The 110,196-nt window shown below is 70.9% G+C and carries 117 protein-coding genes, 1 tRNA gene, 8 pseudogenes and 1 riboswitch (1 of these 127 only partly in view); of the genes and pseudogenes, 57 read left to right on the top strand and 69 right to left on the bottom strand.

Annotated elements, in window-relative coordinates:
• On the bottom strand, positions 1-66 hold the beginning of the coding sequence (locus tag AB0I88_RS10375; protein ID WP_361020897.1) for a DUF6416 domain-containing protein. Its footprint begins 522 nt before the window's first position; the window shows 66 of its 588 coding nt (coding positions 1-66); its start codon is at positions 64-66; its stop codon lies off the left edge, out of view.
• 349 nt (positions 67-415) lie between these two features.
• Between AB0I88_RS10375 and AB0I88_RS10370 the strand changes: the two genes are divergently transcribed.
• Positions 416-1,381: a hypothetical protein gene (locus AB0I88_RS10370; RefSeq protein WP_361020895.1), complete on the top strand. Its 966-nt coding sequence runs from the start codon at positions 416-418 to the stop codon at positions 1,379-1,381.
• 277 nt (positions 1,382-1,658) lie between these two features.
• On the opposite strand, the gene AB0I88_RS10365 is transcribed toward AB0I88_RS10370, so the two are convergent.
• On the bottom strand, positions 1,659-2,285 hold the full coding sequence (locus AB0I88_RS10365; RefSeq protein ID WP_361020893.1) for an SMI1/KNR4 family protein: 627 nt from the start codon (positions 2,283-2,285) through the stop codon (positions 1,659-1,661).
• 368 nt (positions 2,286-2,653) lie between these two features.
• Between AB0I88_RS10365 and AB0I88_RS10360 the strand changes: the two genes are divergently transcribed.
• The 4 genes and pseudogenes from AB0I88_RS10360 to AB0I88_RS10345 all read left to right on the top strand — a co-directional run.
• Entirely contained in the window at positions 2,654-3,505 is an 852-nt protein-coding gene (locus AB0I88_RS10360; protein WP_361020891.1) for a hypothetical protein, read from the top strand.
• Positions 3,506-3,744: 239 nt separating this feature from the next.
• The gene (locus AB0I88_RS10355) at positions 3,745-3,951 is read left to right on the top strand and encodes a hypothetical protein (RefSeq protein WP_361020889.1); all 207 of its coding nucleotides are present in this window, start codon (positions 3,745-3,747) and stop codon (positions 3,949-3,951) included.
• Positions 3,948-4,574, top strand: a complete 627-nt coding sequence (locus AB0I88_RS10350; protein WP_361020887.1) for a recombinase family protein — start codon at positions 3,948-3,950, stop codon at positions 4,572-4,574. The genes AB0I88_RS10355 and AB0I88_RS10350 overlap by 4 nt, the downstream gene beginning before the upstream one ends.
• A 23-nt stretch (positions 4,575-4,597) precedes the next feature.
• Positions 4,598-5,113, top strand: a pseudogene (locus tag AB0I88_RS10345) (recombinase family protein); the annotation flags it as partial.
• Positions 5,114-5,659: 546 nt separating this feature from the next.
• On the opposite strand, the gene AB0I88_RS10340 reads toward AB0I88_RS10345, so the two are convergent.
• Positions 5,660-5,742, bottom strand: a tRNA-Leu gene (locus tag AB0I88_RS10340).
• Positions 5,743-6,077: 335 nt separating this feature from the next.
• Here AB0I88_RS10340 and AB0I88_RS10335 point away from each other — a divergent pair.
• Positions 6,078-6,746 (top strand): maleylpyruvate isomerase family mycothiol-dependent enzyme, encoded by a 669-nt coding sequence (locus tag AB0I88_RS10335; protein WP_361020885.1) that lies wholly within the window; start codon positions 6,078-6,080, stop codon positions 6,744-6,746.
• An 84-nt stretch (positions 6,747-6,830) separates the two neighbouring features.
• Here the strand turns inward: AB0I88_RS10335 and AB0I88_RS10330 are convergent, their stop codons facing one another.
• A complete protein-coding gene (locus AB0I88_RS10330; RefSeq protein WP_361020883.1) occupies positions 6,831-7,652 on the bottom strand; it encodes a patatin-like phospholipase family protein in 822 nt (273 codons plus the stop codon).
• A 123-nt stretch (positions 7,653-7,775) separates the two neighbouring features.
• On the opposite strand from AB0I88_RS10330, the gene AB0I88_RS10325 reads away from it, so the two are divergent.
• Entirely contained in the window at positions 7,776-8,207 is a 432-nt protein-coding gene (locus AB0I88_RS10325; protein WP_361020881.1) for a PRC-barrel domain-containing protein, read from the top strand.
• 711 nt (positions 8,208-8,918) lie between these two features.
• On the opposite strand, the gene AB0I88_RS10320 is transcribed toward AB0I88_RS10325, so the two are convergent.
• From AB0I88_RS10320 to AB0I88_RS10270, 11 genes are all read right to left on the bottom strand, one after another.
• Positions 8,919-9,347, bottom strand: a complete 429-nt coding sequence (locus tag AB0I88_RS10320) for a hypothetical protein (protein ID WP_361020879.1) — start codon at positions 9,345-9,347, stop codon at positions 8,919-8,921.
• 2 nt (positions 9,348-9,349) lie between these two features.
• On the bottom strand, positions 9,350-12,031 hold the full coding sequence (locus AB0I88_RS10315; RefSeq protein ID WP_361020877.1) for an FtsX-like permease family protein: 2,682 nt from the start codon (positions 12,029-12,031) through the stop codon (positions 9,350-9,352).
• Positions 12,028-15,084, bottom strand: a complete 3,057-nt coding sequence (locus AB0I88_RS10310; RefSeq protein WP_361020875.1) for an FtsX-like permease family protein — start codon at positions 15,082-15,084, stop codon at positions 12,028-12,030. Before AB0I88_RS10310 ends, AB0I88_RS10315 begins: the two co-directional genes overlap by 4 nt.
• Complete coding sequence (locus AB0I88_RS10305) at positions 15,084-15,737, bottom strand: ABC transporter ATP-binding protein (protein ID WP_361020991.1); 654 nt, start codon at positions 15,735-15,737, stop codon at positions 15,084-15,086. Before AB0I88_RS10305 ends, AB0I88_RS10310 begins: the two co-directional genes overlap by 1 nt.
• A 5-nt stretch (positions 15,738-15,742) precedes the next feature.
• Positions 15,743-16,600 (bottom strand): ABC transporter ATP-binding protein, encoded by an 858-nt coding sequence (locus AB0I88_RS10300; RefSeq protein WP_361020873.1) that lies wholly within the window; start codon positions 16,598-16,600, stop codon positions 15,743-15,745.
• Positions 16,601-16,914: 314 nt separating this feature from the next.
• Entirely contained in the window at positions 16,915-17,307 is a 393-nt protein-coding gene (locus AB0I88_RS10295; RefSeq protein ID WP_361020871.1) for a hypothetical protein, read from the bottom strand.
• A 232-nt stretch (positions 17,308-17,539) separates the two neighbouring features.
• Complete coding sequence (locus tag AB0I88_RS10290; RefSeq protein WP_361020869.1) at positions 17,540-17,905, bottom strand: hypothetical protein; 366 nt, start codon at positions 17,903-17,905, stop codon at positions 17,540-17,542.
• A gap of 140 nt (positions 17,906-18,045) precedes the next feature.
• On the bottom strand, positions 18,046-18,423 hold the full coding sequence (locus AB0I88_RS10285; RefSeq protein ID WP_361020867.1) for a hypothetical protein: 378 nt from the start codon (positions 18,421-18,423) through the stop codon (positions 18,046-18,048).
• Positions 18,423-23,984 (bottom strand): toxin glutamine deamidase domain-containing protein, encoded by a 5,562-nt coding sequence (locus AB0I88_RS10280; RefSeq protein ID WP_361020989.1) that lies wholly within the window; start codon positions 23,982-23,984, stop codon positions 18,423-18,425. Before AB0I88_RS10280 ends, AB0I88_RS10285 begins: the two co-directional genes overlap by 1 nt.
• A 10-nt stretch (positions 23,985-23,994) precedes the next feature.
• Positions 23,995-24,321, bottom strand: coding sequence for a hypothetical protein (locus AB0I88_RS10275; RefSeq protein ID WP_361020865.1), 327 nt, complete (start codon positions 24,319-24,321; stop codon positions 23,995-23,997).
• Complete coding sequence (locus AB0I88_RS10270; protein ID WP_361020863.1) at positions 24,311-24,739, bottom strand: YbaB/EbfC family nucleoid-associated protein; 429 nt, start codon at positions 24,737-24,739, stop codon at positions 24,311-24,313. Before AB0I88_RS10270 ends, AB0I88_RS10275 begins: the two co-directional genes overlap by 11 nt.
• A 107-nt stretch (positions 24,740-24,846) precedes the next feature.
• Between AB0I88_RS10270 and AB0I88_RS10265 the strand changes: the two genes are divergently transcribed.
• From AB0I88_RS10265 to AB0I88_RS10245, 5 genes and pseudogenes are all read left to right on the top strand, one after another.
• Positions 24,847-26,040: an SUKH-3 domain-containing protein gene (locus tag AB0I88_RS10265; protein ID WP_361020861.1), complete on the top strand. Its 1,194-nt coding sequence runs from the start codon at positions 24,847-24,849 to the stop codon at positions 26,038-26,040.
• On the top strand, positions 26,037-27,275 hold the full coding sequence (locus AB0I88_RS10260) for an SUKH-3 domain-containing protein (RefSeq protein ID WP_361020859.1): 1,239 nt from the start codon (positions 26,037-26,039) through the stop codon (positions 27,273-27,275). Before AB0I88_RS10265 ends, AB0I88_RS10260 begins: the two co-directional genes overlap by 4 nt.
• Before the next feature lie 81 nt (positions 27,276-27,356).
• Positions 27,357-27,599: pseudogene (locus AB0I88_RS10255) on the top strand (HAMP domain-containing sensor histidine kinase); the annotation flags it as partial.
• A 46-nt stretch (positions 27,600-27,645) separates the two neighbouring features.
• On the top strand, positions 27,646-27,981 hold the full coding sequence (locus AB0I88_RS10250; protein WP_361020857.1) for a cold shock domain-containing protein: 336 nt from the start codon (positions 27,646-27,648) through the stop codon (positions 27,979-27,981).
• Between the two features lie 281 nt (positions 27,982-28,262).
• Complete coding sequence (locus AB0I88_RS10245; protein WP_361020855.1) at positions 28,263-28,487, top strand: hypothetical protein; 225 nt, start codon at positions 28,263-28,265, stop codon at positions 28,485-28,487.
• Between the two features lie 252 nt (positions 28,488-28,739).
• Here the strand turns inward: AB0I88_RS10245 and helR are convergent, their stop codons facing one another.
• The gene (gene helR, locus AB0I88_RS10240; RefSeq protein WP_361020853.1) at positions 28,740-30,959 is read right to left on the bottom strand and encodes an RNA polymerase recycling motor ATPase HelR; all 2,220 of its coding nucleotides are present in this window, start codon (positions 30,957-30,959) and stop codon (positions 28,740-28,742) included.
• A 110-nt stretch (positions 30,960-31,069) separates the two neighbouring features.
• The gene (locus AB0I88_RS10235) at positions 31,070-31,198 is read right to left on the bottom strand and encodes a hypothetical protein (protein ID WP_361020851.1); all 129 of its coding nucleotides are present in this window, start codon (positions 31,196-31,198) and stop codon (positions 31,070-31,072) included.
• A gap of 152 nt (positions 31,199-31,350) precedes the next feature.
• Here AB0I88_RS10235 and AB0I88_RS10230 point away from each other — a divergent pair, with 152 nt between their 5' ends.
• A complete protein-coding gene (locus AB0I88_RS10230; protein ID WP_361020849.1) occupies positions 31,351-31,977 on the top strand; it encodes a TetR/AcrR family transcriptional regulator in 627 nt (208 codons plus the stop codon).
• Between the two features lie 75 nt (positions 31,978-32,052).
• Here AB0I88_RS10230 and AB0I88_RS10225 read toward each other — a convergent pair whose 3' ends face one another.
• Positions 32,053-32,931, bottom strand: a complete 879-nt coding sequence (locus tag AB0I88_RS10225) for a LysR family transcriptional regulator (RefSeq protein WP_361020847.1) — start codon at positions 32,929-32,931, stop codon at positions 32,053-32,055.
• 83 nt (positions 32,932-33,014) lie between these two features.
• On the opposite strand from AB0I88_RS10225, the gene AB0I88_RS10220 reads away from it, so the two are divergent.
• Positions 33,015-34,325 (top strand): aspartate aminotransferase family protein, encoded by a 1,311-nt coding sequence (locus tag AB0I88_RS10220; RefSeq protein WP_361020845.1) that lies wholly within the window; start codon positions 33,015-33,017, stop codon positions 34,323-34,325.
• On the opposite strand, the gene AB0I88_RS10215 is transcribed toward AB0I88_RS10220, so the two are convergent.
• The 3 genes from AB0I88_RS10215 to AB0I88_RS10205 all read right to left on the bottom strand — a co-directional run bounded on the left by AB0I88_RS10215 (position 34,315) and on the right by AB0I88_RS10205 (position 36,494).
• Entirely contained in the window at positions 34,315-35,025 is a 711-nt protein-coding gene (locus AB0I88_RS10215; protein ID WP_361020843.1) for a hypothetical protein, read from the bottom strand. The two genes, AB0I88_RS10220 and AB0I88_RS10215, sit on opposite strands and share 11 nt — an antisense overlap.
• A gap of 400 nt (positions 35,026-35,425) precedes the next feature.
• The gene (locus tag AB0I88_RS10210; RefSeq protein ID WP_361020841.1) at positions 35,426-36,004 is read right to left on the bottom strand and encodes a LytR C-terminal domain-containing protein; all 579 of its coding nucleotides are present in this window, start codon (positions 36,002-36,004) and stop codon (positions 35,426-35,428) included.
• Entirely contained in the window at positions 35,985-36,494 is a 510-nt protein-coding gene (locus AB0I88_RS10205) for a SigE family RNA polymerase sigma factor (protein WP_361020839.1), read from the bottom strand. The genes AB0I88_RS10210 and AB0I88_RS10205 overlap by 20 nt, the downstream gene beginning before the upstream one ends.
• Before the next feature lie 589 nt (positions 36,495-37,083).
• Between AB0I88_RS10205 and AB0I88_RS10200 the strand changes: the two genes are divergently transcribed.
• The 3 genes from AB0I88_RS10200 to AB0I88_RS10190 all read left to right on the top strand — a co-directional run bounded on the left by AB0I88_RS10200 (position 37,084) and on the right by AB0I88_RS10190 (position 39,293).
• Positions 37,084-37,629 carry a transposase domain-containing protein gene (locus AB0I88_RS10200; RefSeq protein ID WP_361020837.1) on the top strand — a complete coding sequence of 182 codons (546 nt, stop codon included), beginning with the start codon at positions 37,084-37,086 and terminating at the stop codon, positions 37,627-37,629.
• 33 nt (positions 37,630-37,662) lie between these two features.
• Positions 37,663-38,403, top strand: a complete 741-nt coding sequence (locus tag AB0I88_RS10195; protein WP_361020835.1) for a transposase — start codon at positions 37,663-37,665, stop codon at positions 38,401-38,403.
• Between the two features lie 257 nt (positions 38,404-38,660).
• A complete protein-coding gene (locus tag AB0I88_RS10190; protein ID WP_361020833.1) occupies positions 38,661-39,293 on the top strand; it encodes a hypothetical protein in 633 nt (210 codons plus the stop codon).
• A gap of 115 nt (positions 39,294-39,408) precedes the next feature.
• On the opposite strand, the gene AB0I88_RS10185 is transcribed toward AB0I88_RS10190, so the two are convergent.
• Entirely contained in the window at positions 39,409-40,896 is a 1,488-nt protein-coding gene (locus tag AB0I88_RS10185; RefSeq protein WP_361020831.1) for a family 43 glycosylhydrolase, read from the bottom strand.
• Positions 40,893-41,309: a MarR family transcriptional regulator gene (locus AB0I88_RS10180; RefSeq protein WP_361020829.1), complete on the bottom strand. Its 417-nt coding sequence runs from the start codon at positions 41,307-41,309 to the stop codon at positions 40,893-40,895. The genes AB0I88_RS10185 and AB0I88_RS10180 overlap by 4 nt, the downstream gene beginning before the upstream one ends.
• Before the next feature lie 81 nt (positions 41,310-41,390).
• On the opposite strand from AB0I88_RS10180, the gene AB0I88_RS10175 reads away from it, so the two are divergent.
• From AB0I88_RS10175 to AB0I88_RS10165, 3 genes are all read left to right on the top strand, one after another.
• Entirely contained in the window at positions 41,391-42,455 is a 1,065-nt protein-coding gene (locus tag AB0I88_RS10175) for an alkene reductase (protein ID WP_361020827.1), read from the top strand.
• 321 nt (positions 42,456-42,776) lie between these two features.
• Positions 42,777-43,382: a nitroreductase family deazaflavin-dependent oxidoreductase gene (locus AB0I88_RS10170; RefSeq protein WP_361020825.1), complete on the top strand. Its 606-nt coding sequence runs from the start codon at positions 42,777-42,779 to the stop codon at positions 43,380-43,382.
• A 155-nt stretch (positions 43,383-43,537) separates the two neighbouring features.
• A complete protein-coding gene (locus tag AB0I88_RS10165) occupies positions 43,538-44,575 on the top strand; it encodes a hypothetical protein (protein WP_361020823.1) in 1,038 nt (345 codons plus the stop codon).
• Between the two features lie 48 nt (positions 44,576-44,623).
• On the opposite strand, the gene AB0I88_RS10160 is transcribed toward AB0I88_RS10165, so the two are convergent.
• The 5 genes and pseudogenes from AB0I88_RS10160 to AB0I88_RS10140 form a co-directional block, all read right to left on the bottom strand.
• Positions 44,624-45,691: an L-serine ammonia-lyase gene (locus AB0I88_RS10160; protein ID WP_361020987.1), complete on the bottom strand. Its 1,068-nt coding sequence runs from the start codon at positions 45,689-45,691 to the stop codon at positions 44,624-44,626.
• A 234-nt stretch (positions 45,692-45,925) separates the two neighbouring features.
• Positions 45,926-46,357 (bottom strand): annotated as a pseudogene (locus tag AB0I88_RS10155) (serine dehydratase beta chain); the annotation flags it as partial.
• Entirely contained in the window at positions 46,354-46,716 is a 363-nt protein-coding gene (gene gcvH, locus AB0I88_RS10150; RefSeq protein ID WP_361020821.1) for a glycine cleavage system protein GcvH, read from the bottom strand. The gene gcvH and the pseudogene AB0I88_RS10155, both read right to left, overlap by 4 nt.
• A 10-nt stretch (positions 46,717-46,726) precedes the next feature.
• Positions 46,727-47,776, bottom strand: a complete 1,050-nt coding sequence (gene gcvT / locus AB0I88_RS10145; RefSeq protein WP_361020819.1) for a glycine cleavage system aminomethyltransferase GcvT — start codon at positions 47,774-47,776, stop codon at positions 46,727-46,729.
• A gap of 127 nt (positions 47,777-47,903) precedes the next feature.
• Positions 47,904-48,000, bottom strand: a riboswitch (glycine riboswitch).
• A 109-nt stretch (positions 48,001-48,109) separates the two neighbouring features.
• A complete protein-coding gene (locus AB0I88_RS10140) occupies positions 48,110-48,514 on the bottom strand; it encodes a VOC family protein (protein ID WP_361020817.1) in 405 nt (134 codons plus the stop codon).
• A 63-nt stretch (positions 48,515-48,577) separates the two neighbouring features.
• Between AB0I88_RS10140 and AB0I88_RS10135 the strand changes: the two genes are divergently transcribed.
• Positions 48,578-49,462: a methyltransferase domain-containing protein gene (locus tag AB0I88_RS10135; RefSeq protein ID WP_361020815.1), complete on the top strand. Its 885-nt coding sequence runs from the start codon at positions 48,578-48,580 to the stop codon at positions 49,460-49,462.
• A gap of 35 nt (positions 49,463-49,497) precedes the next feature.
• Here AB0I88_RS10135 and AB0I88_RS10130 read toward each other — a convergent pair whose 3' ends face one another.
• A complete protein-coding gene (locus AB0I88_RS10130; protein ID WP_361020813.1) occupies positions 49,498-49,944 on the bottom strand; it encodes a GNAT family N-acetyltransferase in 447 nt (148 codons plus the stop codon).
• On the bottom strand, positions 49,941-50,471 hold the full coding sequence (locus AB0I88_RS10125; protein WP_361020811.1) for a hypothetical protein: 531 nt from the start codon (positions 50,469-50,471) through the stop codon (positions 49,941-49,943). Before AB0I88_RS10125 ends, AB0I88_RS10130 begins: the two co-directional genes overlap by 4 nt.
• A gap of 84 nt (positions 50,472-50,555) precedes the next feature.
• Here AB0I88_RS10125 and AB0I88_RS10120 point away from each other — a divergent pair, with 84 nt between their 5' ends.
• Positions 50,556-51,062, top strand: a complete 507-nt coding sequence (locus AB0I88_RS10120) for a DUF4240 domain-containing protein (protein ID WP_361020809.1) — start codon at positions 50,556-50,558, stop codon at positions 51,060-51,062.
• Between the two features lie 168 nt (positions 51,063-51,230).
• The gene (locus tag AB0I88_RS10115) at positions 51,231-52,001 is read left to right on the top strand and encodes a class I SAM-dependent methyltransferase (protein WP_361020807.1); all 771 of its coding nucleotides are present in this window, start codon (positions 51,231-51,233) and stop codon (positions 51,999-52,001) included.
• Between the two features lie 80 nt (positions 52,002-52,081).
• On the opposite strand, the pseudogene AB0I88_RS10110 reads toward AB0I88_RS10115, so the two are convergent.
• Positions 52,082-53,196, bottom strand: a pseudogene (locus AB0I88_RS10110) (MerR family transcriptional regulator).
• A gap of 197 nt (positions 53,197-53,393) precedes the next feature.
• On the opposite strand from AB0I88_RS10110, the gene AB0I88_RS10105 reads away from it, so the two are divergent.
• Entirely contained in the window at positions 53,394-53,963 is a 570-nt protein-coding gene (locus tag AB0I88_RS10105) for a hypothetical protein (RefSeq protein WP_361020805.1), read from the top strand.
• 137 nt (positions 53,964-54,100) lie between these two features.
• Here the strand turns inward: AB0I88_RS10105 and AB0I88_RS10100 are convergent, their stop codons facing one another.
• On the bottom strand, positions 54,101-55,297 hold the full coding sequence (locus AB0I88_RS10100; protein WP_361020803.1) for a GTP-binding protein: 1,197 nt from the start codon (positions 55,295-55,297) through the stop codon (positions 54,101-54,103).
• Positions 55,298-55,342: 45 nt separating this feature from the next.
• Between AB0I88_RS10100 and rpmB the strand changes: the two genes are divergently transcribed.
• From rpmB to AB0I88_RS10085, 3 genes are all read left to right on the top strand, one after another.
• A complete protein-coding gene (rpmB, locus tag AB0I88_RS10095) occupies positions 55,343-55,576 on the top strand; it encodes a 50S ribosomal protein L28 (protein ID WP_361020801.1) in 234 nt (77 codons plus the stop codon).
• Positions 55,576-55,743, top strand: coding sequence for a 50S ribosomal protein L33 (gene rpmG, locus AB0I88_RS10090; protein ID WP_361020799.1), 168 nt, complete (start codon positions 55,576-55,578; stop codon positions 55,741-55,743). The genes rpmB and rpmG overlap by 1 nt, the downstream gene beginning before the upstream one ends.
• Before the next feature lie 88 nt (positions 55,744-55,831).
• Positions 55,832-56,596: a GNAT family N-acetyltransferase gene (locus AB0I88_RS10085; RefSeq protein ID WP_361020797.1), complete on the top strand. Its 765-nt coding sequence runs from the start codon at positions 55,832-55,834 to the stop codon at positions 56,594-56,596.
• Positions 56,597-56,631: 35 nt separating this feature from the next.
• On the opposite strand, the gene AB0I88_RS10080 is transcribed toward AB0I88_RS10085, so the two are convergent.
• The 3 genes from AB0I88_RS10080 to AB0I88_RS10070 all read right to left on the bottom strand — a co-directional run bounded on the left by AB0I88_RS10080 (position 56,632) and on the right by AB0I88_RS10070 (position 58,436).
• Complete coding sequence (locus AB0I88_RS10080) at positions 56,632-57,183, bottom strand: thymidine kinase (RefSeq protein WP_361020795.1); 552 nt, start codon at positions 57,181-57,183, stop codon at positions 56,632-56,634.
• Between the two features lie 61 nt (positions 57,184-57,244).
• Positions 57,245-57,916 (bottom strand): alpha/beta hydrolase, encoded by a 672-nt coding sequence (locus tag AB0I88_RS10075; protein WP_361020792.1) that lies wholly within the window; start codon positions 57,914-57,916, stop codon positions 57,245-57,247.
• A gap of 43 nt (positions 57,917-57,959) precedes the next feature.
• Positions 57,960-58,436 (bottom strand): macro domain-containing protein, encoded by a 477-nt coding sequence (locus AB0I88_RS10070; protein WP_361020790.1) that lies wholly within the window; start codon positions 58,434-58,436, stop codon positions 57,960-57,962.
• A 92-nt stretch (positions 58,437-58,528) separates the two neighbouring features.
• On the opposite strand from AB0I88_RS10070, the gene AB0I88_RS10065 reads away from it, so the two are divergent.
• The 5 genes from AB0I88_RS10065 (at position 58,529) to AB0I88_RS10045 (ending at position 61,473) form a co-directional block, all read left to right on the top strand.
• Complete coding sequence (locus tag AB0I88_RS10065; RefSeq protein ID WP_361020788.1) at positions 58,529-59,368, top strand: helix-turn-helix domain-containing protein; 840 nt, start codon at positions 58,529-58,531, stop codon at positions 59,366-59,368.
• 66 nt (positions 59,369-59,434) lie between these two features.
• Positions 59,435-60,016, top strand: a complete 582-nt coding sequence (locus tag AB0I88_RS10060; protein WP_361020786.1) for a dihydrofolate reductase family protein — start codon at positions 59,435-59,437, stop codon at positions 60,014-60,016.
• A gap of 81 nt (positions 60,017-60,097) precedes the next feature.
• Positions 60,098-60,445, top strand: a complete 348-nt coding sequence (locus AB0I88_RS10055) for a DoxX family protein (RefSeq protein ID WP_361020784.1) — start codon at positions 60,098-60,100, stop codon at positions 60,443-60,445.
• Entirely contained in the window at positions 60,442-60,993 is a 552-nt protein-coding gene (locus tag AB0I88_RS10050) for a histidine phosphatase family protein (protein WP_361020782.1), read from the top strand. Before AB0I88_RS10055 ends, AB0I88_RS10050 begins: the two co-directional genes overlap by 4 nt.
• A gap of 33 nt (positions 60,994-61,026) precedes the next feature.
• On the top strand, positions 61,027-61,473 hold the full coding sequence (locus AB0I88_RS10045; RefSeq protein ID WP_361020780.1) for a nitroreductase family deazaflavin-dependent oxidoreductase: 447 nt from the start codon (positions 61,027-61,029) through the stop codon (positions 61,471-61,473).
• Between the two features lie 34 nt (positions 61,474-61,507).
• Here AB0I88_RS10045 and AB0I88_RS10040 read toward each other — a convergent pair whose 3' ends face one another.
• Positions 61,508-63,136, bottom strand: coding sequence for a methyl-accepting chemotaxis protein (locus AB0I88_RS10040; RefSeq protein WP_361020778.1), 1,629 nt, complete (start codon positions 63,134-63,136; stop codon positions 61,508-61,510).
• A 226-nt stretch (positions 63,137-63,362) separates the two neighbouring features.
• Between AB0I88_RS10040 and AB0I88_RS10035 the strand changes: the two genes are divergently transcribed.
• Together AB0I88_RS10035 and AB0I88_RS10030 are read left to right on the top strand one after the other, a co-directional pair.
• Positions 63,363-64,265 carry an alpha/beta hydrolase gene (locus AB0I88_RS10035; protein WP_361020776.1) on the top strand — a complete coding sequence of 301 codons (903 nt, stop codon included), beginning with the start codon at positions 63,363-63,365 and terminating at the stop codon, positions 64,263-64,265.
• Positions 64,266-64,368: 103 nt separating this feature from the next.
• Positions 64,369-66,963, top strand: a complete 2,595-nt coding sequence (locus AB0I88_RS10030; RefSeq protein ID WP_361020774.1) for a CHAT domain-containing tetratricopeptide repeat protein — start codon at positions 64,369-64,371, stop codon at positions 66,961-66,963.
• A 6-nt stretch (positions 66,964-66,969) separates the two neighbouring features.
• Here the strand turns inward: AB0I88_RS10030 and AB0I88_RS10025 are convergent, their stop codons facing one another.
• From AB0I88_RS10025 to AB0I88_RS10015, 3 genes are read right to left on the bottom strand one after another with little or no spacing between them, the layout of a single operon-like run.
• Entirely contained in the window at positions 66,970-68,196 is a 1,227-nt protein-coding gene (locus AB0I88_RS10025) for a S8 family serine peptidase (RefSeq protein ID WP_361020772.1), read from the bottom strand.
• Between the two features lie 21 nt (positions 68,197-68,217).
• Positions 68,218-68,673, bottom strand: a complete 456-nt coding sequence (locus AB0I88_RS10020) for a hypothetical protein (protein WP_361020770.1) — start codon at positions 68,671-68,673, stop codon at positions 68,218-68,220.
• On the bottom strand, positions 68,666-69,247 hold the full coding sequence (locus AB0I88_RS10015) for a sigma-70 family RNA polymerase sigma factor (RefSeq protein ID WP_361020768.1): 582 nt from the start codon (positions 69,245-69,247) through the stop codon (positions 68,666-68,668). The genes AB0I88_RS10020 and AB0I88_RS10015 overlap by 8 nt, the downstream gene beginning before the upstream one ends.
• Positions 69,248-69,413: 166 nt before the next feature.
• Between AB0I88_RS10015 and AB0I88_RS10010 the strand changes: the two genes are divergently transcribed.
• The gene (locus AB0I88_RS10010; RefSeq protein WP_361020766.1) at positions 69,414-69,812 is read left to right on the top strand and encodes a hypothetical protein; all 399 of its coding nucleotides are present in this window, start codon (positions 69,414-69,416) and stop codon (positions 69,810-69,812) included.
• A gap of 14 nt (positions 69,813-69,826) precedes the next feature.
• Here AB0I88_RS10010 and AB0I88_RS10005 read toward each other — a convergent pair whose 3' ends face one another.
• Positions 69,827-70,570 (bottom strand): BTAD domain-containing putative transcriptional regulator, encoded by a 744-nt coding sequence (locus AB0I88_RS10005; RefSeq protein ID WP_361020764.1) that lies wholly within the window; start codon positions 70,568-70,570, stop codon positions 69,827-69,829.
• Between the two features lie 69 nt (positions 70,571-70,639).
• Between AB0I88_RS10005 and AB0I88_RS10000 the strand changes: the two genes are divergently transcribed.
• Together AB0I88_RS10000 and AB0I88_RS09995 are read left to right on the top strand one after the other, a co-directional pair.
• Positions 70,640-71,401: a phospholipase D-like domain-containing protein gene (locus AB0I88_RS10000; protein ID WP_361020762.1), complete on the top strand. Its 762-nt coding sequence runs from the start codon at positions 70,640-70,642 to the stop codon at positions 71,399-71,401.
• 117 nt (positions 71,402-71,518) lie between these two features.
• Positions 71,519-71,965 carry a group II truncated hemoglobin gene (locus AB0I88_RS09995; RefSeq protein ID WP_361020760.1) on the top strand — a complete coding sequence of 149 codons (447 nt, stop codon included), beginning with the start codon at positions 71,519-71,521 and terminating at the stop codon, positions 71,963-71,965.
• A gap of 13 nt (positions 71,966-71,978) precedes the next feature.
• Here the strand turns inward: AB0I88_RS09995 and AB0I88_RS09990 are convergent, their stop codons facing one another.
• Positions 71,979-73,112: a molybdopterin molybdotransferase MoeA gene (locus tag AB0I88_RS09990; protein ID WP_361020758.1), complete on the bottom strand. Its 1,134-nt coding sequence runs from the start codon at positions 73,110-73,112 to the stop codon at positions 71,979-71,981.
• Between the two features lie 100 nt (positions 73,113-73,212).
• Here AB0I88_RS09990 and modA point away from each other — a divergent pair, with 100 nt between their 5' ends.
• Entirely contained in the window at positions 73,213-73,971 is a 759-nt protein-coding gene (modA, locus tag AB0I88_RS09985; RefSeq protein ID WP_361020985.1) for a molybdate ABC transporter substrate-binding protein, read from the top strand.
• Here modA and AB0I88_RS09980 read toward each other — a convergent pair.
• Positions 73,968-74,786: an NAD(P)H-binding protein gene (locus AB0I88_RS09980; RefSeq protein ID WP_361020756.1), complete on the bottom strand. Its 819-nt coding sequence runs from the start codon at positions 74,784-74,786 to the stop codon at positions 73,968-73,970. The two genes, modA and AB0I88_RS09980, sit on opposite strands and share 4 nt — an antisense overlap.
• 43 nt (positions 74,787-74,829) lie before the next feature.
• Here AB0I88_RS09980 and AB0I88_RS09975 point away from each other — a divergent pair, with 43 nt between their 5' ends.
• Positions 74,830-75,486, top strand: a complete 657-nt coding sequence (locus tag AB0I88_RS09975) for an HAD family hydrolase (protein ID WP_361020754.1) — start codon at positions 74,830-74,832, stop codon at positions 75,484-75,486.
• Between the two features lie 208 nt (positions 75,487-75,694).
• Here AB0I88_RS09975 and AB0I88_RS09970 read toward each other — a convergent pair whose 3' ends face one another.
• Positions 75,695-76,210: a GAF domain-containing protein gene (locus AB0I88_RS09970; RefSeq protein ID WP_361020752.1), complete on the bottom strand. Its 516-nt coding sequence runs from the start codon at positions 76,208-76,210 to the stop codon at positions 75,695-75,697.
• Between the two features lie 14 nt (positions 76,211-76,224).
• Entirely contained in the window at positions 76,225-76,503 is a 279-nt protein-coding gene (locus AB0I88_RS09965) for a hypothetical protein (protein ID WP_361020750.1), read from the bottom strand.
• A 156-nt stretch (positions 76,504-76,659) separates the two neighbouring features.
• Between AB0I88_RS09965 and AB0I88_RS09960 the strand changes: the two genes are divergently transcribed.
• The 3 genes from AB0I88_RS09960 (at position 76,660) to AB0I88_RS09950 (ending at position 77,643) form a co-directional block, all read left to right on the top strand.
• Complete coding sequence (locus AB0I88_RS09960; RefSeq protein WP_361020748.1) at positions 76,660-77,250, top strand: lipoprotein; 591 nt, start codon at positions 76,660-76,662, stop codon at positions 77,248-77,250.
• Between the two features lie 103 nt (positions 77,251-77,353).
• Positions 77,354-77,479: a hypothetical protein gene (locus tag AB0I88_RS09955; RefSeq protein ID WP_361020746.1), complete on the top strand. Its 126-nt coding sequence runs from the start codon at positions 77,354-77,356 to the stop codon at positions 77,477-77,479.
• Positions 77,476-77,643: a hypothetical protein gene (locus AB0I88_RS09950; protein ID WP_361020744.1), complete on the top strand. Its 168-nt coding sequence runs from the start codon at positions 77,476-77,478 to the stop codon at positions 77,641-77,643. The genes AB0I88_RS09955 and AB0I88_RS09950 overlap by 4 nt, the downstream gene beginning before the upstream one ends.
• Before the next feature lie 204 nt (positions 77,644-77,847).
• On the opposite strand, the gene AB0I88_RS09945 is transcribed toward AB0I88_RS09950, so the two are convergent.
• Positions 77,848-78,627: an ABC transporter permease gene (locus AB0I88_RS09945; protein ID WP_361020742.1), complete on the bottom strand. Its 780-nt coding sequence runs from the start codon at positions 78,625-78,627 to the stop codon at positions 77,848-77,850.
• Positions 78,627-79,532, bottom strand: coding sequence for an ATP-binding cassette domain-containing protein (locus AB0I88_RS09940; protein WP_361020740.1), 906 nt, complete (start codon positions 79,530-79,532; stop codon positions 78,627-78,629). Before AB0I88_RS09940 ends, AB0I88_RS09945 begins: the two co-directional genes overlap by 1 nt.
• A gap of 80 nt (positions 79,533-79,612) precedes the next feature.
• On the opposite strand from AB0I88_RS09940, the gene AB0I88_RS09935 reads away from it, so the two are divergent.
• Both AB0I88_RS09935 and AB0I88_RS09930 read left to right on the top strand, forming a co-directional pair.
• Complete coding sequence (locus tag AB0I88_RS09935; protein WP_361020738.1) at positions 79,613-80,353, top strand: TetR/AcrR family transcriptional regulator C-terminal domain-containing protein; 741 nt, start codon at positions 79,613-79,615, stop codon at positions 80,351-80,353.
• A gap of 232 nt (positions 80,354-80,585) precedes the next feature.
• Positions 80,586-81,380, top strand: a complete 795-nt coding sequence (locus AB0I88_RS09930; RefSeq protein WP_361020736.1) for an endonuclease/exonuclease/phosphatase family protein — start codon at positions 80,586-80,588, stop codon at positions 81,378-81,380.
• Here AB0I88_RS09930 and AB0I88_RS09925 read toward each other — a convergent pair.
• Positions 81,377-81,784, bottom strand: coding sequence for a DUF6157 family protein (locus tag AB0I88_RS09925; RefSeq protein ID WP_361020734.1), 408 nt, complete (start codon positions 81,782-81,784; stop codon positions 81,377-81,379). The genes AB0I88_RS09930 and AB0I88_RS09925 overlap by 4 nt on opposite strands.
• A gap of 37 nt (positions 81,785-81,821) precedes the next feature.
• Here AB0I88_RS09925 and AB0I88_RS09920 point away from each other — a divergent pair, with 37 nt between their 5' ends.
• On the top strand, positions 81,822-82,109 hold the full coding sequence (locus AB0I88_RS09920) for an antibiotic biosynthesis monooxygenase family protein (protein ID WP_361020732.1): 288 nt from the start codon (positions 81,822-81,824) through the stop codon (positions 82,107-82,109).
• Positions 82,109-82,519, top strand: a pseudogene (locus AB0I88_RS09915) (class I SAM-dependent methyltransferase); the annotation flags it as partial. The gene AB0I88_RS09920 and the pseudogene AB0I88_RS09915, both read left to right, overlap by 1 nt.
• 180 nt (positions 82,520-82,699) lie before the next feature.
• On the opposite strand, the gene lexA reads toward AB0I88_RS09915, so the two are convergent.
• From lexA to AB0I88_RS09865, 10 genes are all read right to left on the bottom strand, one after another.
• Positions 82,700-83,335 (bottom strand): transcriptional repressor LexA, encoded by a 636-nt coding sequence (gene lexA, locus AB0I88_RS09910; RefSeq protein ID WP_361020730.1) that lies wholly within the window; start codon positions 83,333-83,335, stop codon positions 82,700-82,702.
• A 49-nt stretch (positions 83,336-83,384) separates the two neighbouring features.
• Positions 83,385-84,224: an ABC transporter permease subunit gene (locus AB0I88_RS09905; RefSeq protein ID WP_361020728.1), complete on the bottom strand. Its 840-nt coding sequence runs from the start codon at positions 84,222-84,224 to the stop codon at positions 83,385-83,387.
• Positions 84,221-85,129 (bottom strand): ABC transporter ATP-binding protein, encoded by a 909-nt coding sequence (locus tag AB0I88_RS09900; protein ID WP_361020726.1) that lies wholly within the window; start codon positions 85,127-85,129, stop codon positions 84,221-84,223. Before AB0I88_RS09900 ends, AB0I88_RS09905 begins: the two co-directional genes overlap by 4 nt.
• A complete protein-coding gene (locus AB0I88_RS09895) occupies positions 85,117-86,175 on the bottom strand; it encodes a hypothetical protein (RefSeq protein WP_361020724.1) in 1,059 nt (352 codons plus the stop codon). Before AB0I88_RS09895 ends, AB0I88_RS09900 begins: the two co-directional genes overlap by 13 nt.
• Positions 86,159-86,692, bottom strand: coding sequence for a sigma-70 family RNA polymerase sigma factor (locus AB0I88_RS09890; protein WP_361020722.1), 534 nt, complete (start codon positions 86,690-86,692; stop codon positions 86,159-86,161). The genes AB0I88_RS09895 and AB0I88_RS09890 overlap by 17 nt, the downstream gene beginning before the upstream one ends.
• Positions 86,693-86,730: 38 nt before the next feature.
• Positions 86,731-87,120 (bottom strand): hypothetical protein, encoded by a 390-nt coding sequence (locus AB0I88_RS09885; RefSeq protein ID WP_361020720.1) that lies wholly within the window; start codon positions 87,118-87,120, stop codon positions 86,731-86,733.
• A 56-nt stretch (positions 87,121-87,176) separates the two neighbouring features.
• Positions 87,177-87,842, bottom strand: coding sequence for a DUF6882 domain-containing protein (locus AB0I88_RS09880; RefSeq protein WP_361020718.1), 666 nt, complete (start codon positions 87,840-87,842; stop codon positions 87,177-87,179).
• Between the two features lie 91 nt (positions 87,843-87,933).
• On the bottom strand, positions 87,934-89,460 hold the full coding sequence (locus tag AB0I88_RS09875) for an alpha/beta hydrolase (RefSeq protein ID WP_361020716.1): 1,527 nt from the start codon (positions 89,458-89,460) through the stop codon (positions 87,934-87,936).
• Between the two features lie 264 nt (positions 89,461-89,724).
• Positions 89,725-90,006, bottom strand: a complete 282-nt coding sequence (locus AB0I88_RS09870; RefSeq protein WP_361020714.1) for a hypothetical protein — start codon at positions 90,004-90,006, stop codon at positions 89,725-89,727.
• 32 nt (positions 90,007-90,038) lie between these two features.
• Positions 90,039-90,251, bottom strand: coding sequence for a hypothetical protein (locus tag AB0I88_RS09865; RefSeq protein ID WP_361020712.1), 213 nt, complete (start codon positions 90,249-90,251; stop codon positions 90,039-90,041).
• A 319-nt stretch (positions 90,252-90,570) separates the two neighbouring features.
• On the opposite strand from AB0I88_RS09865, the gene AB0I88_RS09860 reads away from it, so the two are divergent.
• Both AB0I88_RS09860 and AB0I88_RS09855 read left to right on the top strand, forming a co-directional pair.
• Complete coding sequence (locus tag AB0I88_RS09860) at positions 90,571-90,795, top strand: hypothetical protein (RefSeq protein WP_361020710.1); 225 nt, start codon at positions 90,571-90,573, stop codon at positions 90,793-90,795.
• A gap of 39 nt (positions 90,796-90,834) precedes the next feature.
• Positions 90,835-91,713, top strand: coding sequence for a helix-turn-helix transcriptional regulator (locus tag AB0I88_RS09855; RefSeq protein ID WP_361020708.1), 879 nt, complete (start codon positions 90,835-90,837; stop codon positions 91,711-91,713).
• Between the two features lie 1,224 nt (positions 91,714-92,937).
• Here the strand turns inward: AB0I88_RS09855 and AB0I88_RS09850 are convergent.
• On the bottom strand, positions 92,938-93,831 hold the full coding sequence (locus tag AB0I88_RS09850) for a LysR family transcriptional regulator (protein WP_361020706.1): 894 nt from the start codon (positions 93,829-93,831) through the stop codon (positions 92,938-92,940).
• A gap of 69 nt (positions 93,832-93,900) precedes the next feature.
• Between AB0I88_RS09850 and AB0I88_RS09845 the strand changes: the two genes are divergently transcribed.
• Positions 93,901-94,782, top strand: coding sequence for an EamA family transporter (locus AB0I88_RS09845; protein WP_361020704.1), 882 nt, complete (start codon positions 93,901-93,903; stop codon positions 94,780-94,782).
• Complete coding sequence (locus tag AB0I88_RS09840; protein WP_361020702.1) at positions 94,751-95,725, top strand: aminoglycoside phosphotransferase; 975 nt, start codon at positions 94,751-94,753, stop codon at positions 95,723-95,725. The genes AB0I88_RS09845 and AB0I88_RS09840 overlap by 32 nt, the downstream gene beginning before the upstream one ends.
• Before the next feature lie 97 nt (positions 95,726-95,822).
• Here the strand turns inward: AB0I88_RS09840 and AB0I88_RS09835 are convergent, their stop codons facing one another.
• From AB0I88_RS09835 to AB0I88_RS09825, 3 genes are read right to left on the bottom strand one after another with little or no spacing between them, the layout of a single operon-like run.
• Positions 95,823-96,266, bottom strand: coding sequence for an SHOCT domain-containing protein (locus tag AB0I88_RS09835; protein ID WP_361020700.1), 444 nt, complete (start codon positions 96,264-96,266; stop codon positions 95,823-95,825).
• Positions 96,253-96,585, bottom strand: a complete 333-nt coding sequence (locus AB0I88_RS09830; RefSeq protein WP_361020698.1) for a transcriptional regulator — start codon at positions 96,583-96,585, stop codon at positions 96,253-96,255. Before AB0I88_RS09830 ends, AB0I88_RS09835 begins: the two co-directional genes overlap by 14 nt.
• Positions 96,578-97,138: a hypothetical protein gene (locus AB0I88_RS09825; protein WP_361020696.1), complete on the bottom strand. Its 561-nt coding sequence runs from the start codon at positions 97,136-97,138 to the stop codon at positions 96,578-96,580. Before AB0I88_RS09825 ends, AB0I88_RS09830 begins: the two co-directional genes overlap by 8 nt.
• A gap of 375 nt (positions 97,139-97,513) precedes the next feature.
• On the opposite strand from AB0I88_RS09825, the pseudogene AB0I88_RS09820 reads away from it, so the two are divergent.
• Positions 97,514-97,986 (top strand): annotated as a pseudogene (locus AB0I88_RS09820) (dihydrofolate reductase family protein); the annotation flags it as partial.
• 62 nt (positions 97,987-98,048) lie between these two features.
• On the opposite strand, the gene AB0I88_RS09815 reads toward AB0I88_RS09820, so the two are convergent.
• Together AB0I88_RS09815 and AB0I88_RS09810 are read right to left on the bottom strand one after the other, a co-directional pair.
• Positions 98,049-98,207 (bottom strand): hypothetical protein, encoded by a 159-nt coding sequence (locus AB0I88_RS09815; RefSeq protein ID WP_361020694.1) that lies wholly within the window; start codon positions 98,205-98,207, stop codon positions 98,049-98,051.
• Positions 98,204-98,509 (bottom strand): recombinase family protein, encoded by a 306-nt coding sequence (locus AB0I88_RS09810; RefSeq protein WP_361020692.1) that lies wholly within the window; start codon positions 98,507-98,509, stop codon positions 98,204-98,206. Before AB0I88_RS09810 ends, AB0I88_RS09815 begins: the two co-directional genes overlap by 4 nt.
• Positions 98,510-98,597: 88 nt before the next feature.
• Between AB0I88_RS09810 and AB0I88_RS09805 the strand changes: the two genes are divergently transcribed.
• Entirely contained in the window at positions 98,598-99,707 is a 1,110-nt protein-coding gene (locus tag AB0I88_RS09805; RefSeq protein ID WP_361020690.1) for a DUF4037 domain-containing protein, read from the top strand.
• Here the strand turns inward: AB0I88_RS09805 and AB0I88_RS09800 are convergent.
• The 4 genes and pseudogenes from AB0I88_RS09800 to AB0I88_RS09785 all read right to left on the bottom strand — a co-directional run.
• Positions 99,704-100,993: a PQQ-binding-like beta-propeller repeat protein gene (locus tag AB0I88_RS09800; RefSeq protein ID WP_361020688.1), complete on the bottom strand. Its 1,290-nt coding sequence runs from the start codon at positions 100,991-100,993 to the stop codon at positions 99,704-99,706. The genes AB0I88_RS09805 and AB0I88_RS09800 overlap by 4 nt on opposite strands.
• Positions 100,994-101,104: 111 nt before the next feature.
• Entirely contained in the window at positions 101,105-101,404 is a 300-nt protein-coding gene (locus AB0I88_RS09795; RefSeq protein ID WP_361020686.1) for a hypothetical protein, read from the bottom strand.
• 216 nt (positions 101,405-101,620) lie between these two features.
• Positions 101,621-101,863, bottom strand: a complete 243-nt coding sequence (locus AB0I88_RS09790; protein ID WP_361020997.1) for a hypothetical protein — start codon at positions 101,861-101,863, stop codon at positions 101,621-101,623.
• Positions 101,864-101,918: 55 nt separating this feature from the next.
• Positions 101,919-102,233 (bottom strand): annotated as a pseudogene (locus tag AB0I88_RS09785) (helix-turn-helix domain-containing protein); the annotation flags it as partial.
• Between the two features lie 344 nt (positions 102,234-102,577).
• Here AB0I88_RS09785 and AB0I88_RS09780 point away from each other — a divergent pair.
• The 4 genes from AB0I88_RS09780 (at position 102,578) to AB0I88_RS09765 (ending at position 106,686) form a co-directional block, all read left to right on the top strand.
• Positions 102,578-103,438 carry an IS3 family transposase gene (locus AB0I88_RS09780; protein WP_361020684.1) on the top strand — a complete coding sequence of 287 codons (861 nt, stop codon included), beginning with the start codon at positions 102,578-102,580 and terminating at the stop codon, positions 103,436-103,438.
• A 382-nt stretch (positions 103,439-103,820) separates the two neighbouring features.
• Positions 103,821-104,861, top strand: coding sequence for a site-specific integrase (locus AB0I88_RS09775; RefSeq protein ID WP_361020983.1), 1,041 nt, complete (start codon positions 103,821-103,823; stop codon positions 104,859-104,861).
• Entirely contained in the window at positions 104,858-105,193 is a 336-nt protein-coding gene (locus AB0I88_RS09770; RefSeq protein ID WP_361020682.1) for a helix-turn-helix transcriptional regulator, read from the top strand. The genes AB0I88_RS09775 and AB0I88_RS09770 overlap by 4 nt, the downstream gene beginning before the upstream one ends.
• Positions 105,193-106,686 (top strand): hypothetical protein, encoded by a 1,494-nt coding sequence (locus AB0I88_RS09765; protein ID WP_361020680.1) that lies wholly within the window; start codon positions 105,193-105,195, stop codon positions 106,684-106,686. The genes AB0I88_RS09770 and AB0I88_RS09765 overlap by 1 nt, the downstream gene beginning before the upstream one ends.
• Here the strand turns inward: AB0I88_RS09765 and AB0I88_RS09760 are convergent.
• Positions 106,665-107,336, bottom strand: a complete 672-nt coding sequence (locus tag AB0I88_RS09760) for a hypothetical protein (protein WP_361020678.1) — start codon at positions 107,334-107,336, stop codon at positions 106,665-106,667. The two genes, AB0I88_RS09765 and AB0I88_RS09760, sit on opposite strands and share 22 nt — an antisense overlap.
• Positions 107,337-107,479: 143 nt before the next feature.
• Positions 107,480-108,285 (bottom strand): annotated as a pseudogene (locus AB0I88_RS09755) (Tn3 family transposase).
• A 434-nt stretch (positions 108,286-108,719) separates the two neighbouring features.
• Here AB0I88_RS09755 and AB0I88_RS09750 point away from each other — a divergent pair.
• Positions 108,720-109,658 carry a nitroreductase/quinone reductase family protein gene (locus tag AB0I88_RS09750; RefSeq protein ID WP_361020676.1) on the top strand — a complete coding sequence of 313 codons (939 nt, stop codon included), beginning with the start codon at positions 108,720-108,722 and terminating at the stop codon, positions 109,656-109,658.
• The last annotated feature ends 538 nt before the right edge of the window (positions 109,659-110,196 follow it).

The following is a 110,196-nucleotide window of genomic DNA, read 5'->3' as shown; positions in this document are numbered from 1 at the left end:
GCCGATCACCGTGTACGTCATGAGCCGGAGCAGATCCGGCGCCGGCCCGTTGGAGAGAACGGTCATGCCCGCCACCATCGGCTCGGGTTCACGTTTCCGGACGATTCGCCGGTGCGGCCTATCCCGGGTTGTCTCCGTCGCCACGTCGGTGCGGCCGCTGCAACATCACCGTTACGTTCGGTAGCCGCTGACCCGGCTGAGTGCCTGTGAACCACGACCATCCATTTGCACACTCGATGTAACCGATTTCTCAGGTCGATCGGATGCCCGCCGATACGGTCAGCATCCGCCGTACGCCTCGATGGCTCCGCAGGTGTTAATGCTGGCCCGGAAGCGCGTGCGGAACGCGGGCCAGATTGGCCGAGGCATCGGGAATCGTCTTCTCGGACACGAAGGTGAAGGGTTTCCTACACGCATGACCGGTATCTGCTGTGGAAACTGTCTACGATCGTTGCCGCGCAGTCGGCCTGCGGGTGTTCGAGGCCCGGATGTCGCCTGGTGTTTCAGTTGTCAGGCATGTGCCGACCTCGTCGTCGCCAGTACAGAACTGGTCGACCTGCCCGGCTCGGCCGATGCTGGCATCGAAATCCAGCGCTGCCTGCGCTGCCGCCGGATGCGAGCGTGCGCCCCGGGCTGGACGACCCGCTGCCATCTATGCCTGGACAAACGTAGCGATCCAGTCCACTACCGTCGCGGTCAGGTACTGCTGGACCGCCGATCCAAGCCGGCACAGCGCCGTAGCTTCGACGAGTTCCGTGCCGGGCTCAGCTACACCTCGGGCTTGCTCAGAGACGCAGCCGCGTTCCTCAACGAACGAGCGGTGGTAAAGGAATCCCAGTACTTCGAACGCGACGGCTGGACCGTCCAAGCCTTGGACCTCTGCGGCATGCCCTGGAACGCCGGACGTCAGCGGGCGCGATCGCACGGTACCTGGGGCCATCACCAGGAGTGCGGCACCCTGCAGCTACTCAAGCCGCGTGAGCGGATCCTGGAATGCGTCACCTGTCCGCCGCCGCCGGGTTCGCGTAGCGCCCGGGCTCGCCACGACGACCCCTACCTGCTCTATCTCGTCCGGCATCGCGGACTGCTCAAGTTCGGCGTCGGCGACGACCGCCGTGTCCGTGCACATCTGAACGGCGGAGCCACCGTGGTAAAGGTGTTGAAGGCGAGCTTCTTCGACGTGTGTCGGGCCGAACTCGACCTCAAGCGCTACCACCGCGCTGCAGGACACCTCGTCGTCTCGCCCTCGGGAGCGCCGGTCACGTTCGGCACCGGGACCGAGGTCGTACCCGCTACCGTTACCGTGAACCTGAAAGGCGCCCTGCAGTGCCCGAACGAGGACGTCACCGACCGGTTCCGGCAGCACAGGCACCACGCCTAACGGCCTCATCGGCTCAGTCTGAGCCGATGCCCAGCGTCTATCGATATGGGCTACTCCACGCAGGCTGGGCCGACCGAAACCGCCTCGTCCTCAATGCCGATGATCAGGGCGTCGGCATCATCGGACCCTGCTCCAGGCGAGGTTCCTGCCCTAGAGCGAGCTAGCGGCGAGGCTAGTGCACCACACTCGCGATAACTGAGAGTGATTATGGGAGGCCTCGCCGAAATCCGGACATGCCGAGATCAGTACGCCATCGACTGCGGCCGGACTTGCCGAACTACTCTAGACATCTGCCGTTGCTATCTCTCCGGCCGGCAAACCCGTAGGAGTGCGGCGCCTGCAGCCATCTGGTCAGATATCGGGAACGGACGGCGCCGGTGAGCAAACCCTTGAGGGTCATGGCGAACCCGCCGTCGAAACGCTCGAAGTACGGCCCATGCTCGCGAAGCACCACCGGGTGGTCAGCAGGAGCGACGCCGGGCCTCACGTGCCAGAAGAGAAAGTCGCCGTTGGGGGTCCCACCCCAGGAGACGAGGTCATCGCCGGGCTGGAACCAGTCGGGAACGTCGTCACCGTCCCAGCGGGAGGAGTCACCCAGCGGCCAAGCCGGTTCGAGGCGACTGGAGGAGTCGTCGTCAACGCCGCCGAACCAGATCCGGCACGACTCCTGCGCCATCTCGTTGTTGTCGACCAGGTCGGTCCAGCCGACAGAGGCATCGGGTGCACAGATGAGCAGATGATCGTTGACGGCCCCAGGCCCGTACGCGTCGACGAAAGCCTTGTAGTCGCCCGGCAATTGAACGCCAAGCGCCATTTCGACAGCCGACCAGTCCGACGACCGCCAATGAGCCTCATCCACCGGCGGCAGCTGCAACAGACCGGCCAGCTCAGCAAGATCATCCATGGTTTAATCGTGCCGCCGGCGTACGGACTCCGGCAAGTACCGATCTCGGCCAACGATCGGGAACCGTCCGCGTTCTCCTGCCGCGATCCGCGTCAGCAGTGTCCCTCCGTTTGGTGACATCCCGTGAACGTCGGATGGTGAGGCGTCGCCTGCCACTGATCTTGAAGTAGCAGACGATCGGAGCCAGCGAAGCTCCCCCGCGCGCCGGGAGCCGGTGGCAGCTATTCGCCACCTCCGAAAATGGCCCTCAGCCACTCACTAGCAACTGGTCGATGCGCACTGTTTTAGCCGATGAGAGGTAGCCTACCAGCGCCGAAGCCCAGATTATCTGGTGGCTTTTTGAAGGCTCATATGACAATAATCCGACCGTGACGAATCCGGATGTCGGCTGGTCGCCCGCAGACCATCCTGAGGCGATTGCAGTATCGGAGATCCAGTGGTGGCAGCGTGCCGCAGAGCTAGCGTTGTTCCGTATGCACGATTCCGACGACCGCCGGATCTCTTGGTTCAGCTCGCGTCAAATCGACGCTCGCCAGCTCATCCTCGCTCTACGGCAACTCCTCGGTGCCGTCGCTCTTGTGGACGGCCGGCTGCAGGAGATTGGATTTGATCAGGAGCGGCTTGCTCTTAGCCAGGCAAAGAACGAGTACGAGTTAGCCCTACCGGGGCTTACCGAGGTGCGAAACGGTTTGATGCAATTCGAGGCACGGGCGCTCGGCGCAGGCCATGGCCCGCAGAAACGGCGCATCGCAGCGGGCGTCTCAGCACGTGTGCCCGCGAGCGAGTTCTGGGGATTCGCATATGACCCCTCCGCTGAGACTATCTCTCTCGGCCCGTACACCCTTTCTGTAGAGGCGGTTCCTAGCGCTGTCGCCGGTCTCGTGGACGCCGTATATATCGCTTCCCGAGCAGTCGATCGCCGCAACGCGGTCGATCTGGGCGCTGACGTCAGGAATGCTTTAACTAAATGCGGAATATCGAACGACGAAGGATCATCGTTTCCAAATTTTATCGTCGGTAGGGACAACCGACTCTGGCTATCGCTAAACTGTGACGGACAGGCCGGCGAAGCCGATCTCCGTGCAGCGGCGGACCGCATCGTGCTAGCGCTCCACGCGGCCCACATCAGGATTATCTGTTCCGAGATGCCCAGCGAGCACGATGTAGCCGGCCTGCTGGCTCGTGGCGGCAAGCTCTTTTGCGAGAGGGTTCCACGCTAACTGGGCTGCCCCGGGCAGAAAACCTTCGAAGGTACCTGACCACGACGCACAGCGTCCGGCAACTGCGGACAACTCTGCAGCATCTCGCTATCATGCCGAGAAGAGGGTGTTCGCGGCCGCTGCTTCAGCGGAACTTGCTTTCATTTTGAGTCGAGTCAGAAACCGGAAGGAGCCGGAAGTGTCCAATCGGCAAGCCATCGACATGCGCGATCGGCGGCGTTCAGGGGACGGTGACGATAATGACAGATTCGCAACAGAATCAGCCGAATGGAATATCCGGGAATTATCATCAGGATGTCCGTGTGAATGCGTCCAGAAATGTGGATCCGGACATCGAAACGCTGTTTCTGGATGTCACTCCCGCTGCGGCACGCGCCCTGTTGCGCCTGCTCATCGGGGTCCACCGGAAACGCGGCAAACAGATGACACCTGAGGAGGGTGCATGACGATAGACCAGGAACGGATCGCTGCGGATCTCACGAACGCACGTTTCACCGTACCCAAGCTCTCGTTCGCCTTTTATGGCCGGGTCTCCACCGAGGACAATCAGGATCCCGAGTCTTCGAAACGCTGGCAGTTGTCGTTGGCCCGCAATCTCATCGAGTCTCGCGGTGGCGTGATCGCCGAACACCTTCAATTCTTCGATGTCGGGCAGAGCCGGTCCCTGCCGTGGTCGCGCCGCCCGGAGGCAAACCGGCTGCTGGCGGCACTTCGTGATCCGGGGCGCGGATTCGACGCCGTGGTGATCGGCGAGCCGCACCGGGCGTTCTACGGCAACCAGTTCGGGCTGACCCTTCCCCTGTTCACTCACTTCGGCGTGCGGCTGTGGGTGCCCGAGGTCGGCGGCCCGATCGATCCCGACAACGAGGCCCACGACCTGGTCATGTCCGTCTTCGGCGGGATGAGCAAGGGCGAACGCAACCGCATCAAAGTGCGAGTCCGGACCTCGATGGCCTCCCAAACGCTGGTCGAGGGCCGATTCCTCGGCGGCCGCCCGCCCTACGGCTACACCCTGGCCGACCTAGGCCCCCGGGCAAGGCCGCCGACGGACGGCGGCTGCGCGGGCTGACTCCGGACCCGAACACCGCACCAGTGGTGCAGCGCATCTACGCCGAGTTCCTCGCCGGCAACGGCCTCTACGTCATCGCCGAAGGGCTCACCGCGGACGGGATACCGTGCCCCTCGGCCTACGACCGCGCACGTAACCCCCACCGGCCCGGGATCGCCTGGTCCAAGAGCGCGATCCGCGTCATCCTGACCAACCCCCGCTACACCGGCCACCAGGTGTGGAACAAACAGCGCGCCGACGAGGTCCTGCTCGACATCAACGACGTCGCCCTCGGCCACACCACGATCATGCGGTGGAACCCGACGGAGAAATGGGTGATCTCCAAGGACGTCGTGCACACACCCCTGATCGACGCCGACACCTTCGACCGGGTCCAGCAGGTACTGCACCGGCGTGGTGACGGACCCGGATTCGAGCACAAGAAACACCGCAGCCGCCACGTATACGTGTTCAAAGGACGGGTGTACTGCGGCCTGTGCGACCGCAAGATGCAGGGCCAGCGCTCCAACGGGGAGGCCTACTACCGATGCCGCTACCCCGAGGAGTACGCCCTGGCCAACAAGATCACCCACCCGCGTAACGTCTACCTCCGCGAACGCGATATCGCAGGCCCGCTCGACGCCGCACTGGCCGCCGCGTTCGGACCCGGGCTCATCGAGCACACCGTCGCGATGATGGCCGCCGCCCAGGAGCCGGAACCCGTCGAGAGCGAAGCCACCCGCCGGGCCCGTGCCGATGTGGCCGACTGTGACGCGAAGCTCGTCACCTATCGCGCCGCACTCGAGGCGGGCGCGGACCCGGCCGTGGTCACCGGCTGGATCAGCGAGACACAAACCCGGCGCGCGAAGGCTGCCCAGGTGCTCAACACCCCACCGCCGCCGCGGGCTCAGCAGATGAGCCCGGCGCAGATAACGACCCTGCTCGCACAACTCGGCGACATCGGCGCCGTCCTGGCGGAGGCGGACCCCGCCGATCGGGCGACCGTCTACCAGCAACTGGGGGGTTCAGCTCACCTATCACCCAGATACACAGAAAGTCCGCGTTCAGGCACAGCCTGTAGCGGACTCTCATGGGGATTTAGTTTGTGTCCGAAGGGGGACTTGAACCCCCACGCCCTTGCGGGCACTAGCACCTCAAGCTAGCGCGTCTGCCATTCCGCCACCCGGACCTGCCTGAACAACATAACAACCCACCCACGAGACGCGTTGATCGGGGGTGCGTCCGCGGCATGGGGAGATCGCCACGAGGACGGGCCACTCAGATCCGATTCAGTGGCTCATCAACGATCCTGCTGACGTTGTCCCGGGCCGGCCGGGTCCACGATGCCGGCCGGCCCGTCGGCCTGGACGAACCCGTCGGGCAGATTCTCGACGAGCGGCCGCCGCTGCCGACGATGCGTGGCGACGCCACCTGAGGACGAGGAACGGGTCGTGGAGCATCACGGCGGTAAGATCCGTCGCACACCGGCGGCACCCGCATCGTGTTCACCTTGAGGAAGAGCTGATGGACCACCTCGCCCTGCTGCACGACGAATTCGGCGCCTTCCAGGCCTGTCTGGACGGTGACCTGACCGCGCCGGTCGAGCACTGCGGCGACTGGACGCTGCGTGACCTGGCCGTCCATCTCGGGCAGGGAAACCTGTGGGCCGCCACCGCGATCACCGACCTGCACGGTCGCTACGAGCCGCAGCCGCCGCCGGAGGATCTTGCCGGGTGGTTCGCGGGCACCGCGCGTACCCTCGAGGACGCCTTGCGGCGTGATCCCGCCGCGGAGGCCTGGACCTTCGCCCCGCCGCGGACCGTCGCCTTCTGGCGGCGCCGCCGCTGCCTGGAGACCCTGGTCCACCGCTGGGACGCCGAGCACGCGCTGGGCCGCTCGGCCGGGCTCGACGCGCGGCTGTGCGGCGACGGCGTCGCCGAGGTCATCGAGGTGTTCGTTCCGCGGATGATCAAACGCGGACTCGCCGTCGAGCCGGGCGTGGCGGTCCGGTTCACCGCCGCCGACCTCGGCGACTCGTGGACGCTCGGTCCGGGGGAGCCGGTCGCCACCCTCACCGGCACGGCGCAGGAGTTGATGCTGGCGCTGTGGAACCGCCGGCCGTTGCCGTGGGAGACCGTCACCGGTGACGAGGCGGCCGCCCGGGCGGCGCTGACCGGCCCCCTCGTCCCCTGACCGGCACCCTCGTCCCCTGACCGGCACCATCGTCCCCTGACCGGCACCATCGTCCCCTGACCGGGCCGCTCGTCCGCTGAACGGTCACCAGACCGCGCGGACCGCCTCGGCCAGTTCGGCGCCCTGCCGCAATCCGGCCCGCACCGACGCCGGCCGGGCCGCCGGATCCATGAAGTCGCGGCCGAACGCCTGCAACGCCGCCGCGTCCGGCTCGATGAGCAGCGTCTTCACCGCTCCGGAGGCGGCCATCTCGGCGACGATCCGGTCCCGGCCCAGCCAGGCCAGCGGCGCCAGCACCACGAGGCGTTCCGCGCCCGCGGCCAGGTCGGCGCCCGCACCGAACCGCACCCCGCCGTCCATGTAGCGGCGGCCTTCGATGGTCACCGGCGGCATGAGGCCCGGCACGGCACAACTCGCCGAGATCGCCTTGATCAGGGGTACGCCGGACGCCGCGTCGAGCAGCACGTCCCGGCCGTCGGCGGTGTCCACCACCAGCACCCGCAGGTCGCGGGCCGGCCACTCGCGCACCGGCAGCAGCGGCGCCATCCGGTCCAGGTAGGCCTGTTCGTCCACGGTGGAGGCGGCCAGCGCGAACGCGCCCACCCGGGTCCGTGCCTCCTGGGGCGGCACCGACGGATCGGCGAGCACCGCCATCGCGGCCATCGCGGCGCCGGTGTCCCGGCCGCGCGCCTGTGCCCGTTGCTGTTCCCGCTCCTGCAGGGCCACCGCCGCCTCCAGGTCGGTGCCGGCCGCGACCAGCGCGCCGACCACCGAACCGGCGGACGTGCCGATGATCGTGTCGGCGTCGTCGAGCGGGACACCCGCCCGCCGCAACCCGCACAGGACACCGAGATGCCAGGCGATGCCGGTCACGCCACCGCCGCCGAGAACCAGAGCCTTCGTCACGTACCGGAGAGTAACGAGATGTCGCCAGCGGTCAAGACCTCACTCTCACCACCCGAAATGATGAATTTGGGCGGTTCGTCACCGGGTATGTGAAGGGCAACCAGAGAGAAAGGAACCACCCCCGTGATCGCACAGGAGCACATTCCCACTCTGTACGGCCGTGAGGTCTTCGACCGCGACGGCGACAAGATCGGCGAGGTCGGCGCGATCTGGACCGACGCCACCGGGCACGCCACCTGGGCCAGCGTCCGCACCGGACTGTTCGGTCTCAACGAATCCCTCATCCCGCTCCAGGACGTGGACCCGGCCGGCGACCGGCTGGTGGTGCCGTTCGACAAGGAGACCGTCAAGGACGCCCCGAACGTCGACGCCGACGCCGACGAGCCCCTCGACGCCGACGAGATCGCCCGCCTCTACACCCACTACGGCCTCCACCGGGACGACAACTACCACGCCCACAGGTCCGGGACCGAAACCGGTCGCCGCAACCAGCTCCGGAAGTACGCCGTCACCGAATACCGGGAGACTCTCGACGACGGGCGCCGCAACCTCTGAAGGCCTGCAGAGAACAACACGCCGGTATCAGCCGTCGGCGGCATGAGACAACTTTCCGCGATGGACATCCGCTGTGGGTGTGGCCACACCCACAGCGGATGTCGACTTCCTGGTTCGGATACCGGTTCGCAGTCTCATCCGTGATCGCCATGGCAGACCGGCGAACAGCGATACCGGAAGCACGGCTGGTTCCGCTGCGCCGCCGAAGTAGCGGCGTCCGGGCCGGCCGGCGTCGTGGCCGGCGCAAACACGGCCGGCCGCGGCGTCACCACGTCGGCGTACGCGGCGGGCGTCACCACACGCGGGCCGCCCGTACCGCTCGGCGGCCCAGTCGGCGCATGCGGCCGCGTCGTCATCGGCTGGCGCAAACACGGCCGCCGGTTCGAGCAGCGACAGCGTGCGCCGGCCGGCGTCGAGGGCGGCGCGGACGCCCCCGGCATCGGCAGGTTCGGGCCGGCCTGGCCGATGTCGACGTTGCCCGGCACCGGGATCGGCTGGGGGTCGGGCCCCCGATCGCGTCCACATCGATCAGGTCGAGGTAGCCGAACACGGTCTGGCCGCCGTCACACGCCACGCGGATTCAGGCCAGGTTCCTAGGATGGTTTTGGGGCTGTGTCCGCCATGGCGACCGCGACAAAGCAGCTGTCGGGCCGGTGTCAGTGGCGCGGCGCGTGTTTCCGGCGGCGCGATGGCGTCTGCGGCGCGATGGCGTCAGCGGCGCGGCCGGCGTTTCCGCTGGGCCCGCTGTGGAAAGGCGTCGTGGCGCGGCGCGCGTTTCCGCCGGGCCTTCGGCGCCGGATCGGCGGGTGAGACGGGGGACTCCGGCGGCCAGAGACCGCGGCGCACGAGACCGTCGAGGTAGTCAAGGATCTTCCGGGGGCTGCGTTCCACGTCCTCGCGCTCGTACGGTGGCAGGCCGGCGAGCGCGTCCCACAGCACCCGGTCCCGGCTGATGAAGACGAGGCCGTCGGAGAACTCGCGGCACGTCGTGCACCAGGACATGGTGATGCACCGCTCGTAGCCGCTGTCACCCGGCGGATGGCGCCGGTACGTGTAGGAGTAGATCCGCCCGTCGCAGGACGACATCTCACCCGACGGCCCACGATGAACCTCGTAACCGGTGCCCTTCCACCCCAGCATCCCTACTGCCCGCCCACCCGCAACACCTCCGCCAGCCGGCGCCGCCGCCGGGCGACCGCCTCGAACCGGACGATCACCGGGACGGCCGCCACGAACAGCACGGCCACGACCGTCAGGCCCGCCCACGGCCAGGCCACCCCCGGGTCCAGCACCTGACCGGTGAGCAGCCGCAACTCCAGCGCCCCGAACAGCAGCGCCGCCAACGGCAACCCGGCCACGACCCCTCCGGCTGCCGCTACCAGGCCCCACGGCAGCAGTTCACCGGCCGCCACCCGGCGGGCGTCGCGCGGGGTCAGCCCCAAGGTCCGCAGCCGGCTCAGCGTCTGCCACCGCTGCGGCGCCCCGGCCGCCGCGGCGAGCGCGAACCCGGCCAGCCCGAGCAGCACCAGCAGCGCCGCCGCGGCCCACGACAGCCACAGCAGGCCGTTGACCAGGGGAGCGGCGCGACGGTCACGCAGCACTTCGGACCGCAGGACCGCGCCGGTTCCGGCGACCGCCTGCTCGGCGCCGGGCCCGGTCACCCAGATCGTGTTCGGGACCGACTCCATGCCGGCGGCGGCGAGGGCGGCCGCGTCGACGATGACCACGTCGTCGGCGCCGCTCACCACGGGCGCCGGTCCGGTCGCGGTCAACCGCACCGGCGGCTGCCCGTCCCGGCGCAGCTCCAACGGCATCCCGGGCCGCAGCTTCCCGGTCGCCGACCGGACCAGCGCGGGCACGGCCGGATCCGCCGTCCCACCCGAGCGGATGATCAACCGGGACGGTACGAGCGCCTCGCCGGCGATGATCCGCGCGCCGTCGGTGACCTGCGCGGTGGTCACCGACGTCACCCCGGGCCGCGCCGCGATCCGCCGCGCCACCTCGGCGGTCGTACCGGAGGCCTCGTCGGTGACGTCGAGGCGGGCGTCGGCGCCGACGGTCTCCCGGGCCCCGTCGACCAGGCCGCCCCGCACGGTGGCGCCCAGCGTCAGCGCGAACACCGCCAGCACCGCCGACGTGACCAGCGTCAGCACCGGCAGGATCCGGGCCGAACCGGCGGCGGCCTGCGCCGCCCCGAACACCGCGAGCGGCCGCCGCGACCGCAACAGCCGCCGCAGCACCAGGCCGATCGCCGGCGGCAGTACGCGCAGCAGCACGACGGCCGCGGCGACGGCGGCGAGCGCCGGCGCCAGGGTGGGCAGTCCGGGAGCGGGCCCGCGCTGGTGCAGGGCGACGGCGGCGGCCACCGCCGCGAGCAGGACCGCGATCTCGACGGCGGCCCGGCGCAGCATCGCGGTGTGCCGCACCCAGCGCCGGGCGGCACGGTTGGCGGGCACCTTCCGGTCGCGGGTGGCCGAGGCCGCGGCGCTCACCCCGTACGCCGGACCCGCGGCGACGGCGGCGAGAACCACCGGCGCCACCCACCACCACGCGACCTCGCCGGTGATCGCATACGCCCCCATACCGCCGGCGGCGGCCGCCACGACCGTGACCAGCCCCGATTCGAGCACCAGTTCGGCGCCGAGGTCCGGCAGCGTGGCGCCCCGCTGCCGGGCCAGCGCCAGGGCGGCGGCCCGCCTCCGGCCGAGCAGTTCGGCGGACAGCCCCAGCACCAGGACCGCCCCGGCGATGACCGCGCACAGCAGCACCGACGCGTGCACCCGGGCCGCTTCGACCTGCGCGGTGACGTCGCGCAGCACCGCGTCGAGCTGGGTGTTCCAGGTGGGTGCGGTGTCGAAGCTGCTGGACGTGGCCGACGTGGCTTTCAGCGTGACGGCGGTGGCCGCGATGGCGTGCGCGGTGTCCCAGGTGAGCACATCGGGGTCGGGGGAGAAGGTGACCGTACGCCGAAGCTCGTCGGGTTTGAACGCCAACCGCATGTCCGGCAGCGTCTCGGCGGTGACCAGCCCCCCGAAGCGGGTCGTCCCGGCGCCATCCGCACCGGCCACCGGGTCGAGCAGCCACGGTGCGAGCCGCCACGCCGGATCGTTGCGGTCCACCGGCCGGAAGATGCCACTGACCTGCACGTTCTTGTCGGCGCCGCGTTCGTCGCGCACCTGGAGGACCGCTCCGGGGCGTACCCCTGAGGCAGCCGCCGCCGTCTCGCTCAGACCGACCCGCACCCGCCAGGGTGGTCCTGTGTAGGCGACGTCGGCATCGCCGTCGACGGTCGGGGCGGGCGCCGTCCCGTCGACCCACTCCACGCCGGGGCCGGTCTCGCCGTCCAGGTAGGCCATCTGGAAGGTCCGCAGCACGCTGCCGTCGGTGAACCGCAACGTCGGTGCGATCACCGACGCGACCGGCGGTCGCAGCGCGGCCCGCAGTCCGGGGCCGAGCTGTTCGACCGAACGCCGGCGCAGGTCGGCGAGGTCGACGGCGAGGTGCGGCATCCGCATCCGGCCGGGCGTGCCGTCGCTGGTGTACTCGTCCGGCTCCCAGCGGGCCTGCACGGTCACGTCGGCGCTGGTCCCGGCGCGGCGGACAGCGTCGCGGACAGCACTGTCGGCGGTGTCGCGCATCAGTCCGGGCACCGCCCCGGCGAGCACGCTGACCAGCGTCACCACCAGCGCGGACAGGATCAGCGGGCCGAGGTCGGCGCGGGCCCGGCCGCGCACGCTGGGCCAGTGCGGACTGAGCCGGGCGACGGTGAGCCGCGCCGCGAACGCGGTCCTGCCGCCGGGGCGGATGCTGTGCCGGGCGGTCAAGACGTGACCCGGAGGTGGGCGGCGTCGGCACGACGGGACTGGACGGCGACGACCGTGGTGACGGCGAGCAGGCAGCCCGCGGCCAGCGCCGCGAGGACGGCCAGTTCGGCGGGCCACGGCCAGACCGGAGCGACCGCCGGGACCGGGGCGGCACCCGTCTCGGAACGGATCATCAGCGGCGCCACCACCCACGTGGCCAGGGCGCCCACCACGGCACCGGCCGCCAGCACCGGGACCATGACGATGGTGTGCTGGCCGAGCAGGGTGGTCCGGATCTCCCGCCGGGTCATGCCGAGCCCGCGCAGCCGGGCCACCTCGACGGCGCGGGCGTGCAGGTCGCAGGTGACGTGCAGGGTCACCCCCGCGAGCAGCAGCAGGATCGCGGCGGGGACGAGCAGGCGCAACGCGTCGGGCAGCCCGGCGGGAACCGGGCCGGTGGTGAGGCGGGCCGCCTCACCCGTACGCGTGCTGATCTCACCGAGATGGAGGCCCGCCGCGGCGGAGGCGTTCGACGGATCGGCGACCCACCAGGCGTCGACCGGCAGTTGCGGGTCGCCGCGCACGAGCAGGGCCCGCGAGATCGTGTCGAGGTCGGCGAGGATCGCCACCGAGCCGGGCGCCGACGGCACGCCGGGCACGATCGTCACCACCTGCACCGGCACGGGCGTGTTACCGACCGTGACCTGCAATGTCGATCCGGGTGACACCGACAGTTGTTCGGCGAGCCGCCGCGACACGGCGACCGGCACGGCGCCCGGATCGGTGAACGCGGTGGCGACGAGCTGCCGTCCGGCTTCCGCGGGCCCGCCGAGCTCGACGGTCGCGGTCATCCGCAGGGTGGCCCCGGACACCGCGACCGCCGGCGCCTGCAGCTGTTCGGGGAAGGGCTGCGAGGAGGCGGCCGTCCACGTTCCGCCGGCCGCCGCGCCGGGGACCGTCACGGTCACGTCGATGCGGCTGTCGCCGGTGGCGTCCCAGCCGATGGCGTCGGAGGTGACCGGCAGCAGCACCGCGACCAGGCGCAGCCCGTCGGCGGTGGCGCAGCCGGGCAGTTCGTGCGGCCGCCCGTCGAGTGGGGTGGCCGCGCCGGAACAGGCGGTCCGCAGCCCGGTCGGATCCTCGAGGATCAGGCGCGGGCTGGTGGCGATCGGGGCGGTCCCGGTGGCGTGGCCGGTCACCGTGATCCGGCTGCCGTTCGGCACCGCGATGCCGGCGGCCGCGGTGGCCGGGACCAGGCGGGCGCCGACGGCGGACCAGTCCTCGCCGCCGCCGCGCAGCAGCGTGCCGGTGCGGTGGCCGTCGACGGCGACGAGCCGGGGTGGTTCGCCGTTGCCGCCGAGCCACTGCCCGACGGCGACGCCCCGGTTCGTGGTCGGCGCGACCGTTCCACCGACGGCGGCTTGCAGAACGGCGCCCTGTCCGGTGGCGGGCGGACCGCCCAGGGCGATCGCCAGGTCGGTGCCGACGGAGAGGTCGGCCTGGTCACGTTGCGACCGCTGCCAGGTGGCGTCGAAGGCGACCCCGAACGTGGCGGCCGCGCAGCCGAGCGCGATCAGCATCGCGGCCGCGGTCGGCCGGCGGGCCGCCTGCACCACGGCCAGCGGCATCGGCAGGCCGCGGGTGCGGTGGACCAGCCGGTCCGCGACCGTCAGCGCGGGCGGGACGAGACGCAGCGCGACGGCGCAGCCGGCGGCGAGGATCAGCGCGGGCGACAGGATCCGGACCGCGTCGACCTCGGTCTGCGCGGTGTCCGGCTGGGCGTCGAGCTGCCACCAGCCGGCCGCGGCCAGTGCCACCAGCAGCACGTCGGCGCCGGAGCGGGCGAGCAGGGTGCGCCGGTCGCGTTCGCCGGTGGGCGGTGGGGCGGTACGGATCGCGAAGACGGCCAGCAGCGCCCCGCCCGTCACGGCCGCGGCCTGTGCCCCGGTGACGGTCAGGGTGTCGCCGCTGATCCACCGGTGCACCGCCGACGACAGCGGCACCGCCAGCAGTGTGGCGGTCAGGGCGAGCAGTCCCGCCTCGGCGGCCGCCACCCCGGCCAGCTGCCAGCGGCTGGCGCCCATCGCGGACAGCAGGGCGGTCTCCCCGGACCGTACGTCGGCGGTCAGCCTCCCGGCGAGTGCCAGCGCGGCCACGGTCAGCGCCGTCCCGAGGACCGCGACGGCCAGCACCGCGGCGGTGGTGACCTGCTGCTGGTGGCGGGCTTCGGCAAGCGTGCCCGGCAGCCGGGAGCCGACCCGCTCGATCTGCACCCGTTCACCGAGGGCGGCGGCCAGCCGGCGGTCAGCCTCCAGGATGGAGGACTCGACGCGGGCCAGAGCGTGATGGTCCGGATCGGACAGGTCGGGGTGGGCGGTGATCTCCAGCCGGCTCAGCGCGGCCGTGCCGGAGAGCAGCTCCCGGTAGCCGACCAGGAACGGGCCGTACGCCTTCGCCGGCTGCAACGCGCCGGCGCCCCGGTAGGCCAGGTCGTATCCGGCGCCGCCGAGCAGGTCACGGTCCCAGCCGGCGCCGGGCAGCGCGCGTACGACGCCGGTGATCGTCACGGTGGCTGGCGGCGCCGGATCGCGGACCTGTTCGGCGCCGAGCGCCACCGTGTCGCCGGGGGACAGGCGCAGCAGGCGGGCGGTCGTCTCCAGCACCACCGCCTCGCCGCCGGTGCCCGGCCAGCGCCCGGACATCAGCGTCGCCCGCTTCGGCAGATCCTGCACCCCGGACAGGTAGCCGACCGCGTCGCCGGACATCGGCCGCATCACCGCCGACGCCCGGCCCACCGTCGACACCGCGAACGGGGCCAGCGCCTCGGTCAGCACCCGCTCGGTGTCCGCGGCCACGGCCGGCACGTCGGGGCGGGCGATCGTCACCGCGTACCCGGTCACCTCGGTCCGCGTGGGCGTCGCCGCCGCGGCGGCCTTCTCCCGTGCCCGGTCCGCGCTGACCGTCACCAGCAGCGCGCACACCCCGAGCAGGGCGGCCCCGGCGGTCACCACCGCGAGCAGCGCGGCGAGCAGCGGCCACTGCGATCCGGCGCGGCGGCCGAGCAGGCCCAGCACTACTCGCTGACCTGTCCGTCGCTGATCCGGACCACCCGGTCCGCCAGCGCCATCATCACCGGATCGTGCGTCGACACGAGCGCGGTCACCCGCTCCGACTCGACGACCGCGCGCAGCAGCGCCATCACGGACCGGCCGGTCTCCGCGTCGAGCTGGCCGGTCGGCTCGTCGGCGATCAGCAGCCGCGGCGACGACGCCAGCGCGCGGGCGATCGCCACCCGCTGCTGCTGGCCGCCGGACAGCTCACCCGGGCGCTGCTCGGCGTGGCCGGCGAGCCCGACCAGGTCGAGCAGCAGCGCCACCCGCTTCTCCCGGTCGGCGGCCGGCATCCGGGCCAGCCGCAGTGGGGCGCCCACGTTCTCGGCCGCCGACAGCACCGGGATCAGGCCGAACGTCTGGAACACGTACGACACCTTCTCGCGCCGCAGCCGTGACAGGCCGTCCTCGTCCAAGCCGGTGACCTCGGCGCCGTCGACCTCGACGGTGCCCTCGTCGGGACGGTCCAGGCCACCGACCACGTTGAGCAGGGTGGTCTTGCCCGACCCGGAACGGCCCACCAGCGCCACCATGCTGCCGGCCGGCACGTCGAAACTGACGCCGCGCAGCGCGTGCACCTCACCGAAGCGGCGGTGCACCCCGCGGATGCGCACCATCGCCGTCACGACGGGTCCGACCGGATCGTCACGTGATCGGACTCCAGCGCGAGCCGTACCCGCCGGGTCAGCGCGAGCGCCTCCCGGTACTCGCGCGGGATCTGCACCCGGCCCGCCCGGTCCATCACCGCGTACTCCTCCGCGATCACCAGAGTGTCGCCGTCCGCGCCGGTCTCGGTCCGGCGTAGCACCTCGCTGCTGGTGCGGCCGTCGCGGATCGCCACCGTACGCTCCACCTGCCCGCTCACCTCCGGGTCGTGGGTGACGACCACGACGGTCACCCCGAACTCGCGGTTGACCTTGCGCATCGCCTTGAACACGCCCGCCGACGTGGCGGTGTCCAGTTCCCCGGTCGGCTCGTCGGCCAGCAGCAGCCGCGGCTGATTGGCCAGCGCCACCGCGATCGCCACCCGCTGCTGCTGCCCGCCGGACATCTGCGCGGGCCGGCGGTCCGCGCAGTCGGTCACGTCCAGGGCGGCGAGCAGCTCGTCGGTGCGGATGCGGCGATCCTTGCCGGGCATCCGGGCGGCCGCCATCGGCAGCTCCACCACCTGCCTCGACGTCAGGTAGGGCACCAGATTCGCGGCGGTCTGCTGGCGCACGAACCCGACCGTGTGCCGCCGGTAGCGCACCCGGTCACCGCGCGACATGGCCAGCAGATCCCAGTCGGCGACGTGGGCCCGCCCGGCGGTCGGCGCGTCGATTCCGGCGAGGATCGACAGCAGCGTCGACTTGCCCGACCCGGACGCTCCCACGACGGCGACCATCTCACCCTCGTCGACGGCCAGATCCAAACCCTGCAGCGCCTGCACCTCGATCGACCCGGTCTGATAGATCCGGACGAGGCTCTCGCAGACGATCACGGCATCTCGGCTTTCTGACGGATCATGGGTCGCCTATGAAACCTTCCGTTGCGATCCCCGTCAACCAGCCCTGAGCGGATGCGGCCGGCAGTTCTCGACGGCGTGGGGAGCGGATGCATCGAAGGTGCTGTGAACGCTAACAGCTGTTTCGCTCGCTGTGGGGTGCACCTCACCCACCGGTCAACCACGCTCCTCGAAGAAACCCTGCGATGACGTACGCGGTGCGCCGCCCCGCCCGAAACGGACCGTCCCGTGGCGCACCGCGACCACCTGCCCACACCAGGCCGCGGCGCGCCTTCCGCGCGAGGCGCCACTCACCGCCCCGGCAGCTCACCTTCGGCCTCCGCCAGCGCCTCACGGACCAGATCGGCGATCTGTCGCAGAAAGACGGCGGCACCGCGATCGGTCGGATCGTGGTCCATACCGTGATTGGCGTCGAGCTCCACCAGCCACAGCAACGTGCCCTTCGGCTGCGGCTCGGCCAGAACCCTCTCCAGAGCGTCGAGCTGCAAGCGCAGAAAGGCCGTCTCGAATCCCGTCACCGGCCGCAATTCCCGTCGGATCTCGTCGAAGCCGCACGAGTCGTTGACGTACATCTGCAGCAGGTCCCGGACCGCCTCGATCGGCGGCTGAGTGAGCCGATCCTCGATACGGACACGCATCCAGTCCGGCAGGTCGGGCCGATCGAGCAGCCGGTACAGATCCACGGCCGTACCCTAACCGCCCGCCTCCGGATCACGCCCGGCACGGAAGGAGCGGAGCCCCGTGTAGCCCTCGTGACCGAGCCACAGAAGACTCCGTACTGCAGGGGTCATCTTGCGGACGGCTCCACTTCTTCGATCACGGACCGAAGAAGACCAGCCATCTCCCGAAGGAAGACCACCTGGACCGGCAGGGAAAGTTGTGATGATGAAGGTAAATGGCCGTTAAGGGCCGAGGTCATGCTATCCCGTCGAACCAGCCTTCCCCCTCCGCCCACTTGAGGAGCAAGTCACGGTCGGCATCCGGCCAAGCGCGAAGCATCTCAGAAAGACGTTCTCGGTCTTCCTGGCCCTTCAAGGAGTGGCCCAGGCCGCACGCCGCAATCCAGGCCAGAGTCACCGGGCCCACCCACCTCTTTGCTCGGAGGCTGTCATCACCGAGCCAGCCGAACAATCTCTCCTGCAGGTCAGGTCGTCCGTCCGCCCGGCGACCGATCTCAAGCAAGGCTCGGCCTCGCTGGATCACGGACCGCGAACCGTCGCCGACCTTGAGAATGAGCTCGTCAACCCGGACGCCGCGAAACTCAGGATCCTCATCGAACATGTTGCCTGACATGGTCGCCGACTACTCTTTCCAGCGCTGGGCTCAGCGATGCGATCGCACCGTGGTTCGCGAGAAGGGCGCAAACCCCTTGTTCATCGTGGCAGCAGCAGGACACGGTGGTCTCCTGTGTTGCTCGTGACTCAGAGCCAACCGGTTGCTTCCTGATAAGCCGAGAAGCCCTCGTCGGTGGTGCCGAACCAGATCAGTTTCCCGCCACCACCGACCGGAGTCGCCCACGAGTCGTCCGCAGCCAGGACCTGCGCCCGCTTCTCCGGAGGCACTGCGGTGATCGTCTCGTTGGTCCACGGCCCATCGGTGAAGTAGAGCTCGATCCAACCACGGCTCAAAAGCGACTCCACGGTCTGTTTCGCGAACCTCTGGGCCTCGGCGAGTGAATTGATGCCCTCTTCGTCCTGAACCTCCAGAACTATCTGCCACAGGCCCGTGTAGTCCTCATAGCCGAGCCACACGAGATTCTTTTCCACAGGTGTCATAGTGCCGTTTTCGTTGTCTGTCATCAGAGGAGTCCTCTGTCTTTCATTTCACGCATGATTATCTCAGGATTCCCGGCAAGCGGGATTCGGTAAGCCTTGGATACGCCATTTGAAACCCGCAGATATGGGCCACGATGTCCCGGATCCTCATGGCCTAGCCACCCCATCTCGAGAACGATTAGCTGGCTATCAGCGTACGGATTCCTAAACCGGATACCGCCCTTTGTCGGCATTTTGCTGGGTGAATCAACCGTCCAATGGTCGGGAATGGCATCCAATACGTCCTCCGGAGCAGCGCCATGCAGGTGCGACAGATCCGGGAAACGTTTGAGTTCTGCCTTCGACTTATCGGCGCCGGAGGGGTCGGTGGCGATGTGGGGTGGGTCGCCGGCCGTCATCGGGCGGGGGCGGCCCTGGCCGTCGACCGTCAGAGCGTCGAAGCGGAGCACGTCGCACGGCACGTTGCGGCCCGAGTGGCTCGGCCCGAACTCGCTGATCTGGCGGGTCTGGGCGTCCAGGTAGAGGATCGTGCCGTTCTGGTTGACCGCCGCGTACGCGTGCGTTCTGCCGGCCTGGTCCTGCGTCGTGATGAACGCGAACGAACCGTGACCCAGGCTCAGCAGGTGGTTGCGCAAGCGGCCCTCGGCGAGACGGACCTCGTTGCGGGCGTTGTCCGGATCCAGGGCGCCCACATCGGTGAGACCCTCGAAACGGCCGCCGGTCGTCGCCTCGATCCGGGCCGAAACGCCACGCTCGGCGCCGTACGGGCGGGACGGGTCACCATCGCGGTAACCGTCGAACGTGCGCGGCGCCGACACCCGCGGACGGCCGTGCATGTACGTCTCGAACAGCGACAGCACCGTGTCACCGCAGTTGATCGCCCGGGTCGGGTCGGCCTCCGGGCCACCGTCGTTGACCAGGCCGAACCATTCACCGTCACGCGGATCGGCCAGCCGCACCGGGTTGCCGTCGCCGTCGCGGGGCACGGCGCGTTCCAGATCGGTCTGGTGCACCCGCAGCGGCGGCCGCAGACCGCCCCGCTGGTTGTAGCGGCGTGACGTGTCGATCGGCCGCGGCCCGTCGTCACCGGTCAGCGCCGACCGGTCGCCGGTCTCCACCGGGCCCGGCGCGAGATCGCTGGCGCTCTCGTTGAGGCGCTCCCACTCGGCGCCGGTGACCTCGACGTCGCCGATGTCGCCACCGTGTTCGATATCGGACGCCCGTACCTCAAGATTCTCTGCCTCGTCCTCGAGGCGGCGGCGTTCCGCGACGATCCGGTCGGCCTCGGACAGGTCGCCGCGATCGTCGGCATCCCGAAGCGCATATCGAAGATCATCCGACTGCCCGCGCTTGACCACGGCCTGCTTGCGCAGCTCAAGGCCCATTTCCCGGCGATGGTTCTCGTCGAACTCACGCCGGGTCCGCTCATTCTGGTACTGGTAGTTCTCCCGGGCCTGCTGATCGGCCACCGCGTCCACGGGCGGCGTCTCCGCCAGCGTGACGTCCGGCTCGGCCTTCGGTCCGGGATCAAGAACGGACAGCAGATCACTTTCGATCGGCGCGCTCATCGACTTCGGGTCCAGCACCGCCAGCGGATCGGAAGCCCGGCGGTCCGGCTCGGTCTCCGTCGAAGGCGAGCTCTCCGGCTCATCGGTACGCGTGAAGCTGCCGTTCTCCGGAGAAGGCGCACCGTCCTGCACCGAGACCTGAACGCTGTCCTGATCCTCGACCGGCGCCTGTTCGCTCGACTCATCGACAACGCTGTCGGTCGTCTGCTCCACGGTGACCGTCTGCTCGACCGCTGTCGTCTGCTCGACCGCGGTCGTCTGCTCCACCGTGGCTGTCCGCTCGACGGTGACTGTCGGTTCCACAATCGGCGAGGGCGAGGGCGAGGGCGAGGGCGAGGGCGAGGGCGAGGGCGAGGGCGAGGGCGAGGGCGAGGGCGAGGGCGAGGGCGAGGGCGAGGGCGAGGGTGAGGGCGCTGTCTGCTGAACGTCCACCGGAGTGACCGGGGGAACAGGCGGCGGGGGAGTCTGCCCCCGTTGCGAATCCACGGGCGGCGTCTGGGTGTCGGTGGGCGGTGCCGGCGGCGTCTGTGTGTTGACGGGTGGCGCGGGCGGCGTCTGTGTGTTGACCGGGGGAGCGGGCGGGGGCGTGCTCACCGGCGGGGCGGGAGGCGCCGGCGGGGTCACCGTGTTCTGCAGCCGCGCCTGCTGTTGCTGGTAGGCCAGCGGCGGCGGAGGCGGTGTGGGCCGGTTGCTGTAGAACGGCGCCGGTGGGGTGTTCGGCACGGCCATCGGCCTGCCCTGGCCGTCGAGCATCAGCGCGTTGAGCTGGATCACGTTGGACGGGTTGTTCGTCCCGTCGTGACCGTAGAGCGTGCGGTGCCGGGAACCTCCCGCGAAGTTCGTGGCGTCAACGCACACGCCGCTCTGCGGGTCGAGGAAATACAGGACACCGTGATGGTTGACGGCGTTCCAGGCGTGCGACGCACCTTCCGACCACTGGTTGATGATGATCGCGGTGGAGCCGTGACCGCCCTGGAGCAGGGTCCAGGCGATCTGTGCGAAACCATCGTCGATGGCCGTCTTGGCGTCTGCGTCGGACACGGTGTCGAGCATCGGGGTGATCGCGGTGAACCCGCTGCCGGTCACCTTCTCCGCCCGGAGGTGCCCGTCCTCCTCGCCGATGTGCTGGTCCGGGATGCCGTAGCGGTACGTGTCGACGGTTCGGGGCGCCGACACGGTCGGCCGGCCGTGCAGGTAGGTCTCCAGGAACGACAACGAACAGTCGAGACAGTTGACGCCCCGGGTCGGGTCGGCGGTGGGCCCGCCGTCGTTCACCAGCCGCAGCCAGGCGTCCTGCGGGTTCGGGGTACGCAGCGGCCGGCCGTTCTGGTCCCGTGGGACCGCGCGTTCCAGATCTTCCTGGTGCATGGCGAGCGGAACCCGCAGGCCGCCCCGCTGGTGGTAGCGGCGTTCGGTCCGCGAGTTCGGCGGATTCATGCTGCCGGTCAGCGCCGACTGGTCGTTGCTCCACCTCGGGATGTCCGACAGGGTGCCCTGATCGAAGTTTGCCTTGTCGAAGTCCGTACCGGTCAGCTCGATCTCGTAGGCGGTGCTGAGCAGCTTGACCGCGTCGGCCCGGCGCTTCAGCGCATCCTGCTCCAGTTTGTACGCCTGCAACTGCTCCTTGAGGTGGAGGTCGCGCCGCTTGATGTCGAGGGCCCGCGTCGCCTGGTCCGCCTGATGGCGGGCGATCCTCTGCTGCTGCCTGGCCCGGGCGATCTCCTGGTCCAGAGGCGTGAGTGTGCGCTGGACGACGTCGTTGTGCACGGCCAGCTTGTTGTGATCGAACTGGTCGAAGTACGCCTGCTCGGCCTGCTGCTGTTGCGGGGTGCGCTGTGTCAGATGCGGCGCCGCGTGGGAGGCGCCTGCCACCGGCGGGTCGTTGCGGTCGGGATCCTGCCGGGACGGATCCTGTGAACCGGGCCGCTGATCCGGCGCCGTGGACGGGCCGGTCTGCGACGGCACCGACGTCGACGGGCTGCCGGGGGTGCCGGTACCGGGCTGGGCCGGGCTGGTGACACCGGTCGACGTCGAAGTGGTCGCCGGGGTGCTGCCGGCGGCCGGACTGGTCGAGGTCGTCGGCGGCGTGGTGCTCGTCGCCGCGGTGGTGGGAGCCGTGGCCGGTGCCGTGCCGGCAGGCCCCGAGGTCGGCGGCACGGTGCTGGTCGTGGCCGTCGTGACGCTCGGCGAGGTGGACGGTGCCGGCGAAGGCGACGACGGCGATATGCCGACGTTCGGGCCCGGCGAATTCCCCGGCCCGCTGGTGGTGACCGATGGTGAGCTGGTGGGTCCGCTGGTGGTGACCGATGGTGAGCTGGTCGGTCCGCTCGTGGCGAGCGATGGTGAACTGGTCGGTCCGCTGGTGGTGACCGTCGGCGAACTCGTCGGTCCGCTCGTGGTGACCGATGGCGAGTTGGTCGGTCCGCTCGTGGCGAGCGATGGCGAACTCGTCGGTCCGCTCGTGGTGACCGATGGCGAGTTGGTCGGTCCGCTCGTGGCGAGCGATGGTGAACTGGTCGGTCCGCTCGTGGTGACCGACGGCGTGCCGACCGGGCCGCCGGAGTTGCCGGTGCCCGGCGCGAACGCCACCGGACCATTCGACGCCGTGCTGCTCGACGGCCCCGTGCTCACCGAAGCCGGCGACGTCGACGACGCCGGCATGCCGGGCCCGGAGGTGGACGGCGCGTCGACGGTCGGTGCCACCCCGGACAGGGTCACCCCGCTCGACGACGACCTGACCTCCGGCGACGGCGTGCTCGTCGACGCCGGCACCTGACCCGCGTCCTGGGAGCCCTGGGACGGCGAGGGCGACGGGGAGGCCGGCGACGAGGAGGACGCCGACGACGAGCCGTTACCGGACGGCGAACCCCCACCGGAGGCACCGCCGGACGGCGAACTCCCACCCGAGGCATCGCCGGACGGCGCCCCCGAACCCGAGCCGAGATCGCCGACCGCGGTGCTCACCGGCGTACCGGACGAGGGGTTCGAACCGGACGGCGAGCCCGGCGCCGAATCGCCCAGGGTGAGGCCGCCGGTGTCGAGGCTGTTGCCGAGATCCTTGAACTCCTGGTTGGTGCCGCCGACCGCGGACCCGGCCGCGCCGGACGTGGCGGCCTTGCCGAGGTCCTCCCAGCCGGGCAGCTCACCGCCGACGAGGGATCCGCCCAGCTCGCCGAACACCTCGCCGCCGGCGCCGCGCAGCAGATTGTTCCGGCCGCCCGCGCCGATGCCGGCGATCGTCGAGGTCGCCCCGCCGGCCGCGCCCGCCGCCGTCGACTGGAGCAGATCGCTGACCGAGAAGTCGTCGTGACCGGCCGCGTCCTGATAGGCCTGCACCCCGAAGTTGGTGAGCGCCTCCTCCCGGGCCTCGTCCCCGGCCTCGCGGAGGGCGTTCTTGCCGAGGTTCTGCAGGCCTTTCTTGGTGGCGATGTCCTTGAGCGCCCGCTGACCGGCCTCCTTCAGCGCCTTCTTGACGCCCTTCTTGGCCAGCTGCGCCACCAGCTTCTTGAAGATCTGCTGGATCGCGAACCGGGTCGCCGCGATCAGGCCGCCGGCGGCCGGTGACGCCGCGCCCAGCGTCAGCACCACGGTGATGCCGAGCCCGATCAGCTCGATGACGAACAGGCCCAGCTCGATCCAGGCCTCGAGTTTGGCGGCCTCGATGTCGGCGCCGCACTCCTTGACCATGTCGCCCATCGCGTCCGCGAACGTGATCAGCGCGTTCAGCGGCGCCTCGTCACCGTCGGCGACCTTGCGCCACGCGTCGATGAACGCCTCGATCGTGGTGCCGCTGCCGCCGTACGCGTCGATGAACTGCCTCGCCGCCTCGGCGGCGTCCTCCCGCGGCGTCACCATGGCTTCGGCCAGCCGGTACCACTGGTCGGCGACGTCCCAGGTCAGCTTCTCGTTGCCCTCCGGCCAGTCGAACCCGACCACCCATTCGAGGGCGTCGTACGCCCACCCGGGAAGATCCCACGGCGAGAAGTCGAGCGGATGCGGAATCGGGCTCGGCAGCATCGTCACGGCATCAACCCCGGTACGACTTGCCGACGGTGTCGGAGGAGCGCGCGTCCGCGGCCAGGTTGTCCTGAACCGTGGCGACGGCCGCGTCACCGAGGCCCTCCACGAATCCGGCGATCCTGCCGAACGCGTCGGTGAACTGCTGCAACAGCGGCCCGTAGTTCTTCTGGAACGCGGCCCCGATGTCGTCGCGCCCCCACGGCTGGCCCTGACTGGCGGCGGCGACCTCGGCGACCGCGCCGGTGTTCAGGCTGACCAGGTGTTTCCCGGCGGCCGACAGGTCCCGGCCGGCCGCGGTCGCCCGCTGCGGATCGAGGTACAGCTCACCGGTCATCGTCGTCTCCCGCCTCGCGCATGAGCCGGTCCTGACGGGCCAGCAGACTGCCGAAATCGCCGTCGCGCATGAACCGCGCCCCCGGCGAATCGGCCGGAAGATACTCACCGACCATGGCCTGCACCTGATCTGTCGTCTTCGCGACAGCCTGCTCGACAGTCCGCAGAATGGTCCGCGCCAGCTGGTCCGGTTCCTGGCGGCGGTACACCTCCCGGTCGAGCTTCAGACCGACCAGCTGACCGCGCGCGCCGACGGTCGCCTTCACCAGCCCGTCCGGCGACTCGGCCGTCACCGCGAGGCCGGCCAGACGGTCCTGGATGTCGTCCAGACCGTGCCGCAGCCGCTGGTATTGCGACACCACATCGTCGAACCGCGCCCGCAGCGCGTGGTTCGGGTCGCGGTCGGCCTGTCTGCTCACGGTGGTCTCCCCGAGGACTCGCGAATTGACTGGAGCAACCTACCAGCAGCGATCAATCCCGGCGTTCTGCATTAAGCTCGCTCGCGACATTCGAAGGGGGCGGCTCAATGATCACGCTCGCCGAGGCGCGGCAGATCGCCACGGGATGGGCACACCGGCAGACGGTCCGGCGTGGCTACCCGTGCACACCGCAGGTCGACGAGCTGACGCTCGGCTACGCGGTGTGGATGCGGCTGCCGCCGGAGGCCCGTACCGGGCCGGGCGAGGACGTGATCACCGTCATCGACCGGGAGACCGGCCGCCTCTCGCACTGGCCGCCCGCCCCGCCCGGCCGGCTCGACGAGCGCTACACCGCGCGCCGTGACGCCGCCGTCGGGTCGCATCAGACGTCCGACCCGGTCGCCGAGTTGCGCCGGGAGGCGTACCGGCGGGTCAGCCCGTCGGTGGCCGCGCACTTCACCACCGCCGACGGCCGGCTGTTCCGGGCCCGCGGCGCCAAAGGCGACCAGGAGCTGCGGCATCATCCGCTGGTCGCCGGAAAGCTCGCCGCGATCGCCCCGGGCGGTCTGGTCCGCGGCGCCGAACGCCACGCCGAGCTGCTGGTCGTCTCCGACGTCCTGTACGACACCGGCACCGTCGAGGGCGGGCATTTCGCGACCTTCCACATCCGCGAGAGCGGCGACCCGAAAGGCGGCGAACCCGCCAAGCCCTGCGCCACCTGCAGCGACGTGCTGCTGGCACTCGGCGTCATCGGTGAGGACGAGCGGACGTACCGCAAGATCCGCCGCCTGGACTCCGGAACCGACCCGCAGCCCGGCCGGTTCCCGCCGGACGTGGCGTGGGAGCTCGCCGCCGAGGGCTGGGAGTTCCGGCCTCAGCGCGAACGTCGCGCTGCGGCGGTGCTCCGGGCCATCGAGGAGAGCAAAGGCGCGGAGTACGAGCTGAGGCGCTTCCCGGCGGCGGAGGCGGCCTTCCTGGAGTTCTACGACGTCGCCCCGAACCGCAACTGTCCCGGCGTGGCACAGCGGGTCCGCTGGTTCGAGATCGGCACCGGGGCGCCACGGCACCTGGCCGACCCCCTGCACGAGCTCGGGCAGGTCGTCGGGGCCCGGATGTTCCCGCTGGGCAGGGAGGGCTTCGACGAGGCGGTGCTGGCGATCGACGAGCACGGCCGGGTCTTCTCCCTCGACCAGGGCGGCGAGTGGTTCCTCGGCGAGACCGTCGACGAGGCGATCGTCGCGCTGCTCACCGGCCTTCCGGCCGCCCGGATCCGTGACGATGGCACCTGGAGCCGACTGTGATCACCCGTACCGAAGCGGAAGCGGCCGCGGCCTCCTGGGCGCGCGCCGAGACCCTGACCCGCACAGAGCAGTGGCGGGCCACCGTCGAGGAGTTCGATCTCGGCTACATCGTGCGGACGGTGTCGGACGGCCCGGCCCCGGTGGGCACCGGTGTCACCGTCATCGACCGGGAGACCGGCCGCGTGTCGACCTGGCCGGCGTGGCCGTCGGAAACCCTTCGGGAGCAGTACGAGCAGCGCCGCCCCGAGGTGGTCGGCCCGCCGAAGACCTCCGATCCGGAGGTCCAGCTGCGCCGGGAGATCCACCGGCGGGTCGCCCCGTCGGTGGCGGCCCACGCCACCGTCGACGGCCATGTCTACATCGCCCGTGGCGCCAAAGGCGACCAGAAACTCAACCACCACCGGATCGTGCTGGACCGGCTCGCCGAGCAGACACCACAGGAGACGGTGCGCGGCTGCGAACGGCACGCCGAGCTGATCGCCTGCTCGGACGCGCTGCACGACGTCGACCGGCGGCGGCACATGGCCGGGCAGCCCCCGCTGACCGTCGACGACGTGCGGCGGCTGTTCCAGAACTCGCAGTTCCAGACGTTCCAGATCCACGCGCCCGGCGACCCGCTCGCCGGGCAGCCGAACGATCCGTGCGAGACCTGCACCTACGTGCTCACCCAACTGGGCCTCATGCCGTGGGGCAAGACCGGGGCGCTGCATCACTTCGTCGCCCCGGCCCGGCCCAACCCCGACCCGGCCCGGTTCTCCGACCTGCTCGCCCAGGAGATGCTCAACCACGGCTGGCGGCCCGACACGATCTACGAGTACAACGTCGAGATGGCGGAGGCGATGGCCGAACTCGACGTGCTGCCGGTCGCCGGACAGGAGCATCGGCACGAGTGGTTCCCGGCAGTCGGCGAGGCGTACGGGCACACCAACCTGATCGGGGTCTCCCGGCGGGCGCCCGGCCTGGAACAGCGCTCCCGCCTGTTCGAGATCTTCTCGGTTCCGGCCGCGCACACCGCCGACCTGCTGTACGAGTTCGGTCAGGTCATCGGGGCGCGGCTGTTCCCGCTGGGCCGGGTCAACAACGAGTCGGTCCTGGCGATCGACGAACACGGCCGGGTCTTCGACCTGGACCAGGCCGGCGAATGGTTCATCGCCGACAGCTACATCGAGGCGCTGGAGACGCTGGTGCACGGCAAGCGCACCTACCGGGTCCGCGACGACGGCACCTGGGGGTGACACCCCCGCCGTGAGCGGCGGCGTGCATTTTTCTGCTGCGCAGAGGAACGGGCCGTCACCGCCGTCACCGACCGCACCGGGTATCGCGTCTGCGTCGCCGACAACGGCATCGGGATACCTCCCGAACAACGTGAACGAGCGACCCGGCCCTTCACCCGCCTCGCCCCTGAGCACAGCACCGGCCACGGCATCGGACTGTCGACCTGCACCCGCATCGTGCACACCCACGACGGCCGGATCGACATCACGGATTCCCCGGGCGGTGGCACCACCGTGTGCATCAGCATCCCCACCGGCGACGCGCAGCACCAAGCCGCCCGGTGAACGGTCAGATCAACGCCGGCCGGGTGCCGGATGAGACACTGCTGTGATGACTACGGCCGGAATCGTGCGGGAATGGCACGCCGACGAGGGCTGGGGAGTCATCGACTCCGACGCCACTCCCGGCGGATGCTGGGCACACTTCAGCAGCCTTCTGATGAGCGGATACCGATTCCTCAGCCCGGGGCAGCCCGTCGAGTTCGAGTTCGAGACCGGCCGGCAGGACGGATACGACCATCGCGCCGTCGCCGTCTGGACCGGAGCCGACCGCCCGGCGGCCCCCACCCCTGAGAAACCGTCCGGGGCCTACCGCAGCACGCTGCGCTTGGAGTTCGACGCACCGGCAGACGGCGAAGGTACGAACCGTACGGATCAATCGAGGTAAGACTTGTCCGGGTTCCGCCGCCGTAGTGCACTGCTCGGCCTCGAGACCGTCGGGGTGGACAAGCGGCCGGAGCACGACTGCCGGGGCGCCCGGCCCCCTTCCGATCTCGACCACGCGCGACCGAGCATGAGACTCGACCACTACTCGGAGAGAGATTCGGCATGGATGCCACCCGTCCCCCGCAAGTCCGGCGTTTCAGCTCAGCGATCGGCGATGACCCCATCCGCTTCGGTGAGGGAATCCTCATCGCCCCCGCTTTCGGCAAGGAGACAAGCAGCTCGATGAGCGCCTACACGGCCATCTTCGCCGCAGGGGCCCGGGCCGACTTGCCGGCCTCCTACGCGGAGGTCTGGGTGGTGCTCGATGGAGCGCTGCTGGTGGGCGCCGGAAGCGACGCCGTAACGGTGGGCACCGGCGACTTCGTGCACGTGCCGGAGCAGGCTCGCGGGATCGTCGAGGCCGTCGAGGACACCACCGTCGTCTGCGTGTCGGTGCCCGCTCATTGACGGGCCCGGAGGCAGTCCCGTTGATCATCTGGATCGGGAGGACGCCGCCGGCAAACTGCGCGAGCCGACCGACGCCGGAGATCTGGCATTCTCCTGCCTACTCGCGCGGCTACCCGGTCGGCACCCACCTCGATGACCGGGCGAGCCGGCGGGCGTTCCAGCCGCCCGCCACCGTACGAGTGAACGCCGCGCCCCGGCAGCGGTTCCTCAACCGACGGGAACGGCCACCCGCCCAGGCCTCGAACGGGGGGGCTATGCGGTCAGGACGACCAGGCGGCGGGTCGCCCGGGTCATCGCCACGTAACGGTCCACGGGGGTGAACCGCTCCGGCGAGACCAGGACGACCAGGTCGAACTCCAGGCCTTTGGCCAGTTCGGGGGTGAGGGAGCGGACCCGGGCCGTCTCCACGAAGGTGGGGTCGCCGATCACGCACGCCACGCCTTCGGGGTGGTCGGCCTCCCAGGCGGCCAGGATGGCGGGCAGCGAGGCGACGGGGCCGTGATGGACCGGGATGCCGCTGCTGCGGATCGACGTGGGCACGTTGGCGTCCGGCAGCGCGGCGCGGATCACCGGCTCGGCCTCCGCCATCACCTCCTCCGGGGTGCGGTAGTTGACGGTCAGTGACGCCAGATCCACGTGGTCGATGCCGACCCGGTTGAGGCGGTCGCGCCACGACTCGGTGAACGGGGTTCGGGCCTGGGCGCGGTCGCCGACGATGGTGAAGCTGCGTGACGGGCAGCGCAGCAGCAGCATCTGCCACTCGGCGTCGGTGAGTTCTTGCGCCTCGTCGACGACGATGTGCGCGAACGGTCCGGCCAGCCGGTCCGGGTCGACCGAGCCGAGCGTGGCCTCGTCGACCAGGGCGTCCTGGAAATCCTCGCCGCGCAGCATGGTCACCAGGCCGGTGCCGTACTCGTCGTCGGCCGCTTCGATGAGGTCGTCGACGACCCGGGACATGCGTTCGCGTTCGGCGGCCGCGGTCGCCGCGCGGCGGTGGGACCGGGTCGAGGCGGCCGGGTCGCCGAGGCGCTGCCGGGCCGCGTCCAGCAGCGGCAGATCCGAGACGGTCCACGCCTGGGCGTCCGCGCGCCGCAACCGGCGGATCTCGTCGATGCTCAGCCAGGGTGCGCATCTGCGCAGGTAGGCGGGCACCGACCACAGGTCGGCGACCACGTCCGTGGGCTTCAGGATCGGCCAGGCGCGGTTGAACGCCGCCCACAGCTCGGCCTTCGCCGACGCGTCCAGCGCCCCGGCCCGCGACAACGGCCCACCCCGTGTGCCGGCGACACCCAGCGCGCCGGGCCCCGACAGTGAATCAGCGGGTGCGGCGATGTCCGGCGAGCCGGACGCCGGTGGTGAATCGGCATGTGTGGCGAGGTCCAGGATGTCCAGCAGTTCGGCCCAGATCTGATCGCGGGCCTCGTTGTGCGGGGTGCCCGGCTCGGCCGCCTCGAACGCCCGGGCCCAGTCCTGCGCGGTCACCCGTACGTCGCCGTCGTCGGTTTCGAGGACGAGCGGCTTCGACGGTGCCTCCTCGTAGAAACGGACCGCGGCCTCGATGGCTTTCACCATGCCGGCCGACGACTTGAGCCGCGCCACCTCGGGGTCGGTCTCCATGGTGGCCGCGGCGCCTTCGGCGACCAGATCACGCAGCGTGCAGATCTGGACGTCCTCCTCGCCGAGGCTGGGCAGCACATCCGAGACGTACGCCAGATAGGGCTGATGCGGGCCGACGAACAGCACCCCACCACGGCGGTGCCCGAGCCGCGGGTCGGAGTAGAGCAGGTACGCGGTCCGGTGCAGCGCCACCACCGTCTTGCCGGTGCCCGGCCCGCCGTCGACGACCAGTGCCCCGCGCGATCCGGCCCGGATGACGGCGTCCTGGTCTGCCTGGATGGTGCCGAGCACGTCCCGCATCCGGCCGGACCGTTCCGCACCGAGACTGGCGATGAACGCGGACTGGTCGTCGAGGGCCGCCGCGTGCCCGGCGAACTCGCCGGGGGCGAACACCTCGTCCCAGTAATCGCTGATCCGGCCCCGCGTCCAGCGGTAGCGGCGGCGGCTGACCAGCCCCATCGGGTTGCCGTGGGTGGCGCCGAAGAACGGTTCGGCGGCCGGGGACCGCCAGTCGATCAGCAGTTGGCGGCCGGTGCTGTCGGTGAGCCCCTGTCGGCCGATGTAGACCGGCTCGGGATCGTCGGCGCTGACCATCTGCCCGAGGCAGAGATCCACGCCGAAGCGGCGCAGCGACCGCAGTTGACCGGTGAGGCGGCGAACCTCCTGGTCGCGGTCGAGGGCCTGCTGGCCGATGCGGGCACGGGACCGGCGGGCGGCGTCGAGGCGGCCGGACAGGTCGGTGATGCGCTGTTCGAGGGTTCCGGCGAGTACGGCGAAGTGCTTCTCGTCGCCGGCGATCAGTGCCGGGTCGGCTTTGCCGGCGAGATTCGCGGGCAGGTGGAACACCGGGTTCACGCGGAGATTCCGATCTTCAATCGCTGCGGGGATGGCGGGTGCCAGCCCCATGAGCAGCGATTTTGCGCCTTCCCCGGGGCCTTGCCGCAAGCCCCGGGGTCGGCTATACCTTAAGAAGGGCGGGGTGTGAGTTCGTAACCGTCGCCGTTGAAAACGACGATCTTGAAGTCGTTTTCGTCGTTCACGTCGCGGAAGTGCCCGCAGCTGAGGACGACCTCGTAGTGATCACTCACAGTCATCGGGGATAGATCACCACCCCGACTTGAGCAGTCGCTCAAGCAGCGTCTACTCTCGGACTCGGGGACGCTTTCCGCGTACCCCTGAATGTCCTTGCCGATCTCGGACCTGGAGCGACTCGCCGGCCGATCCGCGCCGCCGCGACGGGGGAGAGATGAGCGACACCAAGCAGCGACTGCTCGACGGAACCCTCGCCGCGCTGCGCGAACACGGCGTGACCGGCGTGTCGGCGCGGACCATCGGGGCCGCCGCGGCCGTCAACCAGGCGCTCGTCTTCTACCACTTCGGATCGGTCGACGAGCTTCTCGGCGCGGCCTGCGAGCAGGCGACCCGGCAGCGGGTCGACGCGTTCGCGGAACGGTTCGCGGCGGTCGGCACGCTGCGCGAACTGCTCCAGGTGGGCCGTGACCTGCACGCCGAGGAACTGGAACGCGGCAACGTGTCGGTCCTGGCGCAGATGCTCGCGGCCGCGCAGACCGGCGACCGTCTGGCCGGGCCGACCGCCGCGGCGCTGCGCATGTGGACCGACGAGATCGCCACCGTGCTGCACCGGCTGATGGCCGGCTCACCGGTCGCCGAGGTCGCCGACATTCCCGGGCTGGCCCGCGCGGTCGCGGCCGCGTTCATCGGCATCGAACTGTACGAGGGCGTCGACCGGGCCGGCGCCCACCACGCCCTGGAGGCCCTCGACCAGCTCGCCGTCCTGGTCGAGGTGGTCGACGAACTGGGCCCGATCGCCCGGCGGGCGCTGCGCTCCCGGATCAAGAAAGCCCGCGCCTGAGCGGATCAGGAAAGCCCGCGCCTGAGCGGATCAGGAAAACCGGCGCCTGACCCGATCAGGAAAGCCCGTGCCTGATCATCGGAGGGCCGACAGGACGGCGGTCACCTCGGGCCGCGGCGTCGACGGGCGGCGCACCGCCGCCGTGATCCGGCGGGTGACCGGCGGGCTGAGCGGCCGGGTCGCCACCCGATAGCGTGGATCCACCGCCAGGCTCGGCAGCATCGCGATCGAACGGCCCTTCTCCACGTGCCGCAGCGCCAGCATGTAGTTGTTGAACCGGCAGATCACCGACGGCTCGAAACCCGACTCCCGGCACAATCGGGTGGCCAGCTCCGACATGTACGAACCGGGCACGTCGAAGGTCCACCGCTGCCCGGCGCACGCCTGCAGGCCGACCGCCTCGTACCCGGTCAGCGGATGATCCACCGGCAGGACCAGCACGATCTCGTCCTGCCCGAGCGGCACCAGATCGATCGCCGGATCCAGTTCGGTACCGGCGAAATCGGTCGTCGTGATGATCACGTCCACGTCGCCGCGCCGCAGCGCCGGCATGCTCTCGTGCGGTTCCAGCTCCACCAGCGCCACCGTCACGTCCGGATGCCGCTCGGCCAGCCGCTCCACCGCCGGTTCGGCCAGCGCGTGCACCGCGCTCTGGAACGCGGCGAGCGTCACCGTCCCGGCAGGCTCCTGGGCGAGGCCCCGCAACTCGGCCTCGGCCGCGTCCATCGCCGCCAGGATCTCCCGGGCCCGGCCGGCCAGCAGCACCCCGGCCGCCGTCAGCCGCACCCGCCGGCCGGTCCGCTCCAACAGGGCGGTACGCGTCTCCCGCTCCAAGGTCGCCAACTGCTGCGACACCGCCGACGGACTCAGATTGCCACGCTGCGCGACCGCCCGCACGGTGCCGAAGGTCGCCAGATCGGCCAGCAGCCGCAGCCGCCACGGATTCAGGGTCACCGCCGCACTGTACGGCTCCGCTTAACAGCAGCGGCGCAAATGCGCGCTGGACGTGACGCTCGAACGCTTCCTACGGTCAGGGCATGGCTGACTTCTGGGACGACGCTGACCGTCATCTGATCCGCTACTCCGGCGCCGGCGGCTTCGTACCGGAGATCATCGAACGTGCCGAGGGCAGCTTCGTCCACACCGCCGACGGCCGCCGCCTGCTCGACTTCACCTCCGGGCAGATGAGCGCCATCCTCGGCCACTCCCATCCGGCCGTCACCGCCACCGTCCAGCGGCAGGCCGCCACGCTCGACCACCTGTTCAGCGGTATGCTCAGCCGGCCCGTCGTCGACCTGGCCCGCCGCCTTGCCGAGTCGCTGCCCGACCCGCTCACCAAGGTGCTGCTGCTCACCACCGGCGCCGAATCCAACGAGGCCGCCATCCGGATGGCGAAACTCGTCACCGGCGGCCACGAGATCATCTCCTTCGCCCGGTCCTGGCACGGCATGACGCAAGCCGCGGCCAGTGCCACCTACAGTTCCGGGCGCAAGGGGTACGGGCCCGCGGCGCCCGGCAACTACGCCATTCCGACGCCCAACGCGTACCGGCCGGACTTCATCACCGCCGACGGGGGGCTCGACTGGCGGCGCCAGCTCGACTACGCCTTCGAGATGATCGACGCCCAGTCCGTCGGCAGCCTCGCCGCCTGCCTCGTCGAGCCGATCCTCAGCTCCGGCGGGGTGCTCGACCTGCCGCCCGGCTACCTGGCCGTGCTGCGCGACAAATGCCACGAACGTGGCGGCCTGCTGATCCTCGACGAAGCCCAGACCGGGCTGTGCCGCACCGGCGACTGGTACGCCTTCCAGCGCGACGGCGTCGTCCCCGACATCATCACCCTGTCCAAGACCCTCGGCGCCGGCCTGCCGCTGGCCGCCGTCGTCACCAGCGACGAGATCGAACGCGTCGCCCACGAACGCGGCTTCCTGTTCTTCACCACCCACGTCTCCGACCCGCTCGTCGCCGCCGTCGGCAACACCGTCCTCGACGTCCTCGAATCCGAACGGCTCGACCTGCGGGCCGCCGAACTCGGCGCCCACCTCCACAAGGGCCTGACCGAGCTGGCCGGCCGGCACCCCGTCATCGGCGACGTCCGCGGCCGTGGCCTGCTCGTCGGCCTGGAACTGGTCCTCGACCGCGACACCCGACAGCCCGCCAACGAACTCGGCGCCGCCGTCACCCGCCGCTGCCTGGAACTCGGCCTGCACATGAACGTCGTCCAGCTCCCGGCGATGGGCGGCGTCTTCCGCATCGCCCCGGCGCTGACGTCGACCGTCGAGGAACTCGACCTCGGGCTGTCGATCCTCGACCAGGCGATCGGGGAGACGGCGCCACGGTTCACCGCCTAGGCGGGCGCTTGCGGACCGCCTTCGGGACCCGGCGGCGGCGGGGCCGCGCCACCTGGCGGACATACGTGGGCTGCCACAGCGGCAGCGGCTTCTCCGGTGGCGGAGTGCCCCCGGCCACCCAGGCCGACCAGCCCAGTCCGGCCAGCGCGGCCAGGGCCAGACCGCCCGGGATCCACGCGTACCGCACCCGCCCGGGCGCCTCCGGGGCGACCAGGCCGGTCGGCTCCAGCCGCACCGCCACGTCGTCGCCGACACTGAAGTCGTCACCGCCGCTGGTCCGGCAGATCGTCCCCGGCAACGGCGACCCGTCCAGCCGCGTCAGCCGGTAACAGTTCTCCCGCGAGTATCTGTCACGATGCCGATCATCGACGGTGATGTCCACGCCGCTGACGTGCGCGGTCTCGGTCCGGCCGAACACACCCAGCACGATCAGCCGGGCACCGAAATGCATCGCCCCGAAGAACACGATCGCCGCCACGACCATCCGCGTGACCGGCGCCCGATCGTACTCGTCCTCCCGCCTCCACGTGCCGGCCGGCGCCAGCACCCCGGCCGCCACCGCCGTCGGCACGACCCCGAGCAGCAGCAGCCAGGTGGGCCAGCCTCGCAGGTCAGCGACCGCGGCCACCAGACCGGGCGCCACCATGCCGGCGACCAACGTGAGCCGTCGCCCCGACGGGCCGCGCAGAGCAGAGTTCACCTACGTGATTCTGGAAGATCGCCGCAAACCGTGGTCCAGCTCCGCGTCCCCCTCGCGCTTCCTTCTCCGGTACGCGTGACCGCGTCCCGCCGAAATCCGGACCGTCCCGTCCGTGCCGCGCGACCCCGCTGCCCGCTCCCGCCCGTGCCGCGCCCGCCGGGCTGAGGCCGATACTCACCCGGGCCCGGCCCGCCCGTCCCCCGTTCTCGCCCCGGCCGCCGCGGCGCGGGCAGGAGCGGGCAGTGTGCGCGGTGAGGCTCTCGTACGAGTGTGTGGGGTTGGGGTCGGTTTCGCGCCCGAACTCCACACGCGGCGGGGTCGCGGACGGGGAGCGTGTGAGCGGCTGTGCCGGTTCCCGCGGTCGTCCGGCTGAGGAAGATCCGGGTGCCGCAGCGGAGGTTCACGAGCATGGCGGGGGCGCGACGGGCGTGCCGATCTCGATCAGGTTCTGGTTCATCTCGATGGTGGTGGCGAGGCGGGTGAAGCCCGGACCGGGGATCAGGTCGATGGCCCTGTCGCCGCGGCCCGGATCGAACTCCATGGTGACCTCGCCGTGTACGGCCGCCCGCAACACCGTCGCCGCGCCGATCGACGCGGGACCGTAGCGCAGGGTGGTCGTCTCGGCAGGACCGAGGCCGGCCTCGATCACGGTGAAGCCGCGGGTACGCAGTTCGGAGGCGATTCGGTCGTCCGGCAACCGGACCTGGATGTCGGCGGGACTGTCCGGAAGGCTGAGCACGCAGGTGACCAGGCCACTCGAAGGCCGGTCACCGGCCGGCAGCGTGGGCTGCTGCTCCCGGGGCCAGACGAACGCGGCGCCCGCCGTCACCGCCACCACCGCGCCGGCCGCCGTCACCGCGGCCACCTGGCGGCGTGCCCGGCGACGGCCGCGGGCACGGACCTCGGCGGCGGGCATCACCTCCAGGTCGCGCACTTCGGCGGCCAGTTCCTCAAGACGCTCAGGCGCCCGATGTGACATCACTGATCTCCTCGTCGAGTAGTTCGCTGAGAGCCGCCCGCGCCCGGGACAGCCGCACCTTGACCGTCCCCACCGGGGTCCCGGTGCTCGCGGCGATCTCGCTGACCGGCATGTCCAGCAGGTAGTGCAGGGCGATGACCTGCCGCTGCGCCACCGGCAGCCGTTGCAGCGCGCCGGTGACGGCCACCCGGTCCGGCGTCGGCCCGGCGGTCGCCTCGTCGGCCCGGCCCATCCGGGCGCGGGCGGCCACCCACCGCCGCAGCCCACGCCACCGGTTGGCCATCAGGCGCCAGGCGACCGTGCGCACCCAGGCTTCCGGATCCTCGTATCCGGAGATCCGGGACCAGTGCTGCCAGGCCCGCGCGAAAGCCTCCTGAGCCAGATCCTGGGCCTCGGCCCGGTCTCCGCAGGCGGCGTAGAGGTAGAGCACGACGCGGCGGACCGTCGCGATGTAGAAGGCGTCGAAATCGGCGCTGTCCCTACTCGCCATGGTCCCCGCTTCCGGTCGGTTGTTCGCACACCTGAGAACACACCGCGGCCCCGCGCCCGGTTACATGGCGGCGTCGTGTTTCTCGATCAGAATCGGCAGCCCGTCCAGCGAGCCGATGCGGAACAGACACCGGTCGGCGATCTCACGGTCCTGGAAGACGTGCCCCACGGGCCCCGCCGGATCACGCGGGCCGCCATGGCCGGGACGGCTCCGTTGTCAGCCGGCCGCCGAGCCGCCGCCACCCGGCCGGAGAAGACCGCATCGATCCTCACTTCGAAAAATCCTTTCCGGTACGCACGACCCCGCCCAGCCGAATCCGGACCGTCCCGTCCGTGCGGCGCGATCCCGCTGCCCGCTCCCGCCCGTGCCGCGACCGCCGGGCCGAGATCGCCCGCACGCGGAAGTCGGCCGCCGGGCGGCCGGGCACTAACCGCAATGCCGCGTAGTTAGCGGTGGCGGTGGAGTGTCAAGTGGGTGTGTCGATGCACGTAGAACAGCGGAACTCCCGTTATAGAGGGGTTGTCCTCACAAGACACCCTTCGAGCTGGGAGTTCCGCTGCCTGAGCATTCTGTCATTCACCGTACGACCGTGGTAGCCGCGGGCCGGTTCGCGCCGGGACATCTGGGCGAGCTGACGCAGATCGTGCCGTTCGAGATGGTCGACGACGTCCTCGCGACGACCGGTACGGTCCAGGCCCGAATCCGGGACCTGCCCTCACGGGTCGTGGTCTACCTGCTCCTCGCTGGCGGCCTGTTCGCCGAGTCCGGCTACCGGCAGGTCTGGTCGAGGCTGACCAGCAGTCTCGACGACCTGAAGCCGGCCGCTCCGACATCATCTGCGTTGGCTCAGGCCCGCCGCCGCATCGGCGTCAAGCCCTTGGCCGCCCTGTTCGCTCTGCTCGCCGGGCCCGCCGCTGCGGCCGAGCGATGGCGGGGCCTGCTGCTCTGCGCTATCGACGGCACCACCATGTCAGTCCCCGACAGCCCCGCGAACCTGACCACCTACGGCCGGCAGACCGGCTCGCACGGCGGGTCCGGATATCCGCTGCTACGCCTGGTCGCCATCGTGGCCTGCGGCTCCCGCACCGTCATCGACGCGGTCTTCGGCCCGATCGGCATCGGAGAGGTCCGCTAGGCACCGACGCTGTTCCGCTGCCTGAAACCAGGCATGCTGCTGCTCGCAGACCGCAACTTCGCCGTCTGTGACCTGGTCGAACAGATCCACGCCACCGGCGCGGACCTGCTCATCCGCTGCAAAACCAACCGCAAGTTTCCGACCATCGGCCGCTACCGTGACGGCTCCCGGCTCGCGCTGCTCGGCGGTGTCGTCGTCCGTGTCATCGACGCCGAGATCACCGTGCACACCGACGGCAAGCCCCACCACACCGGCCAGTACCGGCTGATCACCACCCTGACCGACTGTCAGTTCAGTGCCCTGGACCTGATCACCCTGTATCACCAGAGGTGGGAGATCGAGACCGCGTTCTTGGAGATGAAGTCCACCACCCTCGACGGGCGAGTCCTCCGCGCACGCACCCCGACCGGCATCGAGCAGGAGGTCTACGCCCTGCTCACCACCTACCAAGCGTTACGGCTGGCCATGGCCGGCGCCACCGATCACGCCCCGGACATCGCCCCGGACCGAGCCAGCTTCACCATCGCCCTGACCACCGCCCGTGACCAGGTCATCCAGGCCGCGGGCGTCATCGCCGCCACGGCCATCGACCTCATCGGTGTCATCGGCCGGGCCGTCCTGGCCGACCCGCTTCCCGAACGCCGGATCCGAATCAGCCCTCGCGTCGTGAAACGCGCCATCTCCAAACACCGAGCCAAAGGCGTCATCGACCGGACCGACCACAAGGCGACCATCACGATCGCCCTGGGGTTGACCAGCAGCCCAGCACCTTAACTACGCGGCATTGGCACCAACCGCCGCTCACCCTCCAGTGTGTGGTGGCCGAGCAGTTCAGGCGCGCCGGCTGGACCGATGGGGCCAGAGACTGGCCGCACGAGGTCCGTCGAGTCTTCCGAACCTGGACCCCCAAGTAGCCGAGATCGGCTTGCCCGGCGCCTTGGCATGAGCCCTCAGACCGGCACGCATGCGGAGGTTCTGCGTGCGTGTCGTCTGCGGCAGATGTGCGTGGTGCGCGGTTACGATGCACGGCCATGGACGCCGTTGAGATCACCAGCCAGCTTGACGCCGCGGCCGAGGAGTACGCGTTTCCCGACTTGAACAACGGCTACTACTACGCTGTCGACGCCAGGCTCCACGCCTACCGTGACGCGCGCCGGTGGGCGCTGATCGTCGAGGCGGTCGGCTACTCGCCCCGGGCCGGCAACCTCACAGATGTCCTCCACGTCTTCGGCAACTGCCTGACCAGCGGCGAACCGGGCTCGGAGAACGCGGACTTCCTCGATCGGATCGACAACTGGGACGAAATCGAGGACATCGACGCGCCAGAGACGTACCGCGGAACGTCGATCATGATCCGAGGTCGCCGGATCGAGGTACCCGCCGAACACGGCGACGAACTGATCGACGTATTTCGCCGGCTCGTCCCAGAACACCGGGAACTCCTCCTGGCTGATGAAACGGAACTCCGACGGCGAATCCCCGCCGACCTACCCGAGATCATGCGGCTGGACCAATGGCACCATCCCGACGGTGAACGTCCCAGCGAGTCGACAACCTTCCGCCAACTCGCCGACGTACTCACGACCGGGGACACGGGGTTGTACGCACCGGATGCGCCGCCCAACACGCATTGGTCCCGCTGGCCGGAGTCCGGAACTCTGTAACCAGGCCCACTCGCGCCGGGCGCGGGTGCCGAGGCACGGGGACGGCCCGGCAGCGTGCCGGGTGGTGGACCGGCCGGCACGCGCCGGGCAGCCGGCCACGTCGCTGCGGACGGGATCAGTCTGAGGGCCCGATCCGGTAGGCCACGTCGCTGAACTCGGCGGAGTGCCCGGCGCCGGTCAGGTCCCACACCCACAGACCGGCGAACGCACCGGTGAACCCCATCGTGTCGCCCTCGCGGGCGTGCTCGTCGGAGACCACCGTCGCGTCCAGGACCGGCCCGAACCGCTGCCAGCCGTCGCCGGTCAGGTGACGGAAGGTCAGGCTGGGCCCGTCCAGGTCGGCTCCCAGCCGTACCGTCGCATCGGTTTTGATCGTGTGGTCGTGGATCGTCAGCTCGCCGTGGTCGCGGGTGGCCAGGCGCAGCTCGCCGCCGCCGGTCAGGTAGAGGAAGTGCCAGTTGCGGGTGTTGTAGTAGACGGTGATGCCGGCCAGGTGCTGGAAACCGGTCGGCTTGAAGTCGACGGTCGCCTCGAACGAGCAGCGTGGCGCGGTCAGCCGGCGGGCCAGCAGCGACGGCTCGATCAGGCTCTGCGGGGACCGGCCGCCGCGGATGGTGATCGTGTCGCCGATGTCGATCCAGCCGTCGGTGGCCGGGCGGCGCAGCGTCTGCCACTGCGGGCCGGGGATGTCCTGGTCGGGGAATCCGCTGGTGGTGGGGACGCCGCCGGGAACGACCGGCCATCCGTCGGCGGTCCACCGGACCTCGGCGAGGGCGGTCTCGCGGCCAAGGACGCACGGACCGTGCCGGCCGTGCGGGCGGGCCACCAGGTAGGCCAGCAGCCAGCGGCCGTCGGGCGTCTGCACCAGGCTGCCGTGGCCGGCTTTCTGCAACGGCAGATCGGGGTCGTGTCTGGCGGTGACCAGCGGTCCGTTCGGATCCCGCTCATACGGCCCCGCGAGGCTCCGCGCGCGCAGCACGGTGACCCGATGCTCCCAGCTGGTGCCGCCGTCCGCGGTGAGCAGGTAATACCAGTCGCCGCGCCGGTACAGGTTGGGGCCCTCGATCCAGCCCGCCCGGGGCGGCAACCGCAACCGGACCGGCTCGCCGAAGGGCTGCCGGGTGAACCGGTCGTAGCGGGTCGCCTCCAGCCCGGCCGACCCGCCGTGCCCGGGCCGCCAGTCGTGCTCCAGGTTGATCACCCAGCTGTCGTCGCCGTCGTGGAACAGCGACGCGTCGAACCCGCGGGCGTGCACCAGCACCGGCGCCGACCACGGCCCCTCGATCGTCGGCGCGGTGACCACGTAGTTGGGGCTGTCGGTGAACCCGCCCGCATAGCTGGACACCATGCTGTAGAGCAGGTGGAACTCGCCGTCGGCGTAGCTCAGCGACGGCGCCCACACCCCGCCCGAGTCCGGGTAGCCGGTCAGGTCGAGGTCCAGCAGCGCCCCGCCCAGTGACCGCCAGGTCTCCAGGTCACGCGAGTGGTGCAGGCGCACGCCGGGCGTCCACTCACAGGTCGACGTGGCGATGTAGTAGTCGTCGCCCACCCGCAGGAAGGACGGGTCCGGGTGGTGGCCGGGCAGCACCGGGTTACGGATCATCGTTCCTCGCGCAGGGCGGCGGCGACCAGCTGCTCGAAGGCGTGCCGGTCGGTGGGGGACAGGTGCTCGAACAGGTCGGGCAGGTGCTCGGCGACCTCGGCGTAGACCGCGTCGCCCACCTGTTTGCCTTTCGGGGTGCTGATCAGGGTGCACAGGCGCCGGTCCTGCTCGCAGCCGGTGCGCTGGACCAGGCCGCGCCGCTCGGTGCGGTCGACCAGTCCGCTCAGGCCGGGCTTGGCGAGGCCGAGCAGTTGGGACAGCTCGCTCATGCCGCGGGGCTGATCCTTCACCAGGCAGAGCAGCTGGGCCTGCGCGGTGGTCAGGTCGTGCTCGGCGCAGATCTGCGCGAATCGCCGCTGGATCAGCGTGGACAGGTAGACCAGGTGGTTGCCGAAGCCCGGGCTCGCTGTCATGAACGTCATCTTACCTTGCACAAATTCGCGCCGCGAACTACTTTCGTTCGCGGCACGAACATTCTATCGGAGGGCAGTCTCATGGCTGACGCATTCGCCTCGTACGACCTCGCCGGCGCCAAACTGGCCAACCGCATCGCGATGGCGCCGATGACGCGCAGCCGCGCGTACGGGCCGGGCAACACCCCGACCGACCTGACCGCCACCTACTACGCCCAGCGCGCCTCGGCCGGGCTGATCATCACCGAGGGCGTCCAGCCGTCGATCGTCGGTCAGGGCTACACCGACACCCCCGGCCTGCACAGCGAGGAGCAGGTCGCCGCCTGGCGCAAGGTCACCGACGCGGTCCACGCCGAGGGCGGCGTCATCTTCGCCCAGCTCATGCACAGCGGCCGGATCGGCCATCCCAGCCTGCTGCCGGACGGTCTCGTCCCGGTCGCCCCGTCCGCCGTCGCGGCCGCCGGGCAGCTGCACACCCACGACGGCATGAAGGACTTCGTCACCCCGCACGAGCTGACCGAGGCGGAGATCGCCGAGACCATCACCGACTTCGCGAACGCCGCCCGCAACGCGATCGCGGCCGGCTTCGACGGGGTGGAGATCCACGGCGCCAACGGTTACCTGGTCCACCAGTTCCTGTCCGACAACGTCAACCAGCGCACCGACGGCTGGGGCGGCACCGTCGACGGCCGGATCCGCTTCGCCGTCGAGGTCGCCACCGCGATCGCCGACGCCATCGGCGCCCACCGGCTCGGCATCCGGCTGTCGCCGGACAACCCGTACAACGACATCACCGAGACCGGCACCGGCGAGATCTACCCGGCCCTCGTCGACCGGCTCGCCCCGCTCGGCCTCGCCTACCTGCACCTGGTCGAGAGCGGCGACCGCGACCTGACCAACCGGCTGCGCGGACAGTGGCCGGGCACGTTCATCCTCAACCCGGCCACCTACCCGAACTACACCGGGCCGGAGGCGCTCGCCCTCATCGAGGACGGCACCACCGACCTGGTCTCCTACGGCGCGCTCTTCCTCGCCAACCCGGACCTGCCGGCCCGGCTCGCGGCCGGCGGACCCTTCAACACGCCCGACTACGCCAAGGCGTTCGGCGGGGACCACACCGGCTACACCGACTACCCGGCCCTCTGACATTCCCCTCCGCCGCGGGGCGCCCTTTGCCGGGGGCGCCCCGCGGCGGCTCGCCACCGGCTCTGCGACCTCAGATCCGGTACCCACCCACCTGCCAGGGATCCCCTCGCGAGAAGATCCTGGCCGGCCGCGATGCCTCCTCGAGGGCCGCGGGTAGCCCTGACGCTGTCCATGAACGCCACCGTGCGGCACTGATCAGCCGAGACGCGGAACCATCGCGACGATCACGGGGTCGCAGCTCACTCGGAAAACGAACCCACCTCCCGTCCGAAGAGACGGAACACGGATCACGGCTGTGTGCGTCCCGGGAACATGACACCCATGGTGGGTGTCGTCACGCCCACCATGGGTGTGGCGTTCTCAGCGCACACTTCGCTCGCGACGCCGTTCACGGTGACCCGAACAGAGAGCACTGCTCTTGACGGTGAGCAGGCGTTCACTGTTTACTGTTCTCAAGCGAGAGCAGTGCTCTCTAATCGGGAGGCGACCATGCGGTATCTGGCACCCAAGCGCGCGAGCAACCTGTTCAACGACCTCGCCAAGTGGCTCACGGCCCGGGGGATCAGCCTGCTCGGCAGCCGCGTGCTGGCCGTCCGCGGCCGCAAGAGCGGCGAGATCCGCACCACGGTGGTCAACCTCTTCACCCACGAGGGCGAGCGCTACCTGCTCGCGCCCCGAGGCCACACCCAATGGGTACGCAACCTGCGCGCCGCCGGAGAAGGCGAACTCCGCCTCGGCCGCCGCAGCGAGCCCTTCACCGCGGTCGAGGTCGCCGACGCCGACAAGCCGCCGCTGATCCGTCTCTACCTGCGCAAATGGGCCTGGGAGACGGGCGCCTTCTTCGACGGCCTGAAAGCCGGCTCACCCGAGGCCGACCTTGTGGCCGCGGCCCCGGGCTTCCCCGTCTTCCGCATCGTCACCCGCTGACCTTCCCGCATCCTCACGCCGCGTGCCCGGGCCGCGCGCACCGCAGACCTACCCACAGCGACCAGCTCGAATCCCGGTCCGGGCCGTACGCCGGGCGCCACTTGCGATGATCGGCGGGCAGCGGGTTTCGGGGCGTTCGGATAGGTTGTCGGCTCGTGACCGTTGTACGGGTGTTCGAAGAGGACGACTACCTGCCGGAGTACGGCCTCATCGTGCTGCGCGACACCAGCGTCGACTGGGGCGACCGGGACCCCGACTTCCCACGCCACCGGGACCGGGGCGACGAGCCGGCCGGCACCCTCGCCGGGACCGGCGGTGGCTGGCTGACCGCCCAGGCGTACGGCATGGCCCGGCACCGGATCGTGCTGGAGCTGCACGACAGCGCCCCGGCCGCGGATCACGCCGACTGGCAGGACGTCATGGAGGCGCCCTACCGGTCGAGTTCCGGCGGGCTGTCGCTGACCACCCTGACCGGCGGAATCGGGCCGGTCGACTTCCACCTCGGGCACGAGGAGTGGTTCCGGGTCCGGGTGCGCCGGCGGGCCGTCGGTGACGACGGGAGCCGCTTCACCTGGCTGATCAGCTTCTGGCCGGACGATCGTGCCGACCCGCCGGTCTGGCTGCGCCGCAGTGCGCCGGGGGTCGGGCCGGGCAACTCCGGCTGGCACGCCATGCTGCCGTCCGCCGTGATGACCGTCGCCTACCTGACGATCAACGCGGAGAAGGCGCTCGGCGGCCCGGTCACCGCCGAACAGGTGCAGTCCTGGCACGTCGTGCCGCCCGTCTACCCGGCGGGCTGGATGGACGACCCGCTGCCGGACGGCGCGAAGGCCGACGCCTATGCCGGGCAGCTCGGTGTGCCACCGATCCGCCGCGGGCGCGACGTGCTCCCGTTCATGGAGGCGGCCGGCATCCTGCTGCGTGACGGCGACCGCTACCGTGCCGGGCGATTCGACCGGATCGACACCGTGTTGACGCTATCGTCCAAGGATGCGGCGATCGTCAGAAAAATGGACGCGATCGGACGATGGTCCCGCATCGCCGACGACCTCCAATCGGTGTTGCGCTGGAGCCGGGCCGAACCGCTGGAGACCACCAGCGCCGAACTGGCTGCCCGGCTGTTGATCGACGAGACGGATCTGGTCGGCCTGGTCACCTATCTCGGATCGAGCATTCATCTGACACTGAGATAGATCGCGCGGGCGCGGAGCCCGGGCTGCCATGAACGCCGATCCCGCGGCTCAGCACTCGATGACGTTGACGGCGAGCCCGCCCCGGGCCGTCTCCTTGTACTTGTCCTTCATGTCGGCGCCGGTCTCCTTCATGGTCTTGATGACCTTGTCGAGGGAGACGTGGTGCCGGCCGTCGCCGCGCAGCGCCATCCGCGCGGCGGTGACCGCCTTGACCGCGGCCATCCCGTTGCGCTCGATGCACGGGATCTGCACCAGGCCGCCGACCGGGTCACAGGTCAGGCCCAGGTTGTGTTCCATGCCGATCTCGGCGGCGTTCTCCACCTGCTCCGGGGTGCCGCCGAGCACCTCGGCCAGCCCGGCCGCGGCCATCGCGCACGCCGAGCCGACCTCGCCCTGACAGCCGACCTCGGCGCCGGAGATCGACGCGTTCTCCTTGAACAGCAACCCGATCGCCCCGGCCGTCAACAGGAACCGGACCACGTCGTCGCCCTGCGCGCCCGAATAGTGCAGCACCGCCGGAATGATGCCGGCCGCGCCGTTGGTCGGGGCGGTCACCACCCGGCCACCGGCCGCGTTCTGCTCGTTCACCGCCATGGCGTAGACGGTCAGCCACTCCATCGCCAGCTCGTCCCGGTGACCCGACGCCCGTAGCTGCCGGGCCACCCCGGCCGCCCGGCGGCGCACCCTCAAACTGCCGGGGAGCACACCCTCGGCGTCCAGACCGGCCGCCACACAATCGCGCATCACCTGCCAGATGCCCAGCAGGCCGGCGCGAACCTCGGCCTCCGGCCGCGAGGCGGCCTCGTTCGCCAGCATCAGCCGGGCGATCGACAGACCGGTGCTCCGGGTGAGCGCCAAGAGTTCCGCACCCGACGAGAAGGGGTACGGAACACGCGCGCCCGCCGCATGATCCGAATCGGTGTACGGGGTACGTGTACTCAGCGCTGTGTGATCCGAATCGGTGTACGGGATTCGCCCACTCGCTACCGCGCCACCCGAACCGGTGTACGGCGTGTGCGCACCCGCGGCCGTATCGCCCGGACCGGCGTACGGGGTACGCGCCTTCGTCGTCGCGTCGCCCGGCCCGGGGTAGGAGATCTGCGTACTCGCCCCCACGTGATCCGCATCGGTGTAGGGGGTACGTGTACTCGGGCCGGTGTGATCCGGTCCGGGGTAGGGGTCACGTGCACCCGCTGCCGCGTGATCCGATTCGGTGTACGTGATTCGCGCACCCACCCCTGCGTCACCCGAATCGGTGTACGAGATCTGCGTACCTGCCGACGCGTGATCCGATTCGGTGTACGCCGCGCGCGTAGCCCGTACGCCGGAGGGTTCCCGGGGGATCACGAAGCCGCCGCCGACCGAGAAATAGGTCCTGGCCAGCAGCTGCGTGCCGTCGGCGCCGAAGGCGGCGAAGGTCATCCCGTTGGGATGCTCCGGCAGCGTCCGCCGCCGGTGCAGCACCAGATCCACCGTGGCGGTCCGCCCGTCCGGCAGGGTCAGCGCCCCGGCGGCGTGAATGGCGGCGGCCCGCTCGTCGGCGCCCGACACGTCGACCGTCTCCGGCTCGGCGCCCTCCAGCCCTAGCAGGACCGCCTTCGGCGTCCCGTGCCCGCGTCCGGTCGCGCCGAGGGAGCCGAACAGTTCGGCCCGCACCCGCGTCACCCCGTCGACACCGGCGAGACGGCCGGCGAACATGCGCGCCGCCCGCATCGGCCCGACGGTGTGCGAGCTGGACGGGCCGATCCCGACGGAGAACAGGTCGAACACCGAGACCGTCATGACACGAGGGTGGTGTAGCCGGCGGCGTCCAGCAGCTCCGGACCGCCGGTGACGCGCAGCCGGAACAGCCAGCCCGCCCCGTACGGATCGGAGTTGATCAGGCCCGGCTCGTCGCTCAGGGTGACGTTGACCTCGATGATCTCGCCGTCGGCGGGGGCGTAGACCTCGCTCACCGACTTCGTCGACTCGATCTCACCGCACGGGTCACCGGCCTTGACCAGCGTGCCCGGCTCCGGAAGCTCCACGAACACGACGTCGCCGAGGGCGTCGGCCGCGAACGCGGTCACCCCGACGGTCGCCGGCGAGTCCTCGGTCAGCCACTCGTGGTCACGGCTGTAGCGCAGGTTCTCGGGGATCATGGTCGGCTCCTCAGCGGGTACGGCGGTAGAAGGGCAGGGCGACGACCTCGGCGTCGACCCGGGCGCCGCGAACGTCGACGGCGAGTTTCGTTCCCGGTTCGGCCAGTGCGGCCGGCACCTGGGCCATCGCGACCGGATGGCCGAGCGTGGGGGAGAGGGCGCCGCTGGTCACCACACCGGCATCGGTGCCCTCGTGCAGCACCCGGTAACCGGCCCGGGGCGCGCGGCGGCCCTCGGTCACCAGGCCGGCGAGCAGCGTCTCCGGGCCGGTCGCGGCCACCGGCCGCAGCGCGGCCGCGCCCACGAAGTCCGGCTTGTCCAGGGCCACCACCCGGCCGAGACCGGCGTGGAACGGGGTGGAACGCACCGACAGCTCGTGGCCGTACAGCGGCATGCCCGCCTCCAGGCGCAGCGTGTCCCGGCAGGCCAGCCCGCACGGCCGCGCCCCACGCGACGCCGCCCACTCCCAGATCGCCGGGGCGTCCCCGGCGTCGCAGTAGATCTCGAAACCGTCCTCGCCGGTGTAGCCGGTCCGGGCCAGCAGCACGTCCCGGCCGGCCAGCCGCTCCGGGCGGATGCCGTAGTAGGGCAGGTCGGCGCCGGTGCCGAGCACGTCCAGCGACATCGGGCCCTGCACCGCGATCAGGGCGCCGGGCCGCTCGCCGATGCGTACGGCGTACCCGTTGGAGTGCTCGCCCAGCATGGCCCGGACCACCGCGGCGTTGGCCGCGTTGGCCACCACCAGGAACTCCCGCTCGGCCAGCCGGTAGACGACCAGATCGTCGAGGACGCCGCCGGTGGTGTGGCACAGCATCGTGTACTTGGCGCGGCCCACCTTCACCGCCGACATGCGGCCCACCAGCGCGTAGTCGAGGAAACCGGGATCGCCGGAGACCCGGATCCGGCCCATGTGGCTCAGATCGAACAGGCCGGCGTCCTCCCGGACCGTGTGATGCTCGGCCAGGTCACTGCCGTACCGCAGCGGCATCGACCAGCCGGCGAAGTCGGTGAAGGAAGCGCCCAGACGGGTGTGGACGTCGAACAGCGCGGTGCGTCTCAACGGGGAGGCTCCTGTGGTAGCGGGTGGGCCTCCCTCGCTCTGTCATGGGGCCTGAGAGGTTCACCGCCGGGGCGGCTTGCACCGTGGGCGCGGACCGCTGGCGGCGGCCCGACTTTCCAGAGTCGCCTGACCAGACGCGGTACCTGAGCCTGAGAGATTCTGAGGGAGAAGTTGCTCCTTCGGCGCCCCGGCCCGGGGGCTGGGGGCTCTCCCGCGACGGTTGCAGCGGCGAAGTGTTCGGTTGTGGGCCAGAAACTATCCGCCCGGCGATCGACCGGTCAAGCCGGGGCGGTGACCTCGGGTGTTCACACTCGTGCGGCCCTCAGTGGGCTTTCAAGCGGCGCCACCCGGGGGAGCGCCGCAGACGCAGAACCGGTTGCCCTCCGGGTCGGCCAGGACGACGTACTCCGGCTCGGCCGGATGGCTCTCGCCCGGCTTCGGGTAGAACGGCCAGTCGACCCGCCGTGCGCCCAGCCCGAGGAGCCGGTCCACCTCCGCTTCCAGATCGCCGTGCTCGTCCTGGATGTCGAAGTGGATCCGGGGCTGCTCCTGCACCGGGCTCTCGCTGACGTCCATCGCGATCGGCGCGCCGGGCACGCCGGGCGGCGGCTCGATCACGATCCAGTCGTCGCCGGCCCACCGGGGTGGGCGGCGCACATAGCCGAGAGCCGCCATCCAGAAGTCGCCCGCCCGCTTGTCGTCCGCCACACCGAGTGAGATCTGCGCGACCATCGCCATGCCCCCGATCCTAGGAGGCAACGATCGTTGCTCAAGATACCGGGAGCAACGTATGTTGCCCTCATGTTGGAGGAGCTGCGCCGCCTGACCGAGTCGATCGCCGAGATGGAGGTCCGCCGCACCCGGATCATCAGCCGGCTCCGGCGGGAGCACGCCGCCAGCTGGGACGAGATCGGCAGAGCGTGCGGCATGACCCGGCAGGGCGCCACCCGCCGCTGGTCCAGGACGCTGCACGCCGGCTCGTTCGGCAGCGCCGTCGGCGCCTACCACCGCGGCCGGCCGCCCTACCCCCGCTCGGCCGTCGAATGGGCCGTTCCCCGCACCGCCCGCCGCGTCCTCGACCTCGGCGCCGGCACCGGCAAACTCACCGAACTGCTCGTCGAAGCCGGACTAGACGTGGTCGCCGTCGAACCGTCCGCCGAGATGCGCGACCAACTGGCCGCCGTCGCCCCGCGCGCCGCGATCTTCGAGGGCACCGCCGAACACATCCCGCTTCCCGGTGCCGACGTGGACGCGATCGTCGTGGCCCAGGCCTGGCACTGGGTAGACCCCGCCCAGGCGGTCCCCGAAGCGGCCCGGGTGTTGCGGCCCGGCGGCACGCTCAGCCTCCTGTGGAACGTCCGCGACCACACCGAGGAGTGGGTCGCCCTCCTCGACGGCATCCTCCACCAGCACACCCGTCAGGAGATCGACACCAACCCCGTCATCGGTACGCCGTTCGCCGCCCCCGAACGCACCGAGATCCGCTGGCGGCACACCCTCACCCGGCAGGCGCTGCTCGACATGGTCGCGTCCCGCAGCTACGTGATCGTGCTGTCCGAACCGGAACGCCGCGACCTGCTCGCCGCCGTCGAGGACCTCCTCGGCACCCACCCCGCCCTACGCGGCCGCGACGAGATCACCATGCCGTACGTCACCCGCTGCACCCGAGCCCACCTGCCCCACTGACCCGCAAACCACTGCGCGACGACCGTGGGCCGGGTCTACCGGCGGGGCAGAGGGCGGCGCAGGATGTGGTTCAAGCCGAAGTCGGTGTCCGAGACGCGGACGTCCACATAACCGAGCCGCTGGTAGAAGCCGTAGCCGGTGATGCTGGATCCGGTCTCCATGTGGTCGAAGCCCTCGGCCGCGGCGAGGTCTTCGATGTGGTGCAGCAGCCGGGAACCGATGCCCCGGCCGTGGAAGTCCGGATGGACGAACATGGTGTAGACCTTGTTGCCGTCCCGGGAGACGGTGCCCGTGATCCCTTCCGACTCGGCGACGAACATCTCCCGTACGCCGGCCAGGTCTTTGATCTTGGCGGGGGTGAAGTGCGCGCACATCCGGTCGATCAGGTCCGGCGGATAGTCGCGGCTGTTGACCGTGCGGAGGCAGAGGCGGATCAGAGCGGCCACCGAGTCGGCGTCGGCGGGACGGAACAGGCGGATCACCTGATGGATGATTTCAGACCGCGTGGATGGCCGCCGTACAGGCTGACCCGGTGATCGGCCTCATGATCGACCGGACCGTGCTGGAAGCGGGCCGGATCCACCGGGCCGTTGCTGACGTGGACCAGCCAGTTCTCGTAATACCAGCTCGGGTTGCACGGGCACGTGGTGACGAGCATCCGGAAGTTGGCCCGGTACCGCCCCACCTGCCCGGGATCCAGCGTGAACAGCCGCGCCGTCGGCATCGACCGCGGGTAGGCGACCGAGGCGGCCGGCGACCGTTCGACGATCAGCCGGCCGTCACGGACGGTCAGGCGCACCCCCGGATCCTGGTCGCTGTCGACCAGCACCTCGTCACGGGGACGGTAGCCGTCCGCCTCGTCGAACAACGTCTCGTGCACGACCAGGCCGCCGGCCGGCAGCGGATCCGGCAGGGCGACCGGCCGGTCCAGGCCGCGGCGGGCATTCGCATGCGCCGCACCGCGCGACGCCGGGCCCCAGCGCACCCGCACCCGCTGAATGGTGACCATGTGCCCTACCCTGACCTCCGCCGTCACTGTCCGCCACGAGTTTTCCGGATAGTAGGACCCGAAAACCTCTGGCATCCTCTCCGGGTGAGCGTGGAGAGATTCTGGAATCTGGTCGAGGCGGCCCGGTCCTCGGTGGCCGACCCGTCGGACGCCGACCAGGTGGGTCTGCGGGCCCGGCGACTGCTCGACGAGCTGCCGCTGGACGAGGTGGCCGAGCTGGCGCGGGCCGAGTGGGAGTTGCGGGCCCGCTCCTACCGGGTCGACCTGTGGGGCGCCGCCTACCTGATCAACGGCGGCTGCTCCGACGACGGATTCGAGTACTTCCGCGGCTGGCTGATCGCCCAGGGCCGCGACGTCTTCGAACGCGCCGTCGCCGACCCCGACACGCTCGCCGATGTGCCGGGCGTGGGCCAGAGCCCGGATCTGGAGTCCGAGGACATGTTCGGCGTCGCCCACCTGGCCTACTGGGATCGTGCCGGCGAGGCGCCCCCGAACACCTCCAATTACCCCGACCGCGGCGAGAGCTGGGATTTCGACGACGATGACCAGCTCCGCCGCCGCCTGCCGCGCCTCCACGCCCTTCTGGAATAGACCCATCGGGTACGCGCGACGTCGCCCCGGAAGAACTGGACCGTCCCGCCCGGCCGGCGCGATCTCACCGCCACCACAGTCTGTGCCGCGCCCGCCGGGCGGAGATCGGTGCCCACCGCGCGATAAAGGCCGGGCGCCGACAACGCGGCGTATGCCAGGATGCCCGGCATGTCGCGTGCCCTGAGCTTCGGAGAGATCGCGGAATCGTATGAGCGGTTCCGCCCCGGCTATCCGGTGGAACTTCTCACCCTGGTGACGCGGTACGCCGGCCGCCCGATCCGGACCGCCCTCGAGATCGGGGCGGGCACCGGCAAGGCGACCCGCCTGTTCGCGGCGCACGGGATCGCCGTCACCGCGACCGACCCGGACGCCGAGATGCTCGCCGAGCTGCGGCGGCACGTGCCGGGGCAGGTCACGACGGTACGGGCCGCGTTCGAGGACCTGGCGCCGGGGGAGACCTTCGGGCTGGTCTTCGCGGCGGCGGCCCTGCACTGGACCCGGCCGTGGCGCCGGTGGCAGCGCCTGGCCGCACTGGTGGAACCGGGCGGGGTGTTCGCCTCGTTCGGTGGCCCGTTCCAGCTCGCCGCCCCCGCGGTCGAGCAAGCGGTGCAGGCGGCCCGCGCGCCGTTCCTGGACAGCGACGAGATCCCCTCACCGGACGGGACGCCGCCGGAGCACGCCATGCAGTGGCCGGGCAGCGAGCTGCGACGGTCCCCCTGGTTCACCGACGTCCGGCAGGAGGTCATCGAGCGGCGGTTCACGATGGCCGCCGCCGACTACGTGGGGCACCTGTCCACCGTCTCCGCCTACCTGCAGTTGCCGTCCGTGGACCGCGAGCAGGTGTTCGACCGCATCCTGGCAGTGTTGCCACCCACCGTCGAGATCAACGCCGACATCACCGCCCACCTCGCCCGCCGGACCGCCGTGCCGGCCGCGTGACCCGGCTTCACCGGGCCGGACGCGGGAACTCGTCCGGCCCCGGTGGTTCGAGGCTGCCGCCGCGCTGTTCCGGGCGGTCCTCACGCTATGAGCAGACGAAGGCCGAGTTCCGCGGCGTCGAGAGCGACGAGATCACGGTTGTGCTCGGCCCATCGGCCGGAGGCCAGGTCTTCGCGGAGCCTGCCCACCGCCCGCTGCTCGGCCTGCGGTCCGACCCTGGTCCAGACCGATACCGCGCGGCGCACCTGTTCGTCCAGATAGGCTTCGGGCCGGCGCCAATGCGCCTCGAAGAAGCCGTCAGCGCAGTCCCACGGAACGAGTACCGGCTCCGCGCGGCCTCCGATCGCTCGCGTGAGGTCGGCCAAGGACGGCCGGCCGGTGAGGAGATCAGCGAACTCCGGCAGGTAGTCGCGGGTGAGCCAGAACCGCTCGCGCCAGCCCGGGTCGTCGGCGTCGTAGGCGAACACGACCACGCGGCGGGCCACCCGCTTCATCTCCCGCAGCCCGGCGACCGGGTCCGGCCAGTGATGGACGGTGCTGACCGCCATGGCGGCGTCGAACGACTGGTCCCCGAACGGCAGGTTCCCGGCTCCGGCCGCGACGCACGGTGCGGCATCCGCCGGACGGAGTGCCCGCATGACAGCTGACGGCTCCACCGCCGTGACGTCACGGTCCGGTGGTTCGTAGGAGCCGGTACCTGCTCCGACGTTCAACACCGTTCGAGCGTCCCCGAGCGCGTCCCAGATGCGTGCCGCGATCCGGGGTTCGGTTCGTCGAGTGGCCGGGTAGGCGGCCCCGATGGCGTCGTAAAGCTGCGCGCCGAACATTCTCAGTTGCTCCTCCGGGGTTGTCCTGATTCCCATTGCTCGCGCCTGAAGTTCCCTGTCGATGGCCGTCACCATGGCAGCAGCACGGTCCCGCTGTTCCCGCAGCAGGCCTCGTAGCCGGCGCAGATGCGCGACCGCGTCGGTGGCCGGGTCGTCAACCAGATCGGTGATCTCCCGCAGTCCGAAACCGAGCCGCCGGTAGGCGAGCACTTCCCGCAGCCTTCCACGTCGTCTGCCGAATAGGCGCGGTATCCCGCGACGGTCCGTGCCGATGGCTGCAACAGGCCGATCGCGTCGTAGTGATGCAGTGTGCGGACGGTCACGCCGGCCAGTTCGGCCACACGTCCTACGGTCAGGTGCTCCTCCACGCCTCCGACTATGTGGCATGACGCCACGTGAGGCACAAGCGCTCCGTCGACGACCCCGTTCGGTGACTCACCAATCGGAACAGCAGGGATCGCGCCGACCGAGCCGCCGACGGTCACGGGCCGCAAGCGACCCATAGCAGTGGCGTACAGTGCGGAGTCGATCTTGATCGGCGCCGGCCGTCCAGAGCCTGAGGAGCATGATGTTGAGTTCGGTCCGCCGCCGGGCATACACGGTGACCGCTGTCCTGGCTGCCCTGGCCACCGCGGCCGGATGCAGCACAGGGTCGATCGCCGACCAGACGCCCCAGCCGTTGACCGACGACCAGGCGGGCGCGGAATGCCGGCGCGGCCTCACCGAGCTCAACGGCGAGACCGCCGACCGGCTCGAGCAGCGGTTCGTGGCCCGCGACGGTGACAATCAGATCCGCGTCTACGTCTCCGAAGCCGACAAGTGGATCAGCACCTGCCAGCTCGGTCCCTTCGGGCATGAGGCGACGTTCGGCTCGAGGATGGACGACGAGCCGCACGACCGGATCACCTTCTACGGCGGGGCGGACGCTGTACTCAAGGCCCACCTGCTGATCGGGCGCCTGCCCACCAAGGCGATCACGATCACGGCGTCGCTGCCGTCCGGCGCCACCCTCACCGGCTCCACCGACGGTGATCTGTTCCTGATCTGGGCGCCGGGCACCGAGGTCGAGGGTGCCCGGGTGACCGCACGCACCGCGGACGGCACGGTGGTCACCACCGCGACGGCCCCCGAGTAGGCACCTGAATGCCGGCCGTCCGCGTGTAAGGAAGTGGAACGGCCGGTCCGGCGCCGGAACCGCCCGATCAGCGCACGGATCTCAGGCGCGTAGTTCCGCCTCGCTGCCGGGTGGGCTGGTTGTGCGGGCGGGAAGATTCAGGTCGGAGTACGGCCGGCGAGGGGGAAGCAGCCGGCGAACGGGTCGGGCAGGCGGCGCCAGGCGTCGAAGCCGTCGGCGAGTTCCTCGTCGGTGAGCAGGCAGCTGTCCAGCAGGTCGAGCAGGCCGCTGTCGTCCAGGCCGAAACCGATCAGCGCGAGCACGGTCCGGCGGTCGCCGTAGTAGGGATCCCAGGTCAGGTCGGCGGCGAGGCGGCGCTGGTCGCCGGCTTCCATCCAGCGGTCCTGGGGCAGGGCGGCCAGCCAGTGGCCGAGACCGCCGAGGCTGACGCCGCCGCCGGCCGATTCGAAGCCGACGACGGTGTCCGGCTGGCTGGCGATCCATAGTTGGCCGCGCCCGCGCAGGGCCTCGCCGGTGAGGTAGTCGAGGGCGTCGTGCAGGCGGCGCGGGTGGAACGGGCGCCGGGTCTGGAAGACGACGCTGGTCGACGGGTCGTGTACGCCGATGGCCCGGCCTTCGAGGGCGAGGCCGAGCAGCCCGGGGCGGTCCGGGTCGTGCCGGCGGGCGCCGCGGATCAGGGTGGCCAGGCCGGTGCAGTCGAGGCTGTGCGTGGTGCCGGTGGGCACCTGGACCGCCCATGGGGCGAGCCGGTGCACCAGCGTGCCGAGCCGGTCCAGGCCGGACGGGTCGGTGCTGGGCCGGCTCCACAGGATCACCGTGTCGGAGTACTCGACCTGGTGCACGACCACGTCGGCGACCGCCCGGTGGTCGTCGTCGGCGGCGTGCAGGCCACGATGCCGCAGGTCGTCGGTGCTGGCCAGGTCGTCGAGGAACCGGTCGGCGTCGATGACGGTGACGTACGAGCCGAAGTGGAGGCTGTCGGTCAGCGGCCGGCAGGCGACGGCGACCGCTTCGGGTTCGATGGCCGGTGGCAGGACGAGAAGCAGGTCGCTGCCGGGCCGTTCGCCGGCGAGCCGGGTCAGTGTGGGCAGGACGTCTTCGCGCAGGGTGCAGGAGACGCAGCCGTGCAGCAGGTGGACGGTCGCCTGTTCGAGGATCTCCCGGCCGGTGCGGACGGTGCGGTGCACGATTCCGTCCCGCAGGCGGGTGATGTCGTGGCTGACGGCGATCAGCCGGTCGTCGGCGATCAGCAGGGCCTGGGCGGCGGCGCGCACGGCGCCGGGGGAGAAACCGGACAGCACGGTCACGGTGGTGGTCGTCAGTTTGGTGCTCACGACCCCCATCTTGTTGGAAACGATTTTCATTGTAAAGTCTGGCGCATGTCCTTCGTCTGTGACGTGACCGGCGCGAAGCCCGGCTTCGGCAACGCCGTGTCCCACTCCCATCGGCGCACCCGTCGCCGCTGGAACCCCAACATCCAGCGCCGCCGCTACCGCCTCGCCGACGGCTCCAGCGTCCGGCTCGACGTCAGCACCACCGGAATCAAGATCATCGACCGGGACGGGATCGACGCCGTCATGGCCCGGATCCGCGCCCGGAAGGCGAGCCGCTGATGGCCGGGAGCACCGACGCCCGCCCGGTCGTCAAGCTGCGCAGTACGGCCGGAACCGGATACACGTACGTCACCCGCAAGAACCGCCGCAACGATCCGGACCGCCTGGTCCTGCTCAGATACGACCCGCTGATCCGCCGCCACGTCGATTTCCGGGAAGACCGCTGACGGCCCCGCCGCAGCCTCACCGAGCGCGAGGAACGCCGCGCCGAATCACCAGGGAGCCGCGAGGCTTCCTTCTGATTTACTGCCCGGTGTGGCGGACACCGACTGGTTCCAGGCCGCGACCGCCCCGGACGGCACGGTCGCCGGCTGGGCGTCGCTGCGCTGCTGGACCGAGCAGGACGGTGTGCACGTCTGCCTGACCGGGGGCCGGGTGCGTCCCGCCGACCGGCGCCGCGGTCTCGGTGGCCGTCTCCTCGACGCCACCGAGGCCGCCGCGGCCCGGATCGCCGCCGATCGCGGACTGACCGGTCCGGTGATGCTCGGCGGCAACGCCGACGACGGCGACGTGGGCCGGACCGCGCTGCTGCTCGGCCGCGGCTACGAACGGATCTTCACGATGGTGCTGATGGAGCACGACGGGTCGCCGGTGCCGGCACGGCCGCTGCCGGACGGCGTCACGGTCCGGCCCGCCACCACCGGCGACGCCCGGGCCCTGCACCGGCTCACGGCGAGAGTCTGGGCCGGCCGGCCCTTCTTCGAGCCACGGGACGAAAAACGGCTGGCCGGGTGGCTGCGCCGTTCGGACCTGTCCCGTTTCCAGGTCGCCACCGTCGGCGAGCGGCTGGTCGGCTTCGTGGCGGTGGCCGCCGACCGGATCGAGGACGTCCAGGTCGACCCGGATCTCCGGCGCCGCGGACTGGCGTCGGCCATGGTCACCCGGGCGCTCGGCACGATCGGCGGGCCGGCTCGGCTGTGGACCGAGGAGCACGATCCGGCCGGGGCACGGACCCTCTACGAACGGCTCGGCTTCCGGATCACCGTGCGAGCGCACCGCTATCGCAAACCGCTGCGCTGACGGGCGGAGTCCACGACCTGCTCTCGGAGAATGACCTAGGGGAGGACGACGCAGCGGCGGCAGCGGGCCTCGTAGGTGTACGTGCCGTCGTCCGGCAGCGCCGTCGACGGGGCCAGTTCGCGGATGAACGGCTTGCCGTGCTCCAGCACCTGCGTGTGGGTGGCGTCCAGCGACCGGCACACGTCACACACCGCCCGCCGGTAGATCACCTCGGCGGGAGCCAGTTCGAACAGCGCCCGGACCGGGGCGAACAGCTGACCCCGGTGATCGAGGTCGATGCCGGCGACGACCACCTTGATCCCGGAGCGGACCGCGGCGCCCAGCACGGCGATGTCGTCGACGGTGAACATGTGGATCTCGTCGACGCCGATCACCTCGACGCCGCCGTCCGCCGCCCCGGCCAGGGTGTGCACCTTCACCGTCTGGAGGCTGCCGCCGGACCGTGAGGTCACCGCCGTGTCCCGGCCGTGCCGCGCGGACTGGTAGACGCGGTGCGGGATGTCGGCGTACTGCAGCGGGGACAGCAGGCTGATCATCTCCAGCGACTTGCCGCCCTTCATCGGGCCGAGGATCACGGTCAGGTCCATGCGGTAGACCGTCCCATGATCCACACCGTCGAAGGACAAGCACCGGCCCCGCCGCCGGCCGTCAGACCTTCGCTAAGATCCGCGCCAGCGCGGCCGGGCGGGTCAGCATCGGCCAGTGTCCCGAGTCGATGTCCACCAGCTCGACGTGCTTGGCGCGGGCCAGCTCGGGCATGTCGCCGCCGTCGATCCAGCCGCGCGCCTGCTCGGGGGAGAACTCCGGGCAGATCACCACGACCGGCACGTCGAACCGGCGGTCGTCACCGAGCCGTACGGTGGCGCCGGTCACGCCCTCGGGCACCGGGATCGCCTTCGCGGCGAACGCGGCCCGCGTGTCCGCGTCGATGTCCGCGGACTCGGGCCCCTCGAACGCCTCCCAGCCGGGGAACCGCACCGCGCCGTCGGACGGCGGGATGAACGGGAAGTACTGCTGACCGTCGGCCCACGGGAAACCGCCGATCATCACCACCTTCGCCACCTTCTCCGGCCGGGCGTCGGCCGCCATCCACGCCAGCGAGCACGAACCCGAGTGGCCGGCCACCACGACCGGCCCCGGTTCCGCGTCGACGGCCGCGAGCACCGCCGCGACCTGGTCGTCCAAGGTCGCCGACGTGTTCCCGTCACCCTGCCCGGGCAGCGTCACCGCCACCGCGTTGCCCAGATCCGCGACGACGCCGTCCCACGCCGACGCGTCGAGCCACAATCCACCGAGGAGAAGAATCCGATTCGCTGTCACGGAATCAACCTATGACTGATTGCGGACGATCCATGTCCTAATCTCAGTCGAAGTCGTAGACGGTCGCCGGGACGTCGCGCTCGCACAGCGACGCCACGATCATCGGCTCGATCCGCTCCCACCTCCCACCGGCCAGCCCGCACCCGATCCGCGGCATGTGCACCGAAGCGCCCAGCTCCAGCGCGTGCCCGGCGACGGTTTCCAGGCACTTCCCGATCGCCTCGTACCGCACCGGCGGGCCGGCGCTGCCCGCCTTCAGCCCGTGCTGGCCGACCATGTTCGCCACCCACAGATCCGGCCGCACTCGCACCAGCTGCGTCGCCCCGAGCCCGAAATCGTTGCCGGCCCGCTCGCGATGCCACCGCCGGAACGCCCGTTCCGGCTCCGGCCACCGCTTCGACAGCGCCAGCACGAACCCCTTGCCCCACCCGCCGAGATCGTTGCTCACGTGCGCGATGATCTTCGGGCCCTTCGCCTGCGGGCTGGTGGCGTCACCCTTGACGATCCGCAATTCCAACATCAACAGATCTTCGCGTACGGGCGGCGAGCACCGCGATCGGAATAGTCATGATCATCCAGCCCTCCGGCCGGGGCGTCGGCGATGCTGTGGTGATGCAGTATGTGTCCAGAGCGCCGCGACCTCCGCTCGGCGCGCTGATCGACGACCTCTACTACCTGGAAGGCGCCCCGCCGTACGCCCGGCTGACGCTGCCGCCCGCGCCGTCGGCGCTGCTCATCATCAACCTCGGGGCGCCGTTCCGGATCCGTGCCGGCACCGACGTCGAGCCGGCCGGGTACGCCGACGGCTGCGTGGTCACCATGCCCACCCGCGCGTGGGAGTTCGGCTACCCGCCCCGGACCCGGTCCGTCGGGGTGCACTTCAAGCCGTGGGGGCTGGCGCCGTTCCTGCCGATGCCGGCGGTCGAGCTGTGTGACCGGCCGGTGACGGTGGAACGGGTGTGGGGCCGGTCCGCCGTCACCGGCCTGCGGGACCGCCTGGCCACGGCGGGCGGCCCGCACGAGATGCTGACGTTGCTGGAGGAGGAGCTCAGGCGACGGCTGAGCGAGACCGCCGGTCTGGGGCTGGTCCGCCACATGAGCGGCGTCATCGCGGCGAGCAGCGGGGCGGTGGCGATCGGCGACCTGAGCGTGGCGGCCGGAGTCAGCAGCACCCACCTGGCACAGCGGTTCAAGGAGATCATCGGCGTCACACCGAAGCGGTTGGCCCGAGCCCATCGCTTCACCGCCACCGTGTTCGCGATCGACCCCGCCGGACCGGTCGACTGGGGCGACCTCGCCGGTGGCGCGGGCTACTTCGACCAGGCCCATTTCGGTCACGAGTTCCGGGAGTTCACCGGGCTCACACCGACCCGGTACGTCGAGGTCCGGCGGCGGTTTCTGCGCGAACATCCCGGCCACACGCTCGACGGTTGGCCGCTGCCGGCCGATTGATTTCTTACAAGAGCGGCAGCTCACGACCCGCTAACTTGGGGGCACCCCAAAGCAGAGGAGAGTTCCGTGGGCAAGGTGGTCATGTACGCCTCGGTGTCGGTGGACGGCTTCATCGCGGACGAGAAGGACCGGCCCGGACCGCTGTTCGACTGGTTGACCAGCGGTGACGTCCCGTTGGACTCCAGCGGCGTGTTGAAGGTGTCGCAGCCGTCCTACGACCACACCCGGCCGTACTGGGACCAGATCGGGGCGACGGTCGCCGGTCGCCACGTCTTCGACATGACGGACGGCTGGGACGGTACACCTCCGGGCGGGGTCGACCACGCCGTCATCGTGACCCACCGGCCGGCGCCCGAGGGCTGGAACCCCGGGGCGCCGTTCCACTTCGTCGACGGCGTCGAGGCAGCCGTGGCCAGGGCGCAGGAGCTCGCGGGTGACCGCATCGTCGAGGTCGCCGCCGGCGACGTCGGTGGCCAGGCGCTCGCCGCGGGCCTGGTCGACGAGGTGCGCATGGACGTCGTGCCCGTCGTGTTCGGGTCCGGCAAGCGCTACTTCGGGCCGGTCGACGCACAGCACCTGTTGGAGGATCCCGACGTGGTGATCCAGGGCGACCGGGTGCTTCACGTGCGCTATCGGGTCCGCCGTTGACCGATCCGAGCGGGTAGCCGATCACGGAGCGCAGATACACGTCGGCTGTCACAGTCGGCCCCTGCGGCTCGTCCACTCGGCATGCCCACTGTCTACCTCGTTCTCACCGCCGTCGCCGCCCTGTTCAACGGCAGCGCCGCGACGTTCTATCTGATCGGCCACGAGTACCCGAAAGCTCAGGCCGACCGGAAACGGATCCCACGAAAGTACGTGCCGGTGCTCGGATCCCTGCTCGCGGCGGGGACGGCCGGACTTCTCGCCGGCTTCGCCGTACCGGTGATCGGTCTTCTCGCGGCCGTCGGCCTGGTCCTCTATTTCACCGGAGCGCTGATCGCGCACCTCCGTGCCGGATCCCGGGATCTGACCGGCTGGGCGATCTTCTTCGCCACCAACGTCGCGACCCTGGTGGCTACCCTGATCCACCTATGACGATCACCGAGCTGTATCTGGTCCGGCACGGTCAGGCCGGCGACGACGGGGACCTGTCCGCGCTCGGCCGCGAGCAGGCCGACCGTGCCGGGCGCCGCCTCAGCGCCGTCGCCTTCGACGCGATCCACCACAGCGCAACGCCCCGGGCCGCCCAGACCGCCGAGATCATCGGCCGGCACGTGCCCGCGCCCGGGCACGTGTGCGACCACATGCTGGACCGCACCCCGTACCCCTCCGACCGGTCCGGCTACCCACAAGGCCGGCACTCGTGGCTCGACGAGGTGCCCGTGGAGGAGCGTGACCCGGACGCGGAACGACTGCGGGCCGCCGTCGACCACCTCGGCGCCACCGGCGCCAGCGACCGGCGAGAGCTGCTGATCACCCACAACTTCGTGATCGGCTGGTTCGTGCGGCACGTCATGGACGCCCCCGAGTGGCGGTGGATGAGCCTCTACCAGGACAACTGCGCGCTCACCGTGCTGCGCTGGGCCGGCGGCCGCCCACCCGCCATGATCAGCTTCAACGTGGCGCTGGCCGGCACCTCCTAGCATCGGGGGGACAGCCGACACGCGGAGGCCACCATGCGCAGACTCCCGCCACGATGGATCATCCGGTCAGCCTGGGCGGTCCACCGGGCCCTCTACCGGATCGGCGGGGCACGGCTCAGCCTCAAACGGCCCGGGAACGGCCGCTACGGCCTCTTCCGGTTGACGACCATCGGCCGGCGCAGCGGGCAGCCCCGATCCGTCATCCTCGCGTACTTCGAGGACGGCCCCGACATCGTCACCATGGCCATGAACGGATGGGGCGCCCCCGAGCCGGCCTGGTGGCTCAACCTCCAAGCCCACCCCGACGCCGAGGCCGAACTCGCCGACGGCCCCCGGCCGGTCCGCGGCCGGGCCGCCGTCGGCGAGGAACGCGACCGTCTCTGGGCCCGGTGGCGCGAGATCGACGAAGGCCTCGACGAGTACGCGGCCCTGCGCCCCACCCCGACCGCCGTGGTCGTGCTGGAACGCAGGGCCGCCTGACACTCGGCGGCGCCGCACCGCGCGGGGCACGGCGTCAGAACCGGAAGCCAGCCACCAGCGACTGCAGGTCACCGGACATCCGGGCCAGTTCCACGGTGGCCCGCTGCGACTCGGTGACGCCTTCGGTGGTGCGCCGCGCCGCCGCGGCCAGCGAGTCGATGCTCCCGGCGATGTCACCGACACCACTGGCGGCTTCGCTGACACCGCGGTTCATCTCACTGGTCGTGGCGGTCTGCTCCTCGACCGCGGAGGCGATCGTGGTCTGGTAGTCGCTGATCCGGAGGATCACCTCGGAGATGCCGGCGATCGCGGTGATGGCGGTCGCGGTGTCGGCCTGGATGGCGGCGACCCGGGCCTCGATGTCACTGGTGGCCCGTGCCGTCTCCTGGGCGAGGTCCTTGACCTCGCTGGCCACGACGGCGAAGCCCTTGCCGGCGTCGCCCGCCCGGGCGGCCTCGATCGTGGCGTTCAACGCCAGCAGGTTCGTCTGCTCCGCGATCGACGTGATCATCTTGATCACGTTGCCGATCTCCGCGGACGACTCGCTCAGCTTGGTGACGGTGTGGTTCGTGGCCTCCGCCGCGGCGACCGCTTCACTGGCGACCTCGGCGGCCCGGTTCGCGTTCTCGGCGATCTCGCGGATCGACGCGCCCATCTCCTCCGACCCGGCCGAGACGGTGTGCACGTTGCGGGTCACGTCGGAGGCCGCGTCCGACACCGCCCCGGCCTGCGTGCTGGTCTCCGAGGCGCTGCCGGAGATCTGGGTGCTCGTCCGGGCCAGCCCGTCAGCCGCCGCGGCGACCTCCTGAGCGGTCCGCCGGACGCCGGCGAGCATGGTGCCCAGGGAACTCTGCGCCCGTTCCAGCGACTGCGCCATCATGCCGATCTCGTCGGTGCTGGTCACGGCCACGGTGACACCGAGATCGCCGTCGGCCATCGCGTCGAGGGACACCTTCACCTGCTGGATGGCCCGGCGGATCGCCCGGGCCACGACGTAGGCGAGCGCCAGCGCGAAGGCCAGGCCCACGCCGAGGGCGATGACGAGCGTGCGGGTGTCGGCCGTGGCCTCCCGGTCGGCGTCCTCGGCGAGCCGGGTCGCGTACTCGGTCAGCTCCACCTCGAGGGCGTCCAGGTCCTTCACGAAGGCGGCGATCATGGGGACGCTCACCTCGTTCAGGACGGTCTCGAAACCGGTGCCGCCGTTGTTGGCGAGCGCGGCCGGGACCACCTGCTCGTCCCGGGCCTTCACCCACGCCGTGTAGTGGGTGAGGAACGGCTGCCAGTTCCGCATCCGGGCGCCTTCGGTGGCGGCGAAGTTGTCGATCACCTTCTGGATTCCGGCGTCGTTGTCGGCCAGCTTCTTGACCCACTCGTCCTTGGCCTTCTGCGACCGTACGCCGGACAGGTTGCCGACGATCTGCCGGATGACCACCTGCTTGATGTGGATCTGCCCGCGCAGGTAGACCGGTCCGCTCTGCCACTGCGCGAGCCGGGTGTTCTGCTCGGCGAGTTCGCGCATCGATGTCACCGCCAGCAAGCCGGATCCGGCCGCCACGGCGGCGAGCAGAGCGACGATCGCGAAGATCTTGGTCTGCACGCGAAGGCCGGCGATACGGGTGAACGTGGAGCGCCCGGTGGGTGGGGCGTGGGGGTCGGCCGGCACGGGAATCCTCCATCAGTTGCACAGACAGCGCCTGGCTCCCGGTACGGCCCTGGTCCGGCCGTTCCGAGGTGGCGGAGTCTGATCGGCCGCCGCGGCCGGGAGCTTAGGAGGTGCGCGAGACAGGTTCTCGATGATCACCGGAACGGGACCGGTGTGACGGCCCACGCTCTCGGGCCCCGCTGCCGGGAGCGTTCCGCCGACGCGTTCCCGCCCCTAGGATCGGCGCGTGGCGAGTTGGCGGATGAGTGTCGTGGCGGCCTTCATGCGGCTCGCCCACCAGCGCAGGTTCATCAGTGAGGAGGCCGGGTCGCGGCACCTCGCGCGCCCGAAGGGGCCCTCCGCGCCGCCTTCGGCGATCACCCGGAGGTACGCGGTGAACACCACCCGCGAGCACGGGTTCGACCTGCACCGGGTCCGGCCGTCCGGGCCCGACACCGGCGTGACCGTCGTCTACCTGCACGGCGGGGCGTACACCAGCGAGATCGTCCGGCAGCACTGGGCGCTGATCGGGCACATCGCCGCGCGTACCGGGCATGAGGTGGCCGTGCCCGTCTATGGTCTCGCGCCGCACCACCAGGGTCTCGCCGCGCTGTCCTTCGTGACCGCGGTGATCGGCGACCTGGTGGCCGAGGGCCGCCGCTGCTATCTGGCCGGCGACTCGGCCGGTGGTGGGCTCGCGCTGCTGGCCGCGCAGGCGGTCTCCGGTCAGGCCGGGGGAGTGGCCGGCCTGACCGCGATCGCTCCGTGGCTGGACCTGGCGATCAGCAACCCGGAGGTCGACGCGGTCGAGCCGCACGATCCGTGGCTGCGGCGGCCCGGGTTGCGTGCGATGGCCGTCGCGTGGGCCGGTGACCTTCCGTTGCAGGATCCGCGGCTCAGCCCGCTCTTCGGGGATCTGTCGTGCCTGCCGCCGCTGCAGATCCTCGTCGGCACCCGCGACATCACGCTGCCGGACTGCCGGCTGCTGCGCGACCGGCTGCCGGCGTCGGTGCCGCTGACCTATCACGAGGAGCCGGGCGCCCTGCACGTGTATCCGCTGCTCCCGGTCCCGGAGGCTCGTTCCGGACGGGAGGCGGTCGTCGCTCACATCGCCGGGACCACCGCCGTGGCCCCGGATCAGGAGCCGTAGGGCCCCGGCCGCCCGGGCGCGTGTCGCCGGGGCCGGTGAGCGGCGGGTTTGCGTTCCACGTCCGCTGCGGTGTCAGGTAGAGGCGAAGCGGCGGGAGTCCACTGTGATACGACGCGATCTCGAAGACGAGGCCGGGGCCGCCATGCGGCTGGTCCACACCGATCCGTGGCGGGCGCGGGCCACCGCGCTGCGGGTCCGGGCCGCCGCCCGCCGCGCCGGGGACGCCGCCGCCGAGTCGGCCGCCGAACGGGTGCTCGGCCTGGCCAGGCGGGAGACCCGCAGTGTGCGGTCGGCGGCCCGGCACCTGCGGCGTGCCGTCGCGGTCGCCGACGGTGCCGGGCTGCCGGTGCACGCGGCCCGGGCCCGGATGACGCTCGCGCTGGTGCGGGCCGATCAGGGCGACATCGCCGAAGCGGTACGCCTGGGCGAGGCCGCCGCCGCGCACCTGGAAGGGCTGGAGGCGGCCCGGCTGCGGCACCAGCTCGCCGTGGTCGCCCAGCGCCAGGGTCTGCTCGAGGAGGCGCTGCGTGAGTACGGCGGCGCGCTGACCGTCTTCCGGCGGGAGGGCGACCTGCTGTGGGAGGCGAAACTGCTGAACAACCGGGGCGTCCTGCAGGCCTACCGGGGCCGCCCGGACGCCGCCGAGGCCGACCTGGGCCGCGCCGAACAGCTCTACACACGGCTGGAACAGGACCTGGCCGTCGCCGACGTCCGCTGGAACCGGGGTTTCGCGGCCGGCCGGGCCGGCCGGATCGTCGCGGCGCTCACCCACCTGGCCGCCGCCGAGGAGTACTACACCGCCCACCGCCTCTCCCCGGCCATGATCAGGATGGACCGCTGCGACGTGCTGCTCTCGGCCGGCCTGCACGACGAGGCCCGGGACGTGGCGGCGGCCGTGGTGCACGAGCTCGCCCGCCGCCGGATGCCCGCCGACCTGGCCGAGGCCCGCCTGCTGCTCGCCGCCGCGGCGCTGGCCTGCGGCGACCTGGACTCGGCCCGGCACGCCGCCCGGCTGGCCGGGCGCGCCTTCGACCAGCAGGGCCGGCCCGGCTGGGCGGCGGTGGCCCGGTACACGTTGCTGCGCACCGACTGGGCGGACGGCCAGCGCGGCCCGGCCGTGCTGCGGGCCGCGCTGGCCGGCGCCGCCGAACTGCGGGCCGCCGGATGGGCCGCCCCGGCCGCCGACGCCACCCTGATCGCCGCCCGCTGCGCGCTCGCCGCCGAGCGTACCGGGCAGGCCACCGCGCTGCTGCGGCAGGCCGGCCGGGCCCGGACCGGCGGCCCGGCCGCCCAGCGGGTCAGCGCCTGGCACGCCGAGGCGCTGCTGCGGATCGCCGCCGGAGACCGGCGCGGCGCCCGGGCCGCCCTGCGGGCCGGGCTGCGCGCCCTCGACGAGCACCGGCTCACCCTCGGCGCCACCGAACTGCGGGTCCGCGCCGCCGAACACGGCCTCGACCTGGTCGCCACCGCCCTGTCGCTGGCCGTCGCCGACGGGTCCGCGCGGGACATGCTCACCTGGGCCGAACGCGGCCGGGCCGCCGCCCAGCAGCTGCGCCCGGCCCGGCCGCCCGCCGATCCGCGGCTGGCCGCCGAGATCGCCGAGCTGCGGGCGGTCGCCGCTGAACGGGAACAGGCGCTCGCCGCCGGACGCGACGCGCGCCGGCTGAGCCAGCGGCAGACCCAGCTGGAACGGTCCATTCGTGAGCGCGTACGGCGTACCCGGCCTGGGCGGAGTGTGGCGCACGCGGCCGCGACCGGCCCCGCCGCCTTGTCCGCCCACCTGGGCAGCCGGGTGTTGATCGAGCTGATCACGGTGGCCGGCACCCTGCACGCCGTGGTGCTGGCCGGCGGCCGGCTGACCCGGCACGAGCTGGGGCCGGTCGATCAGATGAACGCCGAGGTACGGGCACTGCGGTTCGCGCTGCAGCGGATGGCGGTCCGGGGCCTGCCGGTGCGGTCCGGCGCGAAACGCCTGGACCGGATGCTGTTCGGGCCGCTGCGGGACCGGCTGGGCGACGCCGGGCTGGTGATCGTGCCGTCCGGGCGGCTGCACGGGGTGCCGTGGCGGATGCTGCCCGGCTGCCGGGACCGCACCGTCACCGTCCCGCCCAGCGCCGCCGCCTGGCTGCGGGCCGTCACCGCCCCACCGGCCGGGGACCGGACGGTGCTGGTCGCCGGGCCGGGACTGCCGGGCGCCGCCGACGAGATCGGCTCACTGTCCGGCCGGTACCCGGGCATGCCGGCGCTGACCGGCCCGGACGCGACGGTGGCCCGGGTGCTGCGGGCCATCGACGGGGCCGGGCGGGTGCACATCGCGGCGCACGGCACGTTCCGGGCGGACAACCCGCAGTTCTCCGCGCTGCGTCTCGGTGACGGGCCGCTGACCACCTACGACCTGGAGACGCTGCGCCGGCCGCCGGGGCTGGTGGTGCTGTCCGCCTGCGACTCGGGACTGTCCACGGTGCATCGCGGCGACGAGCTGATGGGGTTCGCGGCGGCGCTGCTCGCGATGGGCGCCCGGTCGGTGATCGCCACGGTCGCGCCGGTCCGGGACGGCGCCACCCTGGAGGTGATGCTGTGCCTGCACGAGCAGTTGTGGGCCGGGCGGGGACCGGCCGCGGCCCTGGCGGCCGCACAGGACGCCGCCGCGGCCGACGATCCGGCCGCGGCGGCTTTCGTGTGTTACGGGGCGGGCTGACCCCGGTCAGGGCGCCAGCAGGTTCGGCGGCGCCTCCAGGTAGCCGCCGTGCCGCGGGAACGTGCCCAGCAGCCCCGACCGCAGCCGGGCCGCGGCCTCCGAGACGGTCTCGTTCTCCCTGGTGGTGGCCGCGATCCGGGCCGCCACATAGGGTGCGGAGAACGAGGTGCCGCTCCAGGCGATGTAACCGGCGGAGACGATCGGATCGCCGGTGGTGAAGTTCCACGTGCCGGCTGGGTAGGCGCAGTGCACCCCCACGCCGGGCGCGCACGCCGTGATCCAGTCGCCGGAGTTGCTGAACGGCGCCGGCACCTTCTGATCGCCGGTGGTGTCGATGGCGGCCACCGAGAACACCCGGGCGGCCCTGGCCGGGAAGTAGTCCTCGATCTCCGTCTCGGTGTTGCCGGCCGCGGCCACCAGCACCGTCCCGGGTGACAGCACGTCGAACATGGTGGCCAGCTCGTCGACGCTCTCCTCGGGCAGCACGGCTCCACCCAGCGACATGACGATGATCTCGGCCCCGGCGGCGCCGGCCCGTTCGACCGCGGCGGTGAGGTTCAGCTCGTCGGTGACACCGAACTGGTTCAGCACCTGGATCGACGTCAGTTCGGCGTTGGGCGCGTACCGGGCGACGATCCCGGCCACCGCGGTGCCGTGCCCGCCCATCAGGCTGATCGCGCGGGTCGCCGGGTTCTCGTAGACGGGGTCCGGCTCGTGCGTGCCGTGCATCGGGTGCCGGGCGAAGATCGGCAGCGCCAACGACGCCGGGTCCATGCCGGTGTCCAGGATCGCCACCTTCACCGGACGGCTGCCCTCCACCGGCGGCTCCGCCGCGGGCAGCGGGCACGGGGTGGGCCGCGGGTCGGTGCCGGCGCCACCGTGCAGTTTCGGCTGCCCGGTGAAGATCCCGTTGCCGGCGAAGACGTGGTTCAGCCCGACCCGCGGGCGGTCCGGGCGGTTGCGCAGACGCCGGACGATCGCCGGGGCGTCCAGCGCGGAACGACGCCCGAGGCTGCCGGTGGCGCCCGGCAGGACGAACCGGGTCACGCGTGACATGCTGCGCCCCGACACCCCGGGGCGGCGGGCTCCCAGCTCGTTCTCCAGTTCTCCCTGGACCACCCCCACGTCGGGGGTCGCGACGAGAACCTCGTCGGCCATGTAGTAGACGTTGCCGCTCTGGCGGATACGCGGATCGAATTGCCACGGATTCGGGAACTCGGTCGGCTCGGGCATGACTCTCTCGCTCTCTCGGCGTCAGCCGATCGCCACCCAGCCGGTGACGATCGGCGCGGCAGCGGCGCCCCGCAGCCGTACCCGCAACGACCGCACCGCGGGCAGGTCCGCGTCGAACCTGCCCGCGCCGTCGATCGGCCGGCGTACGGCGCCCCCATGATGGAGCAGTTCAACCTCGGTGTGACCGGCCGGATCGACGTGCCCGTCCAGTTCGAACCCGCGCGCGGTGCGGGTCACCCCCAGATGGATACGGGTGCCGTCCGGGCCGGTGGGGCCGAAGACGAGCACCCTGGTGTCGTCCGGGCCCCGGGTCAGCACCTCGGCGTCGGTCAGCGAGTCCCACTCCAGATCGGCGAAGTCCTCGTCGGCCGTACGGAACGCGAACGCCGCAAGCGCATACCGCTCGACCGTCGCGGGCGTCGGATCCGCCCGGGCGATCAGCCCCCGTAGCACGGCGTCGAGTTCCATGTCAGTCATGAGCACGCCCCGGCGCCGGTGATACCTCCACGAGACGGCGAAGTTTCTCCAGACAGCGGCGGCGGGTCGGGCCGAGCGACCCGATCGGCATGTCCAGGGCGGCGGCGGCCTCCGCGTACGACGGCGGCGGCTCGGCCATCAGCACCCGCAGCAGCCGCTGGCAGGAGTCGCCGAGCCGGTCCAGGGCCTGCCACACCCGGGCGGCCAGATCGGCCCGGCGCACCTGCTCGTCGCGGTCCAGCGCCTCGTCCTCGGCGGCCGGCGACGCCCCGGTCCACGTCAGGTCGCCGGTCGGCGTCACCCGGTTGCGGGCGGTCAGCACCCGCAGCGACTCGCGCCGCGCCGTGGTCGCCAGCCAGGCGCCCGCATGCTCCGGCTCCTTGAGCGCGTCGAGGGACCGGGCGAACCGCTCCCACGTCGTCTGGGCCACGTCCTCGGCGTCGGCGGTGCCGAGCCGGTGCGCCCGCGCGACCGACCAGACCAGCCCGGCATAGGCCATGACCAGCGCTTCCCAGGCACGGCTGTCGCCGGCGGCCGCCCGGTGCACCAGCGCGGCCGTCTCGTTCGGCTCCATCGAAGTCTCCTTCGGTCGCCTCTGCGTAACCGGCATGCAGGGGCCCGCACCAGGGACTGTCGCCTAAACGACACACCAGGGGTGATCCGCCGATTAAGCGCCCGTTAAGCGCCGCCCGTTGTGGTCTGCCGGTCAGTTCCACACCCTCCGGACGAGGAGAAGCACCATGGCCGCTCCCAACGCCTTCGACGCCCAGATCAACTCGATCGACCCGGTCGTCCAGGGCAAGAACTTCACCGTCTCCGTGCTGGACGCCACCAAACCGTTCGACGCTCTCGCCGACGTCGAGATCGGCGAGGGCCTGAACGAGTTCGTGAACAAGCACCTGCTCCAGGTGTCGGTCGTCAACCGCAGCACCGCGAACCGGGTCGCCTTCAACGAACTCGAGCAGAAGCTCGCACCACAGGACAACACACCGCGGGCCGAGACCCTGCGCGTCGCGTTCGGGCCGCTCGCGAACGTGACCTCCGGTGACGTCATCGAGCTCGTGGCCACCTACACGGTCACCGCCGGCGTGAACACCAGCGTCACCAACGAGATCAGCGACACCTTCACCATCCAGTGACCGGCGACGAGCGGCTACGCCGGCCGGCGTAGCCGCTCGTACAGTGCTGTCGTCTCGCACGCCGGCCGCACCCGCAGGTCGTCCCAGAGGGTGTCGGCCAGATGCCGGTACTGCACCAGCGCCAGATGCCGCAACCCGGTCCGCGCGTAGCAGAGCATCAGCCCCCGGTGCACGTCCTCGTTGCACGGATCGTCGGCGAGGATCCGGCGGGCCAGCGTCGCGGCCGGACCGTGATCGCCGCGTTCGGTGTACAGCGCCACCAGCCGGCTCTGCGCCTCCAGCGCCAGCGCCCGCAGCGTCTCCCGCCGCCCGGACGCCCAGTCGGCGTACGGCTGATCGGCGAGCAGCCCGCCCCGCCACAGCAGGCCGGCCGCCTCGAGACAGCGCGCCGCCTCGGCCGGGTCGGCCGCCCGCCGCCCGTCCCGGCAGCGCCGCTCGAACTCGTCGGCGTCCGTCCACACCCGCGCCGACCGTACGATCCGGTACGCGTCCAGCGACCGTTCGATCAGCTCCTGAGGCCGCAGCATCCGCCGCGCCCCGGTCAGCGCCACGTGCAGGCTGTTGCGCGCCGCCGCCGGACGGGCCCGCGGCCAGAACGTCTCGCACAGCACGTCGCGCGGCGCCGCCGACTCGCGGTGCGTCAGCAGATAGGCGAGCAGGTCCCGGCTGCGCCGGCTCGCGCCCATGTCGATCAGCCGGCCGTTCACCACCAGCCGGAACTCGCCGAGCAGATACGCCCGGACCGTCACGTCACCCATGCCCATCCAGAGCCGCGTGATACCCGACAGATACTCGCCCGGCCTGCTCGAACAGGACACACTGAGCCGATGAGTGCCGACCTCGGCAGCGTCGAGTTCTACACCGGACCTCCGGTGCTCACCGGGTCGACGAACTTCACGCGTACCGACACCGGCACCAACCCGCCGGACAATCCGGACCAGCGCGGCAACAACCTCAACCATCTGGTGATCCTGCGCGGGCAGACCGCCACGAACCTGTACCTCGGCGAGTTCCAGCGGATGCGTACCGGCACGTTCGGCGCCCTCAACGAGCGGGTCACGTCCCGGCCGGCCGAGTTCCGCCTCGGCCGGATCCGCGTCAAACCGATCTTCGCGCCCTACCACGGGCCGGAGATGGAGATCATGAAACAGATGCTGAAAGCCCGCGAACGCGTCGACTTCGCGATCTTCACCTTCGCCCAGTCGTCCGGCATCGACGACACGATGGCCTGGCTGCTGCGCGCCGGCATCGGTGTCCGCGGCGTCCTCGACCGCGGCCAGGGATCCCAGAAATGGGCCGCCACCAGCGGACTCGTCAGCGCCGGCGCCGAACTGCACGAGAACACCCCCGGCAACGGCGTCCGCAAGGTCCACCACAAACTCATGATCATCGACCGGCGGCTGGTGATCGCCGGCAGCTTCAACTTCACCGCGCCCGCCAACACCCTCAACGACGAGAACATCGTCGTGCTCGGCGACCTCGACGAAACCGACCCGGCGGCCGAACAGGCACAACGGCGGCTCGCCGACTACGCCCTCACCGAGATCGACCGCATCGTCACCGAACTCGCCCGGCCGATCATCCTGTGAAGCCACCTTCGACCGTACGGATGGGACAGGCGCCGTGGCGGCCACGCGGGGCCGGTGCGTGGTCCCGCCAGGCTGTCGGGTATTGCCGCCTGTCAAGTGATGTGTAAGCGTGTAATCATGACCAGCGTCGAGACCACTTTGTACGAGCACGTCGGCGGGCACGAGGCACTGCACCGGCTGATCGCCGACTGGTATCCGACCGTTCTCGCCGACCCGCTGCTGCACCCGCTCTTCGGTGACGGGCACCCCGGCCACATCGACCATCTCACCGCTTTCCTGGCCGAGGTCTTCGGCGGTCCCACCACCTACACCGACGATCTGGGCGGATTCGCGGCCCTGCTGGAAGCGCACCGCGGCAAACGGATCCGCGAGGACCAGAGACAACGTTTCGTCGAACTCTTCCTGGCCGCGGCCGACCGCACCGGCCTGCCCGACGACGCGCGCACCCGGACCGCGCTGCGCGAATACCTCGACTTCGGCACCGAGGTGGCCGTGCAGAACTCGCACGCCACCGCCGACACCGACCTGCACCCGTGCCAGGAGGTGCCGCGCTGGCCGGGCTGACCCCGCGATGTCGTCAGGGCAGCGTCAGCAGCGGGGCGGAGCCGCCGCTCGTCCAGTCGTCCGGCAGCACGGCCAGGGCGTCGGCGGCGGCCGCCAGATGCAGTCCCGCCGACCCGGCGGCGCCCGCGATGCGGCCGCCGGCCACCGGGACGATGCGGACACCGCCCGGCATCAGCCGGGTGCTGCCGGTCACGGCGGCGGTCGGCGGCCGGCCGGGCGGGCGACCGGCCAGCGTCGCCACGAGCGGTTCGAGCAGGGTCAGGGCCGCGACCAGTCCGGCGTACGGGTTTCCCGGCAGGCTGACGGCGAACCGCCCGTCCGGCAGCACCGCCAGGCCCTGCGGATGCCCGGGACGACAGTGGACGCCCCGCACCAGCCAGGTCGCCTTCGCCGCGGCGAGCAGGGTGTGCAGATGGTCGGCGGCCCCCGCCGACGACGATCCACTCACCACGATCACGTCCGCGCCGGTCCCGGCCAGGGCGGCCGCCAGCCGTCGCGGGTCGTCCGGCAGATGACTGCTGTCCAGCGGGCGGCCGCCGGCGCGGGCGGTGACGGCGCCGACCGGCCCGGTGAAGCTGTCGCGAACCTGTCCCGGCGCGGGCGTGCCGGCGGTGATCACCTCGTCGCCGGTGACCAGTAGGGACACGGCCGGCGGCCGGTGGGTCACCACGGTCTCCACGCCGGCCTGCACGGCGGCCGCGATCACCGTGGCCGTCACGGTGCGGCCGGCCGGGACGACCACCGAGCCGACGGCCAGCGCGTCCCCGGCACGGCGGATGTGTGCCCGCGGCCCGCGGACCGCCTCGACCTTGTCCTGCTCGACGGCGCAGTCCTCGTAGGGGAGCACCGCCTCGGTCCCGTCCGGCACGGGCGCTCCGGTCGCGATCTCCACGGCCTCGCCCGCACGCACCGGCCGGACCGCGGGGTGCCCGGCGAGCACCCGCCCCCGCACGGTCCACGGGCCGTCACCGGCGATCGCATATCCGTCCATCGCCGCGTTGTCGAACGCCGGCACCGGCCGCGCGCAGCGCACCGGCGCGGCGAGCACCTGCCCGAGCGCCTCCTCGACCGGCACCGTCCGTCCGGGCAGGGCTGCGGCGGCGTCCCGGGCGGTGGCGTACGCCAGAGCCCACGACATCCCGTCCATCGCGATCATCCTATCGCAACCCCGGCACCAGGGCAGATGCGGCCGATACAGGGTCGGCCGCACAGCATTTGCGCGTCAGAACACTGACATGCGGCTGCAGATGTCGCCCGCTAGGGTGGGTCGCGTGATCAGACGATGCGTCGCGCTCCTCCTCGTCCTCGGACTCGCCGGCTGCGGCGACGCCGCCGCCGCGCAGACCGGCACGGTGACCGTCTTCGCCGCGGCGTCGCTCACCGAGTCGTTCACCACGCTCGGCAGGCAGTTCGAGGAGGCCCACCCCGGCAACAGGGTCGTCTTCAACTTCGGCGGCAGCTCCGCGCTCGCCACCCAGATCAACGAGGGCGCCCCGGCCGACGTGTTCGCCGCCGCCGCACCGGCGAACATGGCGACCGTCACCGGCGCCGCGGCCCCGGTCACCTTCGTCCGCAACCAACTCGTCATCGCCGTCACCGACGGCAACCCGAAACGCGTCACCGGCCTCGCCGGCCTGACCGCCCCCGGCCTCAAGGTGGCGCTCTGCGCCGAGTCCGTCCCGTGCGGCGCCGCCGCCGCGACCGCCCTCGCCGCGGCCGGCGTCAGCCTCACCCCGGTCACCCTCGAACAGGACGTGAAAGCCGCGCTCGCCAAGGTGAGATTCGGCGAGGTCGACGCCGCGCTCGTCTACCGCACCGACGCCGAGGCCTCCGCGGCCGACGTGGACGGCATCGAGTTCCCGGAGTCCGCCAAGGCGATCAACGACTACCCGATCGTGCTGCTCAAGGACGCCGCCAACCCCGGCGGCGGGCAGATGTTCATCGACTACGTGCTGTCCGCGGACGGCGTGCGGGTCCTCACCGAGGCGGGCTTCCAGGCACCCTAGGAGGACCACACGCCCCGGGCGGCGGCGTCGGCCGCGTAGTCGGCGAAGTCGCGGCCCGGGCGGCCCAGCACCTTCTCCACCACACCGGTCGGCGCGGTGTCGCCGCGCTCCTCCAGCGCCGTGAAGTCGCCGATCAGCCCGTCGATCACCTCGCCGGGCAGGCCCGCGCCGCACAACCGCGCCCGGTACGCCCCCGCCGTGCCGTCGAACACCAGCGGCCGCCCGGTCGCCCGCGCGATCTCGGCGGCCGCCTCCCCGAACGACAGCGCCCGCGGCCCGGTGATCTCCAGCGTCTGCCCGGCCAGGTCGTCGCCGGTCAACGCCGCCACCTCGACCGCCGCGATGTCGTCGGCGTCGATGAACCCCTGCCGTGCCGACGGCACCGGCAGGCACAGCCGTCCGCCGACGACATCCTGCCGGAAGAACGTCTCGAAATCCTGGTGGAACCAGTCGGGGCGGACGATCGTCCAGGTGCGGCCGCTCTCGCGTACGGCTCGCTCGGCTCTTTGCAGATGAGCGAGCCGCCGGACGTCGAGCCCCCGGTCGGAATGCAGGACCACCTTGCGGACCCCGGCGCGCAGCGCCGACGGAAGAAACGCCTCCGGCATCGCGGTCTGATCAGGCAGAAGCACGAACATGACCGGTACGCCGGACAGCACGGCCGCCCACGTCCCCGGATCGTCCCAGTCGAACCGCACGTCACCGTGCCGGCTCGCCACCCGCACCTGCCGCCCCGCGTCACGCAGGCGAGCGGCCACCCGGCTGCCGACCGTGCCGGTGCCACCCAGAACCAGAATCGGACTGTCGTCGGTCATGTCCTCATGCGTACCGCAGGTACGGCACATACGCTCGCCGATCATGAGGGCTGTGCTGTTCGATCTCGATGACACCCTGGTGGACCAGGCGACCGCCGCCGGGGCGGCCGTGGTGGCGTGGGCCGCGACGGCCGGCGTGACCGGTGCGGACGTGGCGGCGCGCTGGGCCGGCATCTCCGAGCGGCACTTCGTCCGCTACCAGCGGCGGCAGGTCACCTTCACCGGCCAGCGGCGGGACCGGGTTCGGGAGTTCCTTGGCCGGGAGCTGACCGGCGCCGAGGCCGACGCATTGTTCGCCGGCTACCTGGAACGGTACGAGGCCGGCTGGTCGGTCTTCGCCGACGCGGTTCCGGCGCTGCGGCGGGCCCGGGCGGCCGGGCTCACCGTCGGAGTCCTCACCAACGGCGACGAACACCAGCAGCGCCGCAAGCTGCTGCGGCTCGGCCTGGCCGGGGAGATCGACCTGCTGGTCGCGTCGTCGATGCTGCCCGCCGGAAAACCCGACCCGCTGGCTTTCGGACACGCGGTCGAACTGGCCGGCGCACGCGCCGCCGAGACGCTCATGGTCGGCGACTCGCTCACCAAGGATGTGCTCGGCGCCCAGCGGGCGGGCCTGGCCGCCGTTCTGCTCGACCGCGCCGGTGTCCACCCCACCGCGCGGGTGCGCCGGATCCGGTCGCTGGACGAGCTGACCTTCTGATCGCCGTCCACGGCGGTGACGTGGGCGGCTCGCCGCCGACGGGTGACCACCCGCTCACGCCCGGCGGGCGCGGCCCGGAACAACTCGTGGCCTCGCGGAGTGCCCACGGCGGTACACGCTCGGCGTACAAAAGAAGGAATCGCGGCCGGAAGCCGACCGCGAAGCCGGATGGCTTCGGGGCATGGATCACGTGCGGGGCGCCGACTTCTCACCCCGCGTCCAGATGCCGTAGCAGGACCTGGGCGATGTCCCGGGCGCCCTCCTCCAGAGCGCTCAGATCGGCGTCGGTGAACGTGTGCGCCGCGCCGCCGACCAGGCAGTGGGCGCCGACGACCTGCCCGTCGACGAAGACCGGAACACCGGCGTAACTCGGCACCACCCCCATCGTGGACAGCGGATTTCTCGCCTGGACCGGATCGGTCCGGCTCTCCCGCACGACATAGGGGCGGCCGGTGGCGACCGTTTGAACGCAGAACGACCACTCGATCGGAGTGCCGCCGGACTCGGCCAGCCAGGTTCCGGCGATGCCGCTCGAACCGGCGATCAGCTGAGCGGTGTTCATCACCACGGTGGCCAGGCTCACCGGCAGCCCGGTGTGCTCGGCCGTGCGCCGGCTGATCAGGTCGAGGGCGGCCCGCAGGCCCGGGTGATCGAAGTCGATGGCCGCTACCGTGCGCAGCCGGGCGGGATCGTTGACAGCCTCGGAGACGGCGGTGACGGACATGGCTCTCCCTTCGATCAGCGTGGCGGAAGGACGCCTTCCAGCGCCCGATAGGTCACCGCGCGGATCTTCACCGAACGGGCGGTCACTCGCAGCATGTCGGCGAACTCGAGCAACGCCTCGGCGACCCGGATCATGTCGCCGGGGCTGGTGACCGGGCGAGACTGACCGATCTTGCGGCAGACGGTGTCCAGAACCGCACGGGCATACTCCGGCCCGCCGAGCGCGTCGGCCAGGGCTTTGAGCATCTCTGCCTCGGTGGGCTGGTCGAAGTTCCAGCCGTCCATCGTCGTCATCGGATGAGCTCCGGGGTTCGTCTGCCGGCGGTGCGCTGTCCCCACCCCTATCGGCTCCGAACCGGCGCCGCCACGAGAATCCGGGTTGCCGATCGGTTGCGAAATCCGGCCACCCGTTAAGCTCCCGTCCTCGTGAAGATCTCCCACGTTCTTGCCGTGGCCGTGGCTCTGGCCGCCGGCGGTTGCTCCAGCGCCACCCCCGCGACCGTCGCCTCGGCGCCTGCCGCGGCGCCCCCGGCCGCCGCGGCCGTCCGGGTCGGGCCCGCAGGCAGCGCCTGCGAACTGCCGGTCTCCTTCGAGATCGCGGAGAGCTGGGAGCCGAAGGCCGTCGACGTCGACGCGCTCGGCGAACTCGCCGAGCTGGCCCGCGTCGGCGACTTCACGGTCCGCTGCGAGATCGACGCCAAACCGGCCGGCAACATCGGCTTCCTGCGCGTGCACGTCGCCGGCGGGCTGTCCGGGGCGCCGCGCGATCACCTCAAGACGTTCGTCAAGGCCGGCGCCCGCAACCAGGAGATCTCCGGGGAAACCTACTCGGACGTGCAAATCGGCGGCGGGCAGGCGGCCGAGGTGACCTGGGAGACCTACGACAAGGAGCTCGACCACCGGAGCAGGTACTCGGCGTTCGCTCTGAACACCTCCGAAGGCGCCATGGTGGTGCAGCTCAGCCCCTTCGGGGCGGACGAGCACCCGGCCATGCTGCCCGCCTTCCAGCTCGCCGAGCGCACCCTGACGGTCGCCCCATGACGACGATCGCGGGGTACGCCGGAGGCCCGCTCCAGGACGGCACGCCACTGCTGGCCTGCCCGGCATCTGGGCCGCCCACCTCGGCCCGCACCTGATGGACCCGATGGAGGACGTCGCCGCTCTGTTCGGCACCCCGTTCGAGGATGTGCGCGACGCCTACCGGAGGCTCACCGACCAGGCGTCCTGGCCGGTGTTCACCTTCGGTACCGGCCGGACGCCGCCCTGGTGATCGTCTACCGCAATCTCGCCGAGGACGAGGGGGTCGACTACCTGCTCGTCCCGGACGGCGCCGGAGCGATCGTCGTCGGTGTCGACGAGGGCGGCCCGTTCGGGCGTGGCCTCACCTGGTACGAGGCCGCCGCCCTCGCCGACCGGATCCTGTCGCCCCGCTGACCCCGCGAGCCGCCGGGCGATTCGCGGGATCGTCCTGGCGGGCCGACGCGGAGGGTCTGGAGAGCGATCAGCACACGGGTGCGGCGCCGGGCACCATAGCTGATCATGATCGAGCCGGCTCGGCGTGGCGAACCGCCGCCGCCCGCACCTCGCCTGAGCGGGCCGCCGGGCCGGTGCCTCGCTCTGCCGGGGCCGCCGCCGGGACTACGCCCGTAGCCGCCGGTAGGCGCGGGCCGACAGCGGCGCGAAGACCGCGGTCAGCAGCACCGGCCAGGCCACCGCCAGCCACACCGCGTGGTCGGCGAGGACGCCGCCGGTCACGCCGGTCGGATTGCCGAACAGCTCCCGGGCCGCGGTCGCGGTGGCCGACAGCGGGTTCCACGCGGCGATCGCGCCCAGCCAGCCGGGCATCGTCTCGGCCGACACGATCGCCGTGGACAGGAATCCGATCGGCCACACCAGCACCTGCACGGCCGACGTGGCGCCCTCCCCACGGAACCGCAGGCCGATGAAGATCCCGATCCACAGCATCGAGAACCGCAAGAGCAACAGCAGGAGTACGGCCAGCGCCGCCGACGCCGGATCGCCGGTGATCCGCCAGCCCACCGCCAGTCCGCCGAGCAGCATGACCAGCAGCTCCACCGCCGAGTTGGTCATGTCGGCGCCGACCCGGCCGAGCGCCACCGACGCGCTGCCGATCGGCATGGCCCGGAACCGGTCGGTGATGCCCTTGCGGGCGTCGTTGGCCATCGCGGTGGCCGTCGACTCGACCCCGAACAGCATGCTCAGCGCCATCATGCCGGGCAGCAGGTAGGCGATGTACTCGCCGCCGCCGGGCACGTTGATCGCCCCGCCGAACAGGAAACCGAACACCAGCAGCAGCATGATCGAGAACAGCAGGCCGAAGACCGGCCCCCACGGCTGGCGGACCCAGTGGGCCAGGTCACGCTGCGTGATGATCCAGCCGGCGCGCAGGGTCGTCATCACACGGTCTCCTTCTCGGTCAGGGTCAGGAACACCTCGTCGAGGGTGGGGCGGCGTAGCTGGAGGTCGTCGAGGGCCACGTCGAGCGCGTCCAGGGTGCGGACGATCGCGGCCAGCCCGTCGGTGACCTCGACGGTGATCGACCGGGTCTCGGCGTCGACGGTCCCGCCGAGTGCGCGGGCCGCCTCGTCGAGCGGTCCGTGCAGGGTGATCGTCACCCGGTCGCCGCCGATCTTGCGTTTGAGGGCTTCCGGGCTGCCTTCGGCGACCACCCGGCCGTGGTTCATCACCGAGATCTCCGAGGCCAGTTGGTCGGCCTCGTCCAGGTACTGCGTGGTGAGCAGGACGGTGGTGCCGCGGGCCGCCGTCTCCCGGATGCTGGTCCAGACCTCGTTGCGGCCGCGCGGGTCGAGGCCGGTGGTCGGCTCGTCGAGGAACAGCACGGCCGGGGTCAGCACCAGTCCGGCGGCGATGTCGAGGCGGCGGCGCATGCCCCCGCTGTAGGTGGAGACGGCCCGGTCGGCCGCCCCGGTCAGCCCGAAGGTGTCGAGCAGCTCGTCGGCGCGGGTGCGGGCGTCGGTCTTGGTGAGGCCGTAGAGGCGGCCGAACATGACCAGGTTCTGCCGGCCGCCGAGGATCTCGTCGACCGCCGCGTTCTGCCCGATCAGGCCGATGCTCGCGCGGACGCGTCGCGCCTGGGTGCGGACGTCGAACCCGGCGACCCGGGCGACGCCGCCGTCGAAGTCGATCAGGGTGGTGAGGGCCTTCACGGCGGTGGTCTTGCCCGCGCCGTTCGGGCCCAGCAGGCCGTGGATGACCCCGGCCGGCACGTGCAGGTCGAATCCGTCCAGGGCGTTCAGGTCGCCATACCTCTTGCGCAGTCCCTCGGCGAACAGGGTGTCCACAGGGCGCTCCTTAACTCCGTATGCCTTACGGAAAATCGTGCCGCCGAACACCGTACACCCCACGGGGTAGTCTGTGCCACGTGGAGACGGACCGGACCCTGAACCTGTTGTGGCGGTCGAGACTGGGCACGCCGCAGGGCGCCCGCGGGCCCAAGCAGCGCGTCACCGTCGACGAGGTGATCCGGGCCGGCATCGCGGTCGCCGACGAGGACGGGCTGCCCGCGTTCTCGATGCGCAAGGTCGCCGACCGGCTCGGCCTCAAGCTGATGTCGATCTACACGTACGTGCCGGGCCGCGCCGAGCTGATCGGCCTCATGGTCGACGAGGTGATCGGCGAGATCCCGCACCCGCCGCACCCGCCGGGCCCGCTCCGTGACCGCCTCGCCGCTGTGGCCCGGCACATGTGGGACGAGTACCACCGCCACCCGTGGCTGCTCCAGGTCGAGTCCAGCCGCCCGTGGATCGGCCCGAACGGTTCCGAACGCTACGAGTGGCAGCTCGAAGCCATCGAAGGATTCGGGCTCACCGACCTGGAGATGGACCAGCTCGTCACGACGCTCTGCGACTTCACGGCCGGCTCCGCGCGCGCCTCGGTCCTGGCCCGCCGCACCACCGAGGAGTCCGGCATCAGCGACGCCGAATGGTGGCAGGTCAACGCCCCGATCCTGGAACGGGTCATGCCGCCCGGCGCCTACCCGCTCGCCGGCCGGGTCGGCACCGCCGCGGGCCAGGAGTACAACTCGGTCGGCGACCCGGCCCGGACCTTCCGTTTCGGCCTCGACCGTCTGCTCGACGGCGTCGAGACCCTGCTGCGCAGATAGCCGCTGTCTGTCCAGGAGTTGCTGCCGGAGCCTCCAGCTGAGACGTCCCTCCGCGAGAAGTGCGTCGAGCGCCCCGTCAACTCGGACACCGGCCGGTCGCCGTAGTAGGGGACGAATAGCGAGCACTCGTCGAGTGTCAGGTTGCGCAGAGCGGTTAGCATGCGGCTCTTCTCCTGACCTCTGAGCATGCCGCCGAGGTGGCCGCCGCGATGCGTGAAAGGGTGACCCGGTGATGCGCATCACGAGTGTGAACGCCTGGGGCGGGGCCCTGGCCGACGACCTGCTCAAATGGCTGCCCGACAGCGGAGCGGACGTGATCTGCCTCCAGGAGGTCACCCGGACGCCCGGCCTGAGCGGGTGGACCCGCTTCGAAGACGGGGAACGGGTCCTGCCGCAACGGGCCGACCTGTTCGACGACGTCCGGCAGGTGCTGCCCCGCTACCAAGGGATCTTTCTCGCCAGCGACTCCGGGCCGGTGCACGACGACGCCGGGCGCCGGCACCGGCAGGACTTCGGGTTGGCCACCTTCTCCGCCGAGACGCTGCCGGTGACCGGTGTGGACTCCACGTTCGTGCACGGCGAGTTCGCCGACCACGACGAATGGGCGACCGGGGACCGGCCCCGGGTGGCACTCGCCGTCCGGGTCGCCGACCTCACCGCCGGCCGCACCGTGTGGATCGTCCAGGCGCACGGACTGCGCGACCCGGCCGGCAAGGGCGACACCCCGGCCCGGCTGCGGCAGGCGGAACGGCTCGCCGCACTCGTGGACCGGGTCCGCGGCCCGCACGACCTGGTGGTGGTGTGCGGCGACCTCAACCTGCTGCCCGGCAGCGACACCTTCCGGATCCTTGCCGGGGCCGGCCTCACCGATCTGGTCGGCGACGCCGACACCCGCACACCCCACTACCCGAAACCGGTACGCCACGCCGGCTACCTGCTGATCTCCGACGTGACCGCCGTCCGGCGCTTCGAGGTGCTCACCGAACCGGAGGTGTCCGACCACCGGATCCTGATGCTCGAGATCTAAGCCCGCTTGGCGCGCATCGCCTTGATCACCTTGTGGTCGTCGCTCGCCAGGTGGGCGGAGTACTCGGGGGAGTCCTTCGCGACCAGGGCGATGCGGCCGTCGGCGTCGAACAGCAGACCCCAGCCGTGCGTACGGGCCAGCGGCGACGTGCGCAGGCACGGCTGGTCCTTCGCCAGGAACGCGGCACGCAGCTCGGCCTTCTCGTCGTCGCCGGCCGCCAGGCCCTGCCGGGCGAACCACGACTCGAACAGCACGTCCTCCTGCGTGTACGTGAACGGGTGCGCGCTGAGCATCTCGTACTGGATCTGGGCGACGGTCCGCCCGGAACCCCGCGCGACCGGCACCTTAGCGTGGTCGGCCCGGCAGTCGTCGGACACCGCGATGAAAGTCCCGTGGTAGTTCATGGATCGAAGATAGGCTGGCCCGAAGCGAGGAGGCGCATTGATCATCATCGCGGGGTGGTTGCGGGTCGACCCGGCCGACCGGGAGCGCTACCTGGAGGCGGTCGCTGACGTGGCCGGATCGGCCCGGAAAGCCGACGGGTGTCTCGACTTCGTGCAGGCCGCCGACGTACTCGATCCCGGCCGGATCAACGTCTACGAGCGGTGGGAGTCCGACGAGCACCTGCACCGGTTCCGTGAGTCCGGCGGCGACGACGGGCCGCAGCCGCCGCCGATCGTCGGCGCCGACGTCCGTAAGTACCGGATCAGTGGAGTCGAGGAGCCGTAGTGCCCGACTACGACGAGATCTATCAGGAGGGGGCCACGCCCTGGGAGATCGGTGGGCCGCAGCCCGCGCTGGCGGCCGTGGCCACCCGCGGCGGCACCGTGCTCGACCTCGGCTGCGGCACCGGTGAGCTGGCGATCCAGCTGGCCCGGCACGGGCATCAGGTGACCGGCGTCGACATCTCGGCGGTGGCGATCGAACGGGCGCGGACCAAGGCGGCCGCCGCGGCGGTGACCGTCGACTTCCGGGTCGGTGACGCCACCGAGCTGGCCCTGAGCCCGTTCGACGCGGTGTTCGACTCCGGACTGCTGCACAGTCTGCACCGGTGGGGTGGCGTGGAGGCCTACCTCGACCTGCTGCCGATGCTGGTCCGGCCCGGTGGGCATCTGTTCGTGCTGGCCATCGGGGTGGCCGCCGGGCAGGGGTGGGGTGTCACCGAGAAGTATCTGCGGTCGGTGTTCGCCGCCCCGGTCTGGGTGGACACCGAGGTCACCCCGGCCGAGGTGAACGCCCGGTGGAACGGGGAGTCGCTGTCCCTGCCGGGGTTCCTCACCCAGACACGGCGCGCGGCGGTGGACGTACCGGAGAGGGGTTCAAACGCGGCGCAGGACCGTGACCACCTTGCCGAGAATGACCGCGTCGTCGCCGGGGATCGGCTGGTAGGCCGGGTTTCTGGGTTCGAGGAAGACGTGGCCGCCGCGCCGCTGGAAGACCTTGACCGTCGCCTCGTCGTCGATCATCGCGGCGACGATGTCGCCGTTCCAGGCTTCGCTCTGCTGGCGGACCACCACGATGTCACCGTCGCAGATGGCCGCGCCGACCATCGAGTCACCCTGGACCCGCAAGCTGAACAGGGTGCCCCGGCCGACCAGGTCGCGCGGCAGGTTGAGCAGCTCCCCGGTGTCGTCGCCGGCCGCCAGGACGGGCGTGCCGGCGGCGATCGTGCCGACCAGCGGGACGCCGACCGTGTCGTCGGAGCGCTCCGCCGGGCCTTCGGGCGACAGGAACATGCGCACGTCGACCGGGCGGGCCACGCTCCGGCCGCGCCGCAGGTAGCCGAGGTCCTCCAGCGTCCGCAGGTGCCGCCCGACGGCGGACGCCGACATGCCCAGCCCGTCCGCGATCTCCCGGGTGGACGGGGAGTAGCCGTACTTGACCGCCGAGTCGCGGATCGCCATGAGGATCCTCTGGGAGCGGTCGGGCAGCCGGGGAAGGTCCTCGTCGAGCATCTGGTGATCCTGCCCTATTCGTCCTGGTGAAACGAAACCGGCGCGCCGTTCAAAGGTCACGCCGCTGGAAGCCGAGGGCGGCCAGGCCCAGCACCAGCAGGGTCCAGATCGCCGCCCACGTCAGATAGGCGGGGGTGAGCGGGGCCATGCTGAGAAACGGCGACTCCTCCACCCCGGTGCCGATCTGGGCGAGCAGCGACGGGTCCTGGAACGCGTTCATCGCCCCGCGCCACAGCCCGTCGGTCGGCAGCAGCATCCTCGACACCACCCCGACCTGGGCGACGCTCGGATTGCCGAGGGCCTCGCCGACCGAGCCGACCACCCCGGCGATCCAGGTGGCCCCGAACAGGCCGACCGCCACGATCCCGGACGCCATCGGCGAGATCGCGGTCGCGAACAGCAGACCGAGGGTGAGCAGGGCGGCCGTCTGGCCGGCCAGCAGCAGCAGGCCGGTCACCGGATGCGGCGGCCAGTAGCCGACGGTCAGGTGCACGATCACGAACTCGGCGACCCCGGCGACGGTGACGAACCCGGACCCGAACGCGACCAGGCCCAGCCATTTGCCCAGCAGCACCTGCCAGCGGCGGATCGGCCGGGTCATCATCGCCAGGGCGATGCCGGACTCCACCTCTCCGGCGACGCTGGGCCCGGCCAGGAAGGCGGTGCCGAGCGCGGCGATCAGGCTGGAGCCGAACATCACCAGGTTCAGCACGGTCGAGCCGGCCACCTTGGCCTCGCCGCTGGTCAGGCCACCGAATTCGGCGTCGATGCGGGAGAAGCCCCAGGCGCTGAGCGCCAGCAGCAGCACCGTCAGCACGGCCAGCGACCGCAGCACCCGGCGGCGGGACGCCTCCCGCAAGGTCAGTGTGGCGATGGTCAGTACGGTCACCGGTGCTCCTCCGGGTGGGCGCGCAGGATGTCGAGCAGCCGTTCTTCGAGGGTGGCCCGGGCGGGTTCGACGGCGTGCACCCGGACCCCTCGTTTGACCAGATCGGCGACGAGCGCCGGCACGTCCTCGGGCAGCGCGACCGTGTACCGGTCGCCGGCCTTCTCGTACGGCTCCAGCAGGGCGGACGCCTCGTCGCTCACGTCGCTGAGCCGTAGCCGCAGGGTGCGGCGCCCGAGCAGTTCGGCCAGCGTGCCGGACGCGGCCACCCGGCCCCGGTCGAGGATCAGCACCCGGTCGCAGACCCGTTCCACCTCGCCGATCAGATGCGAGTTGAGCAGCACCGCCACCTGCCGTTGTCGCAGTGACAGCAGCAGGTCGCGGACGTCGGCGCGGCCCAGCGGGTCGAGGGCGCTGGTCGGTTCGTCCAGCACCACCAGTTCGGGCCGGGCCACCAGGGCGACCGCCAGCCCGAGCCGCTGCTGCATGCCCTTGGAGAAGCCGCCCACCCGGTCGGTGGCCCGGTCGGCGAGCCCGACGAGGCCGAGGCAGTCGCGGCGCTCCCGGTCGGGGACGGTCACCCCGGCCAGGCGTACGTGCAGGGTCAGCACCTCGTCGGCGGTCAGCCACGGCTGGTAGCGGAACAGCTCCGGCAGATAGCCGACCTTCTCCCGGGACCGCGGGTCGGTGCCGGGACGCCCGAGCAGCATCACCTCCCCGGCGTCCGGGCGGACCAGGCCGAGCATCATCTTGATGACGCTGGTCTTGCCGGCACCGTTCGGCCCGAGCAGGCCCAGCACCTCGCCCCGGGCCACGGTGAACGACACGCCGTCCACCGCGACCCGCTTGCGGTAGCGCTTGCTCAGGTGGGAGACCCACACGGCGGGGGAGCCGGTCACCGCTTCCACCGCAGGCTCCGGGCCACGTCGAGGACCTCGTCGCTGCTCAGGGTGCCGCCGACCGCGTTGACGTGCCCCTTCTCCACCCACACCACCGTGGAGACCGCCCCGTCCCGGCTGGCCAGCACGGTCGCCGGCCGGCCGTTGACGTCGGTGGTGAAACTGACCTGGGTCGCCGACTTGACCAGCAGCGGCAGGGTGGTCGCGTTCTGGAAACTCCGCAGCTGGCCGGCGACCGGCGCCGGCAGGCCGGGCAGGGTGAGCAGATAGTCGAGGCCGGTGCCGAACGGCACCCCGGTCGAGTAGGCTGCCGGCGCCTTGACCCGTCCGACGATCAGTGCCGGGACGCCGCGCGCCTCCGGCCAGACGGCGGCCAGGCCCGGACCGGCGGTGAGACTGAACTGGCTGTCCTCCAGGCCGGGCGGGGGTTCCGGCAGCCGCTGTCCGAGCGCCTGTTCGGCTTTCGTACGGTCGAAGGTGAAGATCGCCTTGATCTGGTCGCCGACGAAGAACCGGGGCTGCCCGGTGACGCCGCGCGGGAACTCCGCGACCTGCGGGCTGGGCAGGCCGGTGATCCGCCGTGCCGTGCCGACGTCCTCGACGTTGCGGACGTTCGGCCGGTTCTCCAGCCGGAACGTGCCATAGTCCGACAGATCCGGCAGGGCGACCAGATCCGACTGGTTGACGGTCACCGGCGCGACCCGCTCGGTGCGGAAGATCTGCAGCCAGTCCCCGGCCGCGGCCGCCGACGCCCCACCGAGCAGGGCGACCACCCCGATCACGGCGACGACCGGGCTGCGCAGCGCGAACCTGCGCCGGGCCGGCACCGGCGCGGCAGCCGGCGCGGTCGCGCCGAGCAGGCGGTTCCAGGCGGCGTCCACGTCCGGTTCCACGTCGAAACGCAGCGCCGCCTCCACCAGCAGGGCGTCGGCTTCGGAGTCGGCCATCCGGGACCGGCACCGGGCGCAGGCCGTCACATGCTCGCGGTCGAGGTCGGCGACACCGTCCGGTTCGTCGGCGAGACGGCGCAGCAGACCGTCACTCGGGTGAGGCATGACCCAGCTCCTTACGAAGGGCGGTTTCGGCGCGCCGCACGGTGGTGCCCACGCTGCCGGGGGAGAGTTCGAGGGCGGCCGCGACCTCGGCGTAGCTGAGGCCGCTGTGCCGCAACACCAGGGCGATCGCCTGTTTACGGGGCAGGCGGGAGAGCGCGGCGCGGACTCTGCGGCGCTCGTCGAGGGTGATCACCGCGTCGGCGATGTCCGGCGCGACCGCGCCCGCGCCGGTGGCGGCCTCCTCCCGGGAGGCCCGCCGGCGCCCGGAGCGCAGATGGTTCAGCGCGGTGTGGGCGGCCGCCACACACAGCCAGCCCACCGCCTCGCCGGCCGGGACGCTGGTCCGGCCGAACGCCAGAAACGCCTCCTGGGCGACATCCTCGGCCTCGTCGCGCGACCCCAGCACCCGCGCCGCCACCCCGACGACCTTGGGGTACGCGGCCCGGAACACCTGTTCGAGATCGGTACGCACGGAGGCCGGCACGGCGCCCTCCCGCTCGATCGACAACTGCTTCACATCAGGGAAGCACCGCCGTCACGCCGAATGTGACAGCTTCAGTCCCAGCGGTTGAAGAGAGCCTCACCCACGGTCGCCGGCTGCCAGTAGCGGACGTCGTGGATCGAGATCTCCGGCCACTCGGCGTGCCGGAACGGCCGGCCCAGTTCGGCCGTGGTGAGAACCCGGAACTCGCACGACGCGGTCAGCGCGTTGGCCAGCAACGGATCGTCGGTGAAACGCAGGGGCACGTCGTCGCCGGGCTCGGCGAGCGCCACCCACGGCGTGTCGGGGATCCAGGTCACCGCCACGCTGCGGCCGCGCGACTCGAGGATCGCCTGGTGGTAACCGGGTGTGGTGTGCTCGGCGATCCGGAAACCGGTGACCTCGGCGTGGATCGCGCGGGCGGCCTCGTGACAGACGGTGCGGAAAGCGCGGATGTCGGGCATCCGCTGACGGTAGCGGAGACCAGCGAGCCGTACGGCCGACCGTGCGGCGAGACGGATCAGCGTGGCTGGATCTGGCCGGTCAGATCGCTGACCCGCCCCAGGTGGTCGAAGGTGACACGTACCGTCGAGTTGTCCGGGTGACGGGCGGCCACCCCGGTCGGGGTGTCGTCGACCCGCCAGCCCTGCTGCTTGAGGAAGGACACCACGACCGTGCGGTGATCGACGGCGAAGGCCTGGAGCACCTGCCCGAGCACGGTGAAGGTGCGCTCCGGGGGGACCGCCCCGCGGACCCGGGACGGCAGGTTCTCCAGGTGGAAGAAGATCGCCCCGCCGTTGTAGGTGCCGCGGTAGTAGGACCGCCCGGTCAGTCCCGAGGCCACCAGCGCGATCCGGTGCCCGTCGGTGCGGTCCAGGCGCAGCGACGGTTCGATGAATTCGCGTACGTTGTGGACGCGCCCGTGTTCGCGCAGCCAGCCGGCGAGTTCCAGCAGGTTGGGGGAGATGGTGGCGCTCTGATTGGCCCAGGCCCACAGCCAGGTGCCGTCGGTGTGACTCTCCGTGCCGAGAAGCTGGATGGGATAGCGCAGATCGTTGCCGAACGTCACCATGCCCGCATTCAGGTCGAGCTGCCAGCCCCGGTCGCCGAGCAGGTCGGCGAGCGCGAGCTGTCGAGCCATGCCGGTGGCGACATGCTGTGCGAACAGGTCATCGAACGAGGACACGGACCGGCCTTTCGATCAAGGGAGCCGGTGCAGTGTGACATGCGCGAGCGCTGGTGCCGAGTCCCCGGGTCGGCACCAGCGCCGTCAGATCTCAGACAGCCGGGAACGGCGCCCGGTCCTGAGCGCACCGGGTGCCCACCGGCGGGAGGTCACCGTCGAGCAGATAACGGGTATACCAGCCGGTAACACACGCGCTGTAGTTGCTGGTGTGGCCGAATCCGTCCAGGGTCAGCAACCGTGCGTCACCGAGCTGCCGGGTCATCCGCTTGGCGAAGTCGAGCCGGGTCGCCGGGTCGTAGGTGGGGTTGACGACCAGGATCGTCTCTGCGGTGCGGCGGTTCCACGGCCCGTCGTACGCCTCCCTGATCCTCGGCCAGTTGGCGCACCCGGCCTCGCTGAACGCCTCGGCCCGGCCGAACGTGGGGTGGGCCTTCTCGAACACCACCGCGAAGCCGGGGTACAGCGCCGGGTCGCGGGGCAGCGGCGCGTCCGTGCAGTTGACGGCCGTGCCCGCGTCGCCACCGTTGTACGAGTACGCGTCGGGAAGCCAGCCCCGCACCGGCGGCGCCTTCGGCAGGTCGCGGCCGGCGGCGGAGCGCAGCGCGGCCGGGTCGCCGAAGACGAGGCCGTACACCCACTGCAGTTCGCCCGCGGCGTCCGGGAAGGCGGCCACGTTGTACAGGGTCTGCCCGGTGAACCCGACCAGGTCGTCGAGGGTGATCGTGCCCAGGTCGGGAATCACCACGGGCCCCTGCCGCAGCCGGTCGCGCAGCCGTTCGAACTTGCCGCGCGCGTCCCCGGAGAACGCGCACGCCGGGCCCGCCTTGTCACATTCGCGCAGGAACCCGTCGAGGGCGATCTCGAACCCGCCGGCCCGGTCGAACTTGTTCGCCAGCCGGTGATCGGTCCGCTGCTCGGGGTCGACGTTGCCGTCCAGGATGACGGCGCGCACCCGGTTCGGGAACAGGTTCGCGTAGGTCGCCCCGATCAGCGTCCCGTAGGAGTAGCCGATGTAGGTGAGCCGCTCGTCCCCGGCGCCTTGCCGCAGCAGGTCGAGGTCCTTGGCGACGTTCAGCGTGCTCATGTGGGTCAGCAGCGGGCCGATGTTGCGCTTGCATGCCTCGGTGTACTCCCAGTCGGCCCGCAGCGTGTCGCGGATCTGCTCGGCGGTGACCGGCACACCGGTCATCCGTGCGAACAGCGCCTCGGCCTCCTCGTCGGTGGCGAAACACTGGATCGGGTCGCTGCCGCCGATCCCGCGCGGATCGAACCCGACCAGGTCGAACCGGGCGAGCACCTCCGGCGAGGCGATGCGTGCCGCGGCGCGCACCATGTTGCGCCCGGCGCCACCCGGCCCGCCCGGGTTGACGAAGATCGTTCCGATGCGCTGTGCCGGATCGCCGGCCGGGCGTCTGGCCAGCGCGATCGTGGTGGTCACCCCACGCGGCTTGTCATGATCCAGCGGTACCTCGTAGGTGCCGCACTCGAACCCGGCGAGCGGTTCCTCGGTGCAGGCGGACCAGGCGATGGACGGTGCGGCCGCGGCGGCTTGCGGTGCGACGGCGACAGCGGAGACGGCGACGAGCGCGGCGGTGACGCGCATGGCGAGTCGGCGCACGAGCGGGGTCCTTCCGGTAGGTCGACAGGACCCCCGCAGCCTCTCACGCATGTAAATGAATCACTGTCAGGGAGAAACCCCTAAGACCCTTCTCCGGTACGCCTGCCGTGAACCCCGGGGACAAGACCCGCGAGCCGCTGCCACGCGCGCCCCTGCCGCGCCCGCCGGGCTGAGCTCGCTGTTCAGCGAACCCGTCCCGGTCCGGCGGGCTGATTTCGGTGGTTCAGGGCACTCGTCCCGGTCCGGCGGTCTGATTTCGGTGGTTCAGGGCACTCGTTCCGTCTCGATCCGGTGCGCTGAGCCCGCTGTCCAGCGCACTCGTTCCGTCTCGGTCCGGCGGGCCCGGACGGCGGCTCGCAGCGCGGGCCACAACCGCAGCCGGCGTGAGCTGTCGCAGACGGCCAGCAGGCGGGCGAGGCTGTCCCGCTCGTGCGGCGGGACGAACAGCAGGACGATCAGGATCGGCAGCACGGCGGCCGCGATCTCGGTGAGGACGACCAGGATCACCACGGCGGCCACGGCGACGGTCAGGGCGTACTCGATCATGGGTTTCCTCCTCCGGGTGGGGTCCCGCGGGCCTATCGGGCCAGCGCGGCGGCGGCGACCATCGCCAGCGCCAAGGTGGTGGTGAAGGCGATGAAAGCGGCCGCCGTTGCGGCCCGGAGCAGCGCCCCGACCTGTGCGAACGCCCGGCGTAGCGCGCGAAGCGCGAGGAGAAGGCAGACGGCGGCGACGGCCAGGTAGAGGAACGGCTCGCCGAACAGCGCCGAGAGTGAGGTGGGGAAGAGCATGGTGGCCTCCGATCCAGCCGTGCCGGGTCGCGACGCATATGCACTTACCGAGAGCCGTGACCTCGATGTCGGGAGCACCTCGGCATCAGAGAGTGATCAACTCACTGATGCCGTTACGTCTCCGTGACCCTCTGCTACGAATATGCGGCTCTATGCACGGATGGCGCAACTCTTATCCACAAGAATGAATGAAATGAACGTGCGCGGAGCGCGGAATCGCCCGAACCGGTGACCCGGATTCGCCCTCCGGTGTGCTTAGGTGGGGGCCGGTCCCGCATATTCGCCCCGTGGGCTTGACAGCCGCGTATCATCAGGGGCCGTGTCAAATCACAACAATAGCGGCGATACGCCTGAACTGACCCTGCTCACCACCCTGTGCGGTGGCGGCAGCTGCCCGACGGTCTACCGCACCGACCGTGGCACCCTGATCGTCCAGGGATACACGGTTCCCGCCGGCAGCGTGAACCTCGATCTGCCGGCCGGGGAGCAACTCGTGGAGATCCCCGCGGAACTGCTCTCCGCCGCGTTGCAGGCGGGCGCCTAAGATCGGAAAACAAGCGCGACGAGGGAGGCGGGTCATCGTATGAGCGGCTCGCCCGACTCCGTGGACGAGGCCACCGACGAGCCCGTCGGTGTGGTCCTCGCCCGCCTCCGCAAGAGCAAGCGGATCCCCGGCCAGGCCCTCGGCGAGCGCGTCGGGATGAGCCAGGCCAAGATCTCCCGCCTCGAGACGGGCGCGGTGGCCGCCGAGCCCGCCGATGTCCGCCTGCTCGCTGAGGAGCTCGGCCTGCCGCCGGACGAGGTGGACCGGCTCGTCACCCGGGCCGAGCACGCCGACAACCGGCTCACCGACTGGCGGCCCGCCCACCTCGGCCTCGCCGAGCGCCAGCGCGACCTGCGCCAGCTCGAGGTCTCCACCCTGGAACACCGGGTCTTCCAGCCCGCCGTCGTGCCGGGCCTGCTGCAGACCAGTGAGTACGCCCGGGCGATCATGTCCGATCTGCACATCGAGCTGGACGATTCCCGGGTCGCCGACTCCGCGGTCGCGGTCGCCGAGGCGGTCACCGCCCGCATGAACCGCAACCAGATCCTGCTCCAGCCGGACCGCGTCTTCGTCTTCCTGATCACCGAGGCGGTGCTGCGCAACCGGGTCGGCCGCCCCGCCGAGATGGTCGCGCAGATCGCCCGCATCCGCGAGGTCGCCGCCTACCCGAACGTCACGCTGTGGATCGTCCCCGACGAGGCCGAGTGGCCCATCGCCCCCTACCACGGCTTCTACCTGGCCGACGACCGTTGCGTGCTGGTCGACCTCTTCAACACCAGCATGATCTCCCGCGGCCGCCGGATCGTCCGCAGCTACCGCCGGGTCTTCGACGCCATCGAGCGGGTCGCCACCACCGACGTGGAGCCGTTGCTGGAGCGCTACCAGACCCACTACGCCCGGCTGCTGCTCAACCCCTGACCGTCCGGCACCGCCCCCGAGGTACATCCCGGTCGAGCCATCAACCTATCTTCCTAGGACGACCTAGCGGGTGTGAGCGCGGGACTTGCTCCCGCGTCCGCGCGGTCCCCAGATGCCCGGCGGTCTCCACCACGGTCAACGTCAGCGGCCCGCCCAGATCGAGCCGGCCGTGCACGAGCACGCCGGGAATGCCGCCCTGATCGGCCTGTCCATCGAATGGCCCGGCCCGCTCCTGCCCTACGTCACCTGGGTCGGCAGCACACGCAGGGCGACTGCCGGTCTTGTGCAGCCGGCTCCCAGGGCGGACCCTGCTGGCCAAATCGCCCGCCTGCCCGCCGGGCGGGCGGGCAGCGCACCGACGGTGTGTCCCCGAGCACCGCTGTGACACTCGTGAGCGACCGCGCCGGCCCCTGAATGCGTGCCGAATCGCTCGGCCCCGTCTGTCCCCGGGCGAGCGCCCACAGCGCACCGACGGTGCGCCCTGGCTCCTGGCGCCCCCCGATGTCCTGCCGCCCTGCCACTTCGGCGCCCTGGCGTCCTGTCGTTCTTGCGTCCGGTGGGCGGAGGGCGGAGGGCCGGCGTGCAGGGCGATGTGCGCTCGGAGAACGTGACACCCGTAGTGGGTGTGACGACACCCGTTGCGGGTGTCACGTCTGCGGAACACAGATAGCCGAGATCCGGGTCCCCTCTTCCCGAACGGAGATCCGTTTCTACGTCCGCTGCCTCCTGCCGGTGAACGTGATGGTGGTTGCGTATGGCGGCCGGCCGGTGCCACACGCTGGAGTCCAGGGGGCAGCGTCAGCAGCGGTCGCCGAGGAGCCATCACCGGCCGGCCGGGTCACTTCGCCGGTCTTGCCCAGCGACGAGCACACCGTTCACGCAATGCCGTCTACATGCGCAACCACCGCAACGGACGGATCTTCACCGGCGGTCGCCGACAGCCGACCGCCGACACCGGTCGCCGGTCGCCGTCGCCGGTCGTTGAATCCCTGATCCACGTCCGGTGTCCGCTACCCCCGCACCCACGTCGTGAGGCCTGGCAAAGCAGGGCCGGACCGGACATGCGCTGAGAGCGAGCCTTCATCGATGAGCCAGCAGGGGTCAGCGCTCTCTCAAGCGTCCTGAGGTGGTCTCCCACGGCCAGCCGGAACCCTCCAGCCGGCTGCCGTGGCTGTTTCGGCGAGCCTGAGGCGTCTCCCACGGCCGCTGGAGGGGAGGGGACGATCAGGAGGCCGGGGGCGCGTCACGCGTACCGCCGGAAAGGCCCGAAGCGTAAGCGGCGCGGCTGAGATGGACCAGGTCGCCGAGGCCGGCCGGTGGGCTGTCGCGCCACCAGGCGAGCCAGACGTCGATCGCCGGCGTCCGGCGCAGCGTGCGGTAGGCGACGCCGGGCCGCGGGTTCTGGTTGGCGGTGGCCTCGGAGGTGACGCCGACGGCCTGGCCGGCGGCGATCAGGGTGAGCCATTCGTCGACGCCGTGTGTGGTACGGATCGTCGGCGGCTCGGGGCCGGGATGCCACAGGTCGAGGGTGGTGGTGCCGGTGCGCGCGTCGATCGCGACCGGGTAGCGCAGCAGGTCACGCAGGTGCAGGGTGCGGCGGCGGGCCAGTGGGTTGTCGGTGGCGACCGCGGCGCAGCGGGTCTCGGCGCCGATGAGCGCGGTGGCGAAGCGGGGATCGTCGAGGGGGCGGCGGATGACGGCCACGTCCGCGGTGCCGTCGCTCAGGCCCGCGCTCGGCGTGTTGGTGTGCACGAAGACCAGGGGAGTGCCGGGGTGGCCGGTGGCCCAGGCCCGTTGCAGGCGGCGGGTGTGTTTGCCCAGTGCCGCCCAGGCGTAGCCGATACGCAGTTCGCTGTGCCGGGGCGCGGCGAGGCGGCGCAGGTGGCCGATCTCGTCGAGGATGCGGCGGGCGCCGGCCAGGATCCGGGTTCCGGTCGGCGTCAGCGCCACTCGGCGGGTGGTTCTTTCCAGCACGGGTACGCCGAGCGCGTCCTCCAGCGCCGCGATGGCCCGTGACACCGCGGCCTGGGAGACGCCCAGCTCGGCGCCGGCGTCGGTGAACGTGCCGGTGTCGGCGACCGCGACCAGCGCCCGCAGGTGACGCAGCTGCAGATCCATGCGTGCAGCGTATAGATCCGTCGGCGGGCGTATTTCTCGCCACCGCCCGGGCGCCCGGAGACTGCCGGTATGACGGTGGTGACGACGTCCACCTCGCCGGCCGGCGGGCTGGCGATCATGACGGGGAGCGCGGCCAGCAACCAGGTGGGCGCCGCGGTGGGGGCGTACGCGTTCGGTGCGATCGGCCCGGCCGGGGTGGTGGCGGTGCGGCAGTTCGTGGCGGCGGCGCTGCTGCTGCCGGTGGCCCGCCCGGACCCGCGCCGGTTCACGTGGGCACAGTGGTGGCCGACGCTGCTGCTCGGGCTGGTGTTCGCGACGATGAACCTGTCGCTGTACACGGCCGTCGACCGGATCGGCCTCGGTCTGGCCGTCACCCTGGAGTTCCTGGGGCCGCTCGCCGTGGCACTGGCCGGGTCCCGCAGCCGCTTCGACCTGCTGTGCGCGGCCGGCGCCGGCCTCGGCGTGTATGTGCTGGTCCTGCCCGCGGGCGGCAGCGACTGGGTGGGCATCGGCTGTGGGTTGCTGGCGGCGTGCTGCTGGGCCTCGTACATCCTGCTGAACCGGCTGCTCGGGGCGCGGCTGCCCGGACTGCAGGCGCCGGCGGCGGCGACCAGCGTGTCGGCGCTGATGTACCTGCCGGTGATGGTGTTCCTGGTCGCGCAGGGCCGGTTCACCGGCACGGCGCTGCTGTGCGCGGTCGGTGCCGGGGTGTTCAGCTCGGTGGTCCCGTACGCCGCCGACCTGATCGCGCTGCGGCGTGTCCCGGCGCGGTATTTCGGTGTGGTGATGAGCGTTCACCCGGTGTTCGCGGCTCTGGCCGGGCTGGTCCTTCTCGGACAGGTGCTGGCGGTGCACGAGTGGGCCGGGATCGCTGTCGTGGTGGCGGTGAACGTGCTCGCCGTCCGGCAGAATTCCGGGCATGGAACTGCTCCGGCACAGCACGGCGAATGAGGTCACCGGCGGCGTCTGGCGGCTGGTCGGCGGGCGCGTGCGCAAGGTGGTGACGCCGCGCCGCGACGGTGCGGCCCCGCACCTGGCGGCCGGCGACGAGCCCGGGCACTTCAACTACTGGCGGCGGGAACCGCTGGCGTACGAGACGAGACTGGCCGCGACGGCGTTCGCGTCCGCCGGGATCACCGCGCCGGAGGTGTACGACATCTCCGGCGAGCCCGGCGGTGGCGTCGCCATCGTCATGGAGGACGTGCAGGGGACGCCCGGCATGCGGTGGAGCGCCGGTGAGCTGGGCGAGTTCGCGTACCGTCTCGGGGTGGCGCAGGCCGGCTGGGCAGGGAGGCCGCCGGCGATCGACTGGCTGGCCCGCGACTGGCTGCGCGACTACACGCTCGCCCAGCCGGTGCCCGCCGACCTGGACTGGGATCATCCGGCGGCGCTGGCCGCCTGGTCGCCGGCGCTGCGCGCCGGTCTGCGCCGGTTGTGGCAGCGCCGGCACGAGCTGCTGGAAGCCGCGGACGCGCTGCCGCGTACCCTCTGCCATCACGACGTGTGGCCGATGAATCTGATCGGTTCCGGTCCGCGGATGGTTTTGTTCGATTGGGCGTACGCGGGGCCCGGCGCCGTCGGTGAGGATGCGGCGAATCTGGCGCTGGACACGTTCTGGGACGGTTACGTCGACGTGTCCCTGCTGCCGGCGGTGTTGTCGTCGGTGCTCGACGGCTACGTCCGTGGGGTGGCCGGCGTCCTGTCGCCGGAGCAGGCCCGGCGGGCGGTCCGGTTGACCGGCGCGGCCAAGTATTTCTGGCTGGCCCCGCGGATGCTGGTGTCGGCGTGGTCGCATCCGCGCGGCAAGGGCTACGACACCCGTGACTGGGAGTCGATGTTCGCGGGCCGTGCACCCTTGTTCGAGGTCGTCGTGAACTGGGCGGACACCGTCTGACCGTCGGCGGGTGATCGTCGTCGGCCGTTCCGTGCCGGAGCACCGCGGTCACCACCGAGCGGTGGCAACAGCTGCGGCGCGAAGACTGACCCCCGGTTCACGGCGCACCACCACACTTCGTGTGCCGAACCCGGTGACCCGGCCGCTGGGCGAGCAGCTTCGCTTTCGCGGCGGTGAACTTCTCGTCGGTGAGCAGGCCGGCGGTCTTCATCTCGCCGAGCTTCACCAGCTGTGCCATCAGGGCGCCTCCGCCGCCGGCCGTGGGGGCGGCCTCGAGTGTGGGCGTGGCCGGGGCTGCGGGAATCGCCGGGGTGGACAGCTGGGCGCCTACGGCCGGGAGTACCACATCGGTCGACTGTGCTCCGGTCAGGTGAAGATCACCCAGCAGGTGTACGAAGGGGCCGTCGTAGTTGCGGACGTCGAGGTCGGTGGATCCGCGGCCGGCGACGATCTCGGCGCGTCCGGGTGCGATCGCCGAGGCGGTGGCCATCTGCTCGAAGGCGCGCAGGGTATCGTCGGTGTCGCTGCTAGGGCTGTCCACTACGTGTGCTTTGAAACCTTTGCAGCAAATCGGCGAGGACCTTCATCTCAGCCGCGAGAGCCGCTCGCCCCACCGGCGTGATCGCCGCCCAAGTCCGCGGCCGGCGCCCTTCATGCCCCTTTTGGATGTCGACGAGCGACTGCGCGGCCAATGCCTCAAGATGCCGGCCGAGGTTGCCGTCGGTGAGGCCGAGAAGGTTCTTGAGGTACGGGAAGTCGGCCCGGCCTGCCTCGTCCAGCACGGTGAGCAGCGCCAGTCGGGTCTTCTGGTGCACCCGCTCGTCCAGTTCGAGAGCGGGATGGGGTGCCGGGTCAGCCACTGATCTTCCGCTCCCGCTGTCGCTCGGCGAAACCCAGTACCGTCAGGGCGAGGCCACCGCAACCCATGAGGAGCGGGTCGTACCAGTCGGCGGTCACTGCGGATCCCGCGAACCAGCCACCGATCATCACGCCGGCGATGATGCCGGAGCGCAGGGCCAGTGATTTGTTGCGCTGTCCGAGCGCCATGATCGTCAGTATTGTCGCCGGCCACAGCAGCATCTTCATGAGCGGGTAGAACCACACGAGGTTCCCGGCGGCAATCACCGCGAGTAGCACGAGAGCGGCCTTCCCGTACGGCAACCGGCCTTCACCGACTCCGGTGCGATCGCGTCGGATGCGATCGCCGCTCCACAGTGCGAGCAAGGCGAGAAGGCTGCATAGCGGCCAGAACAGTGGTGCCGGTACGAAGTAGTAGTTGACCGTCGCCAGGTAACCGGCGAAAGCCATGGTCATAAGCCCGAAGATCAGCAGCGGGCCGGAGGTGGCCCAGCGAGAAGCGCGCACCCGTAGCCGTAGCTGATCGAGTTCTTTCTGCTCATCGAGTGACATCACGGTTCAATCCTCTGCATGACAGAGGACTCTGCCATGCAGAGGAAATGTCGTCAACACCACGATGCCCCACTCCGCGGACCTCGCCACACATGGGCCGTCGACCCGGCCGACGTCAAGAAGACAAGCGCGATCTTCGATGAACTGGCGCCTGTCAGCTTGGCACCCGGCGACCAGCAATAACCTATCTTCCTAGGATGCCATTGGGGTAGTGCGGCAAGCCGCACCTCAAGTCGACGGCTTCGCCGACAGGGCCGACGAACGTTGCCGTACGCATCGCGATGCTTCCGGGCTCGCTGTCGTTTCCGTCCAGGACGGCAACTGTGGCCGCGATCTGGCGTAGACCCGGCGATCCGCCCGAGTTCGAGGAGGCAGCACATGCGTGACCTGGTCTACACCGGTTTCATGTCGCTCGACGGCGTCGTGGATTCGCCCGGCGGTGGGCCGGGGGAGGGGCACCGCCGCGGCGGGTGGGTGGTGAAGGACCTGGAACTCGTCCCGGAAGCCTGGTCGCTGAAGGGCGAGGAACTCACCGACACGACGGCGTTGATGTTCGGCCGCCGCAGCTACGAAGCGTTCGCACCGGTCTGGCCCGGTGCGGAGGACCACGCCGGCTACAAGTTTCTGCCAAAGTACGTGGTGTCGAGCACGCTGCCTGACGATGCCCTCGTCGATGGGTGGGGCCGACGACGATCCTGCGCTCGACCGAGAACGTTGCCGCACTCAAGCAGGGCGAGGGCGGTGCGATCTTCATCCACGGGAGTGCGGAGCAGGCCCGGCGGCTCTCGGACGCGGGCCTTATCGACCAGTACAACCTGCTCGTGTTTCCCGTGCTGCTCGGTGCCGGCAAGAGCCGGGCCGGCCCATGGGAACCAACGGCAGTGGATCCGGCGCTAAGCCATAGCGTGCCTGGTCAGCCTCGCGGCGATGGCTCTTTCGCGGTCGCGTGGCCGGTGCGGATGTTGCGATAGATCGTCATGGGGGTGACGCCGCAGGAGGTGGCGATCTCGGCCATCGTGAACTGGCGGCTGTCGTACATGCGTCGCGCCTTGTTGATCAGGGCGGAGGTCATCTTGGGTTTGCGGCCGCCGGTGCGGCCTCGGCGCGTGCGGCGGCGAGGCCGGCGAGGGTGCGTTCTTTGACGAGGGCGGCTTCGTATTCGGCCATGAGGGCGAACATGCCGAAGACGAGCTTGCCGTGCGCGGTGGTGGTGTCGACGATGCCGTTGGTCAGTGACTTGACGCCGACGCCGCGTTCTTCGAGGACGGCGACGATGTCGACCAGGTCGCGCAGGTTGCGGCCGAGCCGGTCGATCTTCCAGATGATCAAGGTGTCGCCGGGCCGCAGATCCTCCAGGCACGCCTGCGGCGTCACCCCGGGGCTGCCCGGGTTGAGCCGGTGGTCGTGGCGTTGTGCGGGTAACCGAGTGGCTGCGGTCGTCGGTGATCCGTACGGTTGCAGGGTGCCGCCGTCGTTCATGCCTGGTCTGTCACTGTGCCGGCTCTTCTACCTGGAAGCGGTGCGTCCGTTACTGGACCGGGCCTACCCCGGTCTGTCGCATGCCGCCGCGCGGATCGGGCCGGGGTCGGAGGTGCTCGGCTTCGACAGCGAGCGCTCCGTCGATCACGATTGGGGGCCGCGGCTGGAACTGTTCCTGTCGGTCGAAGACGTCATCAGCCACGGTGCGGACATCTCGGCGTTGCTCGCCGCCCGGTTGCCCAAACAGATTTGCGGCTGGCCCACCAACTTCGAGCCGCCTGGGGCGCGGGTGCAGGTCATGGCGGCTACCACCGGTCCAGTGGCGCATCGGGTGCACATCACCGATGTGACGAACTGGTCGGCCGGTCAGTTCGGCTTCGACGTCCGCCGCGGCATGAGTGCCCTGGACTGGCTGGCCATCCCGGCGCAGCGGCTGGCCGAAGCCACCGGCGGCGCTGTCTTTCACGACGACAGCGGCGAGCTGACCCACCTACGCAGCAGGCTGCGGTGGTATCCCGACGAGGTATGGCGGTACATCTTGGCCGCGCAGTGGACCCGCATCGCGCAGGAAGAGGCGTTCGTGGGCCGCAGCGCCGAAGCCGGTGACGATCTCGGTAGCCGCCTGGTCGCCGCGCGGCTGGCCCGCGAGGTCATGCGGCTGTGCCTGCTACTCGCCCGCCAGTACCCGCCGTACAGCAAGTGGCTGGGTACGGCGTTTGCCGCGCTGCCCGACATTGAGGTGATCGTCGCGGCGCTGCGCGAAGCCGTGGGCACCGGTGACGCCGCGCGCCGGCAGGCCGGGCTGTGTACCGCGTACGAAGTCGCCGGGCGCTGGCAGAACCAGCTGGGCCTCGCGAACCCGGTTGAGCCGACGCGCCGGCCGTACTTCGACCGGCCCTACCCAGTCATCGACGCCGCCCGCTTCGTGACCGCGCTGCTCGAGCGCGTCAGCGACGCCACCCTCGCCGCACTGCCGCCCGTCGGAGCGGTCGACCAGTACGTCGACAGCACCGACGTGCTGAGCCAACGAGATCTGCCGCGCTACATCATGGACGCGGTCTCTCGGGAACCGTCCGATAACGATCGTTTCTAAGACGCACCTGTCGGGTCGGCTGTGGCCGGCATGGTGAACGCGCGGAGGGTGTCGGTGCCGTTGGTGAGGTACAGCCGTCCGTGGCTGATGACCGGGGTACCGAGCCCGGCGGCGGCGCTTACTGCGCTCGGGAGCGCGAGGTCGGCACCGGTGTCGGGCTCGAGGGCGCGTAGTTTCTGTTCTCCGGTCGGGGCGCCGAAGTTGCCCCAGAGGAGGCCGCCGGCGATCGACGGCAGGACGGAGCCGAGGTGGCGATGCCAGCGGGTCTCGCCACTGTCCAGGTCGACCGCGACGAGGGTTTGGCCGGCATTCTTGGTCGCCGCGGCGTAGACCTGGTCGTGGTCGACGGCCACCGGTCCCATCAGTGCGTCGCGGGCCCAGACGGTGGCACCGGTGTCGGCGCGGACCTTCAGCAGCCGCATCGGTGGGTTCTGGCCGGGCTGCGCCGGTGTGTCCCGGTCGGTCTCGCTGATGATCAGGTGCCGGGCGGCCGGGTCGGCGGCGTGACACAGCCACTCCCGGGGTGTCTGCCAGAGCGTGTGGCCGGTGCTGATGTCGGCGGCCAGGGTTCCGCCCCGGTAGGGGCGGCTTAGCAGGATCGTGGTGTCGGCCGCGCACTGCTGGGTGATCACGCCGAGCCGGTGCCAGCGTGCCCGGCCGGTGGCGGTGTCGAACGCCCAGGTGCCCATGTCGGTGCCGTCGCTGCCGCCGACGAGGGCGACACCGTGCGAGAGGAGCAGGTTTCCGGCGGCGGTGGGCACCGTGGTGCGCCAGCGCACCGTGCCGGAGGCGATGTCCAGGGCGACCAGTTCCCCGCTCTGGCCGGCGCCGCCCGTGCCGGGCGGCGCGCTGGCCGGGGGCCGGCACGGGGTCAGGAACAGGTACACGCTGCTGCGGTCGGCGGCCAGTTGTGGCGGGAACTGGTCGGCCGGGTTGGTCAGCCGGTGTGTCCACAGGGTGCGGCCGGTGGTGGCGTCGTACGCGCCGACGCCGCCGGGGTCGGTGAGCACCAGCCGGGAGCCGACCACGACGGGCGGGGTCTGCCGTGAGCAGGCTCCGTCGCGGCGCTGCGTGGTGGTGACCGACCAGCCTTGCGCCAGGCGGCCGACGGTGGCAGCGGTGATCCGGTACTCGCTGGGGTTGAAGTTGTCGTGGGTGGCGTCGTGGCCGTCCTGCACCCAGTCGGCGGTCGGCGGTGGCGGGCTCGCCACAGCGGCGGGGCTGCCGCCGGTGGCAGCGATGACAGCGGTGAGGATCAGTCCCAGCGGTCCCGGCGTGGTACGCATATCCGGCAGGCTAGGTTGCCCGGCCCGCCTCATCCGGACGCTTGGCGGAACTGTTTCTCACCGCCTGGGTGAAGTGCTACGTTGCGCCGCGAGTCTCACGGCGGGTGACGGTCATGCCGACACGTCGACCCCGGTCCGGCCGATCGAGGCCAGGTAGGCCAGAGCCTTGTCCAGGTACGGCCCGATCGGGTTGTCAGGATCTTTGTTCACCTCGTAGGGACGCGACATGTCCTTCAGCACCACCCCGGTGACCTCCTGACCGGGGGCGAGGTATCCGCTCTGCCGTCGCATGACGATCTCCATGGCAAACGGCGGCGCCAGGCCGGAGTCGGGGTCGACACGTTCACCGGTGACCTTCTCGATCAGGTCCAGATCGCTGGCTGTCAGCAGCTTGAGCGGCCTGGTGGACATGTCGTCGACTTTCGGCGTAGGGCGTGCTGCGCTGATGTCGGGCCCGGATGACACCGATGTGGTCCGGGGCGTTCCGAATCCTGAAATACTCACCGCTGAAGCTCCTTTTGTCGTCACTTGCGTATTCGTGGTGGAACGGGCCGAGGCATTCGGTGTGCCCGGCCCGTTCCTCACGCTATGACGTTGCCGGCCGCAGAGTTCAGCGTTTTGAGTTGATCAGTAGTTGTACCAGACGGTGATGTCGTATTTGCTGCCGTAGCGCGGCGTGATGAACATGTTCGTCGGTGAGCTGATCGTCACCTTGTAGGTGAAACTGCGGTTGGCCGGGGTGTTGTTGAACGCGGTCGTGATGCCGTTCCAGGACGACACCGCGGTGCCGGGGCTCACCGTCACGCACGAGCCGCTCGCCTGGCACAGCTGCACGAAGTAGGTGGTGCCGGTGGGCGGCGGGTCCAGCATCTTCCACGAGTAGTCGACCCGGGTGATCTGCGACGCCGCCGGGGTCCGCCACCCGGGCCAGAGTCCACCGCTGATCCTCGGTGAAGCCGTGCGCCGCCGGGCCTTCGTCCAGCAGCGAAGCCAGTTCCCGTAGTTGCTCCTCGTCGAGGCGGCACCGGCTGCCCGGTGAGCCTTTCGAGGCCAAGGCCTGCACCCCGCCTTGCCGCCATCGCTGCTGCCAGCCGTACACCGCGGTCGCCGAGACCCGCAGCCGCCGGGCCACCTCAGCCGCCGGCACACCCTCGGCGAACCAGTCCGCCGCCTGCCTCCGGACCTGCTCCCGCTTCGCCCGCGCCGGCGCGGTCAGACCACCACTATCGGGATACCTCATCCCTCCGGCCTACCGAAGCGATCGACACCCGTCACGCCAACACGCCGACCACCCATAGATCAACTCAACGATTCAACCTCTGTAAGACCGAGACTGCGTTGCAGATCATGGGAAAAGCGCACGCGCTCTTGGAACTGCTCTCCGAGAGCGCGGATGCCGCGCCGATGCCGAACCCGTCCTCGCCGAGGCGCAGCAGGCGCTGACCGAGGTGTGGGGTGTTGCGCCCGCGTGCCGGCTGACCGGCCTGTCACGCGCGACGCTCTACCGGCGCCGCAATCCACCGGCCGAGCCGAAGCCGCGCACGCCGCGCAGACCGCCGCCGTCGGCGTTGTCCGACGCCGAGCGTGAACCGGCCCGAATACCAGGATCTGGCGCCGGCGCAGGTGTGGGCCCGCGAGCTCGACGAGGGCCGCTGGTGGTGTTCGGAGTCCACGATGTACCGGATCCTGCGGGCCGCCGGCCAGTCCGGCGAACGCCGGGCCCAGGCCACGCACGCGGCCCGCACCAAGCCCGAGCTGGTCGCCGACGCGGCGAATCAGGTCTGGTCCTGGGACATCACCAAACTGCGGGGACCGGTCAAAGGCGTGTGGTTCCACCTGTACACGGTGATTGACATCTGGTCCCGCTACGTCGTCGGGTACCTGGTCGCCGCCTACGAGGACGGCCAGCTCGCCGAGGCGCTGATCGCCGACGCCGCCGCCCGCGAACGCGTCAACCCGGATCAGTTGATCGTGCACGCCGACCGGGGTGCGGCGATGACGAGCAAGACTGTGACTCAGCTGCTGACCGATCTGAAGACCGGCCGTAGTCACAGCCGGCCGAAGACCTCCAACGACAACCCGTTCATCGAGGCGAGCTTCAAGACCCTCAAGTACGACCCTACGTTCCCGGAGCGGTTCGGGTCGATCCAGCACGCCCGGCAGCACTGCGAGGCGTTCTACACGTACTACAACCATGAGCACAGGCATTCCGGGATCGGCCTGCACACCCCGGCGTCGGTGCACCATGGCACCGCCGGGCAGATCCGCCAACAGCGGCAACGCACCCTCGACGCCGCCTGGGCCGCGCACCCCGAACGGTTCGGGCGCCGCCGTCCGCAGCCGCCGCGTCTGCCGGACCGGGCATGGATCAACAAACCCGACGACAACGACCTCGAACAGGCCACCGCCGCGGCAGCGGCGAGCCTTCCGGCAGCACAAAGCTAAACAAAATCAAGAAACTGTCCCACTTGACTTGACAGGTTCCGATCCGTTGATTTTTCCGCCAGGACTACAACCGCCGCGTATTCGATTTGATGCGAATACAAGCCAGTCTGCGTACGGACTGTGGCCGAGGTTTGCGCTGCTGGTCGCGTGAGTAGCGGTTTCGCTGACTGTAGACCCCGCGGATGCGGCCTCTTGCCACGAGGGGTGCGAATCCACCCCTCGTGACCTGCATATTTGACAAGGAGGTCGCATTGGATGCGAAGATCTCGCATCCAATGCGAGTGGTCGGAGGTCACTGTCGGTGGAGGTAGAACGCGTCGCGCCGGGCTCGGCGGTCCTGCAACTGGCTGACGGTGTCCGGCTGCTGCGACCGGACGAGCAGGTGTTCACCGCGATGCTTGACGGTTGGCGTAACCAGCAGCTCGCGCGGAACCTGTCCTTCGGCACCGTGGAGAGCCGGCAGCGGTCGGTGCGGGCGTTCGCCGAGCACGCGCAGGCGCTGCCGTGGCGGTGGACTCCGCAGTTGGTCGACGAGTGGTGCACCGATCTGCGGGCCGTGCGCCGGGTGCGCCGCTCGACGCTGCGTGGCTACCAGGAGGCGGTCCGGCTGTTCTGCGCGTACTTGACCGACCCGGCCTACGGCTGGGTCGGCGAGTGCGAGAAGCGCTTCGGTACGCACCCGGTGCAGGTGGTCCACGAGTGGAACGCCGCAGTCCACGTCGCCGCGGCCGAGGGCGACCCGGCCAAGCGCGCGTTCACGCTCGATGAGATGCAGGCCCTGCTGGACTACGCCGACGAGCAGGTCACCCGGATCCGGGCGGCTGGGCGCAAGGGCTGGTTGCCGGCGTTCCGTGACGCGACCCTGTTCAAGGTCGCCTACGGGTACGGGCTGCGGCGCAACGAGACCCGGATGCTCGACGTGGTCGACTTCGGTCGCAACCCGCACGCCGACGAGTTCGGCGAGTACGGCGTGCTCTACGTGCGCCATGGCAAGGCGATGAAGGACTCGGCGCCGAAACGGCGCAGCGTGTTGACCGTCTGGGCGTGGGTGCCGGAGATCCTCGCCGAGTGGGTCGAGGAGATCCGGCCGTTGCTGGCCGTCGACGGCAACCCGGCGCTGTGGCCCTCGGAACGAGCGCCGCGGGTCGGGCTGGCCCAGCTCAACGCGCGGCTGTCGGCCTACCGCGACGCGCTTGGCCTGGACGCCGGGCTCGATTTCCACTCGCTGCGAAGGGCGTATGTCACCCATCTGATCGAGGCCGGTTGGGATCCGTTGTTCGTGCAGCAGCAGGTCGGACACGAACATGCTTCCACCACGGCGATCTACACCTGCGTGTCGTCGGACTTTCGCACCCGCACGCTGCGGCAGGCTCTCGACGCGACCATGAACGCGGCACTACGACCGGCACGGAGGGCGCAATGAGCATGAAACGCCAGGTCAGCTACCGATGGCGGCTGCGGGAGATGATGGCCGCCCGCGGCGTGTTCACCGCCACCGAACTGGTCCCGCTGCTGCACGAGCGCGGCATCGAGCTGTCCGCCTCCCAGGTCCACCGCCTCGTCGCCGGCACCCCGGAGCGGCTGTCGCTGCCAGTGCTCGCCGCGCTGTGCGACATCTTGGAGGTCACCCCCGCCGACCTGGTCGTCACGACGGCGGCCAACGTCGCCCCGCGCAAAGCGGTCGCCGGCGACGCCCCGGCGCCGGTGGACCTGGCCGCGGTCCGGCCCCGCCGGGCCCGCGTGCGCCCGGACTGATGGACCGCCCCTACGCCACCGCCGAGCAGTACGAACGCTGGTTCGTCCGTGATTGCGCCCGCTGCGGCCGGCGCGGCAACTTCGCGACACGCTGGCCCGACGGGCACATCTGCCGCACCTGCCAGGACCGGGCTTTGCGCACCCACGGTCGCTGCCCCGGCTGCGGCAACGACCGGGTCTTGGCCGGACGGCGCACCGAGGACCAGGCTCCGATCTGCACCGGCTGCGCCGGATTCTTCACTTCGCTCGCCTGCGCCGAGTGCGGGCAGGAGGGCAAGCTGCACGCCGGCCGCCGGTGCACCCGCTGCACGTTCACCCGGCGCGTCGCCGAACTCCTCGACGACGGCACCGGCCGCATCCGCCCCGAGCTGGTGCCCCTGGCCGAGCTGTTGACCAGCATGGACAACCCACTCACCGGCCTGTCCTGGGTCTCCTCCCGGCACGGCCGCTCCGCCCCGGCGGCGGATCTGCTACGAGGTCTGGGCCGCGGCGACATCGAACTGAGCCACGACGCGTTCCACCGCCTGCAACCCTGGCGGGCAGCGGCCCACCTGCGGGAACTCCTCATGCAGTGCGGTGTCCTGCCCCTGATCGACAAGCAGATCCTGCTATTCGAGCGATGGCTGATCGAGCACCTGGACACCATCACCGACGTCGAACAACGCCGGCTGCTGCGCCAGTACACGACCTGGCACTTGCTGCCCTGGCTACGCGGCCGCGCGGACCGCGGTCCCGTCAGCAGCCGCACCCGCAACGAACTCGGACAGCAGGTCTTGCGGGTCGGCGACTTCCTCGCCGGAATCCAGGAGCAGGGACTCACCCTCGCCCGGCTCCGGCAGGAGGACCTGGACCGCTGGCTCGTCACCCACCGGCCGCATCAACGACAGCTCCTCAAACCGTTCCTGACCTGGGCCGCCCACGCCGGGCACATGCCACGGCTACACGTTGTTCCGCACCGATCCGGCCAGCAATCCCCGATCACCCAGCACCGCCGCATCGGGCTGCTCCGCAAGCTGATCACCGACGACACCGGCGAGCTCCGCGCCCGCGTCGCCGCGATCCTGCTGCTGCTCTACGCCCAGCCACTCGGCCGCATCCTGCGCCTGACCATCGACGACATCGACACCACCGGCCCCGATGTCCTGCTCCGGCTCGGCGACCCACCGACGCCGGTCCCCGAACCCGCCGCCGAACTACTGCTGGCCCTACGTGACCAGCGCACCAACATGCGCACCGCCACCAACCGCGGCGCCCGCTGGCTGTTCCCCGGCCGCCGCGCCGGCCAGCCATTGACCACCCGCACGATCGCCCCGCTCATCCGCGACCTCGGCGTCCCTACCGTTCCCGGCCGCCTCGCCGCACTACACCAACTCGTCCTCCAAGCCCCGGCACCGGTCATCGCCCAGGCCCTCGGCTTCCACCACACCACCACCCAACGCCACCACGCCGCCGCTGGCGGCACCTGGAACCGCTACACCGGCCGGGAGGGGTAACCGATCTCCGCGAGGTCCTCCGCGAGATCGGCCACCACAAGATCGGGATTCAAGCGGCGAACCAGGCCGTCGGTCAGGGGGTGCAGAGCGAAGATCTCGCCGACCCCTTCCACATCGACGGCCGTCTCGTAGTAGTCCTCTGCGAAGCGCTGGTACGCCACCGGGCTGCCTTCGACGACAACCTGGAACAGCCTGTTAGCCCCATCGGGGTCATCACCTGCGGGAAAGTCCAGCTCCCCGGCATGCCACCGGTCGTCCTCCTGCTGCCGCCACAGGCACACCGTCGCTTCCAGCGTGCCATCGAAGCTGAACGCGGGCTCAGCGACACAACCCGAGAAGACCTCCGGCACCGCGTCGACCAGCCCCGGCCACAGCTCGTCGTCGTTGTTGGCAGGACTCATCGGCGACTCGTGGTCGAAGCCCCGAATGAATGCGCCAGCCGACGAGAACACGATCGACCAGGCGTCACCCGACCCGTTTCGCATCGACGCCATCTGTTCGCCCGGCGCCCACCGAGAATCGAACGAGTAGTACCGCGACTCCCACTCCGGGCTCATGATCGCGTCCAACATCGCCAACGCTTGACACCGCTGGCGAAGCACCGCGATGTCTGGAAGGGCACTCGCTACGTCATGAACCGTCACCGGCACATCTAACCTCGACGAGCCTTTGCACTTCCCCGACCCCCCAGCAATCTCACCAAGAGTCACTTCAGTCACGGCCACCCGCCGCGAATTCCAGACAGTTTGATTACACGACCCTGCCAGTCGGGCACCCCAGAACGCGGAGGTGGCTATTCCTCGACGGCATCGGGGTCGCGCGCGGCTGGCGGGCACCGTCCAGCTCCGGCAGGGCGAAGGTGTAGTGGCCGTGCACGTTGATGTGTTTGTGCTGGTACGCCGAGAGGCGTCCAGCACCGGGTATCCGGGTATCCCTCAGCGCGCAGCGCGTCCAACGCGTGGTCCGGATACAGGGTGTTCCACAGAGTGATGCAGTTCAGGACCAGCCCGAGCGCACCGAGCTGGTCCTCCATACCGGCGTGGTACGCCTGGTACCACTCGCCCCTGCGGCCGTGGAAGACGTGCTGGCCAGGCCGTGTCGGCCTTCCTGCAGCTTACGCATTCCCTTGAGGTGCCGGCGATAGTCCGGATCGTCGGCGAAGGTCAGCACGTGCAAGGTCTTGAAAATGCGCCCGTAGTGCGCGATCGCCTCGCCCAGATCGGTGAGTCGGCCGTCGTGTTGCAGCACCCGGATCACGTCGTGCGCGGAGATCTCCCGGGTGTGCACCGAGGCGATCACCCGCAGCACGTCCGGCCAGTGCCGTCGGATCTTGTCCAGGTCGACCCGGCCGCGGGCGGCCTTATCCAGTACGCCGTAGTCGGCGCGGGCGTCGACGCGCCACAGTTTGGTATCCGGTAGGTCCGCGAGTACCGGCCGGTAGTCGAAGCCGAGCAAGGTGACGATCCCGAAGAGCACGTATGTAGTTACCTGGACACCTCGTGCCCCGTTGCTGGATGCGGGCGGTCGCTCGCATCGTCCAGCAGGGGCGGTTGCGGAGGTGGTCGTGCGGGTCAGCAAGCGTCGTGGTGAGAACGGCATGCACCAGGTTGAGCTACTCGATGAGGCCGCGAGCCGATCGAGGTGGTGGCGGGGTTTCTCCGGTTCCTTGCGGCCCGGGACTGCTCGCCGGACACGTTGGTGTCCTACGCCTGCGACCTTCGGCACCTGTGGCGGTTCTTCGCCGCCGGATCCACTGCCATTGGCCCTCAAGGGCCGGGCCGACCGGGACAAGTACATGCTGACGCTGGGTCAGTGCGTCGAGGGAGCCCGCAACCCGCTTTGACGCTCACCGCCCAGGCAGTCTGCGTGCAACAGTGCCATCCTAGGATGGCCTAGAGATGGTGCGGCAAGCCGCACCCCACAGTCAAGTGCAAAAAGGACGGCTTCGCCGACAGCCCCCGATCCGTTAGGGTGGGCGTCGTGACTGCCGGGTCGGCCTTGGGCCATTACCGAGTGGGGCACCCGGCTGACGCGTGAGCGCCCGGTGGCCGCCACGGTCGCCCGCTGCCGCCCGTGGCCCTTCGCTGTTGTCGTGTACCTACGGTTTCTGCAGGTCACGACTCCGAGAGCGGATCATTTTGAGCGATTTCAACGAAAGCATCATCGATGAGTTCCGTGGTAACAACGGCCGTGTCGGCGGCATGTTCGAAGGTGCCCGCCTGATCCTGTTGACCACGATCGGGGCCCGCAGCGGGCGGCCGCACACGGTTCCGCTGGGCTATCTGCCGGACGGGGAGCGGATTCTGGTCATCGGGTCGGCCGGCGGTTCGGCCCGGCATCCGGCGTGGTTCCACAATCTGGTGGCCGACCGGTCGGTCACGGTGGAGGACGGGGCGTTCACGTATCGCGCGGTCGCCACGGTGCTGGCCGGGGCGGCCCGGGACGAGGCGTTCGCCCGTGCGGTCGAGCAGGATCCGGGCTGGGCCGAGTATGAGCGGCAGTCGGGGCGGGTGCTGCCGGTGGTGGCGCTGGAGGCGGCCGGGGATCCGGGGCCGCCCCGGTTCAACGCGTCGTCGCCGGGTGAGGCGTTGCGGGTGGTGCATGACGCGTTTCGCCGGGAGCTGGCGTTGATCCGGGCGGAGGTGGCGGGTTCCGGTCCGGTGGTGGGCGCTCAGTTACGGGTGAACTGCCTGAGTCTGTGTGCGGCGTTGCACGGTCATCATGTGCGGGAGGACGAGGGCATGTTCCCGGGGTTGGAGCGTGCTTTTCCGGAGTTGGGTCCGGCGATCGGCCGATTGCGGGCCGAGCATGAGGTGGTGGCCGTGTTGCTGGGCCGGTTGCGGTCGGCGGTAACGGATCCGGGTTTGTCGCGGGAGGCGCTGGTGGTGGCGGTGGATGCGCTGACCGGGGATCTGGAGAAGCACCTGGACTATGAGGAGCGGGAGCTGATTGCGGTGCTGAACGGCGCCTGAGCCACGGCGGGGTTCCGGCTGGTTGTGAGTGCCGTCTCGGATCGTTCGATACAGCATCCACGATCAGCCGGAACCGCTCTGGACGCGATCGGCGTGCTGGCGAAGGTCGGCACGCTGGGCTGTTCGTGGGTGCTGTCTCAACGGTGCCGAGGCAGTCCTGACCCTGCTGGCCAAGTCGCCCGCCCCGCCCGCCTGCACGCCCGCTCGGCGGGCGGGGCGCACAGCGCACCGACGGTGTGCCGCCGAGCCCCGCTGTGACACTCGTGAGCGACCACGCCAGGCCCGCGTGCGTGGCCCGAATCGCTCAGCCCCGTCTGCCCGCCGGGCAGGCGCCCACAGCACACCAACGGTACGTCCTGCCGCCCCGGCGCCCCGCCGCCCTGCCACCCCGGCGCCCCGCCGCCCTGCCACCCCGGCGCCCCGCCGCCCTGCCACCCCGGCGCCCTGTCGTCTGGTGGGCGGAGGGCCGGCGTGCTGGACGATGTGTGCTCGGAGAACGTGACACCCGTAGTGGGTGTGAGAACACCCGTTGCGGGTG

The sequence above is a fragment of the Actinoplanes sp. NPDC049802 genome (assembly GCF_040656595.1).
Taxonomy (GTDB): Bacteria; Actinomycetota; Actinomycetes; order Mycobacteriales; family Micromonosporaceae; genus Actinoplanes.
Note: the sequence above shows the minus strand (reverse complement) of the source record. Positions and strands in the feature narration are given on the sequence as shown.

Coding starts and splice junctions, on each gene's coding strand:
- AB0I88_RS10025 (WP_361020772.1), bottom strand. CDS start 68,196: ATGCCCGAGCCGACCGAGTTCCCGAATCCGTGGCAATTCGATCCGCGT.
- AB0I88_RS10335 (WP_361020885.1), top strand. CDS start 6,078: ATGGACCACCTCGCCCTGCTGCACGACGAATTCGGCGCCTTCCAGGCC.
- AB0I88_RS10195 (WP_361020835.1), top strand. CDS start 37,663: ATGCTGCTGCTCGCAGACCGCAACTTCGCCGTCTGTGACCTGGTCGAA.
- AB0I88_RS10135 (WP_361020815.1), top strand. CDS start 48,578: ATGTTGGAGGAGCTGCGCCGCCTGACCGAGTCGATCGCCGAGATGGAG.
- rpmB (WP_361020801.1), top strand. CDS start 55,343: ATGTCCTTCGTCTGTGACGTGACCGGCGCGAAGCCCGGCTTCGGCAAC.
- AB0I88_RS10365 (WP_361020893.1), bottom strand. CDS start 2,285: ATGGATGATCTTGCTGAGCTGGCCGGTCTGTTGCAGCTGCCGCCGGTG.
- AB0I88_RS10105 (WP_361020805.1), top strand. CDS start 53,394: ATGATGTTGAGTTCGGTCCGCCGCCGGGCATACACGGTGACCGCTGTC.
- AB0I88_RS10045 (WP_361020780.1), top strand. CDS start 61,027: ATGCGCAGACTCCCGCCACGATGGATCATCCGGTCAGCCTGGGCGGTC.
- AB0I88_RS10230 (WP_361020849.1), top strand. CDS start 31,351: ATGAGCGACACCAAGCAGCGACTGCTCGACGGAACCCTCGCCGCGCTG.
- AB0I88_RS10275 (WP_361020865.1), bottom strand. CDS start 24,321: ATGACCGGTGAGCTGTACCTCGATCCGCAGCGGGCGACCGCGGCCGGC.
- rpmG (WP_361020799.1), top strand. CDS start 55,576: ATGGCCGGGAGCACCGACGCCCGCCCGGTCGTCAAGCTGCGCAGTACG.
- AB0I88_RS10065 (WP_361020788.1), top strand. CDS start 58,529: ATGCAGTATGTGTCCAGAGCGCCGCGACCTCCGCTCGGCGCGCTGATC.
- AB0I88_RS09945 (WP_361020742.1), bottom strand. CDS start 78,627: ATGACGACCCTGCGCGCCGGCTGGATCATCACGCAGCGTGACCTGGCC.
- AB0I88_RS09765 (WP_361020680.1), top strand. CDS start 105,193: ATGGACCGCCCCTACGCCACCGCCGAGCAGTACGAACGCTGGTTCGTC.
- lexA (WP_361020730.1), bottom strand. CDS start 83,335: ATGCTCGACGAGGACCTTCCCCGGCTGCCCGACCGCTCCCAGAGGATC.
- AB0I88_RS09870 (WP_361020714.1), bottom strand. CDS start 90,006: ATGATCGAGTACGCCCTGACCGTCGCCGTGGCCGCCGTGGTGATCCTG.
- AB0I88_RS10250 (WP_361020857.1), top strand. CDS start 27,646: ATGACTACGGCCGGAATCGTGCGGGAATGGCACGCCGACGAGGGCTGG.
- AB0I88_RS09955 (WP_361020746.1), top strand. CDS start 77,354: ATGGAGGACGTCGCCGCTCTGTTCGGCACCCCGTTCGAGGATGTGCGC.
- AB0I88_RS10005 (WP_361020764.1), bottom strand. CDS start 70,570: ATGGGTGACGTGACGGTCCGGGCGTATCTGCTCGGCGAGTTCCGGCTG.
- gcvH (WP_361020821.1), bottom strand. CDS start 46,716: ATGATCCCCGAGAACCTGCGCTACAGCCGTGACCACGAGTGGCTGACC.
- AB0I88_RS10055 (WP_361020784.1), top strand. CDS start 60,098: ATGCCCACTGTCTACCTCGTTCTCACCGCCGTCGCCGCCCTGTTCAAC.
- AB0I88_RS10020 (WP_361020770.1), bottom strand. CDS start 68,673: ATGACTGACATGGAACTCGACGCCGTGCTACGGGGGCTGATCGCCCGG.
- AB0I88_RS09925 (WP_361020734.1), bottom strand. CDS start 81,784: ATGAACTACCACGGGACTTTCATCGCGGTGTCCGACGACTGCCGGGCC.
- AB0I88_RS09845 (WP_361020704.1), top strand. CDS start 93,901: ATGACGGTGGTGACGACGTCCACCTCGCCGGCCGGCGGGCTGGCGATC.
- AB0I88_RS10115 (WP_361020807.1), top strand. CDS start 51,231: ATGTCGCGTGCCCTGAGCTTCGGAGAGATCGCGGAATCGTATGAGCGG.
- AB0I88_RS10305 (WP_361020991.1), bottom strand. CDS start 15,737: ATGGTGCGCATCCGCGGGGTGCACCGCCGCTTCGGTGAGGTGCACGCG.
- AB0I88_RS09895 (WP_361020724.1), bottom strand. CDS start 86,175: ATGCCTCACCCGAGTGACGGTCTGCTGCGCCGTCTCGCCGACGAACCG.
- AB0I88_RS09990 (WP_361020758.1), bottom strand. CDS start 73,112: ATGGACGGGATGTCGTGGGCTCTGGCGTACGCCACCGCCCGGGACGCC.
- AB0I88_RS09965 (WP_361020750.1), bottom strand. CDS start 76,503: ATGACGACGATGGACGGCTGGAACTTCGACCAGCCCACCGAGGCAGAG.
- AB0I88_RS09865 (WP_361020712.1), bottom strand. CDS start 90,251: ATGCTCTTCCCCACCTCACTCTCGGCGCTGTTCGGCGAGCCGTTCCTC.
- AB0I88_RS10355 (WP_361020889.1), top strand. CDS start 3,745: ATGACAGATTCGCAACAGAATCAGCCGAATGGAATATCCGGGAATTAT.
- AB0I88_RS10265 (WP_361020861.1), top strand. CDS start 24,847: ATGATCACGCTCGCCGAGGCGCGGCAGATCGCCACGGGATGGGCACAC.
- AB0I88_RS09885 (WP_361020720.1), bottom strand. CDS start 87,120: ATGCCCGACATCCGCGCTTTCCGCACCGTCTGTCACGAGGCCGCCCGC.
- AB0I88_RS10050 (WP_361020782.1), top strand. CDS start 60,442: ATGACGATCACCGAGCTGTATCTGGTCCGGCACGGTCAGGCCGGCGAC.
- AB0I88_RS10140 (WP_361020817.1), bottom strand. CDS start 48,514: ATGGCGATGGTCGCGCAGATCTCACTCGGTGTGGCGGACGACAAGCGG.
- AB0I88_RS09930 (WP_361020736.1), top strand. CDS start 80,586: ATGCGCATCACGAGTGTGAACGCCTGGGGCGGGGCCCTGGCCGACGAC.
- AB0I88_RS10000 (WP_361020762.1), top strand. CDS start 70,640: ATGAGTGCCGACCTCGGCAGCGTCGAGTTCTACACCGGACCTCCGGTG.
- AB0I88_RS10070 (WP_361020790.1), bottom strand. CDS start 58,436: ATGTTGGAATTGCGGATCGTCAAGGGTGACGCCACCAGCCCGCAGGCG.
- AB0I88_RS09840 (WP_361020702.1), top strand. CDS start 94,751: ATGGAACTGCTCCGGCACAGCACGGCGAATGAGGTCACCGGCGGCGTC.
- AB0I88_RS10185 (WP_361020831.1), bottom strand. CDS start 40,896: ATGATCCGTAACCCGGTGCTGCCCGGCCACCACCCGGACCCGTCCTTC.
- AB0I88_RS09850 (WP_361020706.1), bottom strand. CDS start 93,831: ATGGATCTGCAGCTGCGTCACCTGCGGGCGCTGGTCGCGGTCGCCGAC.
- AB0I88_RS10210 (WP_361020841.1), bottom strand. CDS start 36,004: ATGTCACATCGGGCGCCTGAGCGTCTTGAGGAACTGGCCGCCGAAGTG.
- AB0I88_RS10180 (WP_361020829.1), bottom strand. CDS start 41,309: ATGACAGCGAGCCCGGGCTTCGGCAACCACCTGGTCTACCTGTCCACG.
- AB0I88_RS10190 (WP_361020833.1), top strand. CDS start 38,661: ATGGACGCCGTTGAGATCACCAGCCAGCTTGACGCCGCGGCCGAGGAG.
- AB0I88_RS10290 (WP_361020869.1), bottom strand. CDS start 17,905: ATGTTCGATGAGGATCCTGAGTTTCGCGGCGTCCGGGTTGACGAGCTC.
- AB0I88_RS09995 (WP_361020760.1), top strand. CDS start 71,519: ATGACCAGCGTCGAGACCACTTTGTACGAGCACGTCGGCGGGCACGAG.
- AB0I88_RS09855 (WP_361020708.1), top strand. CDS start 90,835: ATGAGCGGCTCGCCCGACTCCGTGGACGAGGCCACCGACGAGCCCGTC.
- AB0I88_RS10280 (WP_361020989.1), bottom strand. CDS start 23,984: ATGCTGCCGAGCCCGATTCCGCATCCGCTCGACTTCTCGCCGTGGGAT.
- AB0I88_RS10010 (WP_361020766.1), top strand. CDS start 69,414: ATGGCCGCTCCCAACGCCTTCGACGCCCAGATCAACTCGATCGACCCG.
- AB0I88_RS10125 (WP_361020811.1), bottom strand. CDS start 50,471: ATGGTCACCATTCAGCGGGTGCGGGTGCGCTGGGGCCCGGCGTCGCGC.
- AB0I88_RS10350 (WP_361020887.1), top strand. CDS start 3,948: ATGACGATAGACCAGGAACGGATCGCTGCGGATCTCACGAACGCACGT.
- AB0I88_RS09770 (WP_361020682.1), top strand. CDS start 104,858: ATGAGCATGAAACGCCAGGTCAGCTACCGATGGCGGCTGCGGGAGATG.
- AB0I88_RS10220 (WP_361020845.1), top strand. CDS start 33,015: ATGGCTGACTTCTGGGACGACGCTGACCGTCATCTGATCCGCTACTCC.
- AB0I88_RS10320 (WP_361020879.1), bottom strand. CDS start 9,347: ATGCTGGGGTGGAAGGGCACCGGTTACGAGGTTCATCGTGGGCCGTCG.
- AB0I88_RS10080 (WP_361020795.1), bottom strand. CDS start 57,183: ATGGACCTGACCGTGATCCTCGGCCCGATGAAGGGCGGCAAGTCGCTG.
- AB0I88_RS10285 (WP_361020867.1), bottom strand. CDS start 18,423: ATGACAGACAACGAAAACGGCACTATGACACCTGTGGAAAAGAATCTC.
- AB0I88_RS10170 (WP_361020825.1), top strand. CDS start 42,777: ATGGTGGGTGTCGTCACGCCCACCATGGGTGTGGCGTTCTCAGCGCAC.
- AB0I88_RS09795 (WP_361020686.1), bottom strand. CDS start 101,404: ATGTCCACCAGGCCGCTCAAGCTGCTGACAGCCAGCGATCTGGACCTG.
- AB0I88_RS09790 (WP_361020997.1), bottom strand. CDS start 101,863: ATGCTGGACCCGCCGCCCACCGGCACCACCTACTTCGTGCAGCTGTGC.
- AB0I88_RS10015 (WP_361020768.1), bottom strand. CDS start 69,247: ATGGAGCCGAACGAGACGGCCGCGCTGGTGCACCGGGCGGCCGCCGGC.
- AB0I88_RS10370 (WP_361020895.1), top strand. CDS start 416: ATGACCGGTATCTGCTGTGGAAACTGTCTACGATCGTTGCCGCGCAGT.
- AB0I88_RS10245 (WP_361020855.1), top strand. CDS start 28,263: ATGAGCGCCTACACGGCCATCTTCGCCGCAGGGGCCCGGGCCGACTTG.
- AB0I88_RS10235 (WP_361020851.1), bottom strand. CDS start 31,198: ATGACTGTGAGTGATCACTACGAGGTCGTCCTCAGCTGCGGGCACTTC.
- AB0I88_RS09800 (WP_361020688.1), bottom strand. CDS start 100,993: ATGCGTACCACGCCGGGACCGCTGGGACTGATCCTCACCGCTGTCATC.
- AB0I88_RS09975 (WP_361020754.1), top strand. CDS start 74,830: ATGAGGGCTGTGCTGTTCGATCTCGATGACACCCTGGTGGACCAGGCG.
- AB0I88_RS10175 (WP_361020827.1), top strand. CDS start 41,391: ATGGCTGACGCATTCGCCTCGTACGACCTCGCCGGCGCCAAACTGGCC.
- AB0I88_RS10205 (WP_361020839.1), bottom strand. CDS start 36,494: ATGGCGAGTAGGGACAGCGCCGATTTCGACGCCTTCTACATCGCGACG.
- modA (WP_361020985.1), top strand. CDS start 73,213: ATGTCGCCCGCTAGGGTGGGTCGCGTGATCAGACGATGCGTCGCGCTC.
- AB0I88_RS09970 (WP_361020752.1), bottom strand. CDS start 76,210: ATGTCCGTCACCGCCGTCTCCGAGGCTGTCAACGATCCCGCCCGGCTG.
- AB0I88_RS09815 (WP_361020694.1), bottom strand. CDS start 98,207: ATGACCTCCGCCCTGATCAACAAGGCGCGACGCATGTACGACAGCCGC.
- AB0I88_RS09980 (WP_361020756.1), bottom strand. CDS start 74,786: ATGACCGACGACAGTCCGATTCTGGTTCTGGGTGGCACCGGCACGGTC.